This is a genomic window from Brachybacterium sp. 107, assembly GCF_052379725.1.
GTDB lineage: Bacteria > Actinomycetota > Actinomycetes > Actinomycetales > Dermabacteraceae > Brachybacterium.
The window spans coordinates 1-81,051 of the sequence record NZ_JBQSYW010000018.1 but is presented as its reverse complement, the minus strand read 5'-3'; the positions used below and the strand labels follow the sequence as shown (position 1 = coordinate 81,051).

Sequence of the window (81,051 nt, the reverse complement as noted above, 5' to 3'; positions counted from 1 at the left end):
AAATGCATAGAAAAATCCTGACAAAAAAACAAACAACCAGCATATAACTGCTGTATCATCCGTAATAATTTGCCATCAAAATAATGGCACCAACAAATAAACACGCTATTGAGATATCAAACAACACGCGCACTCGGCCGTCCAAGCCTTTCGGCTCTTTCGCTCCGGGGCAACCTCTATAACTTACGAGGTGCGGCTCTCCATGTCAACTCGGTGCGGTGTGATCCGCGCCTCCCTGACTTTCAGAGGGACCTGCATGCCTGCTCAGTACGGTTTTCTCGGTTCAACCTCTCGGCCGACCCTCGTTCCCGTTCTGCTGGGCACGAGGAAGAACATTACGCAGATCCCCGGGGACCGTCAAGCCAGAACGACCCTCTTGGCGGTGTCCTGCGCCACACCCGGTGCTGATTGAACATCACTGCAGGTCATGGGCCTGAACACCGCACTATCCGATCATGCAGAAGTCGTACTTCGAGGTGCGAGAGGCCTGGGGCCCCGCGACGGGCCGCCTCAGATGTGAGGCACGACCCCTCGGTGCAGCGCCACGATCCCCCCGCTGAGGTTGCGGAACTGGGCCTTCTCCAGCCCGGCCTCGACGAACCACGCGCGCAGAGACGTCTGATCCGGCCACTCGAGGATGGACTCCGCGAGGTAGTCATAAGCGTCCGCGCTCGTGGCGACGCGTCGGGCGACAGCCGGCAGCGCACGCAGCAGGTACTTCTCGTACACCGTCCGGAAGACTCGGGAGCTCGGCGTCGAGAACTCGCACACGACCACTCGCCCGCCGGGCTTCACGACCCTGGCCATCTCGGCGAGGGCGAGCTTCGGCTCATGGACATTGCGCAGACCGAAGGAGATGACTGCGGCGTCGAAGGAGTCATCGGTGAAGGGGAGGTGCTGAGCGTCGGCGCCGACGAACGGGACCGGGGCTCCGCGTCGACGTCCCTCGGTCATCATCCCCAAGGAGAAGTCCGCCGCGAGGACCTGGGCACCTGCGTGTGCGATCGCCGTCGAGGAGGTTCCGGTGCCCGCGGCGAGATCGAGAACGGTGCTGCCAGGCTCGACGCCGAGCGATTCGACCATCGCCTCCCGCCACATCCTGACCTGCCCCAGGGCGGCAACGTCGTTCATCAGGTCATAGCGCTTGGCGATGCTGTCGAACATCCCTGCGACGTCATACGGCTGCTTCTTGAGATCGGCACGGCTCATACCCCGATCTTCCCATGCCGGGCCGCTCGGCACGGACCGCTGCGAGGTACGGGTCGCGCCCCTGGCAGGATAGGAGGGCGTGCTGCCCGACCCGCCGGTGGCACTGCCCCCGCATCACGAGGAGTTACCAATGTCCGATGCCCGTACCGTCCGTGCCGACACGATCCGCGGTCTGTCGATCCCCCAGGGTCTGCTTCCCGCGGATGGTCGCTTCGGCTCCGGTCCCTCCCGCATCCGCGACGCGCAGATGGAGGCTCTGAGCTCTGTGTCCCGCACGGTCATGGGCACTTCTCATCGCCAGGCTCCGGTGAAGCAGTACGTCGGACGGATCCGTTCCGGCCTGCGTGAGCTGTTCTCCCTGCCCGAGGACTACGAGGTCGTACTCGGCAACGGCGGGTCGACCGCATTCTGGGACGTCGCCGCCTTCGGACTGATCGAGCACCGCTCACAGCATCTGGTGCTCGGCGAGTTCTCTCAGAAGTTCGCGAGCGAGGTCGCCGGTGCTCCGCATCTGGGTGAGCCGGAGGTCATCCTGGCGGATCCCGGTGCGTGCCCGATGCCGGCAGCTCGGGAGGACGTCGACGCCTACGCCTGGCCCCATAACGAGACCTCCACTGGAGTCATGGTCCCCGTGCGTCGGCCCGCCGGGGCGCGCGCTGATCAGCTCGTGCTCGTGGATGCCACCTCCGCGGCCGGTGGCGCGATGATCGACATCACGGAGACCGACGCCTACTACTTCGCGCCGCAGAAGGCCTTCGCCTCGGACGGCGCGCTGTGGCTGAGCATCCTCTCCCCCGCGGCGATCGAACGGGCCGAGCGCCTCGCAGCAGACACGCACCGATGGATCCCGTCGTTCCTCTCTCTGACCAGTGCGATCGACAACTCCCGCAAGGATCAAACGCTGAACACCCCGGCGGTGGCGACCTTGGTGCTCATGGCCGAGCAGATCGAGTGGATGCTCGCCCAGGGCGGCCTCGCCTGGGCTGATGCCAGGACCCGGACCACCAGCGGCATGGTGCAGGCCTGGGCCGCAGGGCGTGAGGAGATCACGCCGTTCGTCACCGAGCCCGAGGCTCGGTCCCAGGTGGTGACCACTCTGGACGTCGACGACTCGATCGATGCCACGGCCGTGACCTCCGTGCTCCGTGCGCACGGGATCGTCGACATCGAGCCCTACCGCAAGCTCGGCCGCAACCAGCTGCGCATCGCGACCTTCCCCGCAGTGGAAGAAGCTGACGTGTCGGCTCTGCTCGCTGTGCTCGACCACGTGCTCGACCACAGCGCCTGACCCCCACGCGGATCCGTACGACGTGCTCCGTCTCACCTGCGCTGCCCGGCCATCGGTGCCGATCGGCCGCACGATCTGCGCGTTCGGCACTACTGCGCGTCCGGCACTACTGCGTGGTCAGAACGTCTACGTGGTCGAACTTCTGCGTGGTCAGAACGTCTACGTGGTCGAACTTCTGCGTGGTCACACAGTCGTGGTCAACGTGGTGACGGGGTCCTGGCCAACGTGGTGACGGGGTCCTGGCCAACGTGGTGACGGAGTCCTGGTCAGTGAGGTCACGCAGCCGCGGTCAGCGGGGTGGATCGATGAGGGTGCGGCGCAGCAGCTCGGTCGCGGCACGGAGAGTCTCCCGCTCCTGGGGGTCGGCTGCCTCGATCCGGGTGCGGAGCCAGCCGTCGCGCTCGGCCCTGCCCTGGAGCACCACCTGCACACCGAGCTCGGTGAGCGTGACCAGCACCTGGCGGCCGTCGCCCGGGTGCGTCGAGCGCACGACGAGGCCCGCGTCCTCGAGCCGACCCAGGATCCGGGTCATCACCGGAGGGCTCACATGCTCGAACTCCGCGAGCGACCCCGGGGTCGACTCACCGGATCGATCCAGGAACGCGAGCACCGAGAACTGGGACGCGGAGACCTCGTCCGACGCGGTGCGGGAGCGCAGGATGCGGGAAGAGACCAGCAGCACGCGACGCAGCTCGGCCGCCAGCTCGGAGACGTCGTCCTGTGCGACGTGCTCGTCCCCTGCCTGCGGCTCCCCCGTCGTCACAGCAGCAGGCCTTCGATCGCACCGCGCAGGAAGTACACGACGAAGAGCGCGGCGATCACATACATGAGCCAGTGCACCTCTCGGGCCTTCCCCCGCACGAGCCGGATCAGGACGTACATCAGGAAGCCGGCGCCCATGCCCACGGTGATCGAGTAGGCGAACGGCATGAGGATGATCGTGAGGAAGGCCGGAAGGGCGACCTCGACATCGCTGAAGTCGATGTCCGTCACCTGCGTCATCATCAGGAAGCCGACCATCACCAGCGCCGGGGTCGCGGCCTCGTAGGGCACGAGGGCGACCAGCGGCGCGAGGAAGGTGGTCAGCAGGAACGCGACGCCGACGACGATCGAGGCCACCCCCGTACGAGCGCCTTCGGCCACGCCCGACGTGGACTCGACGAAGCTCGTGTTCGACGAGACGCCGCCGACACCGCCGGCGATCGCGGCGACGGAGTCCACGACGAGGATGCGCTGGGAGTGGGGCATGTCGCCCTCCTCATCGACCAGCCCGGCCTCCGAGGCGACGGCGACCATGGTGCCCATGGTGTCGAAGAAGTCCGCCAGCAGCAGGGAGAAGACGATGACGATCGCACCGATCCCGCCCGCTGCGGTGATGCCTCCGATGGGGTCGACCGTGAACAGGGTCGCGAAGTCCGGGGCCTGGATCGGGAACTCGCTGATGGCGGGCACGTTCATCGCCCACCCACCGGGATTGCCGGGATTCGTGTCATCGCCCGCGCTGAAGGCGCCGAGGTGGAGGAACCGCTCGAGGACTATCGAGAGGACGGTGGCGCTGACGATCGCGATGAGGATCGCGCCGGGCACCTTGCGCACCCACAGCACGAACATGAGCAGGAGGCCCGCGACGAACACGAAGGTGGGCCAGCCGGTGAGCGACCCGTCGTTGCCCAGCTGCACGGGGGTCCCGGAGGCGGTGGTCACGAACTTGGCGTTGAACAGGCCGAGGAAGGCGATGAACAGGCCGATCCCCACGCCGATGGCGGTCTTCAGGAAGGGCGGAACAGCCATGAACACCGCCCGGCGGAAGCCCGTGAGGACGAGGACGAGGATGACCACGCCCTCGAGCACCACGAGGCCCATCGCCCCGCCCCAGGTCATACCCGGCAGCGGCACCACCGAATAGGCGATGTAGGCGTTGAGCCCGAGCCCGGTCGCCAGGGCGAGCGGGAACTTGGCCCACGCCCCCATGAAGATGCTCAGGAGCCCGGCGATCAGCGCGGTGCCGGCAGCCACCGCCGGGAGGTTGGGCTCTGCGCCGCCACCGAGGAACTGCCCGGTCGAGTCCGGGACGGTCCCGATGATCAGCGGGTTCAGCACCACGATGTAGCACATCGAGAAGAAGGTGACGAGCCCTCCGCGGAGCTCACGGGAGAGGGTCGACCCTCGCTCGGAGATCCGGAAGAACCGGTCGAAACCGCTGCGAGGCGCTGCGACAGCACCCGAGGACGGCGGGGACGAAGGAGGTGAGGAGGGGGGCGAGGAGGGGTCGGCCTGCATCATGGGAGCGATCGTATCCGGCTCCCGCCGACGCATCCGCCCCTGTTCCGGATCCTCAGCTGTGACGTGCGACCGGGTTCTCCGCCTCGAGGCGGCGAGCGTAGCGGTAGTAGTCGGCGAGCTCCAGCTGCGAGGCGGCCGCCTCGTCGACCACGACGACCACGTCGGGGTGCAGCTGGAGGCTGGAGGCCGGCCACCGCGCGCTGATCGCGCCCTCGGCGAGATGCGCGACCGCTTCCGCCTTGTGCTCCCCCGAGGCGGTCAGAACGATCCTGCGCGCATCGCGGATGGTCCCCAGTCCCTGGCTGAGCGCCCGGACCGGGACGTCCGCCGCATCGTCGAAATAGCGGGAGTTGTCGGCGATCGTGCTCTGTGCCAGCCCCACCACACGCGTGCGCGAGCCGAGCGAGCTGCCGGGCTCGTTGAAGGCGATGTGTCCGTTGGACCCGATGCCGAGGATCTGGAGATCCACTCCCCCTGCCGCGGAGATCCGCGCGTCATAGGAGGCGGCCTCCGCGGCCGGGTCGGCGGCGTCGCCGGCGGGCGAGACCACCGCGGCGTCATCGATGTCGATGTGCGACGTGAAGTTCTCACGGATGAAACGATGGTAGCTCTGCTCGTGGCCCGCCGGCAGGCCCACGTACTCGTCGAGCAGGAAGGCGCGCGCGGTGGCGAAGGAGAGGCCCTCCTCGCGATGGCGCCGGATCAGCTCCGTGTACGCCGGGACGGGAGAGGACCCGGTGGCCAGACCGAGGACGGGGCCGGAGTCGTCGGCGTCTCGGATGGTCTGCTCGAAGACGTCGGCGACGACGCGAGCGCCCTCGGCGGCGTCGGTGACGATATGGATCTCCATGGGGTACTTCCCTTCCGGTCGCGCGCGCCCTGTCCCCGACACCCTGCTGACCGTATGTGCTCGTCTATTACCGGGAACGAGCATACTCGGGCTTCCTCCCGGGACATGCTCCGTCCCGCCGATGTGAGCAGTCCCTGCATGCACGGAGGCACCGTCACGCCGAGCGTGACGGTGCCTCCGTGGCTCCGGAGCCGCGGGATGCGGGCGCTCAGGCGCCCGATCCCGGCCGGATCACTTCTTCTTGCCGGAGTTCGCGGCGTACTCGAACGCTGCGCGCGGCGTCGAGGACTGCGGGATGCCGATGATGTCCCGGCGGGAGATCAGGTTCGTCGCCCATCCGGCGATGACCGCTGCCTTCCGGCCCAGGGTCGGCATGGCGTAGACGTGGTAGGCGCGGGCCATGGCCCAGGCCGGGAGCCCGCGGATGTCGAGCTCCTTGTCGGCCACGTTGAGGCGGCCGACGCCCTTGTACATGCCCAGGGTCGCCATGACGCCGAGGTTCTTGTGGTAGTAGTCCACCAGCGGGCGCCCCTGCACGGAGCGCGCGATGTTGTCCGCCACGCGCTTGCCCTGACGCACGGCGTGCTGAGCGTTGGGCGGGCAGAACTTGCCCTCACCGGAGGCGAGGTCCGGCACGGCGGCGCAGTCGCCGGCGGCGAAGACGTTCTCCAGCGGGCCGTCGGCGCCGTTGACACGGAGGTCGGCCAGAGCCTCGAGCTTGCCCATCATGGGGCCGCGCTCGGTGATGACGGGCAGATCAGAGATGTCCGTGTCGGACAGGACCGGGGCCGGCTTCACACCGGCGTTCCAGACCAGCAGGCCGGTCTCGAACTCGTCGCCGTCGCTGGTCTTGATGAGGCCGTCCTCGGCCGAGTTCAGGAAGGTCTCGAGCTTGACCTCGACGCCGCGCTCGCGCAGCTGGTTCAGCACGTAGGCGCGCTGGTCCTCGGTGAGCTCGGGGAACACGAAGGGCGCCGCGTCGATGAGCACGAAGCGGATGTCCGAGGCGTGCAGGTCGGGGTAGTAGCGCAGGGCGTCGCGGACCATGTCCTCGGTCTCGCTGACCGCCTCGCCGCCGGCGAAGCCGCCGCCGATGAAGGTGAAGGTGAGCAGACGCTTGCGGATCTTCGGGTCCTTGGTGGACGCCGCCTCGGCGAGGTTGGCGAGGATGCGGTCGCGCACGGCCACTGCCTCCTCGACCTGCTTGAAGCCGATGGCGTTCTCGGCGAGGCCCGGGATGGGCAGGAGACGGGGAACGGCGCCGAGGCCGACGACCAGGTAGTCGTAGGAGATCTCGAGCTGCACGTCCTCCTCGGTGTTCACCACGACGGTGTTCTCCGAGCTGCGGATCTGCGTGACGGAGCCGGTGACGACCTTGCTCCCCGGGAGGATCTTGCGCAGGGGCGCGAGGACGTTGCGGGGATCGATGCTGCCGGCGCCGACCTCGGGGAGGAAGGGTGCGTAGGTCATATAGGGGCGCGGGTCCACGACCGTGATCGCGACCTCGGAGCCGAGCGTCTTGCGCAGATCGCTCGCAGTGGTCAGGCCGACGGAACCGCCGCCGAGGATCAGGACATGGGGCTTGCCGCCGAAAGTGGTGTTCATGACCCCTAGCCTAGAACCGCGGAGCACTTCACACAAAACGATTCAGGTCGTGGACGTCACGGCGTGCTCGCGTCGGCCGTCGCCCGTCGACCGCCGGGGCCCACGTCCGTCGGGCCCGGCGGTCAGTCCGTGCGGTCCAGCAGGTCCAGGGCGAGGCCGTCGAGGATGTCATGTTCGCTGGTCCTGGTCTCGGTGATCCCGGACGCGGTGGAGACCCGTTCCATGATCCGAGACCAGATCAGAGCCCCTGCACCGATCACATCGATGCGCCCCGGATGGATGATCCGGTGCGCGGACCGCTGCTGTCGGGTCTGCGAGAGCAGGTCGAGGCAGACAGCCTGGACGTCGTCGATCGCCAACCTCGCCCCGTGCGTGACGTCGGGTTGATACTCCTGGAGCCCTTGCGCGACCGCCGTGACGGTGGTCACGGTCCCGGCCACGCCGACCAGCGATCGTGCGCGGTCCAGCGGCACCGCGGACTCGGCCTCGTCCAGCAGCGCGTCGATGTCCGCGCTCGCGGCAGCGATCTGCTCCGCAGTGGGGGGATCCGTGGCGAGGTGGCGCTCGGTCAGCCGTACCGACCCGATGTCCATGCTGATGCGGTGCGTCGGAGTGGTGGTCCCGAGCACCAGCTCGGTGGAGCCCCCTCCGATGTCCACCACGAGACGAGGGCCCTCGGGGAGTCCGGTGACGGTGCTGACCGCGCCTCGGAAGGAGAGTGCCGCCTCCTCCTCGCCCGTGATCACCTCAGGGGTCACCCCGAGGATCTCGCGGATCCCGTCGATGAACTCATCCCGGTTCGACGCGTCCCTGGTCGCCGAGGTCGCGACGAAGCGCACCGCCTCGGGAGCCACGTCGTGCCGCTCGATGAGCTCACGGAACTGACGCGCCGCCTCCAGCGTGCGCTCGATCGCGACCGGATCGAAGCGCCCCGTGCGGTCGACGCCGAGGCCCAGACGCACCATCTCGAGCCGGCGCTCGAGGTCCGTGGGCCGGGTACCGTCCCCGACCCGGCGCGCGATCAGAAGTCGGATGGAGTTGGTGCCGCAGTCGATCGCGGCGACGGGGGCGCTCATGCGTCGTCCTCCGGGGCGGCGTCGACCTGCTCGCATCGGCACACGAGCTCGGGCAGCACGCCGTCGATGGTCGCGAGGACCTCGTCGGCGACGGGGTTGATGCCCTCCCCCTCGGCGAGGGCCTGACCTGCCAGGGCATGGAGGCACTTCACCCGCGTGGGCATGCCGCCGGCGCTGACGTGGCGGACCTCCTCGGCGTCCCCGAGCTCCTCGCGACGGGCGAGGTACCGCTCGTGGGCTCGACGGTAGCCGGCGGCGAGCTCGTCATCGGTCTCCAGCCGCCGGGTGAGGTCGGCCATCGTGCCGGTCGCCTCGATGCGGGAGATGTCCAGGGTGAGCCACGGGAGGGTGAGGTAGAGGGAGGTGGGGAACGGGGTTCCGTCCTCGAGCCTCGGGGCGGTGCGCACCACGGCCGGGCGCCCACAGCTGCAGCGCCGGGCGATGGACACCACGCCGCGCATGTCGCGCCCGAGCTGCTCCCGCATCACCTCGAGATCGTCGGGCGTGGTCGGGGTCTCGAAGGGAAAGGGTGGGAGTGCGCTCACTGCGGGGGATCCTGATCGTCGGTGTCGTCGGCGGGTGTTTCGTCGGAGACGTCCTCGTCGGTCGAGCCGGTCTCGTCGGGGATGTCCTCGGGGGTCAGGCGGCTCGCTCCCTCGACGCTCTTCCAGAGCGTGGAGAACCATTCGCCCTCCTGCGCCTGCTCCGCGGCCAGCTCCGCCTCGGTGAGGGGGACGTCCCGACCGGAGGTGTCCGTGAGCCGGTACTGGGTCTCCCCCGGCATCGCGAAGAGCAGTCGCTCTCGGGCCCGGGCGGAGACATAGGCCGGGTCCTCCCAGCGGGCGACCTGCTCGCGGAGCTTCTCCACGTCGGTCTCCTGCGAGTTCACCTGGGCCTGGATCTCGGAGAGCTGCTGACGCTGGGCGACATAGGAGTTGACCGTCGGCACGAGGGCCGCCAGCGCGATCACCACGAGGGCGACGAGCGCCAGGGTGCGCCGGGTGATGGTCACGCCGGGGCCGTCCTCCTGGGGACCGCGCGGGGCGGTGCTGCGAGGACGTGATGCCGCCGCCGGGCCGCGGTTGCGCGAGGACGAGGCGCTCTTGGCCGTCCCCCGCGACGGGGTGGACGACGGTCGCGCGGCCGGCCGCGCACCGGGCCGACGACCCCCGGATGCAGCGACCGGGCGCCTCGCTGATCGCGGGGCGCCCGGTCGTCTGTTGCTCATGACCAGAGGTTACAACCTCATGCTGAGGACTCAGGCAGTGAAACGCGTGAACCGAGGAAATGCTGCGGCGCCGGCGTAACGTGCCGCATCCCCCAGCTCCTCCTCGATGCGCAGCAGCTGGTTGTACTTCGCAACGCGCTCGCCTCGGGCCGGGGCGCCCGACTTGATCTGCCCGCAGTTGGTGGCCACGGCGAGGTCCGCGATGGTGGTGTCCTCGGTCTCACCGGAGCGGTGCGACATCATGGCCTTGAACCCCGCACGGTGCGCGAGGTCCACGGCGTCGAGGGTCTCCGACAGCGAGCCGATCTGGTTCACCTTGACCAGCAGCGCGTTAGCGGAGCCCTCGGTGATCCCGCGGCCGAGGCGCTCGGGGTTGGTGACGAACAGGTCGTCGCCGACGAGCTGGGTCTTGGCCCCGACACGCTCGGTCATGGCCTTCCAGCCCTCCCAGTCGTCCTCGTCCAGCGGGTCCTCGATGGAGACCAGCGGGTAGGAGTCGACGAGATCGGCGTAGTAGTCGATCAGCTGGGCGGAGGTCTTCTTCTCGCCCTCGAAGAGGTACGAGCCGTCCTCGAAGAACTCGGAGGCGGCGACGTCCAGGGCCAGGGCCACGTCCTTGCCGGCCTCGAAGCCCGCCCTGCCGATGGCCTCGACGATCAAGTCGAGGGCCGCACGGTTCGAGTCGAGGTTCGGCGCGAAGCCGCCCTCGTCGCCGAGACCGGTGGCCAGGCCGCGCTCCTTGAGCACAGACTTCAGCGCGTGGTAGACCTCGGCGCCGACGCGCATGGCCTCGCCGAAGGTCTCCGCACCGATCGGCGCGATCATGAACTCCTGGATGTCGACGTTGGAGTCCGCGTGGGACCCGCCGTTGAGGATGTTCATCATCGGGACCGGCAGGATGTGGGCGTTGGGCCCGCCGACGTACTGGTAGAGCGGCACACCGGCGGAATCCGCGGCGGCGCGGGCCACGGCCAGCGAGACGCCGAGGATGGCGTTCGCGCCGAGGGCGCCCTTGTTGGTGGTGCCGTCGAGATCGAGCATGACCTGGTCGATCGCGCGCTGCTCCTGGACGTCCATGCCCAGGATCTTGGGCTGGATGTCGGTGATGACCGCGGAGACGGCCTCCTCGACACCCTTGCCGAGATAGCGGGCCTTGTCGCCATCGCGGCGCTCGACGGCCTCGAAGGCACCGGTGGAGGCACCGGAGGGGACTGCGGCGCGGGCGACGATCCCGTCGTCGAGGAGGATCTCCACCTCGACGGTGGGGTTGCCTCGGGAATCGAGGATCTCGCGGGCGTGAACGGCATCGATCAGAGCTGCCATGGGCTGTTCCTTCCATCAGGAGAAGAGCGGTCACGGCCGGTCGGCGCTGACCGTCCACAGGCCAGTCTAGGCCGTCCGGCCGTCCTGGCTCGACAGGGTGCCGTCCGATGGCTCCCCGTGGGGGACCTGTGGGCCGTCCTCGGACGGTGCGGAGTCGCCTGCCGTGACGACTGCCGAGCGCGTCCGGGCGAGCAGGGTGCGCAGGGCGGATTCGGGGTCGATGTCCTCGGACTCGGCACGCACCGCCAGGTCCAGCATCGCGCGTGCGGTGGCGCCTCCCCACTGCTGGGCGTCGGGCGCGGCGGCCGCCTCGTCGGCGGCGGCGAGCAGCTCCTCGAGCCGACCGTCGGAGCGGGTGCGGTGCACGACCTTCGCGGCGGTCTGGAGCACGGGCAGGCGCTCCGGGATGCCGTCGAACCAGGCCGCCGCCGCGGGGGCGTCGCCGGCTCCTTCCGCCCGACGCTCGGCCGCCTTCACGGCGTGCCACTGGGCGATGATCTGCTCCACGTCCTCCGGGTCCTCGAGCGCCTCGTCCCGTCGGTCGCCGAAGATGTGCGGGTTCCGGCGCTCCATCTTGGCGATGAAGGACCGCGCCACGTCGTCGACGTCCCAGGCCGGGTCCGCCTCCTGCCCGACCCGGGCGTGGAACAGGATCTGGAAGAGCAGGTCCCCGAGCTCGTCGCGCAGGGCGCCGGGCCCATGGGCCTGCGGATCGTCGATCACCTCGAGAACCTCGTAGGTCTCCTCCAGGAGGTACCTGGCCAGCGACGCGTGGGTCTGCTGATGGGACCAGGCGTCCCCGTCGGCCGCGCGGAGCGCCTCCATCACCTCGACCGCCCGGAGCACGGCGCTGCCGCGCGCAGCGACCTCGCCGTGGGGCGGCTCGGTGCGCCGCGAGGGCGGGGCCTCCTGCGGGGACCGTGCGGGCGGCTGCCCGGAGGCGGACGGTCGCGGGGACCGTGCGGGCGGCTGCGAAGAGTTCACAGGTGCGAGGTTACTTCGCCGATCCCTGGATGGTGGGCGAGGTCATGGACTCCGCCGCCGCCGGGACCAGGGTGCGCAGCACCTCGCGGGCCCAGTCCAGCAGCTCGTGGTCACGCAGCTCGGTGCCCCCGAAGCGCGAGGTCATCGGTCGCGGCACGAGCACCTGGCGCGTGGTGGGCTTGAGCAGCGTGCCCGGGTAGAGGCGCTTCATGCGCATCGCTGCGGAGTCCGGCACCTCGAGGTGCGCGAAGCGGATCATCTTGCCCTGCGCCTGCACCTCGTCGATGCCGGCGGCTCGGGCATCGATCCGGAACCGCGCCACGTCCAGCAGCACCTCGACCGGCTGCGGCGGCGCGCCGTAGCGGTCCGTGAGCTCGGAGCGGATCTGGTCGATCTCGGCGACCTCGCGCACGGCCGACAGCTTCGAGTAGGCCTCCAGGCGGAGACGCTCGGAGCCGATGTAGTCGTGCGGGACATGCGCATCCAGCGGGAGCTCGACGCGGATCTCCTTCTCGGGGGCCGTGGACTCGCCGCGGAACGCCGAGACGGCCTCCCCCACCATGCGCACGTAGAGATCGAAGCCGACCCCGGCGATGTGGCCGGACTGCTCGCCGCCCAGCAGGTTGCCCGCACCGCGGATCTCGAGGTCCTTCATCGCGACCTTCATACCGGCGCCGAGATCGGTGTTCGTGGCCAGCGTGGTGAGCCGATCGTGGGCGAGCTCGGTGAGCGGCTTGGTGGCGTTGTAGAGGAAATAGGCATAGGCGCGCTCGCTCGAACGGCCCACACGACCGCGCAGCTGATGCAGCTGGGAGAGCCCGAACTTGTCGGCGTTCTCCACGATCAGGGTGTTCGCGTTGGCGATGTCCAGGCCGGTCTCGACGATGGTGGTGCACACCAGCACGTCGAAATCGCGCTCCCAGAAGTCCACGATGACCCGTTCGAGCTGGGCCTCGTTCATCTTGCCGTGCGCGACCTGCACCCGGGCGTCGGGGACGAGCTCGCGCAGGTGCGCGGCGACCCGGTCGATGTCCTCGACCCGGTTGTGGATGTAGAACACCTGCCCCTCACGCAGCAGCTCACGCCGGATGGCGGCAGTGATCTGCTTGTCCTCCTGGGCGCCGACGTAGGTGAGCACCGGGTGGCGCTCCTCCGGCGGGGTCGCGAGGATCGACATCTCGCGGATCCCCGTCACCGCCATCTCCAGGGTGCGCGGGATGGGGGTGGCGGACATCGCCAGCACGTCCACGTCGGTGCGCAGCGCCTTGAGCGTCTCCTTGTGCTCGACGCCGAAGCGCTGCTCCTCATCGACGATCAGCAGTCCCAGGTCCTTGAACCGCACCTGCCCGGTGAGCAGGCGGTGGGTGCCGATCACGATGTCGACGCTGCCGTCGGCGACGCCCTCGATGGTGGCCTTCGAGTCCGCGGGGTTCTGGAACCGGGAGAGCCCGCGCACCGTGACCGGGAAACCGGTGTACCGCTCGGTGAAGGTGTCCAGGTGCTGCTGGGCGAGCAGAGTCGTCGGCGCGAGCACGGCGACCTGCTTGCCGTCCTGGACCGCCTTGAAGGCGGCGCGCACCGCGATCTCCGTCTTCCCGTAGCCGACGTCGCCGAGGATCAGGCGATCCATCGGGACGGTCTTCTCCATGTCGGACTTCACGTCGTCGATGGTCACGAGCTGGTCCGGGGTCTCCACGAACTCGAACGCGTCCTCGAGCTCACGCTGCCAGGGCGTGTCCTGAGCGAACGCATGGCCGGGGGCGGACTGCCGCGCTGAGTAGAGCCGCACCAGCTCGTCGGCGATCTCGCGGATCGCCTTGCGCGCCCGGGACTTCGTCTTGGCCCAGTCCGAGCCGCCCATGCGGTTGACGCTGGGATCCTCGCCCCCGACGTACTTGGTGACCTGGTCCAGCTGGTCGCTGGGCACGTACAGCCGGTCGCCGGGCTGGCCCTTCTTGGAGGCCGCGTACTCGATGACGAGATACTCGCGGGTGGTGCGCTTGGCACCGACGCCGACGGCGCGGCTGGTCATCTCCATGAAGCGGCCCACGCCGTGGTGGGCGTGGACGACGTGGTCGCCGGGGCGCAGCTGCAGCGGGTCGACGACATTGCGTCGGCGCGAGGGCATCTTGCGCTCCTCGCCCCGCCGTGCGCCGGACTTCCCGGTGAGATCGCGCTCCGAGGCGAGGATCAGCCTGAGGTCCTCGACCACGAGGCCCTCGGGGAACGGTCCGACGGTGACCACGGCCTGGCCGGGATCCACGGGCCCCTCGAGGTCCGGCGAGAAGACCGCCGGCATGCCCTCGGCGCGGAGGTTCTCGCTGACGTGACGGGCGCCGCCGGGGCCGACCATCGTCGCCACGACGCTCCAGCCGTCCTGGCGGCGCTGCTCGAGGTCCTTCGCCGCGTCGCCCGGCTTCCCGGAGTAGCCCGGGTGGGTGTGCGCACCGCGCGTGAGGTCGACATCGGCGTCCAGGCCGAAGGACGCCAGGGTGAACCAGGGCCGGCCGCCCTCCCGGGCATGTCCCTTGGCCTCCCCCAGCGGGACGAAGCTCGCAGCCCCGACGTCGATGGGAAGGCCCCCTCCGGCGGCCGCGCTGGACCAGGCCGCGGCCAGGAACTCGTCGGTCGTGGCGACGAGCTCCTCCGCGCGGGCACGGGTCCGCTCGGGATCCAGGATCAGCAGGCGGGCGTTCTCCGGGAGGACGTCGGCGACCTGCTCCATCCCGTCCACGAGGACCGGGCTGAGGGATTCCATCCCGTCGGCGGCGATGCCGTCGGCGATGCGCAGCAGCAGGTCCCGCACGCCGGGCAGCTCCTCGGCCCGGGTGCGCGCGCGTTCGCGCACCTCCGGGGTCAGGAGGATCTCCCGGCAGGGCGGGGCGTCGAGCCCACGAGGGGCCGGATCCAGCGAGCGCTGATCGGCGACGGAGAAGTAGCGCACGTCGTCGATCTCGTCGCCGAACAGGTCCACGCGCAGCGGATGCGGCTCGGTGGGCGGGAAGACGTCGAGGATGCCTCCGCGCACGGCGAAGTCGCCGCGCTTCTCGACCATGTCGACCCGGGCATAGGCCGCGTCGACGAGGTCGCGCACGAGGTCGTCCAGCGGATAGGTGTCCCCGACGGCGGCGCGCACCGGTGTGAGGTCCCCGAGTCCCGTCGCGATGGGCTGCAGCAGCGAACGGACCGGAAGCAGGAGCACGTGGACCGGGTCCTCGGACTCGGGGTGCGCGAGACGCCGCAGCGTCGCCAGCCGCTTCGCGACGGTGTCGGCCCGCGGGGACAGCCGCTCATGCGGGAGCGTCTCCCAGGCGGGGAGCTCGGCGACGTGGTCCGTGCCGATCAGCGCGGACAGCGCGGAGCGCACGTCCTCGAGGGCGCGCGTGGTGGGGGTGACCACGACCAGCGGGCGCTCGGCGCTCGCCTCACGGGCGAGATCGGCGACGACGAAGGGGAACAGCCCGGTCGCGGCGACGATGCTCCCGCCCTCGCCGCTCTCCGAGCCCTCCTGCACGAAGGAGCGCACCGCGGTGAGATCACGCCCGGCCGCCAGCTGGTCCAGCAGCGGGCGCAACGGGGCACGGGTCGGACCGAGCGCGGGACGGTTCGTGGTCGTGCTGTTCGTGGTCGTGCTGTTCGTGGTCATCGTGCCTCTCGGGAGTGGAAGCGCTGCTGGGCCGCGGTGAGGCCCTCGAGGACCACGGCCTCCACGGCGTCGGCGGCATCGGAGATCAGCAGCTCGAGGGACTTGCGCTCGGTGGAGGTGAACGGCGCGAGCACATGGTCGGCCGTGTCCCGGCCGCCCGAGGGCCGGCCGACGCCCGCTCGCACACGGAGGTAGTCCTTGGTGCCCAGGGCCTTGGTGATGTCGCGCAGCCCGTTGTGGCCGCCCTCGCCGCCGCCGAGCTTGAGCCGGACGGTGTCGAAGGGGATGTCCACTTCGTCATGGACCGCGACGATCCGCTCCGGGGGGATGTCGTAGTAGGAGGCCAGCGCCTTCACGGGGCCCCCGGAGACGTTCATGTAGGTGGTGGTCTTGGCGAGGATGACGCGCTCGTCGGCTCCGGGGATGCCGAGGCGGCCCTCGAGCACGACAGCCTGGGCACGGCGGGCTGCGGTGAAACGGCCCCCGGCCGCGGCGGCGATGTGATCGAGCACCATATGCCCGATGTTGTGCCGGGTCGCGGCGTACTTCGAGCCGGGGTTGCCGAGACCCACGACCAGGTACGGTCCGGGTCGACGTTCGCTCACGGTCATGGACTGCTCCTCGCTGCAGCGTCGACGCCGTTCCGGGATCCTGCTCCCGGGGCGGCCTGGTGGCGGCCGGCGCGATCCACCGCGCGCTCTTCCCGGCCTCGGACACCGTACCGGGGCGCCGCGCAGTGCGCGACGCCCCGGGGTGGCGCATGTGAGGAAACGAGCGGACCGACCGGGTGCGGGGAGGCTGGACGCCGCCCTGTCCCCCGACATCCGCTCGGGAGGGTCACTCCTCGTCGGCAGAGCCCTCTTCGGCCTCGGCGGTCTCGGTGGACTCCTCATCCTCGGACTCCTCCTGCACGCGGGGCAGCGCCACGCTGGCGACGAGGATCTCGGCGTCGGTGACCAGCTCGGTGCCCTGGGGCAGGGTCACGTCGCCGGCGAAGACCTGGAAGCCGTCCTCGGAACCCTCGACGTCGACGTCGACCTGCTCGGGGACGTTCAGCGCGTCGACCAGGAGGGTGAGGTGCTGCAGGTCGACGAAGGCGTCGGCCGGCGCGACGGGCTCGCCGTGGAGGATCACGGGGATCTCGACCTCGACCTTCTCGCCCTTGCGGACCGTGATCAGGTCGAGGTGGTTCAGGGAGCGCTTCAGCGGGTGGCGCTGGATCTCCTTGATGAGGGCGAGGTGCTGGGTGCCGTCGGCGAGCTTCAGCTCGAGCAGGGCGTTGGGGTTACGGGCGATCAGCGCGGTCTCGTGGCCCGGGAGGGACAGGTGCAGCGGGGCCTCGCCGTGGCCGTACAGGACGGCGGGAATACGGCCGTCGACGCGCAGGCGGCGGGCAGCGCCCTTGCCGAAGTCCTCGCGCAGTTCGACATTCAGGTTCTCAGCCATGGTGGTGCTCCTCGTGGATGCGGTTGCTCGACGATGAGCGACGCCACGGGGCACAGGAGCAACTCCTGGTCTCCGCACCGCGTCGATCACGGAGGGGCTCATGCCCGCTCCCTCGCCGAAGTGACCCGGTGAGATTAGCACGCGGGAGCCCGGAGTCCTTCGCCGACGTGACGGCCATCGCCGTCGGCGAGGACGGCACCGCGAAGGGTCCGCATCCGGCAGAGCGCACGGCACCGCGAAGGGTCCGCATCCGGCGGGATGCGGGCCCTTCGTCACCGGCCGAGGGCAGGAGTGCTGCTCAGACCTCGCCGTCGAACAGGCTCGTGACCGAACCATCGTCGAACACCGCACGGATCGCGCGCGCCAGCAGCGGTGCGATCGAGAGCTGGGTGAGCCGGTCGAACTGCTTCTCCGGGGGTACGGGCAGCGTGTTGGTGCACACGATCTCCCGCACCGAGCTGTTCTTCAGCCGCTCGGTGGCCGGGTCGGACAGGATCGCGTGGGTGGTGGCGATGACGACGGACTTCGCGCCGCTGGCGATGAGCGCGTCGGACGCCTGCACGATGGTGCCGGCCGTGTCGATCATGTCGTCGACCAGGACGCAGGTCTTGCCGGTGACGTCACCGATCACGCGCTTGGCCACCGCCTGGTTGGGCCGGTTGATGTCACGCGACTTGTGCACGAACGCGAGGTTCACGCCGCCCAGTCTCTTCGCCCACTGCTCCGCGACGCGGATCCGGCCCGCGTCGGGCGAGACCACGGCGATGTCCTCGTTGCCGTACTTCTCCTGGATGTAGGTCGCGAGGATCGGCAGGGCCATGAGGTGGTCCAGCGGACGGTTGAAGTAGCCCTGGACCTGTGGTGCGTGGAGATCCACGGAGATCATGCGGTCCACCCCGGCGGTCTCGTAGAGATCCGCCATCAGGCGCGCCGAGATCGGCTCGCGACCGCGATGCTTCTTGTCCTGCCGGGCGTAGGGGAAGCTCGGGGCGATCGCCGTGATCCGCTTGGCCGACGCGCGCTTGAGGGCGTCGATCATGATCAGGTGCTCCATCACCCACGTGTTGATGGGAGCGGGGTGGGACTGCAGGACGAAGACATCCGTGCCGCGCACCGACTCCCCGTAGCGCACATAGATCTCGCCGTTGGCGAAGTCCCAGGCGTCCATCGGCAGGATCTCGACGCCGAGCTCATCGGCGACCTCCTGCGCGAGGACCGGGTGGGCCCTGCCGGAGGCGAGGACCAGTCGCTTCTCCCCCGTGGTGACGATTCCGCTCATCGCTGCTCGTGCTCCTTGTGCTCATCGGCAACTTCTGTGGCAGGCGCATCGGCAACGGACCTGTCCTCGGCGTCGAGGGCGGCACGTGCCGCCGCCTCGGCCGCGGTCCCCGCACGGCGTCGCAGGGTCCATCCTTCCATGTTCCGCTGCGAGACCGCGTTCACGGCCAGCGCGCCCGGGGGCACGTCCTTGCGCACGGTGGTCCCGGCTCCGGTGGCGGCCCCGTCGCCGATGGTGATGGGCGCCACGAGCACGTTGTCCGAACCGACCCGCACGTGCGTGCCGACCGTCGTGCGGTGCTTGTCCACGCCGTCGTAGTTGGCGAAGATCGTGCCGGCCCCGATGTTGGTGCCCTCCCCGATCTCCGCGTCGCCGACATAGCTGAGGTGCGGCACCTTCGCGCTGAGGCCGATCTTCGCGTTCTTGGTCTCGACGAACCCGCCGATCTTGCCCTTCTCCCCGAGGTCCGTCCCGGCCCGCAGGTAGGAGAACGGGCCGACGGTGGCGTGCGCGCCGATCACCGCGAGAACGGCATGGGAGCGGACCACGTCCGCGCCCTCACCGACCTCGGTGTCGCGCAGCGTGGTGTCCGGGCCGATCGTGGCGTCCGCGCCGATGTCGGTGGCCCCGTGGAGCTGCACGCCGGGGAGGATCACGGCGTCCTGGGCGATCGAGACGTCGGAGTCGATCCACGTCGTGGCGGGATCGATGATCGTGACGCCCGAGCGCATGTGGCGCTCGAGTGTGCGGCGGTTCATCTCCGCGCCGAGCTGGGCCAGCTGGACACGATCGTTGACCCCTTCGACCATCATCACGTCGGCGGTGACGACCGCGCGGACCGAGCGGCCGTCGGCCCGGGCGACGGAGAGGACGTCGGTGAGGTACATCTCGCCCTGCGCGTTGTCGGTGCCGATCCGCCCGAGAGCATCCCGCAGCACCGAGAGGTCGAAGGCGTAGATGCCCGAGTTGATCTCATCGACCGCGAGCTGCTCGTCGGTGGCGTCCTTGTGCTCGACGATGCCCAGCACCTCGGACCCGTCCTCGCTGCGCAGGATGCGGCCGTACCCGGTCGGGTCCGGAACTCGTGCGGTGAGGACGGTGACGGCGGCGCCGGCGTCCTCGTGCGCGGTGACCAGCTCGCGCAGGGTGGCCGGCTCCAGCAGCGGCACGTCCCCGTAGGTCACCAGGACCGTGCCCTCGGTCGCGGAGACCTGGTCGAGGCCGCACTGCACGGCGCGACCGGTGCCCGGCACGTCGTCCTGGTCGGCGACGGAGACCTCAGCGGCGTGCTCAGCGAGATGTGCGGCGACACGATCGCGCTCGTGGCGCAGGACCACCACGAGCTCGGAGGGACCGGTGCCCTCTGCGGCGGTGACCGCATGCACGAGAAGCGATCGACCCCCGATCTCATGGAGGACCTTCGGTGTGCGGGACTTCATGCGCGTCCCGGCACCTGCTGCCAGGACGATGACAGCGGCGGGGGCAGGGGATTCCACGTCGGCAGCTCCTCGGAATCGACGGGTGATGTGCAGCGGCACCGCCGCGGAGGCAGTGGGCGTTCCGCCATCAGGACTCGAACCTGAAACTTCAGAACCAAAATCTGAGGTGTTGCCGATTACACCATGGCGGAGCGCGCCGGAGGCTGCCCCCGAGAGATCCGTTCAGGCCGTCGAGGGCCGCGCGGACGCGAAGGCGTGCCCGTGGGCGCGGACCGATCCTATCGTCAGGACCAGGGGTTCCGGGCCGCGATCAGCGGCGTCCCGAAGTGCTCCTGCCCACGCCGGTGATCGCGCCCGAACCGGTGTCCGACTGCGGGCACCAGCCCGGAGTGTCGCTCACCTCCCGGCCGAGCACACCGAGCCCCGGCCCTGTCCGGACGCGACCGCCGCCGAGTCCGACGTCGGTGCCTGTGGGAGACTTCCGACATGGCGGAGAACGGAGCCCCTCGCGGCCGGTCCACCCGGATGACGGGACGAGAACGGCGCGAACAGCTCGTGACGGTGGGGCGTTCGGTCTTCGCCGAGAAGGGCTTCGACATGTCGAGCGTCGAGGAGATCGCGGCCCGAGCCTCCGTCTCCAAGCCGATCGTGTACGAACATTTCGGGGGCAAGGAAGGCCTCTACGCGGTGGTCGTGGATCGCGAGGTCAGCACCCTTCTGGCGGACCTCGAGAGATCTCTGCGCGAGCAGCGGCTCCATCCCCGCCTGCTCATGGAGCGCGCGGCGTTGGCGTTCCTGTCCTACATCGACGAGAACGAGGACGGATTCCGGATCCTGGTCCGGGACTCCCCGGTGAGCCAGGCAGGCGGCACCTTCTCCTCCCTCCTCACCGACGTCGCCCAGCGGGTCGAGGAGATCCTCGCCGCCCAGCTGAAACTGCACTCCTATCCCGAGCGCGACGCCACGATGTACGCGCAGATGCTGGTCGGGATGGTCGCCTACACCGGTCAGTGGTGGCTGGAGACCCGCACCCCCAGCAAGGAGATCGTGGCCTCGCGGATGGTGAACCTGTCCTGGTACGGGCTCGTGGACCTGCAGAAGTCGCCGACGCTGCACGAGGGCTCGCGGGACTGACCCGCGGCTCGGCGGCGCGTGAGCCCGTCGTCCGACGCGCCAGCCCGTCGGCGGGTGTGCGGGCGCGTCAGCCGGTGCACGAGCCCTTCAGCCGGTGCACGGGCCCTTCAGTCGGTGCGCGGGCCCTTCAGTCGGTGCGCGGGCCCGTCGGCCGCCGCTGGTCCCGCCGACGCACGCGGCCCACAGCGCATCACGGCCACACCGGGATCCGCCGTGGAACGCACCACCCGGAACCGGCCGGACCTGCCGGTCGCAGGTCCCCCGCCCTAGACTCGGAGCATGCCCATGACTGCTGATGACGCCGCCGCGCCGCGCCTCGACGAGGTCGATCGGATCATCGAGGGCTGGGAGCGTGCACGCGAGGACCTCGATATCGAGCCGCTCGCCGTCTTCTCCCGCATCTCCCGGCTGTCGCGCTACCTCGAGACCGCGCGCCGCGACTCGTTCACCGCGGCGGGCCTCGAAGGCTGGGAGTTCGACATGCTCTCTGCTCTGCGGCGCAGCGGGGACGACGCCCTCTCCCCCGGCGCTCTCATGCGGCAGACCCTCGTCACCAGCGGCACCATGACCACCCGCATCGACAAGCTCGTCACGCGGGGTCTGATCACCAAGAGCCGGAGCCCGCGCGATGGCCGCGCCGTCGAGGTGCGTCTGCAACCTGACGGGGTGTCCCGGGTGGACGCTGCCATGGAGAGTCTGCTCGCGGCGGAACGGGACCTGCTGCGCCCGCTCACCGCTGAGGGCAGCTCCGCCCTGGCGGATGCGCTGCGCTCGCTCCTGCTCACGTTCGAGGTGGACGATCCGCTGGATCGATGATCCGCAGAACCGGCGTCCGCACGGCATGCAGATGTCCTGGACGACGCCGGTGACTCGTCCGTCCCCCAGCACCCAGCTTCTCGAAGGATGACTCCGTATGGCCCATATGCTCGGCACCCAATCCCTTCATGTCTCGCTGCCGGACCGTGTCCTGCTCGACGACATCACGCTCGGCATCGATGAGGGCGACCGCATCGGCGTCGTGGGCCGCAACGGCGACGGCAAGTCCACCCTCCTGCGCCTCCTCGCCCGCTTCCAGGAGCCGGACTCGGGCCGGGTGACAGTGCGCGGAGGCGTCCGGGTGGGCGTGCTCAGCCAGCAGGACGAGGCGACCGCGAACACCACCGTGCGCCACCGTGTGGTCGGCGACCGCCCCGAGTACGAATGGGCCTCGGACTCCCGGATCCGCGACGTCCTCGCCGGTCTGCTCGACGAGATCGACCTCGAGGCGGAGCTCGCGGATCTCTCCGGCGGGCAGCTGCGGCGCGTGCACCTCGCAGAGCTGCTGGTCGGCGACTGGGATGTGCTGCTGCTGGACGAGCCCACCAACCATCTCGATGTCGAGGGCATCTCCTGGCTCGCCGAGCATCTGCGCCGGCGCTGGAACCACAGGGACGGCGGCCTGGTGGTCATCACTCACGACCGCTGGTTCCTCGACGCCGTCTGCACCCGGATGTGGGAGGTCCACGACGGGGTGGTCGATCCCTTCGAGGGCGGGTACGCCGCCTACATCCTCCAGCGCGTCGAACGCGACCGCCAGGCAGCTGCGATCGAGAACAAGCGCCAGAACCTCATGCGCAAGGAGCTCGCCTGGCTGCGCCGCGGAGCGCCCGCGCGCACCTCGAAGCCGAAGTTCCGCATCGATGCCGCCACCGAGCTCATCGCGGACGAGCCCCCTGTGCGCGACGCCGTGGAGCTCACGCAGCTGGCCACCTCGCGCCTGGGTCGAGATGTGCTGGACGTGCTCGATGTGGATGCCGGGTACGGCGACGTGCGCGTGCTGCATGACGTCACGCTGCACATCGGCCCGGCCGACCGCATCGGGATCCTCGGCCCGAACGGTGCCGGGAAGTCCACGCTCCTCGCCCTGATCACCGGGGACCTCGAGCCGCAGGCTGGGCGCGTCAAGCGCGGTAAGACGGTCACCGTGCGTCAGGTGACGCAGCGGGTCGAGGGGCTCAAGGACCATCTGCAGTCGCGGGTCAGCGATGTCGTGGGCCGCTATCGCAGCTCGTTCCGGGCGGGGAAGGACGAGGTCAGCCCGGGGCAGCTCCTGGAGCGGCTCGGGTTCACCACCGCTCATCAGAAGGTGCTGGTCGGCGCTCTGTCCGGCGGTCAGCAGCGCCGCCTGGACCTCCTGCTGACCCTGCTGGAGGAACCCAATGTGCTGGTTCTCGATGAGCCGACCAACGACATGGACACCGACATGCTCGCGGCGATGGAGGATCTCCTGGACACGTGGCCCGGCCCGCTGATCGTCGTGTCCCATGACCGGTATCTGCTCGAGCGCGTCACGGACACGCAGTACGCGGTGCTGAACGGGACCGTGCGTCATGTCCCGGGCGGCGTCCAGCAGTATCTCGAGCTGCGTGCGGCAGCAGATGCGAAGGGAACTGCGCAGACGACTGGAGGCCGCAGGGCCACGACCGGCGCTGCCGGTGCAGGAAGCGATACCACCGGCTCGGGGACCAGCACCGGCACCGGTGACGCTGCTCGTTCCACGGCGGGAGCTGCAGCGGCACCAGGTGGCGCGGTGGCGCATGCTGCTCGCAAGGAGCTGAGTGCCACCGAGCGCCGCATGGAGAAGCTGATGGGGCAGACCAAGAAGCTGCACGAGAAGCTCGCCGCCCATGACCAGTCCGACTACCAGGGACTGCAGTCGATCACCGAGGAGGTGCGCTCCATCGAGTCCGAGGTGGAGGGCCTGGAGGAGCGGTGGCTGGAGCTGTCCGAGCAGATCGACTGACCGGTCCGGCCGGGAGCCGGCCGTAGTTGCAGGAGGCGGAGATCACTCCCCCTCTTCTCTGGCCTCATCCCGCGCCTCGCGCCTCGTGCTCGGGAGCGTCGCGTCGAAGACGTAGTCGCTGTGGGAGCAGAGCAGCCGCTTCCCGGGGTGATCCGGTCGACTCCTCGTCAGGATTCCAGTGGGGATGAGACGGCAGATCGCCCGGTGGATGATCGCATGGGAGTCGGGCGGCGTCGGCCCGCCTTCGCGGGTCGGCTCCAGCTCACCGAGGGTGTACGTGACCCATACCTTCTGCTTTTCTGGTGGATCTGCTGCGGGCGGCATCGCCGCGGACTCCCTGGGGGCGACCTGTTCCGGGTCTCCGAGCACCGAGGCGGCCCGCTCCGTCGCCGACAGCCGTCGATGCCTTCGACGCCGGGCAGTTCCGACGGGGTCGAAGTTGATGCCGCTGCGTCGTGCCTTCTGTCCGTATCGGGTGGTCCACTCCACGGTGCGGCGATGGCCGGTGTCATCGTGGATGACCTCCGCGCGCACCCCTTCCTCCTCCTTCTGGGTGTCGATGCCGCACAGCCCGTTGCCGTTGTCCACGGACGTGGCCCCGCCGGCCGCGTAGGGCGTGATGTGGTCGTTCTGGCGGATCGGTGCATCGCAGTAGGGCGCGCGGCAGGTGATGTGGCTCCAGCGCAGGAATCGTGCGAGTGCAGGAGGGAATGCCCGCGATCTGGCCTCGGCGGCGACGAGCTGGCCATCCTCCGGGTCCGTGTAGAGATTGCGCAGCGCGAGACGCAGTTCCGGATCGTCCCCGGCCGATGCCATGGCGCGGCGCATCTCGTCGCGGATGTGTTCGTACGGGACCGTCCCCAGACCTTCGACGACGGCGGGGTCTGCGTGGCCCGGGACGAACAGCGACCGGTCGGTGATGATCACGCCGATCTCCATGGTCGCAGGCTCCATCCCCTCGCTGCGGCCGAGGAGCGTATCGGCGAACATGTCCGCCATGATCTGCTGATGGCCTCGACGGTCACCGTGGGCCCGCGCCCTTTCCGCCTCGAGGGCGAGGCTCTTGCGGATCCGGGCGCCATCGAGCGCGGTGAGCCTCGCGGTCACCACGCTCATCCCGTTCTCCGCTCGGCGCACAGAGACGTTGCGGCTCTGCACGGCATGTGTGTGCCGGGCTGCGGCACCTTCGGGGTCGAGCGCGTGCATCACCTTCTCCGCTTCGTCGCCCCATTGCTGCACCCCGCAGCCCTCGAGATACGGAAGGTGCTCGGTGAGCACCTGGTCGACCTGGGAGCGCAGCTCGGGAGCAGCTGGGCCGACGACGCGACCGACGCGATGGGCAGCCTCTGGTGAGAGCCGACCGTGCGCCAGGGCGCGGAGCATCCCGGGCATCGACTGCACCAGCCGACGGGAACTCGACATGGTCTGGCCTGCCACGGCGGGTGCGGCATGGAGGGCGAACGCAGCTTCGGCCCGGGCTGTCTTCACCGCCATGCGCGGCGCCATCTCCTGGGCCAGGCACTCGTCCTTGACCGCACCTTCGAGACGGACGAGCGCACGCGCCTGCACGGCGGCGATCGCCGTGGACACCTCGCGCAGTGCGGCGAGCAGCGAGAGCGTAGCTTGCGCCGAGAGGCGCTCGATCGACTGCGATCCATCGCCCCCTGCATGGACCAATGCCGACAGCACAGCGGGCAGATCCACCTCTCCGAGGCGGAGCTCACCCTCGGGAGCCAGAATTGGATCCGCAGCTGATTCCGGGTCCGAATTCGGCGCCGCGGACGCAGACGCAGACGCAGACGCAGACGCAGACGCAGACGCAGACGCAGAGTACTCGGACTCGCCCTTGACCCCATACTGCGCATTTTCCGCGTCTTCGAATTCCCGATCCATGCATCAAGGATTGCACAATTATTTTAGTTACCAAAGGGTCAGAATGCCGCCATCTGAAAATGTGGATAACTCGTCCGTGTGGAGGAAACTTCTACCAGTGCGTCACGTCGCCCGTCGCACGCCACAGCCCCACCAGCAACCGACGACGTGCCGCCAACGCCCCCATAGGCAGTGTCCACAGGCATAGTGCTACCGCAGCGCGCTCTCACCGCACAGTCGCAACCCAGCCCAGCCCAGCCGCGACACTCTTCGTGACATCACGACCACCTGCAACCCGAGGAATTCAGCGCATTCTCTAGCGCAAATCAATCCGCCACGCAAGGTGCATCATAAAAATGTGGATAAGCGACCGATCGGGAGGAAGGAAATCCCCACAGATCGCAATACTGGGACCTCACATCATGGGACGTCGTGGTGGACGCACCACCCAACGCCCGCCATCGTCGTGGACGCACCATCCAGCGCCCGCCGACGTGGCGGTCGCGCCATTCAACCCCGGACAACCCCGAGCTCGCTCACAGAAGCGTCAGCTGGCGTCGAGAACGCTCGCGCCGGCAGCAGATCCTCGCGCCACCAGATAGGAGTCCACGAGCCGTGCCGCACGCAGCTCCGCACCGATCTCGCGAGCATGCTCCGTGTCCTCGACGAGGATCGCGACCGTCGGCCCGGAGCCCGAGACCATCGCTCCGAAGGCGCCGGCCCGCTGCGCATGCTCCACGACGGGCTCCAGCCCGTCGTGGAGGGCGAAGGCAGCTGACTGCAGATCATTGTGGAGCGTGCGTCCCAGCAATGGCGCATCACCCGAGCTCAGGGCCTGGAACTGCAGCTCCTCGATCTCCGGATGCTCCGGGAGGACCCGCCCCACCGACCGCGCGATCTCATCGTGGCGACGATAGACGGCCGGGGTGGACAGGTGCCCGCCCGGGAACGCCAGCAGCCAGGTCCATTCACCGTGGGTGAGCGCCGTGGTCAGGTCCGCGCCGGTCCCGCGCCCCAGGGCGGTGTGCCCGAGCATCGCGAAGGGCACATCGGCCCCGAGCCGGGAACCGAGCTCCCGCAGCTGCTCGGTCGCGAGATCCAGCCCCCAGAGCCGATCGAGGGCGACGAGCACGGCAGCGGCGTCCGCCGAGCCCCCGCCCATACCGCCGGCGACCGGGACCTGCTTGTGGACATGCAGCGCGGCGCCAGCCGTGACCCCGAGCTCCGAGCGCAGAAGCTCGGCGGCGCGCAGGGCGAGGTTCGAGCCGTCCAGCGGGACCTCGCCCGGGACGTCGGAGTCGACCGAGAGGGTGAGCTCCTCCTGCCGGGTCACCGTGACGGTCTCGTAGACGTCGACGGCCTGGAAGACCGTCGCGAGGCTGTGGTATCCGCGATCGTCGACTGCGCCGACGGCGAGCGACAGGTTGATCTTGCCGGGTGCGCGCACCACCACCCGGTTCAAGGCGTTCGCCATCACACGATCCCCCCGCTCGCCCGGGTGATCGACCGGAACTGCTCGATCTCCAGGGTCTCGCCGCGCGCACCGGGATCGATTCCCGCCGCTCGCAGGATCTCCTCGGATCTCGTCGGACTGCCGGCCCAGGGCGCGAGCGCGGCGCGCAGGGTCTTGCGACGCTGGGCGAAGGCGGCATCGATGACCGCGAACACCTCGGCGCGCTCCTCCGAGGTACCGAGAGGCTCGTCGTACCGGGTCAGCTCCACGAGGGCGGAGTCGACGTTGGGCACGGGCCAGAAGACCTGACGGGAGATGCGGCCGGCATGCTCAGCGCGGCCGTACCAGGCGGCCTTCACGCTCGGGCCGCCGTAGGTCCGGCTCCCCGGGCCCGCCGTCAGCCTGTCGACGACTTCCGACTGCACCATCACCAGCGAGGTGCGGATCTCCGGGAACCGCTCGAGGATCGTCAACAGGATCGGCGTGGCCACATTGTACGGGAGGTTCGCGACCAGGGCGGTCGGCTGCCCGACGCGCGGCAGGTTCGGGAGCTCGGTGACCTGCAGGGCGTCGGCGTGCACCAGGCGGTACCGCTCCTCGTCGACCCCGAGGGCATGCAGGGTCAGCGGCAGCAGCTCCGCCAGACCGCGGTCGAGCTCGATCGCGGCGACGTCGGCTCCGGCCTCGAGCAGACCGAGGGTCAGAGATCCCAGACCCGGGCCGACCTCGAGCACGGCCCGGCCCGGAGCGATACCGGCCCGGCCGACGATCGTGCGGACCGTGTTGGGGTCCATGACGAAGTTCTGGCCCCGCTGCTTCGAGGGCCGGATGCCGGCCGCCTCTGCGAGTTCGCGGATATCGCGGGCGCTCAGCAGGAGTCCTGGGGCCGACGGGCCCTGCGAGCCGCCGACGGCCCGCGCGGAGCTTTCGGGCGGCGCAGCGCTTTCGGGCTGCACGGCCCCCTCGGACTGCACGGCGCTCTCGGGCGGCGCAGCGCTTTCGGGTTGCGTGGCGTCTGCAGGCTGGGGCGGGTGGGCGCTCATGCCGCCACCCCGTCCGGCCAGCCGTAGACCTGCTGGGTCGTGGCGCGGACGGCTCGGCACGCCTGCTCGAGATCGGAGCCGGCGACCTCCGCCATCGTGGCCATCGTCAGCGGGATCAGGTACGAGGAGTTCGGTCGGCCGCGGTATGGGACCGGGGTCAGGAACGGCGCATCGGTCTCGACCATCACCTGCCCGAACCCGACCTCGGCCACTGCGCTCCGGAGGTCGTCGGCGTTCTTGAAGGTCACGTTCCCGGCGAAGGAGAGGAAGTACCCGCGATCCACGCAGGCGCGAGCGAACTCCGCGTCCCCCGAGAAGCAGTGGAAGACGGTCCGCTCCGGGGCTCCATCCCGGTCGAGCACCTCCAGGACGTCCTGATGGGCGTCCCGGTCGTGGATCTGCATCGGCAGGTCGAGCTCCTTGGCCAGGGCGATGTGGGCACGGAAGGACTCGATCTGCGCGGCCCGCGCGACGTCGTCCTTCCTCGAGGTGCGGAACCAGTCCAGTCCCGTCTCCCCCACGACGACCATGCCGGGACCGCGAAGAAGGGTGGAGACCTCGCCGATCGCCTCGTCGAGCCCGATGAGCGGATTGCCGTCGTGGTCGGTTCCCCGGGCGTGCAGCGCAGCCTCGTTGGGATGGATCGCGACACCGCCCCGCAGGGAAGGGGGGCACGCCTCGGACGCGAGGAGCGCTGCGGTCCACCGCACGGCCTCGAGGTCCGAGCCGATCGTGATCTGGGCGTCGACGCCGACCTCAGCAGCTCGTTCGACGTGATCCGCGACGGCGAGCTCCCTGTCGCCGTCGGCGAAGTCCAGATGGCAATGGTTGTCGATCACCGGGAACGGCAGCGGTTCCGGCGCCGGCGGCCAGGAGCGGTCGCGGGATCGGCCTCGGGGGTCGATGTCCTCGCGGCTGCGCACCGCCGAGGGTGTGGTCGATGAGGAGGACTGCGCAGGCCCGGCCGGCGCAGCGGACTCAGAGGACTGGTCGGACTGGGCGGCGAGGGACCGAGCGCCCGTTCCGGGCTCTGTCTCGTACGGTGACGGCATGCGACCATGGTAGGAGCGTCAGCCGTCCGGTCCTGCCATCGGGTGACCGCTGCGACGTCGACGTCACGTCCTGTGGTCGGGGTCTGCAGGTCCACGAGCGGCTACCGAGCCGCCGGCGCGGTGTGCGGTGGGATACGTCACGAGCCCTGAGCAGGCGAAGCCGACCTCGATGTGACAAGATGGGTCGTCGTTGCGCGTCCTAACGTGCACCCGAGCGCCCCGACTCAGCTGGACCGGGTTCGGGTCGCTGCTCGGGACGGATGCCAACGCCAGTTCATCTCCGGACCGTCCTAGGAGCGTCCTCATGGCAGTGCCCAAGTTCAAGATGTCCCGCGCTCGTACGCACTCGCGTCGTTCGCAGTGGAAGGCCAACAACCCTGACCTCGTGCAGGTGACGGTGCGTGGCCGTACCGCAGCTGTCCCGCGTCGTCTGGCCAAGGCCTACCAGCGCGGTCTCCTCCAGATCGAGGACTGATCCCGCGCAGGTCCACTCGACCTGCACCTGATCATCGAACGAAGCCCCCGGCCCTGTGCCGGGGGCTTCGTCGTGTCGTCGCCCGTCCGGCTCAACCCTTTCTGCTCAGCCCTTCCTGCTCAGCGCCAGATCGTAGAGCTCGCTCGAGGTCACCCCGTCCTGCCCCTTCGCCAGCGCCTTCGCGGCGTCCTTGAGACGCTCCCCGTCGGCGGCCCGGGCGAGGACCTCATCGACGAGATCCTCGGCGCTCAGGGCGACCGGCTCCGCCCCGGCCACGACGATCACGATCTCGCCGAGCACCTCCGTCGACTCCGCCCACTGCGTGAGCTCGCCGAGGGTCCCCCGCACGATCTCCTCGTAGGTCTTGGTCAGCTCGCGCGCGACGGCAGCGGTCCGCTGCTCGCCGAAGGACTCGGCCATCGAGGCGAGGGTCGCGGCCGTGCGCCGCGGGGACTCGAAGAACACCATCGTGCGCTGCTCGGCGACGAGCGGGCCGAAGGCCGCCGCCCGTCGGCCGTCCCGCCTCGGTGGGAAGCCCTCGAAGGTGAAGCGGTCCGGCGCGATCCCTGAGGCGGCCAGCGCCGTGAGCACGGCCGATGGGCCGGGGATCACCGTGACGGTGAACCCGGCCTCGGTCGCGGCGCGCACCGCCCGGAAGCCCGGATCCGAGACGACCGGCATCCCGGCGTCGGTGACGATCAGGACCCGCTCCCCCGTGGCGAGCGCCTCGAGCAGCACCCCGGTGCGTTCTGCTTCGTTGTGCTCGTGGTACGAGAGGATCCGTCCGGTGGTCTCCACCTCGAGGGCGCTCACGAGCCGCGCGAGGCGTCGGGTGTCCTCGGCGGCGATGAGATCGGCCTGCTCGAGCGACCGCATCAGACGCACCGAGGCGTCCAACGGATTGCCGATCGGCGTGGCGGCGAGGGTGAGGACTCCGGGTTCGAGCATCCCGCCATGCTAGCGAGCCGCACGCCCGACGCGGACAGCCCTCCAGGATCTCCGCAGGTGATGTCCTAGCATGTGCGAGTGCACACGGAGGAGGTCGCGACCCATCGCGCAGATGCCGAGGACGAGCCCGAGGCCGTGCTCGCGTCCTTGCGGCGCCGGCTGAAGACCTTCGACCTCCCGGTCTCCCGCCTCGCCTGGGCAGGGGCGATGGCCCTGTTCGGATTGGCACTCGTGCTGCGGCTGTGGGGCCTGGGCACCGTCGGCGAGCTGATCTTCGACGAGACCTACTACGTCAAGGACGGCTACGCCCTCACCCAGGAGGGTGTGGAGATGTCCTGGCCGGAGGATCACGACCCGGTCTTCGAATCCGGGGACGTCCACACCTACGAGGACACCGGCTCCTATGTGGTCCATCCCCCGCTCGGGAAGTGGTTGATCGGCGCCGGGATGATGGTGCTGGGCCCCGACTCGCCCTGGGGCTGGCGTCTCTCGACGGCCGTGTTCGGCTCCGTCGCCGTCCTGATGCTCACGCTCATCGGCAGACGCCTGTTCCGCTCCACGACCGTCGGCCTCATCGCCGGCCTGCTGCTGGCGATCGACGGCCTCCACATCGTGCACTCGCGCACGAGCCTGCTGGATCCGTTCCTCATGGTCTTCGTGCTCGCCGCGTTCGGGGCCCTGCTCATCGATCGTGACCGTTTCCGCGAGCACCTGGCGGTCCGGGCCGCGCAGCTCCAGCTCGATGCCGAGCTGCCTCCGACCCTCGGGATCTCCGGCGGGCTGCGACCGTGGCGTCTGCTCGCCGGGGTGCTGCTGGGCATGGCCTGCGCGGTGAAGTGGTCCGGGCTCTATGCGCTGGCGGTCTTCGGGATCATGACCGTGCTGTGGGACTGGTGGGCACGGCGCACGGCCGCCCAGAAGAACTGGCTGCTGGGCGGATTCGTGAAGGACGCGATCCCGGCCTTCTTCGCGACCGTCGGGACCGCGCTGGTCGTGTACGTCGCGTCCTGGGCGGGCTGGTTCGCCTCCTCCGTGGGGTACAACCGGCACCTCGCCGCGGAGGAGGGCTCAGCCACCGGTAACGGGATCGTGGACTCGCTGTGGTCCCTGTGGCTCTACCACCGCCAGGCGTACGAGTTCCATATCGGCCTGGACACCGAGCATCCGTATCAGGCGAACCCCCTGGGCTGGCCCCTGATGCTGCGGCCCACGAACTTCTACTACCGCTCCTACGAGTACGGGGAGAACGGCTGCGAGGTCGCCAAGTGCGCCTCGCACATCCTCTCCGTCGGCAATCCGGTGATCTGGTGGCTGGGCACCCTCGCCGTGCTGATCACCCTGGTGATCGCGATCGTGCGCTTCGACGGGCGGGCCTGGGCGGCGCTGGCCGGCATCGCCGCCGGCTACCTTCCCTGGCTGCTGTACATGGACCGCACCATCTTCACGTTCTACGCGGTCGTGTTCGAGCCCTGGCTGATCCTGTGCCTCGCGTACGTGCTGGGGCTGCTCATCGGCCCTGCGGACGCGGACAAGGAGAGACGCCTGGCCGGAGGACTCTTCGCCGGATCCCTGCTCGTGCTCATCGTCCTGGTCTCCGCCTTCTTCTGGCCCATCTGGACCGGCGAGGTCATCGACCTCGAGCAGTGGCGCTACCGGATGTGGCTGCCCTCCTGGACCTGATCCCGGAGGCGCCGGACGCTCCTGCCGTGTGATCGCCGCTACGATTGCGCCATGTCCCCGGAACCCACAGCGCTGCGTGATCTTGCCCGCGATCTCGGTGTCAGCACCGAGTACTGGGGCTGGGACGGGACGCTCAAGGATGTCGACGAGAACACCCTGCGCTCCGTGCTCGCCGCCCTCGGCGCACGGGCGGACACCCCGGAGGACATCGACCGAATCCGCCGCGAGCACGAGCACGCCCCGTGGGCCCGCACCCTGCCCCCGGTGACGGTGCTGCGCACCGACCACGGCACGACAGTGCCGGTGCATGTCGATCACGGCAGCCCGGTCACCGTCCACCTGCTCCTGGAGGACGGCGGCCGCCGTGATCTCGAGCAGGTCGACGATCTCACCCCGCCCGTCGACCTCGACGGCACCCTGCGCGGCCGGGCCCGGTTCAGGATCCCCGCGGGTCTCCCGCTGGGCTGGCACCAGCTCGTCGCCGAGACGCTCGTGGGGACCGCTACGGCAGACGTCGTCGTCACCCCGGCGCGCCTGACGGTCCATGAGGGGTTCGCCGCCCGACGGGCCTACGGGATCCAGGCACAGCTGTACTCGGTGCGCTCCTCCCGGTCCTGGGGCATCGGGGACCTCGCCGACATGCGCGATCTCGCCGCGATCTCCGGCGCCTGCCACGGGGCGGACTTCCTCCTGATCAATCCGCTGCACGCCTCCTATCCGACGCCACCGGTCGAGCCGTCCCCGTACCTCCCGGTGACCCGGCGCTTCACCAGCGCGCTGTACCTCCGGATCGAGGACGTCCCGGAATGGCGGGATCTGCCGGAGCACGCCCGGCAGCGCGTCGCACTGTCCCGGCGCAGGGTCGAGGGCTGGAACACCCGGGTGGACCGCCTGGAGCGGGATGACGTGCTCGCGGCGAAGCTGGAGGCCCTCGAGGAGCTGTTCGCCATGCCGCTGACCGCAGGTCGCCGTGCTCTGCTCGCGGCCTATCGCCGCCGCGAGGGTCAGGGCCTCGAGGACTTCGCGCTGTGGTCCGCGATCGCGGAGAACGCACGGTCCGCCGGCGAGGAGCAGAGCCTGGCAGATCTCGACGACGAGACCGTCGAGCGGGCACGCACCGAGCTCGCGCAGCGGGTCGACTTCCACGTGTGGACGCAGTGGCTGCTCGACGAGCAGCTCAGCGCCGCGCAGACGGCCGCCCGGGACGCCGGGATGCGCATCGGCATCATGCACGACCTCGCCGTCGGCGTCGAGGAGATCGGCGCCGATTCCTGGAGGCTGCGCAGGGTCCTCGCCCGCGGCGCCACCGTGGGCGCTCCCGCCGACCAGTACAACCAGCAGGGCCAGAACTGGCACCAGCCCCCGTGGCATCCCGAGCGACTGCGGGAGGCCTCCTATCGTCCGTGGCGGGACATGCTGCGCACCCTCATGCGCCATGCGGGTGCCCTGCGGATCGACCACGTGCTGGGGCTGTTCCGGCTGTGGTGGATCCCCGAGGGCCATGAGGCGTCCGACGGCGCCTATGTCTCCTACGACCACGAGGCGATGATCGGCATCCTCGCTCTGGAGGCGGAGCGCTCCGGCACGGTCGTGGTCGGCGAGGATCTCGGCACGTTCGAGCCGTGGGTCCGGGACTATCTGGTCGACCGCGGGATCCTGGGGACGTCGATCCTCTGGTTCGAGAACGATGCCGAACGGCGGCCGCTTCCGGCCGCGGACTATCGCACGCTGTGCATGTCCTCGGTGAACACCCATGATCTGCCGCCCACGGCCGGCTATCTCGCCGGGGACCATGTCTCTCTGCGTCATGAGCTCGGGCTGCTCGAGCGCCCCCTGGAGGAGGAGCTGGAGGCCGACGCCGCGGGCCGCGAGCAGGTGCTCGACCTGCTGCGCAGCGACGGTCTGCTCGCTCCCGACCCCGGGATCGAGGACACGGTCATCGCCCTGCACCGGCATCTGGCGCGCACCCCGTCGATGCTGCTGGGCGTCTCGCTCGTGGACTGCGTGGGCGAGCGCCGGATCCAGAACCAGCCGGGCACCGACGAGGAGTACCCGAACTGGCGGATCCCGCTGGCCGATGCGGAGCTGCGCCCCGTCTCGATCGACGACATCGCGACCGATGAGCGCACCGCGCGCCTGCTGGCGGCGGTGCGCGAGGGCCTCAGCTCGCGCTGACCTGCTCCCAGGAGCCGCGCTCGGCGAGGAACGTCCGGGCCGCCGCCTGGGCGCCCTCGAGCGTGTGGTGGGCGCCCCAGCCGCACTGGATCTCGTTGGCGGCGGGGACCTCGTCGGCCGCGATCAGGTCGCGCAGGGTCGCCTCCAGGACGGGGGCGAAGCTCTCGGCGGTGTGATCACCGATCAGCAGCACGTAGAAGCCGGTGCGGCAGCCCATCGGCGAGACGTCCAGGACGACGTCGCTGTGATTGCGCATGTGCTCGGCCATCATGTGCTCGAGGGAGTGGACGGTCTCGGACTCCAGATGCTCGACGTTGGGCTGGGTGAAGCGCACGTCGAACTTCGTGAGCACGTCGCCGCCGGGCAGCTCCTTGCGATCGGCGATCCGGAGGTACGGGGCGGCGACGGTCCGGTGGTCGAGGTTGAAGCTCTCGACGTTCATGTGCGGCGGCTGGTTCTGGCCGGCGGCGCTCTGATCGGGGGTGCGGTTCTGCTCGGTCATGCTGTTCTGCTCGGTCGTGCTGCTCTGCTCGGTCATGGATGCTCTCCTCGGTATCGGGTGTCTGTCTCAGCTCGGGGGTGTGGGATCCCGCCCCGAGTGCCGGCCTGTCAGCGGCTGGAGCGGGACGTGCGACCGCGGACCACGCCGACGAACTCCTGACGCACCTCGTCATCGCTCGCGCGGGGCCAGGCCAGCGCGATGCGGGTGGGCTCGGCGTCCACCAACGGCCGATGCACGGCGTCCTTGCGGTGGTGGAGGCGGGCCAGCGACAGCGACATGCGGGTGTAGCCCACACCGGCCGCGACGACGGCGACGCGGTCCGCGGCATCGTCGAGATGCTCGGCGGGGATCTCCGTCTCCTCCGCGAGATCGCTCTCGGTGACCTCGTCCAGAAGGCTCAGCACGTTCTCGGTGCCCGTCACGATCGCACCGCGCTCCTCCCACAGACTCACGACGTGGAGGTCGTCGGTGGGGATCGGCAGGCGCACGAAGCACATGTCGACGTCGCCGCGCTGAAGGGCGAGGTGCTGCTGCGAGAGCGGGATCGGGATGAGCTCGAGCCAGGCGTCCCGTCGGCCGGACTTCCAACGACGCAGGAAGCGATCAGGTTCGACACCGGGGACGAATCCGACGCGCAGGGTGCGGTTCTCCATGGGATCAGCCTACGGCGCGGGAGGCACCGAACACACCGGCCACACCGGGCGAGCTCAGGGAGACAGCGGCTGCGGAATCCGCTCGCCGGTCGCCACGCGCCGCAGCACCTTCGCGAAGCGCTTGGGTCGGGAGAGGTTGGCGATGTGCCCGGCATCGTCGAGGATCACCAGCTCCCCATCGCGGGCGGCCTCCAGGAAGAGTGCCTCGTGACGGCGGAACGGGTCGTGCTCGCCGTTGAGGAAGGTCAGCGGCACGTCGATCGTCGCGACGTCGGCGAGGAGGTCGAGCGAGCTGATGGTGCGCACCACCGTGCGCACGACGCCGTGGGCGCGCCCGCCTCCGTAGTAGCGCCGGGCGGCCTTGCGGGAGTGACGCCGGGCGAAGGCCCGCTCCACCCGGGCATCGGAGTCACCGGGGAGCCAGTCCTTCATCGAGATCCACAGGCCGTAGAGCCTCGCCGTCGCGGGGCCCGGCACGATCGTGCAGTCCGCCGCGACGACTGCCTCCAGACGGTCCGGGTTGCGGGAGGCCCAGTGGAGGGTCAGGTACCCGCCGAGCGACAGACCGACCAGCACCGGGGGTTCGTCGCACGCAGCGACGGCTTCCTCGATCGTGGCCAGAGCACCCTCGAGCGTGAACGGTTCTGCGCGTCGCATGCCATGACCGGGGAGGTCGGGAGCGATCACCTGGAACCCGCGCCGACGCAGGCGGCGGGTCTGGCCCGTCCACATGGTGCGCGAGGAGCGCACGGCATGGATCAGCACGATGCTGCCGGTCATCGAGTCCCTCTCCCCTGCGTCGTCCGACGTGCCGCTCTCCGCGTCGACCGTCGACCCGACTGGACCCTATCGCCTGCGTCGGGACGACGGTGCGCCGCAGGGTGACGATGGGTCGCACGACGAAGGCAGGCGGCACCACTAGGGCGGGACGGACGACGAGGACAGGTCGCACGACGAGGGCGGGTTGCACGACGAGGGCGGGTTGCAGGACGAGGACTGGACAGTGCGGGCACGGCGCCCGGGGACCACTAGCCTGAGCAGCATGCCGAGCTATCGCATGCACCTGCCCATCGGGGAGCTCCTCCCGGGCTGCTCCCCGCACGACGTGATCGAGCAGGCCGCCCTGGCCCTCGGCACGCTGCACGTGGTCGAGAAGAAGGATGTCGAGGCGCCGCTGATCGCCGGCCGACGGGTGGGACGCGCGGTCCTGCGGTTCGCGGTCGACGCGACGACGCCCGCCGACGAGGATGCCGCCGCTCGGCACGCGCTCGCGGTCGTCATCGACCATCTCGAAGGAAGCGTCGGCTGCATCTCGCCGGCCGCGGCCGTGCTCCTCACACGGGGGACGAGTGGCCGATTCCGGCCGATCCCTCCGGGCTGACCGCAGCCGACGGCTGGTCCTGCAGCTCCAGCTGGAGCAGAGCGAGATCCAGGCGGCGGCCGAACTTCGTGCCGACCCGCGGCAGGGTCCCACGGTGCTCGAACCCGAGCTTCTCGTGGAGTCTCACCGAGCCGGCGTTCCCGGCCTCGATCGCGGCGATCATGGCCTGGACGTCCTGTTCCCGGGCACGGGCGATGAGCGCCTCCAGAAGCGATCTGCCGATGCCCCTGCCCTGCTGGTCGTCGCGCACGTAGACGGAGTCCTCCACGGTGCCCCGGAAGCCGTCATGGGGCCGGAACGCCCCGTAGGTCGCATAGCCGAGCACCGCGTCGGGGGGATCGCTCCGGTCAGCGTCCTCGACCGCGTTTTCCACGGCGTCCTCGACGGCGTCCTCGACGGCGTCCTCGACGGCGTCCTCGACGCATACCAGCACGGGGAACCCCTCCTGATGTCGCCGGGCGAGCCAGGTCGCGCGGTCCTCTCGGTCCACGGGATGGTCGTTCCAGATCGCCGTGGTGCGCCGGACCGCGTCGTTGTAGATCGTGGTGATGCCCTCCAGGTGCGCGACGGTCGCATCGCGGATCTCCATGGCAGCTCCTCTGCACCGTTGCGTTCCTGACCGGGGGCACGGCGACACCTGTTGCGCGGCGGCCCTCCGGGAACGGGAGAACCCCCTGGCCAATTTCTTGACCAGGGGGTTCCTCGGTGGAGCTAGGGGGATTCGAACCCCCGACCTTCTCATTGCGAACGAGACGCGCTACCAACTGCGCCATAGCCCCATGTCGCATGGCGACCCCGCCAGATTACCACCGGGAAGCCCCGGGTGAGAACTCGTCGGGATCGCCTTGACGAGGATCACAGATCCGCGTCGCGCAGAGCCTGGACCTCCTCGAACACGCGGTCCACCAGGTCCAGGCGCTCCGGCCCGGTGCATGCCACATACGCCGGGTTCAGGAAATCGGGCTGCCCCGTCTCCCCGCGGCCCGGCCAGGTGCGCACCGACCCGCCGGCACGGCGCAGGATGTGGAATCCGGCGGCGATGTCCCACGCGTTGATGGAGGCGAGGAACGTCGCATCCGCCCAGCCGGCGGAGACATAGGCGAGCTCGATGGCGGCCGAGCCGAGGTGACGGATCGCGGAGAGGCCGTTCTCCAGCTCCCTCTGGGCCCGGCCCGCGAGCTCGGGGAACTCCTTCCAGCCGCGCTGTCCCGGGAATCCGGACAGCACGAGAGCATCAGCGGGATCGTTCGTCGAGCGCGGCCTGAGCTCGCGGCCGTTGAGCATCGCCGGCCCGTCCGCCGCGGTGAACACCTGGCCGAGGACCGGGGCGTCGATAACGCCGGCCACCAGTTCGTCGCCCACCGCCACGCCGATGGAGACGCAGAACAGGGGCAGACCGGCGGCGAAGTTGCTGGTCCCGTCGATCGGATCGACGTAGAACGTCACGACGGGCTCTGCGGGATCCGCGCCGGGCGCTCCCTCCTCCGCGGGTCGCTCCCCGCCCTCCTCACCGACGATGCGGCAGGTGGGGAGCAGCCGACGCAGCTCGGCGACGATGATGTCCTCGCTGGCCTTGTCGTGCTCGGTGACGATGTCATGGTTGGAGGTCTTGTACTCACGGGTCAGGTGCTCGCGGTCCAGCGAGCGGATGTAGTCGGCCGCGGCCCGCGCGGCAGTGGTCGCGATGTCCAGGAGATGGTCGGGGCTCGGGACGAAGGAAGGCGCCGTCTGCGCAGTCGAGGTGTTCATCACCACGAGCCTAGTCCGAACCGCTCGGTGCCCGCCGCCGGTGACAGTGCACGGACGACCCTTCACGCACCACGACGGGCCGACGACTCTTTCGGGCGAACTGGTCCGCACAGCCGGTGCCGGGGTCACCCCAGCAGGTGCCGGAGATATCCCGTCAGCAGCACCCCGTCAGGATCCGCCGCCGCCCGGACCGCCCGGAAGTCCTCGAAGCGGGGATACAGGGCCGCCAGGTCCCGGCGGCCCAGCCAATGCTTCTTGCCCCAGTGGGGACGGGCGGCGAACGGGGCCAGGGTGCGCTGGACCATCAGCAGAAACGGCCCGGCCTCCTCACGGTGATAGCGGTGCGCCGCGAGGTAGACGGTGTCGCGTCCGTACGCGGTCGAGAGCCAGACGTCGTCGGCCGCGGCCCGTCGCACCTCGAGCGGGAAGGTGACGCGCACGCGCTCGTCCTCGAATCGGGTGCGCAGCGCCTCGAAGGCCTCCTCGAAGCGGTGCGCGGGGATCGCCCATTCCGATTCCTGGAAGCGCACCCGGCGCGGGGCGGTGAACACCGAGGCGGAATCGTCCACCACATGCGGTCCGGCGAACAGGCGCGAGGCGAGCTCGGCGGCGGGTCGGCTGAGCCCGGGGATCACGGCCGCGCCGCGGCACATCAGGTCCCAGGCCGCGTTGCCGAGGACCTCCTGCTGGATGACCTCCGTCACGCGGTGGGGCCGCTGCCGCGGGGTGCCCTGGGCGACGCGGCGGCTGGTGCGCACCGTGGCCCGCCTGGTGCGGGGGAACCAGAAGAACTCCTGGTGATCGGTGATCGAGGAGTCCTGGAGGAACGATCCGACCGTCGGCCCGATCTCCTCGGTGCTCTCGACCAGGTCCAAGCGATAGACCGGCACGCAGGCGAGGGTGACCTCGAGGACCACGCCGATCGTGCCCAGTCCGAGCCGGGCCGCCTCGAAGAGGTCCCTCTCCCGGTCGGGCGACGCCTCCACCACGCTGCCGTCGGCCAGCGCGAGCCGCAGGCCGCGCACCATCCCGGAGAATCCGGTGAAGCGGGCGCCGGTGCCGTGGGTCCCCGTCTGGATCGCGCCCGCGATCGACTGGCGGTCGATGTCCCCCATAACGGGCAGCGCCAGAGCGTACGGTGCGAGCAGCTCGGCGATCTCCCACAGCCGGGTGCCGCCGCGCAGGGTCACCAGGCCGGTGACTGGATCCGCGTGCACGAGACCCTGGTGCGCATCGAGGGACATGGCCACGCCATCGGTCGCGGCCAGCGGAGTGAAGGAGTGCCCGCCCCCGATCACCCTCAGCGGGATCCTGGCGTCCCGGGCCAGGGCGATCCCGGTGAGCACCTCGCCCTCGTCGCGCGGGACCAGGAGGTGCCTCGGGGCCCATCGATGGGCACCGCTCCAGGTGCTGGTAAGGACGGAGGTGTTGCGCACGGAAGCTCCTTCGCTGCGTGATGATCGGTCCAGAGGCTCCGGCACTGCTCAGAGGAACGCTGTGCCCTCGCCACGATAGGTCGGGGTGAACTCGACGATCTCGATCTGGCCCGCGTCGTCGCTCTGTCGGGAGCCAGAGCCAGAGCCGGCTCCAGTACCGGCGCCGACGTCCGCAACCAGCACGTAGCCCAGGAGGTGCTCGGCGGGCTCCCCTGCCTTGGCATGGCGGAGCCAGACGGTGTCCCCCACCCGCAGCGTGTCCGCTGCGGCACCGAGCACGGGCGTCTGCACCTCCCCCGCCCCTTCCTGCGCGGCGAAGGTGAGCCCGGCGGGGTGGGCGATCGTCGGCTGCCGGTCCGCGCCGGTGACCCCGCTCGCGATCCAGCCGCCACCGAGGAGGGTCGCGACACCGGGGGCAGGACGCCGCACCACCGAGAACCCCAGATGGAGGGCGGGCTGCGGGCGGAAGCCCCGATAGCCGTCGAAGAGCGCCGGTCCGATCAGACCCGATCCGGCGGCGATCTCGGTCACGGCGGGCTCGGCACCGGTCGACTCGATCGATCCGGTGCCGCCGCCGTTGACGAACTCCAGATCGGCGACGGTGCGCACTGCCGTGACCACGTCGGCCCGCCGCTGCGCGATCTCCCGGCGTGAGAGGGCCTTCATCGCCCGCACGGCGGCCGCGTACGGCGTGCGGGCAGAGTCGGCGACGCCCGCGATATGCCCCTCGTAGGCCATCAGTCCGACCAGCTCGAGCTCTGGACGGCGGACGACCTCGCGAGCCAGCGCGACCGCCTGCTCCGGGGTGCGGACCGGGGACCGGAGAGCGCCGAAGCGGAGCCCTCGGACCGGCGCATAGGAGACGTCGAGCTCGATCGCGATCCGCAGGCGTCGCCCGCCACGGCGGGGCCACATGTCGGCGGTCGCGGCGAGGATCAGATCGAGCTGCGCGGTCTCGTCGACCATGAGGGTGATCGCGTCCAGCGCCTCCGGATCGGTCAGGAGGAGCCGCAGTGCGCCGCGCTCAGCTGTCGGGTACGCGACCACGATGTCGTCGATCCCGCGCTTCGCCAGCCAGATCGCCTCGGGCACCGTGTAGGCGAGGACGCCCTGATAGGCCGGATGTGCGAGCGCACGGTCCAAGAGGGCCCGGACTCGGAGCGATTTCGAGGCGACCCGGATCGGGGTGCCCTGCGCGCGGTGGGCGAGGTCCTCGAGGTTGGCGTCGAACGCATCGAGGTCCAGGACGCCGACGGGCCGCTCCGCCCAGCCCTCACGGGCGAGCGCCCGGTCGATCCGGGCCATCCGTGCCAGCGCACTCATCTCGAGACTCCGTTCAGGGGCCTGGGCGATCAGGCCCGTCTGCGGGCGAGGATTTCGTCCAGGTGCAGGTTCTGAGCGGGCGCGTAGGCCTCGTCGACCGCTTCGAGCTCCTCGACGGAGCCGTTCTCGAGCGGCACCGACGCAGGCTGCATGCTCTGACGATGAGCGGCGTGGCGGGTGGCGAGGTCATCGACCTCACCGCGCAGCGCGTAGGTGGGACGCGGGACCGGACGCGGCGTCCACTCGCCGGCGGCCGTGACCTGATGCGCGGCGCGCTCGGTCGTCGCCTCGAGCGGCGCTCGCTGCACGGGCTTCTCCGGCGGGGCGTGGGCGATCACGGGCTCGACCGCAGGGACGGCAGAATCGGCGGCACGACGAGCGGTCTCCCGCTGAGCACGCTCCTGGCGACTCAGGGTTGCCGCTCGCGTGATGCGGGCCCGACGCTCCAGCTCGGCCCGACGCAGGCCCACGAGGTAGATCGCCACGGCGACGACAGCGATCACCGGGATCCACCCTGCGACGACCCCTGCGATCGCCAGGGCGACCAGGGCGAGGGTGAGCGCGATCATCCCCGCGAGGAAGATCCGCATCAGACGGCGCGACCGGGTCCGCTCCTCGAGGAGATCGATGCGGGCACCGGGCACCGCGTCGAATCGCGGTCGACTGGTCGGATCAGCGGGACGCAGCAGAAGACGGTCCTGGGACATGGCGGCATTCACCTCGTGGGAAGAGCGGCGGGAATGGACGGCCGCGGACAGGTCCCGGGCCTCCGAGGACATCTCGGAGAGTTCCGAGGCGCGTGCGCGTCCCATCACCTCGCGGCGGCCGGCCGTGCGCGGCAGGGCATAGGCCACCCAGAGCAGCAGCAGAAGGCCGAACAGGACGGCGCCGAGATTAATGGACTCCACGCCTCTACAGTAATGACACCGATGTGATTTCCCTGGTCACCCCGCGGGCGTGTCGGGAGGGAACTCGTGATGAAGTCTGGCGAGAACTCCCCGACCGTCATGTCCGGTGACGATCTCCTCGGCGGTGAGCGCGAAGACGAGATGGTCCCTCCACGATCCGTCGACGTGGATCGCGGAGCGCCTCAGCCCTTCGGGACGCAGATGCAGCTTCTGGACCACCCGCAGGCTCGAGGCGTTCTCCGGGCGCACCGTCACCTCGATCCGGTGGATGCCGAGCTCGGCGAACAGATGGTCGATCACCAGGGCCACCGACCGCGGGACCAGACCCGCTCCCGCCTGCTCCCGGTCGATCCAGTAGCCCAGGACCGCGCTGCGCAGCGCGCCGTACTGGATGGGGCCCGCCGTGATCTGGCCGACCACCCGACCACGCACCGTGATCACCAGAGGGAGATAGAGCCCGAGCCGCGCCTGCTGCTCGTTCCAACGTCGCAGCGCAGCAAAGGGGATCTGTCGGGCGGGACGATCGGGATCGGTCGCGTCCCAGGGGCGCAGCCAGTCCCGATTGCGCTCCCGCAGCCGCTCGAAGTCCGCGCGGTCTCGGCGTCGCAGGGGCCGCAGGGCGAGCTCCCCGTCACGGAGTGTCAGCGGCCACACATGAACCATCTCGTCATCGTAGACGGAAGCGGACCCGCCCCCGCACGCGGTCCAGCCGCTTGGACCCGGCACGGGCGGGGCACGGGCGGGCGCACTGCTCGCGGGACCCGCAGGGCACCCCGGGCACGGCGCCCCGGCGGGAACTCCGCGGGCGCTGGAATCAAGCTCGGAGAGGGGCGCATAAAGACATTCACGGATGCCGGGACGAGTCGGAGAAGGAATGAGACCCGTGTGCAAGAACTCCGTGCAGGAATGCCACCCGCGCTGGTTCCCGCAAGCGTTGCCGGGCGGGTCTCGGTGCCCGAGCAGCGCTCGCGGGGATGCTCGAGGGGATATGGGAGTCTTGGCCCATGGATACCGAGGCGATGGCGGCTCGCAAGAAAGTGCTCCGCACCACATTGCGGGCACGGCGCACACGATCCTACGGCGGCACCGAGGGCGCCCTGCGGCGCGACCAGGAGTCGCAGCAGCTCCTCGCGCACGCCGCCCCCCTGCTCGACCTGGTGCGCGCGGCGTGCGAGAGCGGCACCGGAGCAGACCGCGCCGACGGCGCCTCCGGCCCTCCGCTCGTGGCCGCCTATCACCCCACGCCCACCGAGGCAGATGTGATGCCCCTGGCCCGACGGCTCTCCGAGCTCGGCGCACAGCTGATCTTCCCCGTCGCCGCCGGCCGTGAGCTCGACTGGGTGTCCTGGGACGGCACCTCGCCCTTCGTCGACTCCCCCGGCCGCGGCTTCGGCAAGGAGCCGACGGGCCGGCATCACGGGCCCGACGCCCTCGCGCACGCGCTTCTGGTGCTCGCCCCCGCCGTGGCGGTGGATCGTGCGGGGACCCGGATCGGCCACGGCGCCGGCTATTACGATCGGGCCCTGTCCGGGATCTCCTCACGGACCGACGTCGTGGCCGTCGTGCATCCCGACGAGGTGCTCGACGCCGGAACTCTCCCCCGGGGCGAGCACGACGTCCCCATCCCGGCAGTGCTCACCGCCGCCGGCCTCGTCTGCCTGGTCACGATCGATGGCCCCGGAGCGCCGGGATGGGTCCAGGAGTCGTAGACTCTTCGCGGTCGCGTCTTCCGCGGCCCTGTTGAGAGAACATTCCGGAGGACTCCGCGTGCCCACCTATGTCTACGCCTGCAAGAGCTGCGGTCATCGGTTCGAGCAGTACCAGAGCTTCAGCGAGAATTCGCTGGTGACCTGCCCCGAGTGCACTCAGGACACCCTCCGCAAGGTCTTCGACTCCGTGGGCATCGTCTTCAAGGGCCCCGGCTTCTACTCCACGGATTCCGCTGCCTCCTCGTCGTCCTCCGCGACCTCGGGGTCGAGCAGCTCCTCGAGTGATTCGAGCTCCTCAGCCTCCTCCGCGTCCTCGGCGAGCTCCACCTCGAGCAGCGACAGCTCCAGCAGCGGCGCCTCGACCTCCAAGCCGGCAGCAGCAGCGACCACCGCGTCCTGACACCGGGACGTCAAAGCACGATCTCCGCAGCAGAGCTGATGGGCTGATCTGCCGGACCGATCTGCCGGACCGTGACCTCTCCTCCCCAGAGGCCGTTCATCCACCGCGAGCGGGCCCGAGGAGAGCAGGGCCTGCGCGCCGACCTAGCGTCGTCCTCATGCTCACCTGGATCCGTGCACAGCTTCCGCTCCTGCGACGCTCCGTGCGTCGACGTCGCCGAACCCTCGCCGTGCTCGCGGCGGCTCTCCTGATCGCAGCCCTCACCCCGGCGCTGCTGCCGCCGGCCGTCCACGGGCGCTCCATGGTGGTCACCGCCGTCGAGCTCCCGGCAGGCACGGAGCTCGCCGCGCACCAGCTGCGCGAGATACGTATTGCGGCGGAACTGGTACCGGCCGGGGCACCGGCCACGCGGGAGGAACTGGTGGGCCGGGAGACGGCGCTGCCCCTGCCGGCCGGAGCTCCCGTGCTTCCCGGGGTGCTCACGGGCGGGGGCGCGGCAGAGGTGCCCGAGGGGTCCGTCCTGATGGCCGTCCCGATCCCAGCGGTTCTCGCCTCCCGGCTGACACCAGGTGCCGAGATCGAGATCCTCAGCACGGGGCCGGACCTCGGCTCCCCCGAGCGCATCGCCGCGCGGGTGGTCGAGGTCCCGGCCGCGCAGCCCACCGGGTCCTCGATCGTGGCTCCAGGAGCGGGTGTCCCCGCGGACGTGCTGGTCGCTGTGGAGCGGCACCGATCAGGAGACCTGGCCCACTCACTCCATGAAGGCTGGTTGAGCATCTCTCTGATCGGCTAGAGTCCCGATGGGCCATCTCGACGGTCCGTCCCGCTCTCCCCCCCCCCTCCTCAGTAAGGATGTCCCATGAAGGGCTTCAAGGACTTCGTCATGCAGGGCAACGTCATCGACCTCGCGGTCGGTGTCGTGATCGGCTCCGCGTTCACCGCGCTCATCGGTGCGTTCGTGGAGAACCTGATCCAGCCGATCATCAACGTCTTCGGCGGCGGCAACGTCAACGGCCTCGCCTTCAAGATCACCAACGACTCGACCCTGGTCGACATCGGCGGGATCCTCTCCGCGATCATCGCCTTCCTGATCACCGCGGCCGTCGTCTACTTCGTCTTCGTGCTGCCGATCGCGCATGCCCGCAAGCTCGACCGTCGTCGTCGTGGGCTCCCCGAGGAGGAGGAGACCGCGCTCTCCGAGGACATCGTCCTCCTCACCGAGATCCGCGACGCGCTCGTCGTGCAGCACGGCGGCACCACCCCGCCCCAGGCCTGAACGATATGACAGGTGCTCTCGCACCGCACCACCTCGACGCGGGGCGGGACCTCTCGGTCCCGCCCCGCGTCGGTCATGTCGAGCCCGAGCCACCTCTCGATGCCGAGAGCGCGAGGGACGACCCGGAGCTCGAGACGATCATCGACACCGTGATCGACTGGTTCGGACACCACGGACGTGACCTCCCCTGGCGCCACGACGACGCCAGTCCCTGGGCCGTGCTCGTCTCCGAGGTGATGCTGCAGCAAACTCCGGTGGTCCGGGTCCTGCCGCGCTGGACCGACTGGATGCAGCGCTGGCCGACGCCCGCCGACCTCGCTGACGCCCCGACCGCAGAGGTCCTGCGGGCATGGGACCGACTCGGCTACCCCCGTCGGGCGCTGCGCCTGCAGCAGTGCGCGCAGATGATCGTCCGGGAGCACGGTGGTGCAGTGCCCCATGGCCTCGAAGCGCTAAGGGCGCTGCCCGGGATCGGCGAATACACCGCTGCCGCGGTGACCGCCTTCGCCCATCATCAGCGCGCAGTCGTCGTGGACACCAACATCCGTCGCGTGCTCGCACGCAGCGTCCAGGGGCTCGCCCTCCCGGCCCCGTCCTACTCCGCGGCCGAACGTGCGCTGGCCACCAGGTGCCTTCCGCCGCAGCGTCATCGATCCGTCGCCTGGAACCAGGCGGTGATGGAGCTCGGGGCCCTCGTGTGCACGGCGCGGTCCCCACGGTGCGTGCAGTGCCCTCTGGCCGAGGCCGGGTGCGCATGGGTTGCCGCAGGCAGCCCTGCCGCACCCGAGGGGTCCCGTCGCCGGCAGTCTTTCGAGGGCACGGATCGACAGCTGCGAGGACAGATCATGGCCGTGCTGCGACGTGACGGAGAGGCGACGCACGAAGTGCTGCTCGCCCTGAACACCACAGATCCTGAGCGGGTCGCCCGATGCGAGGCCTCGCTCGTGGCGGACGGGCTCGCGGTGCACTCGGCAGAGCGACTGCGTCTCCCCTGAGGCACCAGCGTGAGCCGACGTCGACGCCGACGTCGACAGATTCATGGCGCTCAGTCGTTCGGGAGCAGTGCCTTGATCATGCGGGTGTTGCCGAGGGTGTTGGGCTTGACGCGGGCCAGATCGAGGAACTCCGCGATGCCCTCGTCGGGTGATCGCAGAAGCTGGTTGTAGATCTCGGGGTCCACCACGTCAGCCATGACCTCGAAGCCGTGCCGCGTGAAGAAGTCGACCTCGAAGGTGAGGCAGAAGACGCGGCTCAGGCCCAGCTGCAGGGCACGGTCCAGCAGCGCATCCAGCAGGCGGTGCCCCAGCCCCGTGCCGCGCTGCGCATCGCTCACGGCGAGGGTCCGGACCTCGGCGAGGTCCTCCCACATCACGTGGAGGGCACCGCAGCCGACGACTGCACCCTCCTCATCGACAGCGACCAGGAACTCCTGGACGGCCTCGTAATAGGAGACCAGGTCCTTCCCGAGCAGGATCCCCGTGTGGGTCATCGGCTCGACCAGTCGATTGATCCCGCGGACGTCTGCCGGCAGAGCAGGGCGGATGATGAGGGTCATGCAGGGCTGTCCTGACTCTGTGCGGGAATGCTTCCGGACTCGGTGAGGAGCAGATCCTCCTCGGAGATGCTCGGCTCCTCCGCGGCGGTCTGCTCGGAGCGCTCGAGCGGGGCCGCGGATCCAGCAGCACCCCGGTCAGCGGTCCCATCGCCGGCGTCGGTGGCCCCGGCGGCCGCATCGGCATCCGTGGCGGTGGTGCCGGTGGCGGGGCTGGCGGTAGCGGACGCGGTGGCATCCTGAGCCACTGCGGTGCCGGTGCCGTCGACGTGAGCAGCGGGGCCAGTGCTGTCTGTGCTGTCCGAGCTGTCAGCGGCCTTCTGCTCCGCCCGACGGTCGAGGGCGTTGTGCACGGCGTTGATCACCCGCTCCGCGACGAGGGCGAGCACGACGGCGGCGACCAGCGCCGCGGTGATCGCCAACAGGTGATGCTCGCCGAACCAGGCTCCAGCCACCGCACCGATGGCGCAGGAGTAGGCGGCCCACACGAACGTGGACAGCAACGACCGCGGCCAGAACTCCTTGTGCGGGTAGCGGACTGCTCCGGCCACCAGGTTCACCGCGGTCCGACCGAAGGGGATGTAGCGAGCTGTCATGAGGAAGACGAGGGCCCGGCGCTCCAGGCCCGCCTCGGCGGCCTCGACGGCTCGTCGGCCCTTGCCCTCGCGCAGGAATTTGAAGCGGTGCCAGCCGATCTTCCGGCCCAGGTAGTACCCGAGGTTGTCCCCTGTCCAGGCGCCCATCCAGGCCGCGATACCGATCAGGATGATGTAGGGGCGGCCGGAGGAGGACCAGAGCGAGGAGAGCGAGACGATCGTCGATTCGCTGGGAACCGTCGGGAAGAAGCCGTCGAACGCCGCGAAGCCGTAGACGACGAGGTAGATCCACCAGGCGTCGGCGACGACCATGATCCAGTCCTCGACCTGGCCGGTCAGGGACAGCATCCAGTCGAAGAATCCGCCCATGCGATCTGTCCCTCCTGTTCCTCGGTCCTGGTGACGGTGTCAGCGTCGTCTCAGCAGTGCTGCCGCTCGACGGGCTCCGACCGCGACTGGCGTCGCCGTGGTGAGAGCCCGTCGAGCGGGGCGTGCTGCGGTGGGCGACCGGGTACCACCGCAATCCGGAGAGGCCGGCCCTGTCCACGCGGACGGGGCCGGCCTCATACCGGTCAGGAGGCGCTGGCCTCCGCGTTGTCCGTGCCCGGGCTCGCCGCCCCGTCAGGACGGGACAGCTCCTCGGCACGGGCCTTGGTCACTGACGTCACATCGACCGTCTCGGTGATCGACTCGAGAACACCGTTCTCGTCACGGCGGCTGAAGGTCAGCTCGCCGAGGAGACCCTCGCCCTCCGCGTCGACGACGATCGTGTCGCCCACATGGACCTGGCCGAAGAGGATCTTCTCCGAGAGGACGTCCTCGATGTCGCGCTGGATCGTGCGGCGCAGGGGCCGCGCACCGAGGACCGGGTCGTAGCCCTTCTCGGCGAGCAGCTTCTTGGCCCCATCGGTGAGCTCGATGGTCATGTCCTTCTCCGCCAGTCGCACGGCGAGCTTCGCGACCATCAGGTCGACGATCTGCACGATCTCGTCCTGCGACAGCTGCGGGAACACGACCACGTCATCGACGCGGTTGAGGAACTCGGGCTTGAAGTGCTGCTTGAGCTCCTCGTGCACCTTGGACTTCATGCGCTCGTAATCGGTGTTCAGATCGCCGCCCGCGGTGAAGCCCATGGAGACGCCCTTGGCGATGTCCCGGGTACCGAGGTTGGTGGTCATGATGATCACGGTGTTCTTGAAATCGACCACGCGGCCCTGGGAGTCCGTGAGCCGGCCGTCCTCGAGGATCTGCAGCAGCGAGTTGAAGATGTCCACATGGGCCTTCTCCACCTCGTCGAACAGCACCACGGAGAACGGCTTGCGACGCACCTTCTCGGTGAGCTGGCCGCCCTCGTCGTAGCCGACGTAGCCGGGAGGCGAGCCGAACAGGCGCGAGGCCGTGTGCTTCTCGCCGAACTCGGACATGTCGAGCTGGATGAGCGACTCGTCGTCCCCGAACAGGAACTCCGCGAGCGCCTTCGCGAGCTCGGTCTTCCCGACGCCGGTGGAGCCGGCGAAGATGAACGAGCCACCGGGACGCTTGGGGTCCTTGAGCCCGGCACGGGTGCGGCGGATCGCCTGGGACAGTGCCCGGATCGCCTCGTGCTGACCGATGACGCGCTTGTGCAGCTCGTCCTCCATGTTGAGCAGACGCGAGGACTCCTCCTCGGTGAGCTTGACGATCGGGATGCCGGTCGAGGCGGCGAGCACCTCGGCGATGACCTCCTCGGAGACCGTGGTCACCGCGTCGGTCTCGCCGTGGCGCCAGGCCTTCTCCTTCTCGTCGCGCTGCGTCTTGAGCTGCTGCTCCTCATCACGCAGGGAGGCGGCGAGCTCGAAGTCCTGCCCGTCGATCGCCTCCTCCTTCTTCGTGCGCGCGGTCTCGATCTGGGCGTCGAACTCCTTGAGCTCGGGCGGCGCGGTGAGACGACGGATGCGCAGGCGCGCACCGGCCTCGTCGATCAGGTCGATCGCCTTGTCCGGCAGGAAGCGGTCGTTGACGTAGCGGTCGGCGAGGTTCGCGGCGGCCACCAGCGCGGCATCGGTGATGGTCACCCGGTGATGCGCCTCGTACTTGTCGCGCAGCCCCTTGAGGATCTCGACCGTCAGCGCGACCGAAGGCTGATCCACCTGGATCGGCTGGAAGCGGCGCTCGAGAGCCGCGTCCTTCTCGATGTGCTTGCGGTACTCCTCGAGGGTGGTCGCCCCGATGGTCTGCAGCTCGCCGCGGGCCAGCATCGGCTTGAGGATGCTGGCGGCATCGATCGCGCCCTCGGCGGCACCGGCACCCACAAGGGTGTGGATCTCGTCGATGAACAGGATGATGTCACCGCGGGTGCGGATCTCCTTGAGCACCTTCTTCAGGCGCTCCTCGAAGTCACCGCGGTACCGGGAACCCGCCACCAGCGACCCGAGGTCGAGCGTGTAGAGCTGCTTGTCCTTGAGCGTCTCGGGGACGTCCCCGGCGGTGATCGCCTGGGCCAGGCCCTCGACGACCGCAGTCTTGCCGACGCCCGGCTCACCGATCAGCACAGGGTTGTTCTTGGTGCGGCGCGAGAGCACCTGCATCACGCGCTCGGCTTCCTTGTCCCGCCCGATGACCGGGTCGAGCTTGCCCTCGCGGGCAGCCTGGGTGAGGTTGCGACCGAACTGGTCCAGCACGAGCGACCCGGCAGGCTGGCCCTCGGACGGACCGCCGGCCGTGGCCGGCTCCTTGCCCTGGTAGCCCGAGAGGCGCTCGATGACTTCCTGGCGCACGGCCGACGGCTCGGCCTTGAGACGGGAGAGGACCTTGACGGCCGTGCCCTCGCCCTCGCGCAGCAGACCCAGCAGGATGTGCTCGGTGCCGATGTAGTTGTGGCCCAGCTGCAGCGCCTCGCGCAGGCTCAGCTCGAGCACCTTCTTCGCACGGGGCGTGAAGGGGATGTGGCCGCTGGGGGTCTGGTTGCCCTCGCCGATGATGTCGCGAACCTGCTCGCGCACTGCATCGAGGGTGACGCCGAGGGCTTCGAGCGCCTTGGCGCCGACCCCTTCGGCCTCGTGGATCAGCCCGAGCAGGATGTGCTCGGTGCCGATGTAGTTGTGATTCAGCAGTCGTGCCTCGTCCTGCGCCAGGACGACGACGCGGCGGGCGCGATCGGTGAAGCGTTCGAACATGGTCCTCCCCCGTCCGGTGGTGGTGATGGATCGAGACTACGCGGGTTCGGCGCAGATGCCCCGCCTGTTCGCCGCTGGCGTGACGCCCGGCCGATGCCGTGCTGTGACGACTCGCCCCCGCCCCCGAGTTCCGGCTCTTCCGCCTCCCGACTGCCCGGCCTCGGGCGGCCCCCTCCCGGTCGCGGGCTGCTGCGCCGTACCCGCCCCGCGGGAGACGACGGTCGACTAGCATCGAACACGTCGTGACCGGCACGTACGCCGGTCCAGCGAGGAGTAGGACGCGATGCCAGCACCGCACGCCGTGACCGACCGGGCCATCGACGCGATCAAGCAGATGATCATCGACGGCGAGCTCGGACCTGCGGACCGCCTTCCCCCGGAGAAGGAGCTCGCGGAGCGCATCGGCGTGAGCCGCAACTCCCTGCGCGAGGCCGTCAAGGCGCTCTCCGTGATCCGCGTGCTCGACGTGCGCCAGGGCGACGGCACCTATGTCACCTCGCTCGCACCGAGCGTGCTCGTGGAGTCCCTCGGGTTCATCCTCGATCTGCACCAGGGCTCCGGTGAAGGGCAGATCCTCGAGGTGCGGCGACTGCTCGAGCCGACGGCCGTCGAACAGGCCTGCCCGCATCTGAGCGATCACGACTTCGAGCGCCTCGAGCAGCTCATGGTCGATCTGTCCGACCACTCCTCGGTCGAGGAGCTGGTCCAGGCGGACATCGACTTCCATCAGCTCATCACCAGCCGATGCCCCAACGCCTACCTCACCTCGATGCTCGAGGGCCTCGCCAGCGCGACCGCCCGGGCACGGGTCTGGCGAGGGCTCACGGAGGATGCCGCCGTGGAATCCACGCTCGCCGAGCACCGCCGCATCCTCGACGCCCTGAAGGCCGGTCGCGGAGACCTCGCACGGGTGCACGCCGCCGCCCACATCGGAGGCGTCGAGAGCTGGATCCTGAAGGGGACCACGGTCGACTGACCGACCCGGGGATCGACTGGACCCCGAAGGGTCAGCGCCCGCGCCGGCACCTCGTCCGGGTCACCTCGTCCGGGCCAGGATCATCCGGGTCAGCGTCCGCCGTCGGTCGCTCGCCGATAGACGCGCGCCGCCGTGCCGCGAAGGATCTGCTCGCGGTCCGCCGCCGGCAGGTCTGCCAGCAGAGCCAGCAGGTCGCCCGTGCCGGAGCCGAGATCGAAGGGCACGGGAGCGATCGGCCAGTCGCTGCCGTACATCAGGCGCTCGGGACCGAGAAGCTCCAGCGCCAGGTCCACAGCCCGGCGGAGATCCGCGCCGGCGACGTAGCCCTGCCCGCTCGTGGACAGGCCGGAGAGCTTGGCGATCGTCGTCCCCCGCGCCGCGAACGCTCTCAGGGACGTCTCCCATCGAGGCATGTCCCGGGGGTCCCCGAGCGGCGGCTTCCCGAGGTGGTCGAGCACCACGACCAGGCTGTCGACCTCGTCGGCGAGACGGGTCGCCTGATCCAGATGCCGGGGGAAGGCATCCGGGACGTCCAGCGGCACCCCGCGGGCGGCGAGCAGTGTCAGGCTCTCCCGGACCTCGAGCCGGTCGAGGAACCCGGGATCGGGATCGTCGTGGACCAGATGGCGCACCCCGACGACGCGGCGCATCGCTGCGGCGTCGTCCAGCAGCGTCGCCGTGGCCACGGGATCGGCGAGCGGCAGCCAGGCGACGACGTCGACCTGGTCCACGTTCCCCGGCAGGGTTTCGATGCGTGCCGCGGAGTCCTGCATCGCCCTGGTGTCCGCGAGCGTGTCGTCGGCCTGCACCAGCACGACGCGCGTGGTGCCGAGCGCGACCTGCTGCGGGGCGACCTCCTCCCAGCGGGCGTCACGGCGCAGCGCCTCCGGTGCCCCGCCGAGCCAGCCGTACCCGCCGCCGGAACGGTCCCACAGGTGCAGGTGGGTGTCGGTGATACCCGTGTCGGTCATCCCGGTGCTGGTGAGCGGGCTGTCCGGTAGCTCAGCGCTCGTGCGACGGTCCCCTGCCGGCTCACGCACCGATCTGCTCCCACAGCTCCTCGGGGATGTCCTGGCCGATGCGCTCGATGTTCTGGCGCACCTGGTCCGCGGTGCGCATGCCCAGCACGACCGAGGCGATCGCCGGGTGCCGCAGCGGATACCGGATCGCCAGATCCGGCAGCTCGACGCCATGCTCCTGGGCGAGCTCGGCCAGCTCGCGCGCTCGCTGCAGAAGATCCTCGGGGGCGTCGCCGTACTCGTACTTCGCCGTATCGGGCACCACGGGGCGCGAGAGGATCCCGGAGTTGAACACCGAGACCGCCACGACCTCGACACCGTGCTCGAGGCATGCGGGCAGCAGCTCGGCGGCGGCCGGCTGCTCGAGCAGCGTGTAGCGACCCGACATCATGACCACGTCGATCAGGCCGGTGCGCACCGCACGCGTGAGCACGTCGGCGCCCTTGGAGCCGACCCCGATGCGGCTGATGAGCCCTTCGTCGCGCATCGCGACGAGTGCGGCGAGCGCTTCGTCCATCGAGTGCTCCTCGGGCGCCTCCTCGGGGTCGTGGAGGTAGAGGATGTCCACTCGGTCCAGGCCCAAGCGCTCGAGCGACTCGGCATGGCTGCGACGGATGCCCTCCTCGGTCATGTCCCACCGGCGCACGAAGTCGTTCGGCACGGCGAACTCGTTCGCCATGTCGTCGCCGTCCCCGGGCCCGGGGACCAGCAGGCGGCCCACCTTCGTCGAGACCAGGTACTCCTCGCGGGGGTAGGGGGCGAGCAGCGCTCCGAGGCGACGTTCGCTGGTGCCGACCCCGTAGTGGGGCGCCGTGTCGTACAGGCGGATACCACCCTCCCAGGCGGCCTCGACAGCGCCGCGAGCCTCCTCGTCGGTGGTGACCCGGAAGATGTTCCCGAGCTGGGCGGCGCCGAAGCCGAGCTCCGGCAGGCGGGCGGGCCCGGGACGACGATGGCGGGCGGTCTCGACGGGATCGGGAGTTGCTGACTCCATGGGTTTCACTCCTCGAAGGTGGGGATCGACGGGTTGCTCTGAGCGCCCGGGGCGGATCGGGCCGGGAGTCAGATCGAACCGGAGGTCTGATCGAGCCGGAGCTCGATCACCGGCAGCAGCAGGTCGGGCCGACGGATGGGCAGGGTCATCGTCAGCACATCGGGTCCGAGACCTGCCGGGGTCATGTTCATGGCCTGCTGGTCCGGGTCGATCGTGCTCAGGGCGACCTCGGACCCATCATGCAGGAATCGTGCGAAGCGCACGCGTCCCGACAGGCCGGGAAGGTGGAGGTGCTGCATCGGCCAGGTCGTCAGGTGCACGTACAGGCGGTCCCCGCGAAGGGTGAGCATGGTTCCCTGCGGCGCGACCAGGCCGTCGGCGGGACCGGCGCCATGGACCGACGCGGCGTGCAGGTCCATCCACTCCCCGACCCGGCGGAGGATCTCCCGATCGGCCGACGAGATGGCGCCCCGACCGTCGGGCCCGACGTTCAGCAGCAGATTGCCGCCCTTGGCCACGGAATCGACGAGCATCCGCACCAGCAGGTCCGGGCTCTTGTGGTCGTGGTTGTCGCGGTCGTACCCCCAGGAACCGTTGGTGGTCTGGCAGGCTTCCCACCGCATGAGAGCACCATCGGCCGAGGTCATCGGGGCGGCCGGCTGGTACTGCTCGGGCGTGACGAGGTCCCCGGGGATGCCGAGCCGGTCGTTGACCACGCAGGTGGGCTGCAGCTCGCGCACCATCGCCAGCAGCTTCTCGGCGTCCCAGTCCTCGGGGCCCTTGCCGTCCCGCTCCGGGTTGGTGAAGTCGAAGAACAGGTAGTCGATCCGCCCGTAGTTCGTGAGCAGCTCGCGCACCTGAGCATGGAGGTACGTGCGGTATCGGGCCATGTCCCGCCCGGAGTTCAGGGCCTCGACATCCGGCCGATCGCGCAGCGGATGGCTGACATCGATCGTGAAGTCCGGATGCGCCCAGTCGAGTAGCGAATGGTAAAACCCGACGTGGAGGCCCTCGGCGCGCAGGGCGTCGACGAACTCCCGCACCAGATCACGGCCGCAGACGTCCGGCGCCGAGTAGTCCGTGTGCTCCGTCTCGAACAGGCAGAAGCCTTCATGATGCTTGGTGGTGAGCACGGCGTAGCGCATCCCGGCCTCGCGGGCCCGGCGGGCGATGTCCGGGGCGTCGAAGCGGTCGGGGTCGAAGAACTCCGTATACCGGCTGTAGTCCTCGAGCGTGCGGTGCTCGCGCGTCATCGACCATTCGTGGCGCGCCGGGATCGCGTAGAGACCGAAGTGGACGAAGAGGCCGAAACGGGCTTTGTCGAACCAGGCGTGGGGGTCCGCGCCGACCGCGCCCTCAGAGTGCGGGGGTGCCCCGAGATCAGACGACGACGACATGGCTCGGATCCTTCCAGACGGTCCCCTCCGGGAACAGGTGATCCCGGATGGACGCCTCGTGCATGCCGGCGCTGGAACCTGCCTGTGTCGGTGCCTGGTAGGCGCCGTCCCGGATGACGACGGGGTCCTCGAAGTGCTCGTGCAGATGGTGCACGTACTCGATGAACCGGTCCGATCGCGGCCCGGCCACCGCTGCCGCGTCGAAGAAGGCGTAGTGCTGGACCAGCTCGCACAGTCCGACGCCGCCGGCGTGCGGGCACACGGGGATGTCGAACTTCGCGGCCAGGAGGAGGATCGCGATGTTCTCGTTGACCCCTCCCACCCGCGCCGCGTCGAGCTGGAGCACATCGATCGAGCCGGCCTGCAGCAGCTGCTTCGCGATGATCCGGTTCTGCATCTGCTCCCCTGTGGCCACTCGCAGCGGGGCGATGGCGGTGCGGATCGCAGCATGGGCGAGCACGTCGTCGGGGCTGGTGGGCTCTTCGATCCAGGCGGGGTCATAGGGAGCGAGCTGTTCGAGCCAGGCGATGGCATCGGCCACGTCCCAGCGCTGGTTCGCATCCATCGCGATGGGGTAACCCTCCCCCATCGTCTCCCGGGCGATCCGCATGCGGCGCACATCGTCCTCGATGTCGGCTCCGACCTTGAGCTTGACCATCGCGAATCCCTCGTCCCGCGCTTCGCGCAGCAGCCGAACGAGCTTCTCGTCGCTGTAGCCGAGCCAGCCGGGCGTGGTGGTGTAGGCGGGCACGCCCTGTGCCTGGAGCTGGGCGATGCGGTCAGCCTTCCCGGGCTCGCCGCGACGCAGGATCTCGAGGGCCTCGTCGCGGGTGAGGGCATCGGTGAGATAGCGGAAGTCGACGAGATCGACGATCTCCTCGGGGCTCAGCTCTGCGAGCAGCAACCACAGAGGCTTGCCCTCCCGGCGTGCCCGCAGGTCCCATGCCGCGTTGACCACGGCACCGATCGCCATGTGCATGACGCCCTTCTCCGGTCCCAGCCAGCGCAGCTGCGAATCGCCGACCAGGTCTCGGGAGAAGTCGCCGAGATGGGCGAGCAGCTCGTCCGCCTCGCGCCCGACGACATGTCCGGCGAGCGCCTCGATGGCCGCGCACTGCACGTCGTTGCCTCGGCCGATGGTGAAGACGAGGCCGTAACCGACGCCGCCGTCGCTCGTGCGCAGCTCGGCGTAGGCCGCCGAGTAGTCGGGATCCGGATTCATGGCGTCGGAGCCGTCCAGCTCCCGCGAGGTGGGGAAACGGACGTCGCTCACGCGCAGGTCGCTGATGGTGGACACAGGGGCTCCTCGAAACGGCTCGGCGAATCTTCGGCAGATGCGTTGGGCTGCAGTGTCCCGGCGACCGAATCATCGGATGATTAACCTCAGGCTACGGATCCATATCGGCGCACGCAAGGCGCACACCCGCCAGAACGCGCCCGATTGTGGGAGTGCGCGCTCCAGATCGACCTTCCTGACGCACGTCCTCTCCCCAAACATCCGAGGACTTCTTGGCAGTCCTCCTATCTGCCACGACGATGAACCGGTCCCCCCGACGACGAGGTCATGGATGGCGTGCGCATCTGCGATGGGATTCGGTACCGATCGGGTCGCCGGACTTCGTCATCACGACCTCCCGCCCCGACCCGGTCCAGATGATCCGCTGGGCGGACTATCAGTTCGAGCTCGGCCTGACGATCTCCATGGGGCGCGGCGAGAAGGGTGTCGGCCGGGAAGTCTTTGGAGGAGAACACCTCTTCGATCGAGCCGTCGCTGTTCACGGCCGGCGAGGTCTACGAGCCGTATCGCATCAGCCAGGACCTCAAGGTGCCGAAGCTCACCTTCGACATGGAGCAGTGCCGCAGAACGGTCAGTGGCAGAACGGTGACGGGCGGTCCGGTCGCAGAACCTCTGCAGCCGGACCGCCCGTCGTCATTCCGTACGGGATGCACCATCGGACCGGACCCGGGGCGCCGACCGGATGCGCGGCCGAGATCCGCGACCGAGATCCGCGACCGAGATCAGCCGCCGAGACGTGCGGCATTCCGATCGACGCTGATCATCGGCGCAGGGACATCAGGAGTCCGGCCTCAGCGTCGTCGCACGATAGGCGATGGTGGAATCCGGGACGGGCGCGCCGGTCGCGTCATGCACCGAGGCAGCCTCGAGCACAGCTCCCTGCCCGCTGAGCTCGACCACGAGCGCCGAGGCGCGCACAGCCTGCTCGAGCCGATGGATGCGGCGCACGCCGATGGTGGCCCCGGAGGCGAGCACGGTCCCGTCCTCCAGGAGGATCCGGTGACCGGTGACCCGCTGCCCCTCCTCGAGCCGTTCGACGAGCTCGACATGATCGAAGTTGGTCTCCGCACCCAGATCGATGCGCACGGTGGAGCCGTCGGCCGTGAGGGTTCCGGGATGCGGGCAACCGAAGCGCTGCTCGAGCGCCTCGGCGAACTCGCGCACGCGCGCGGCATCGGCCGGATCGATGCGGCCCCGGCGGTCCGGCGGGATGTTCAGGAGCAGATTGGCGCCGAGCCCGATCGAGCGGTCGTGGACCGCCAGCAGATGCGACAGCGACTTGGGCTCCTCCCCCGGCTGCCAGAACCATCCCTTGCGCAGGGAGACATCGCACTCCGGCGGCAGGTAGACCGGTTCCCCGGTCTCGACGACGTCCTCGTCGTAGTTGTTGAGATCCGTCGAGGTCGTCACGTACTCGACGGGGTCGGCGGCCAGGCCGTCCTCGTTGCCCACCCAACGGATGGTCGCCGGTCCCATGTTGAAGATCATCGTCTGCGGCTGCAGCTCGGCGGCGAGCGCTCCGACGGCGTCCCAGTCGTATTCGCGACCCGCGGATCCTGCGCCGTCGAACCACAGCTCGGACAGCTGCCCGTAGTTCGTGCACAGCTCCCGCAGCTGGGCGAGATAGAACTCGTCATAGACGGCGGCGTCCTCGTACTGCGGGGCGTTGCGGTCCCACGGCGAGGCGTACAGGCCGAGCTTCATCCCGTAGCGGGTGCAGGCGTCGGCGACCTCGCGCACCACATCACCGTTGCCGTCCTTCCAGGGCGAGGACGCCACGGAGTAGTCGGTGGTGGCGGTGGGCCACAGACAGAAGCCGTCGTGATGCTTGGCCGTGAGCACCACGTACTTCGCGCCCAGCTCGTGCGCGGTCCGCACCCATTCGTCGGCGTCCAGGTCGCTCGGGTCGAAGCTCTCCGGCGCCAGGGTGCCGTCGCTCCATTCCTTCCCGGCGAACGTGTTGACCCCGACGTGGAAGAACACCCCCAGCCCGTCGCGCTGCCAGGTCAGCTGGGCGGCAGTCGGGACGAGCGGGACCTGCTGCGTCTGTGGGGGCTGGGCGGCCGGCAGTGCGGTCGTGGCGGTGGTGTTCTCAGGGGTGGTCTGCGCGTCGTCGCGCGGAGTGGATGCCATACGCCCAGTCAATCAAAGATCGGGCCTTTGCGGGAGATCCTGCCAGCACCTGATCCCGATCAGACTCATACCCACGGTTGGACCCGACAGAGACCCTTCAGCCCTCCCGCGAGACATCGGGCCTCTCCCGTCCGAGTGGTGCAACAGCTCACAGCCACGCCCGCTACCCTGACCCTCATGAGTCGATCCGGAGCGCCCGCGGGCCCGACGCAGGTCCCCGCCTGGGTCATGCATTTCAACGAGTTGATCGAGCACGTCTATCTGGTGCTGCGGATCAACATCGTCTGGACCCTGCTCAGCCTCCTGGGCCTGATCGTGGCGGGCGTCGCCCCGGCCGGAGCCGCCGCGGCCGACGCCTTCATCGCCTCGCGGCACGGAGCCCCGGTCAAGGTGCTCCCGCTGATGTGGGAGAGCTACCGCCGCCAGTTCGTCAGCGCCAACCTCCGGATGCTGCCGCTCATGGTGGTCCAGCTCGGCTCGGCGTCGATGATCTGGATCGTCCTGGGCGGCGGCACGTCGACCTCGACGATGGCCGTCGTCCTGTCCGGGCTCGCGGTCGTGAGCGCCGCCTGGTCCACGGTCAGCGTCGCCCTGCTGATGACCGTCCCACGAGTCCGCCGCCAGGACCTCCTGGTGGCGTGGCGGCTGGCGATCCTCCTCCCCGGCGCCCTGCCCCTGCGCTTCATCGGCCTGATCCTTCTGCTCGCCGTGTGGATCACGCTGTGCACGTTCTTCTGGCCGGTCGCCCTCCTGGTGGGTGCCGCCGCAGGGATCGACATCGCCACGTCGGTGCTGAGCCGTCGGGTCGGGCTGCTGCTGGAGGATCTCGAGGCCTCCCGCGCGGTCACCGTCTGACGCTCCCCGGAGTTCTCTGACGGGCAGGCATGCGCCCTCCTCCCGGGTCGACAAGGGATACCCTGGACGCCACGGCCGCCCCATAGCGCGCGAGAGATCACGCAGCGCTCCCCAGGTGCGCCTCCCGAGCTAGCTGGAACGGAGAACCATGGCAGACCTTGACGTCACCCGTGCAGATGCGGTGCTGATCGGCGGGGGGATCGCGAGCGCCACCCTCGCCGCGATGCTCACCGAGCTCGAGCCCGACTGGAACATCGAGGTGCTCGAGAAGCTCGACGGCCTCGGCCAGGAATCCAGCGACGGATGGAACAACGCCGGCACCGGGCACAGCGCCCTGTGCGAGCTGAACTACACCCCGCAGGACGTCGACGGCTCGGTCAGCCCGACCAAGGCGATCTCCATCAACGAGCAGTTCCAGGTCTCCCGCCAGTTCTGGGCGCACCTGGTGGAGACCGGCCGGATCGGTGATCCCTCGACCTTCATCCATGCCGTGCCGCACATGAGCTTCGTGCACGGCATGGAGAACGTGGACTACCTACGTCGGCGCCACGAGGCGCTCTCGAAGCACCCGCTGTTCGACCGCATGCAGTTCACGACGGAGCACCGCCAGCTCTCCGAGTGGGCACCGCTGGTCACCGAGGGCCGCCCGGTCACCGAGACGATCGCCGCGACCTACTCCCCCGACGGCACCGACGTCGACTTCGGGACCCTGACCACCCAGCTCCTGGACTACGCCGGTCGCTACGGCACCACCGTCTCCACCGGCTCCGAGGTCGTGGACCTGCGCCGGATGGGCACGGACTGGGGCGTCATGGTCCGCTCCACGGCCGACGACTCGATCCGGGTCGTCCGCGCCCCGATGGTGTTCGTCGGAGCGGGCGGCGCCGCGCTGCCCCTGCTCCAGAAGTCCGGCATCGACGAGATCCGCGGCTTCGGCGGGTTCCCGATCTCCGGACAGTGGCTGCGCTGCACCGACCCCTCCGTGATCGCACGGCACGACGCGAAGGTCTACGGCAAGGCCGCCGTCGGGGCCCCGCCGATGAGCGTCCCCCACCTCGACACCCGGTACGTGGACGGCCAGCGGTCGCTCATGTTCGGCCCGTATGCGGGCTGGTCGCCGAAGTTCCTCAAGTCCGGCAGCTACATGGACCTGTTCGGGTCCATCAAGCCCTCCAACATCACCCAGATGATGGCTGTCGCCCCGCCGAACCTCGACCTCATGGTCTACCTGGGCTCCCAGCTCGCCGCGACCCGCCATCAGCGGTTCGACGCCCTGCTGGAGTACATGCCCGACGCCCGCGAGGCGGACTGGGAGGAGGTCACCGCCGGACAGCGCGTCCAGGTGATCGCCCCTGACGCCTCCAAGCACGGGGTGCTGCAGTTCGGCACCCAGCTGATCAGTGCGGCCGACGGCTCGATCGGCGGCATGCTGGGCGCCTCGCCCGGCGCGTCGACCGCCACGAGCATCATGCTTAACCTGCTCGGGAAGATGTTCCCGGAGCGGATCGAGCAGTGGCGCCCGGCCATCACGAAGATGGTCCCCAGCTGGGGCACGCACCTGGCCGAGGATGCCGACGCCGCGCACCGCTCGCTGCAGGCCACCGCCGCTTCTCTGGGGCTCGAGCACCCCTGACCCGACCGTCGGCGCCTCCCGGGCGCCGACGGATCCTCGTCGCGGACGGACCGCGGCACGTCACCGTCGACCGCCCACCCGGCAGGACCAGGAAGAAGGAACCCGGATGCGAATCTCACTGATGACCACGTGCCTGGTGGATGTGATGGCGCCGGACGTCGCCCGGGCCACCGTCACCCTGCTCGAGCGCCTGGGGCACCAGGTCGTCTTCGACAAGCGCCAGACCTGCTGCGGGCAGATGCACACCAACACCGGGTACTACTCCGAGGCGGCCCCGGTGGTGCGCAGCTTCGTGGACACCTTCGAGCCGTCCCTGGACCGCATCGACGCGATCGTCATGCCCTCGGGGTCCTGCGCCGGCTGCGTGCGCGAGCAGCACCAGCTGGTGGCGCAGCACGAGGAGGACCCCGTGCTCGAGGAACGCGTGGCCGCCGTCTCGGCGAAGACCTACGAGCTCTCCGAGCTGCTCGTGGACGTGCTCAAGGTGACCGATGTCGGCGCGTACTTCCCGCACAGCGTCACCTACCACCCCACCTGCCACTCGATGCGAGTGCTCAAGGTCGGCGCGCGACCGCTGAAGCTGCTGCGGGCCGTCGAGGGCATCGACATCCGCAACCTCCCCGAGTCCGACTCCTGCTGCGGGTTCGGCGGCACGTTCTCGGTGAAGAACGACGCGACCTCCGATGCGATGGTCACCGACAAGGCGGCCAACGTGGCCTCCACCGGCGCCGAGTTCGTGGTCGCCGGGGACGCGTCGTGCCTGATGAACATCGGCGGCAAGCTGCGGCGCACCAGCGACGACGCCGCAGGACCGCAGGCCGTCCACCTGGCGCAGATCCTCGCCTCCACCCCGGACGATCCCTTCGTCCCGTCCGAGACCATCCTGGGGAGGGCCTCATGAGCACCGTCGACCTCGGCATCCCGACCATCCGCCCCCAGTACGCCTCGCCGTCCTCGAACCTGCGCGGCACGCAGTCCTTCCCCGAGGCCGCGCGTGGTGAGCTCGAGGACGGGACATTGCGCGAGAACCTCCGCCGTGCCACCGCCACCATCCAGTCCAAGCGCGCCTCGGCGGTGCGCGAGGTGCGCGATTGGCAGAAGCTCCGCAACGCCGGCAGCGCCCTGAAGTGGCAGGTCACCGACCATCTCCCGGAGCTGCTGGAGCAGCTCGAGGAGTCCGTGACCGCGGCCGGCGGGGTGGTGCACTGGGCCCGAGACGGCGACGAGGCCGGCGAGATCGTCACGCGTCTCGCCCTCGAGCGCGGCGCCGAGGAGATCCTCAAGGTCAAGTCGATGGCGACCCAGGAGATCGGCCTGGACGAGACCCTCGAGCACGCCGGGATCCGGGCCATCGAGTCGGACCTCGCCGAGCTCATCGTGCAGCTCGCCGGTGACACGCCGTCCCACATCCTCGTCCCCGCGATCCACCGCAACCGCGCCGAGATCCGGGAGATCTTCCTGCGCGCCATGCCGGATCTGGATCCGTCGATCACCGACGAGCCCGCGGAGCTGGCCGATGCGGCGCGCCGCTTCCTGCGCGAGAAGTTCCTGGACATGCCGGGATCGGTGGCGATCTCCGGGGCGAACTTCGCCGTCGCGGACACCGGCACCCTCGTGATCGTCGAGTCTGAGGGCAACGGCCGCATGTGCCTCACGCTGCCCAAGACCCTCATCTCCGTGGTCGGGATCGAGAAGATCATCCCGTCGTTCCAGGATCTCGAGGTGTTCATGCAGCTGCTGCCGCGCTCCTCCACCGGGGAGCGAATGAACCCCTACACGACGCTGTTCACGGGAGTCACCCCGGGCGACGGCCCCGAGGAGTTCCATCTGGTGCTGCTGGACAACGGACGCAGCGCCGTGCTCGAGGACCCGGAGGGACGCAGCGCCCTGCACTGCATCCGCTGCTCGGCCTGCCTGAACGTGTGCCCGGTCTACTCCCGCACCGGCGGCCACGCCTACGGCTCCACCTACCCCGGCCCGATCGGGGCGATCCTCTCCCCGCAGATGACGGGCATGCACGGGCCGGACGACCCCAACACCTCGCTCCCCTACGCCTCGAGCCTCTGCGGCGCCTGCTACGACGTGTGCCCCGTGAAGATCGACATCCCCAAGATCCTCGTGCACCTGCGCGCCGAGGAGGTCGACGACCGTCGGGAGACCAAGGGCGAGTTCCGCGGCACCTGGGACGTGGCGATGAAGGGTGCGAGCACCCTCATGAGCTCTCCCGGTGCCTACGACAAGGCGGTGCGCGCCGCCGGACCGCTCTCGAAGGTGCTGCGCGGCAAGAACATCGGGAAGGTCCCCGGGATGATCCCCCTGGTCCCGGGATGGACCGATCATCGTGACCTGCCCAAACCCGGGAAGTCCTTCCGCAGCTGGTGGGACGCCCGGGAGAAGGATGCCGCCCGGACCGAGGCGTCGCGCCCCGACTCGGGAACGGCCCCCGGGCCCGAGCTGCCCGGCGGCGCCGTGGCATCCGACGGGCCCGACGACGCCCCCACCCGCGGCGAGGAGCAGCGATGAGCGACTGGAGGGACCAGCGACCGGTCCACACCCCCGGGGTGAGTGCGAAGGAAGAGATCCTCGCCCGCGTACGCACAGCCCTCGCGGCCCCGCGCCGGGACGCCGTCACCGAGGCGGAGGACGTGCCTCGCGATTATCAGCGCGCCGATTCCAAGCAGGAGGTCTCCACCGACCGCGGCAAGGTGCGCGACGTGCTCGTGCAGCGTCTCGAGGACTACACCGCCGTCGTGCATCGCACCACGGCCGACGAGGTGCCGGCCACCATCGCCGCGGCCCTCGGGTCCGAGAGCCGGGTCATCGTGCCCGCGGGGCTGCCGGCCGCATGGACCGGCTCCGTGGACGCCACGGTGATCCAGGACGACGGCAGCGCCTCGCCCCGGGAGCTCGACGCGATCGATGCCGTCATCACCGGCTGCCACACCGCGATCGCCCTCACCGGCACGATCGTGCTGCGCGGCGACGATCTCGGGGGCCGACGGGCCATCACTCTGGTCCCCGATCACCACATCGTGGTCGTCGAGGACGAGCAGGTGGTGCTCGGTGTCCCCAAGGGCATCGAACGCATGGGCACCGACCCCGGCGCCCCCTGGACGATGATCTCCGGGCCCAGCGCCACCAGCGACATCGAGCTCAGCCGTGTCGAAGGCGTCCACGGACCGCGACGGCTCGACGTCGTGCTCGTCGAGCCGGCCCCTGAGCCTGAACCAGAGGCCGAGCCAGAGCCAGAGCCAGAGCGCGAGCGGGAACCGAAGCGCGCGGCCGCGTCCACGTCCACGTCCACGTCCACTCAGGACCACCAGGAGAAGACCTCATGACCGATCGCCTGCCCACCGCCGACTCCCAGGCCTCCCCCGCAGGCGACGTCCGGGACCGCGGTGAGCTGTTCGTGCTGAGCGCGGGCGACTATCAGGTCGAGGTCTCGACGCTGGGCGCCATCGTCGAGGCCCTCACCGTCGGCGGCCGCGACCTGCTGGTGCGCAACCCCGAGCAGGGGCCGATGCAGTTCTTCCGCGGAGCAGTCGTCGCGCCCTGGCCGAACCGGATCGGCGACGGCGCCTACTCCTGGGACGGCCAGGACATCCAGACCGCGCTCACCGAACCGGAGCGGGGCAACGCGCTCCACGGCCTGATCTCGTTCCAGGCCTTCACCCCGGTCGACGTCACGGCGGACGCGATCACGCTGCGCACCGAGCTGTTCCCCTCCCCCGGATATCCCTTCCATCTGCTGCTGACGGTCCACCACGCTGTGGACCCCGACGCCGGCCTCACCACGACGGTCTCGGCCCGGAACATCGGACATCAGGATGCTCCGTACGGCGTCTGCCCCCACCCGTATCTGGTGGCCGGACCCGAAGCCCTGGACGAGTGGAGCCTGCAGGTCGTGGCCGGCACGGTGCTCACCGTCACCGAGGATCGCCTGCTCCCCACGGGCACCGAGCCGATCGCTCCCGGGAGCGACTTCGATTTCGGCCGTGCGCGCATGGTCGGTCCGCTGTTCATCGACCATGCCTTCACGGATCTCGGGCGCGATGAGGACGGTCTCGTGACCGTGACCGTGACCGCGCCCGGCGGGACCGGGGTCGCACTCACCGCAGGCGCGGAGTGCGGATGGCTCCAGGTGCACACCGGGGACCGTCCGGAGCCGGAGAACAACCGGCTCGGTCTCGCGGTGGAGCCGATGACCTGTCCGCCCGACGCGTTCCGCAGCGGCACCGACGTGGTGCGCCTGTCCCCGGGCGAGGACTTCTCCGCGAGCTGGTCGATCCGCGGCTGGTGAGCCGGACGGGTCCGGATCCCGCATGACGAGAGCCCGTCACCTCGGAAGGTGACGGGCTCTCGTCATCCCGGGAAGAATTCCCCGGCAGGGTGCCGCGCGATCACTTCGCGTGGGCGTCCTCGTATGCCGTGCGGATGGTTCCGGAGATCCGGCCGCGGTCGGGGACGTCGTAACCGGCTTCCCGCGCCCACTCGCGGATACGTGCCGAATCGTTCGCGCCGCCGGAGCGGCCGGACGAGGTCCCGCGGCTGCGACGACCGCCGACGCGACGGGCCTTGCTGACCCAGGTGCCCAGCTCCTCGCGGAACTTCCGGGCGTTGTCCTCGGACAGATCGATCTCGTAGGCGACGCCATCGGCGGCGAAGCTCACGGTCTCGGCGGCCTGACCGCCGTCGAGATCATCGACGAGCTCCACGTAAGTCTTCCGTGCCATAGGGGTACTCCCTCGCTGGTCTGCGTTTTCTGATTCCGCGAACTCTGGTTGAGTTCGCGAGCGCCACCTAGTATCCATTGCGAAGGGGGGATTATCAATCTGCAGCGCAGAATCACTTCTGCGCGGTGATCCTATTCATCCGTCGGATGAAGTTCCCGATAATCCTTCTCCGCCTGTCGCTGAGCTTCCCGCTCGTGCCGATCCGACCGCAGAATTGCCCGCATCACGAACCAGAACAGGAGGCCGACGCCCAGGGACGGCAGCAGAGATCCGGCTTCGAAGAAGAATCCGCTGTCCATCTCAGGCCTCCGGCTTCACGAGCGGGAACAGGATCGTCTCGCGAATTCCGAGGCCCGTCAGCGCCATGAGCAGACGATCGACGCCCATCCCCATGCCGCCGGTCGGCGGGAGCGCGTACTCCATGGCCTCGAGGAAGTCCTCGTCCAGCCGCATCGCCTCGTCATCACCCTGGGCTGCCAGCTCCGCCTGCTGGGCGAAGCGCTCGCGCTGGATGACGGGATCCACGAGCTCGGAGTAGCCGGTGCCCAGCTCGAAACCGCGCACATACAGATCCCACTTCTCGACGACGCCGGGCGTCGTCCGGTGGGCACGGACGAGCGGGCTGGTCTCGACCGGGAAGTCGCGCACGAAGGTGGGCTCGTACAGGTGGTCGCCCACCCGGTTCTCGAAAAGCTCCTCGACGAGCTTGCCGTGGCCGAACTTCGGATGATCGAGATCGAGGTCCAGGGAGCGTGCGATCTCGCGCAGGCGCTGCGGCGTGGTCTCCGGGGTGATCTCCTCGCCGAGCGATTCGGAGAGAGATCCGTAGACGGTGATCTTCGCCCACTCCCCGCTGAAGTCGTAGTCGGATCCGTCCAGGAGGGTGACGACCTGCGAGCCGGTGGCACGCTCGGCGGCTTCCTGAACAAGTGTCTGGGTGAGATCGCCGATGGAGTTGTAATCTCCGTACGCCTCATACGCCTCGAGCATCGCGAACTCGGGCGAATGCGTCGAATCCGCGCCTTCATTGCGGAAGTTGCGGTTGACCTCGAAGACCCGCTCCAACCCGCCCACGGCCGCCCGCTTCAGGTACAGCTCCGGAGCGATCCGCAGGAAGAGGTCGAGGTCGAAGGCATTCATGTGGGTGACGAACGGGCGCGCCGCGGCACCGGAGGGGATCACCTGGAGCATCGGCGTCTCGACCTCGACGAACTCCCGGGAATGGAAGGAATCGCGCAGGGAGCGCATCACCTGGGCACGCTGGCGCACGGTGTCCCGGGCCTGCTGACGCACGATCAGGTCGACGTAGCGGTGACGCACCCGCGATTCCTCGGACAGGTCCGCGTGGAGCACAGGAAGGGGGCGCACCGCCTTCGCCGCCATCTGCCAGGTGTCGGCGAACACGCTGAGCTCGCCGCGACGCGAGGCCCCGACGCGGCCGTGGAAGAAGACGTGGTCGCCGAGGTCGACGTCCGCCTTGAGGTCGGCGAGGCGCTGCTCCCCGATCTCCGCGAGCGAGGCCATGATCTGCAGTCGCTGACCGGCGCCGTCCTGGATGGTCACGAAGGCGAGCTTGCCGGTGTTGCGCTGGAAGACGACGCGTCCGGAGACGCCCACGACGTCCTCGGTCTCCTGGCCGGCCTCCAGGTGCCCGTAGGCCTCCCGCACAGCGGCGACCGTGGCGGTGACGGGGACCGAGACCGGGTAGGCCTCCTCGCCCCGCTCGAGCAGGCGCTCCCGCTTGGACTTGCGGACCGCTACCTGGTCGGAGGTGTCCGTGGGGTCGAGGGCAGGTGCGTTCTCAGTCATGATCCGCATTCTCTCATCACTCCCCGTGGATACGCTGGTCTCGTCAGGGAGCTGTCACCACCACCACAGCGGCGTCCAGCAGACGGGTGCCCTCCACCCGCCCCGCAAGGGCCACGAGCACCTCCCCGCGGTGATCGGCGCCGATGTCCGCGAGGGTGCTCGGATCCAGCGCGAGAGCATAGGCCCACTCGATCTCGGCGCGGTCGACGGCGGCCGCGAGCGCCCCGCGGAGACCGGCGTTCGACGGAGCGGCGTCCTGCGCCGCGGCCAGGGTGCGCGACAGTGCCAGCGCCTGCTCCCGACCTCGATCCGTGAGGTAGACGTTGCGGCTGGACCGCGCCAGACCGCTGGGCTCGCGCTGGATCTCGACCGGCACGATGCGCACCGGGAGGTCGAGGTCGGCGACCAGCCGCTGGATGATCGCGACCTGCTGGGCGTCCTTGCGCCCGAAGACGGTCAGATCCGGCCGCGTCAGCTGCAAGAGCTTCGTGACCACGGTGACGACCCCGTCGAAATGCCCCGGCCGGGCCGCGCCCTCGAGGATCGTGCCGGCGCGTCCGGCGGTCACCGAGACGGTGGGCGGCAGCACCGGGTACATCTCCTGGACCGACGGGGCGAAGACGAGGTCGACGAGCCCGTCGACGAGGGCGAGGTCCTGCGCGAGGACCCGCGGATAGGCGTCGAAGTCCTCCCCGGGACCGAATTGGAGCGGGTTGACGAAGTCGGTGAGGATCACGTGATCGGCGATCTCGCGGGCACGGGCCACGAGCGCGAGGTGCCCCTCGTGCAGGGCCCCCATGGTGAACACGGCCGCGACGGTGCCGTCCATCCCCGCACGCGCCTCCCGCAGCTGTGCCTTGGTGGTGACCAGTGCGGTGTCGCGGTCCGGCGTCGTCTGTGGTGCGGTGCTCATGCGTCCTCCCTCGGCGGATTCTCCTCGAGCAGTGCCCGGATCTGCTCCCGGCTGTCCTCCGGGATCTTCGCACGCGTCAGGGCCGCGAGCGCGAGGGCGCGATAGGTGTCGCCGGTATCACCACGCACGCCGAACTCCGCCGTCGCGTCGAGATCGTCGAGCGCCTCGAGATGCGCCCCCACGGTTCCGGCGTCACCCCGCATCACCGGACCGGTGAGCGCCTTCGCGCCGTGTCGCAGGGATTCCTCGAGCGCCGCCTCGAGCAGGGGCCGGAGGTAGGCGCCGGGATCCTGGATGCCGATCCGGCCGAGCGCCTCCCGTGCCTGGTCCACGAGGACGACGAGGTGGTTCGCCGCGTGGGCGAGGGAGGCGTGGTACAGCGGCCGGTCCCCCTCTGCGAGCACTTCCACCTCGCCGCCGAGCTCCACGACGAGAGCGGCCGCGACCGGGAGGAAGGTCGGCTGGGCGGTGATGGCCATCGGGCAGCCGAGGAGCCGGGGCAGATCCGTCCGGGTGCCGGTGAAGGTCATGGCGGGGTGGATGGCGAGCGTCGCGCACCCCGCGGCTGCCAGCGGTGCCAGCACGTCGGTCCCGTAGCGGCCGGAGGTGTGCACGACCAGCTGTCCGCCGGGGGCGAGGCCGGTGGCGGCGATCCCGGCGGCGAGCGACTCGAGCTGGTCGTCGGGCACTGCCAGCAGGAGCATCTCGCTGCGTTCGACGATCGAGGGCACGTCCAGCAGCGGGGCGCCGGGCAGCAGCTCCTCGGCCCGCTCGCGGGACGCGTCCGAGACGGCGTAGACCCCGGTGATCGCATGGCCCTCGGCGCGCAGGGCCGCACCGAGCACGGCCCCGACGCGTCCGGACCCGATGATGCCGATGCCGAGCCGTGGTGCGTTCATCGGTCCTCCAGGAGTTCAGCAGGGGCGGGCGCGGCCGACGACCGACCCAGAGCGGGCTGCGGCCACATCTCGCGATCCCGGTAGCGGCGCAGGGTACGGGCATCGTGCGCGAGCGTGGCGTGCAGGGCGATGGCGTCCTCGCGGGCGAGGCCTCCGAGGTCCAGCGAGGTGTCCCCCGCGATCCCCACCGAGAGGCTGAGCACCCCGAGCCGTCGGGCGAGCGGCCCGTCCTGGAGCGTGAGCTCCTGGATGCGTTCACGCGGGATGATCTGCACGGTCCTGCCCAGCACCCCGCTGCGGTGGATCACGGCCCCGGGCAGCAGCACGGTGACCTCGGTGCGTCGGGAGATCCAGTACAGGCGGGCCGGCGTGCGCAGACCGTCGAGCTCCCGCGCCCTCGCCGTCATCAGGTGTTCGAGGGTCCCGAGATCGTCGTCGGTTCCGAGCGGGGCGGCGAGGTGGCTGAGCGTGGCGCCCAGCTCGTCCGGGGTGCCGACAGGCAGGACGTGCTCCGCCCCGTTCTCGTCGGAGTCGTCGATCCCGGCGACGGTCACGGACACAGCCGTCCAGCCGGGGGTGCGCCATAGCAGCGGCCTGCGCAGCTGGAAGCGCTGCACGCGCCCCGAGGCGATGTTGTCGGTGCGCGTGTTGGCCAGGCCGCGCCGCATCCGCAGCCCGCGGTCGGTGTTGCGGGAGACGAAGCCCCAGCCGGATTCGATCCGGCCGAAGACGTACTTCAAGATCGTGAACGCCGACGGCGCCAGGGCGATGACCATGGCGAACGACAGACCCTCCTGCCAGATCGCGAGGCCGATCGCGACGACGACACCCACGAAGCTCATGACGATGCCGAGGAGGAACCCGAGGTCCCGGAGGAGCGAGCGCACGAGCCGCCCGGTGGGGATCTTCGCGATGAGCTCGCCGTCGGTGACGCCGTCGTAGAGGACGCCCTCGAGCCGGCCGGCTCCGGTGGGCTCCGTCGTGGCGTCGTCGATGGCGGCATCGTCGGTCGCAGCACCGCCGGTCACAGCACCGCCGGTCGCAGCACCGTGAGCCCCGGCTCCGGGCGCCAGCTCTCCGGCCGACTGCTCGTGCCGGGCGGACGAGGTCGACCTGTCGGCCGTCCCGTCGGTCGAGATGTCCGTCTCCGCGGTGGCGGCACCGGGAAGCGCAGCGACCCCGAGGATCCGACGGCGCAGGAGCTCGGCGTCCGCGGACTTCACGTACTCGATGTCGAGGTACGACTCTCCGCCGCCCGCTACCTCGACCCGGACCTTCGCCAGACCCAGCACGCGTGCGAGCAGCGGACGCTCGACGGAGACCGACTCGATACGGGCCTGCGGCGCATATTCTCGGGACTTGCTGATCACGCCGGTGTGCAGGGACACGCCCTCGTCGTCGACCGCATAGGTCGTGAACCACCAGCTGATCGAGGACAGCACGATGGCGATCACCACGGCGGCCAGGATGACGCCGGCGCCGATGAGCGCCTTGGTGACCGAGAAGTCGTTGACGAGCCGTGCGATGTTCTGGGCGGAGACCACTGCGACGATGCCGACGACGATCTTCCAGCCGCTCACCAGCGGGGTGATCGGGTGGGTCCGCCGGCGCCCGGCAGTCATGGTGCTGGTCTCCGGCGTCGCGGTGCCGCTCCCGCCCGCGGTGCCTCTCCCGCCCGCAGTGCCGCTCCCGCTCTCGGTATCGGCGTCGTCGGGCCCTGCGGTGGGGTGCTCGGTCGCGCTCACAGCGCAGCCATGATCTCGATGCCGCGCTCGGTCAGCATCGCGCGCAGGCGCTCGGCCTCCTGCTTGGGCAGACCGGGCAGCACGACGGTCGACCCGCCGGCGGCGGTGCTCACCGTGAGCTTCGCGAGACCGTAGCGACGGTCCACCGGCCCTTCGTCGATCTTCACGGACTGCACGCGCCCGTACGGGATCGTGTGCACCGAGCGGAACATGATGCCGCTGGCGATCGTCAGATCCTCCTGCGCGTCGAGGTAGCCGATGGCGCGCACCCGTCGCGGGGTGAGCAGGAGGCTCTGCAGCAGGATGATCAGGGGCAGCACGCCGATCGGGGCGAGCCACCACAGGTCCGTCAGCACCGCCGCCACGATCGCGCCCGCGATCATGAGCACCCACACCACGTAGCCCACGATGCCGGCGACATAACGCGCGGGCACCAGTCGAGGTGAGACGGGGCGCAGCGCGCCGGCGCCGAGGAGGCCGTCCGGGGTGTCGGGCAGCGTCGGCGACGTGGGGACGACGTGCATCGACGCCGTGGGGCGCTCGGTGGGTTCAGGAGCGGAAGTCATGGTCACCATCGTGTCACCTCGTGCGCTTCTCGCCATCCGACCTCCGGGGATGCTTTCCGCGTCGGACGCGGTCCTGCTCCCCCGATCGTCGGGGTGCGGAGCCGACGTTCAGCGGAGTCATCGGAGTCATCGGATTCAACGGATTCAACGGATCCAGCGGGTCCAGCAGGTTCTGCCGGGCTCAGTGCCCGAGTCCTGCGCTCTCCCCGGTGCTCTCGCCGCTGCCGTCGCCGTCGTCCGGGGGCAGCTGCCCCCAGCGCTCGACGACCACGCCGAGGATCGCGAGCCCGATCCCCACCACGGCGGCGGCACCCGTCGGGAGGATCGCTGCGAGCGGGTCCCCGGTCCCGGTGACCATCAGGTACAGGGTCTGCCCGGCGAAGATCCCGCCCACCACCGCGCCGGTGTAGGCACTGGCGCGAGCCAGCAGCACGGTGCGGAAGGCGGTGGGCAGGTCGATCTGGTGGCGGCGCGGGGCGAGGCTCGGATGGACCCGGCGCTCCTCGCTCTCGACCATGTAGCGGCGCAGCGGGATCCCGTAAGCCAGCAGCACCGCTCCCATCGCGAGCATCACCGCGGTGGTCAGCCAGCCCGCGATCGGCAGGGAGTGGCCCCGCGACGCGAGGGTCTCGAGCATCTGGGCGCCGAACCCCGCACCGATCACGACGATCAGCAGCAGGATCGGCAGGTTGAGCGGCCTCACGAGAGGTCGAACCCGGGGATCGGCGTGCCCGGTCGCAGGCCGTCACGATCCGTGGCCTCCGCGAGCAGCGCGGCGATCGGACCGTGGCCCGGCAGCACGGCGTCGGGCCGCGCGGCGTGCCAGGGGGCGAGCACGAAGGCCCGTTCGTGGGCGCGGGGATGCGGGAGCGTGAGCTCCTCGTCCTCGCTCGTGGTCTCGCCGTAGGTGATGACGTCGACGTCGAGCGTGCGCGGCCCCCACCGGACCAGCCGCTCACGACGGGCATCACGCTCGGCGCGGTGCGCCGCCTCGAGCAGCGAGAACGGGCCCAGGACGGTGCTCACGCCGATGGCGGAGTTCAGGAACGCGTCCTGCCCGTCGGGCCCGCCCACCGGTGCGGTCTCCAGCACGGGGCCGGTCCAGTCGATCTCGATCCCGTCCGTCGTGCCGAGCAGCTCGAGCGCCCGGGCGAGCTGGGATTCCCGGTCGCCGAGATTCGTGCCCAGGGCGAGGACGGCCTCGACGGGTGCGGCATCGCGCGTGATGGTGATCGCGACGTCGCCGACCGGCAGGCCGACGGGGGCCGCGGGCTTGTGGACCCGTACCTCCGCGCGGCGCACGAGCGGGTGCCCGGTATCGGTGAGGATCCGCTGCGCGATGCGCTCGGCGAGCGTCTCCACCAGATCGTGGGAGCCGGTGCCGATCTCCTCGTGCACCGCGGCGGCCACCTCCGCGTAGTTCACGGTGCGCGAGAGTGCGTCGCTGCGGCCGGCCGGAGCCGTGGACAGCTGGAGCGCGACATCGACCACGAACTGCTGGCCGAGGTCCTTCTCCTGGCTGAGCACGCCGTGCCGGCCCCAGGCCCGGATCCCGGTCACCTCGATGCGGTCGAGCGACCCGTGGTCGAGCCCGGGACGGGCACGTCCCGTCCGTGCTGGTTCGTGACCTTCGGTGGTGCTCATCGGCGGGCGCTCCTGCGCAGTCGGTCGCCCACGCGCACGGCGGCGAGGGTGGAGGGGACCTCGTGGACCCGGACCGCCCAGGCGCCGCGCTCGGCGCTGTAGGCGCTGATCGCTGCCGTCGCGGCGTCACGGTCCACGCCCAGCGAGCTCACGAAGCGCTTGCGGGATGCTCCGATGAGGATCGGCAGTCCGTGGGAGGCGATGCCGTCCCAGTCGGCGAGCACATCCCAGTTCTGGTCGCCCGTCTTGGAGAACCCGAGGCCGGGGTCCGCGACCAGGAAGCGGTCCTCGACGCCGGCTTCCCGCAGCGCGGCCAGCCGGTCCTCGAGCTCGGTGGCGCTGTCGCGCGCCGCGTCCTCGTACACGGCCAGCTCGTTCATGACGTCGCTGTGACCACGCCAGTGCATCGCGATGAAGACCGGCGGCGTGCCGCGCACGGTGCGCAGCCGTGCCGCCTCGCTCCCCATGTCGACATCGGCCCGGCCGGCGGAGACGTCGTTGACGATCAGGGCGCCGGCCGCGACGCTTTCGGCGGCCACCGAGGACCGCATGGTGTCCACACTGATCACGACGCCCTCCGCGGCGAGCTCGCGGACCACGGGGATCACCCGGCGCAGCTCCTCGTCCTCGTCGACCCTGGGCGCCCCCGGCCTGGTGGACTCCCCGCCGACGTCGACGATCGCGGCGCCCTGGGAGACCAGCAGCCGCCCGTGGGCGATCGCCTCGGCCTGGGTGAAGTGCTCCCCGCCGTCGGAGAAGGAATCGGGGGTGACGTTCAGGACGCCCATGACCAGGGTGTCCTCTCGGGAGAGACGCTCGGGAATTCCCTCCGGGCTCTGGCGTTCCGCAGGGCTCATGGGGTCACGCCCGGTTGATGAGGCTCATGGCCTCGGCCCGGGTGCTGGAGCTCTCGCGCAGCATGCCGCGCACCGCGCTGGTGACCGTCCGGGCGCCCTCGGCACGCACGCCGCGCATCGACATGCACATGTGCTCCGCCTCGATCACCACGATCGCGCCCGCCGCGCCGAGCTCGCTCATGAGGGCGTCGGCGATCTGGAACGTCAGCCGCTCCTGCACCTGCGGCCGACGGGCGTAGACGTTCACGAGGCGGGCGAGCTTGCTGAGCCCCGTCACCACACCACCGTCGGGGATGTAGCCGACGTGCGCCCTGCCCACGAACGGGAGGAGGTGGTGCTCGCACATCGAGTGGAAGCCGATGTCCCGCACCAGCACGAGCTCCTGGTGGTCGATGTCGAAGGTGGTCGACAGCGGCTCGCGGGCGTCCTGGTCGAGCCCTTCGAAGACCTCCGCGTACATCCGCGCGACCCGGGCCGGGGTCTCGAGCAGACCGTCCCGGTCCGGGTCCTCGCCGATCCCGGCGAGGATCTCCCGGACCGCCGCCTCGATGCGGGCGTGATCGATCGTCATCTCAGTGCGCCGTCCCGTCGCCCTCGGGGGCATCGTCGCGGCGGGAGGGCCCGTAGCCCGGGTTCCCGTCCTGGCCGCCGGTCGGGCCATAGCCGTCCGAGCCGTACCCGTCGGCGCTGTAGCCACCGGAGCCGCCGGAGCCGTAGCCGCCGGACCCACCGGGTCCGTACCCGCCGGGACCGTAGCCTCCGCCGCCGCCCGGGAGATCACCGTGGGGTGCTCCCGGGATGGAGGGGCCGTCGTCACCGGGGTGCGGCAGCTCGGGGGCACCGGGGCTGAGGGGCTCGCCCGCGTCGTGGGACTCCGCCCCGGTCGCGGTGGTGCCGCTGCCCGCCTGCGGAGCCGCGAGCGCCGGGCGCTCCTGGCTGGACTGCCACACCTCGCGCAGAGGCCGCTTGGTGACGTCCGTGAAGATCGCGGCGAGCTCGTGCTCGTTCAGGGTCTCCTTCTCGAGGAGCTCCTCCACCAGGCGGTCGAGAACGTGGCGGTTCTCCACGATCACGGCCCACGCCTCGTCCAGCGCGGTGTCCAGGAGGCGGCGCACCTCCTGGTCGATGATGCTCGCGGTCTCGGCGCTGAAGCGGGGTGCCTGACCCTGCTGCATGCCCACGAAGACCTCGTCCTGCTCGCCGGAGAGGGCGACCTGGCCGACGCTGTCGCTCATGCCGAGCTGCATGACCATCGCCCGGGCGATCTTGGTGGCATTCTGCAGGTCCGAGCTGGGACCGGTGGTGACGTCGTGGAAGATGCTCTCCTCCACGGCGTACCCGCCCATCGCGTAGGCGAGGCGGTCCAGGAGCTCGTTGCGCGACTGGTAGTTGCGGTCCTGGGTGGGGACGACCATCGTGTAGCCGCCGGCCCGGCCGCGCGGCAGGATCGTCACCTTGGTGACCGGGGCGGAGTTGTTCATCGCCGCGGCGACCAGCGCGTGCCCGCCCTCGTGGTACGCGGTCATCTGGCGCTCGCGCTCGGTCATCACCTTGGAGTAGCGCTGCGGGCCCATGGACACACGGTCGATGGCCTCGTCCAGGGCGCGGTCGTCGATGATCTGGTTGCCGCTGCGGGCTGTCAGCAGCGCCGCCTCGTTGAGCACGTTGGCGAGGTCCGCACCGGACATGCCGATGGTGCGCTTGGCGACGGCCTCGAGGTCGACGTCGTGCGCGAGCGGCTTGCCCTTGGCGTGCACGCCGAGGATGTGGAGACGACCCTTGAGGTCCGGGGCCTCGACGCCGATCTGCCGGTCGAAACGGCCCGGGCGCAGCAGCGCGGGGTCCAGGATGTCGACACGGTTGGTCGCGGCGATGAGGATGACGTTCTGGTTCTCGTCGAACCCGTCCATCTCCACCAGCATCTGGTTCAGGGTCTGCTCGCGCTCGTCGTGCCCGCCGCCCATGCCGGCGCCGCGGTGACGGCCCACCGCGTCGATCTCGTCGATGAAGATGATCGCCGGGGCATTCTCCTTCGCGGTCGAGAACAGATCGCGCACGCGGCTCGCGCCGACGCCCACGAACATCTCCACGAAGTCGGAGCCGGAGATCGAGTAGAAGGGCACGTTCGCCTCACCGGCGACGGCCTTGGCCAGCAAGGTCTTGCCCGTTCCGGGAGGCCCGTAGAGCAGTACGCCCTTGGGGATCTTCGCGCCCACGGCCTGGTACCGGCCCGGATCCACGAGGAACTGCTTGATCTCGTCGAGCTCCTCGACGGCCTCCTCCGCGCCGGCGACGTCGGCGAAGGTGACCTGCGGGGCCTCCTTGTTGAACAGCTTGGCCTTGGACTTGCCGAACTGCATGGCCTTGCCGCCGCCGCCCTGGGCGTTCATGATCAGGAACCAGAACAGGCCGATGAAGATCAGCAGCGGAAGGAACGACAGCAGCAGCGTCGACCACCACGGGCTCGTGGCGATCTCGTCGGTGTAGCCCTTCTTCGGATCGGCCTTCTGCACCGCCTCGACCACGTCGTCGCCGCGGGCGTCGACGTAGGAGAACTGGACCTTCTTGCCCTTGTCCTCGTCGCCGTCGACGAAGTTCTTCGTCAGCACCAGGTCGACGCGCTGCTGGTTGCCGTCGATGATCTTGGCCTGCTCGACGGTGCCGCCCTCGAGCAGCTCGAGACCCTGCTGGGTGTCGACCTGCTGGTAGCCGTCGCGCCCGAACAGGGAGAACAGGGCCATGCCCAGCAGCAGCGCCACCAGGATCCAGATCGCGACCCCGGTGAAGGGCCGGCGCTTCTTGGACTTGCCGCCCTTCCCGGATCTCGCAGGCTTCGTCGACTTGTCGGTCGCCGCGGGCTTGTTCTTGTTCTTGGAGGAGTCATCCGCCATGTCAGTCCTCGTAGACCGAGCGCTTGAGCACGCCCACGTAGGGGAGGTTCCGGTAGGCCTCCGCATAGTCGAGCCCGTAACCGATCACGAACTCGTTGGGGATGTCGAAGCCGACGTACTTGACGTCGATCTCGACGCGGGCCGCCTCCGGCTTGCGCAGCAGGGCGGCGACCTCGACGCTCTTGGGGCCGCGCGATCGCAGGTTCGACAGCAGCCACTTCAGGGTCAGGCCCGAGTCGATGATGTCCTCGACGATGAGCACATTGCGCCCGTCGATGTCCGCGGAGAGATCCTTGAGGATCCGCACGACGCCGGAGGACTTGGTGCCGGACCCGTAGGAGGAGACGGCCATCCAATCCATCTCGACATCCAGCTCGATCGAGCGGGCGAGGTCGGCCATCACCATCACCGCACCCTTGAGGACGCCCACCAGGATCGGGGGCTCGTCCGCGTAGTCAGCGGCGATCCGGCGTCCGAGCTCGGACACCTTCTCGCGGATCTGCTGTTCGTCCAGCAGAACCCGTTCGACATCGGGGTGGTGGTGCGTCTGAGGCACGCGGATCTCCTCCAGGGAACGTGGTGGGGTGCGTCCGCCGCGACTCACGGATCCATACGGCGCCACACCAACAGGCCGTCGCGGCGAGCGACCTCGATCCTACCCGGTACGGGTACCGAAGCCTGACCATGCCATGAGACGACCAGGGCGTCGATCATGAGCACCTGGCGCCGCAGCAAGGACTTCGCCCCGGCGGGCACCCCGGCGGGCTCCGCGATCCGGCGCGCCCGACGGGAGACGTCCCGGAGGATCCGTGTGCGCAGGGGTGCGGGGGCTGCGGTCAGGGCGTGCACGTCCAACAGCAGCAGATCCCGCTCCTCACGCAGCTCCCCACCGTCCCGGACCACCGCCTCCAGGAGAGCCGTCGCCTCGGCATCGAGGTGGTCAGCATCGGGTCGCACCAGGTCCGCGGTGCGGGCGAGGTTCTCGTCGATCTGCTCCCCGAGCAGCTCCCGCAGCAGCGGCAGCGCGCGATGACGTACCCGAGCGCGCAGCATCGACTCGTCCGCGTTCATCGGGTCCTCCCACCACTCCAGGTCATGGAGCCGGCAGATCTCCTCGGTGTCGGCTCGGCGCAGCGCCGTAGTCTCGTCACGGCCGCTGCCCAGGAAGGGTCGCAGCAGCGCGCCGCGGGAGCGGGGGATCCCGGCGAGGGCTCGGGGCCCGGCGCCCCGCGCGAGGCCCATCAGCACCTGTTCGGCCTGGTCGTCCAGGGTGTGCGCCATCAGCAGGGCCAGTCCCCCGCGGTCCTCGAGGAGGGCGTCGAGCGCGCTGTGCCGCGCTTCGCGGGCGGCCTTCTCGAGGCCGCCGCCCGAGGCGGGATCGACGTGGACCCGCAGCACGTACGCGGTGACGCCGAGCCGTTCGGCCTGGGCCTTCGCCCGTTCCGCGACCGAGGAGGAGTCCGTCTGCAGCCCGTGGTCGACGATCGCCGCCTCGGCCTCCAGTCCCATCCGCGAACCGACCCAGGCCGTGGTCGCCAGCAGGGCGAGCGAGTCTGCTCCGCCGCTGAGGCCGACGAGGATCCGCGGGGACAGCTGACCTGCGGCGGTGTCATCGGCGAGCTGTTCGAGCCGGCTCGTGAGCGCCACCTTGACGGCGGTCCGTGCGCGCGCGACGACGGGGGCGGGCCCGGCCATCAGGAGTCCTCCCCCATCAGGCGACCTTCACCATCTCGGCGGCGACCGCGTCGACGGCTTCGCGGGCTTCGACGGCATCAGCCCCGTCGAAGCCGTGCACCACGATCGAATAGCCCGCCGTCCGGCCGTCCGGCAGCACGACGACCCCTGCCAGAGTGGCGGCACCTCCGAGATATCCGGTCTTGCCCCGGACCAGGCCCCGGGCCAGGTCGGTGCTGTCGTCCCCGAAGCGATCGACGAGAGTCCCCGAGAGTCCGGCGATCGGGACGTCGAAGAGGATCTGCTGGAGCGCGGGCTCCTCCCCCGAGGCGACGTGCGCGAGCACCGCGGAGAACAGGGCCGGCGGCACCCTGTCCTCCCGCGACAGACCGGAGCCGTCGTGGATCTCGAGCGCGGCGAGATCCTCCTCGGGAACCCCGATCTCCCCGGCGAGGTCCCTGATCTCCGCTTCCACCGCGGCCGCGGCGGCCTGCGGGGTCGTCGCCTCGCCCCGGGCGTCGGCGACGAGATGGGCAAGCAGCTCCGCGGTCGTGTTGTCGGAGATCTGCAGGGTGTGGCGCACGATCTCCGAGAGGGGCTCCGAATGCACCTCGACGCTCGGGGCCTCGTCCGCCGCCTCGGCGGTGGTGAGCTTCCCCGTGACCGGGAGTCCCTCCTCCTCGAGCAGCTCGGCGAAGCGACGGGCCGCATCCCCGGCGGGATCAGCGGACTTGGCGCCGTACTGCTCCCCGTCGAGCCAGCCCTCGTCCAGCGCGAGCGTGGCCGTCGGCGTCACCCAGCCGCCCGCGGTCCCGTTGTTCCCCCAGGCGGGGTTCGCACCGCCTGAGAGGTAGGAGTCGTCCAGGGCGAGGGAGACCTCGGTGCTGCCCTGCTCCTGGGCGAGCGCGACCGTCTGGATCGCGAGGTCACGCAGGTCCGCCTCGCTGAGAGTCATATCACCGCCGCCCTGGAGGGTGACGAGTCCGTCCTCGACGGTGGCGCGGGTGGTGAGCACCTCGTCCCCGGTGTAGAGGCGGAGCACGGCGGCCGCGGTCAGGAGCTTGAGGGTCGAGGCCGGGGTCAGGGCGGCCTCGGCGTCGCGCGCGGCGAGCACCTCACCGGTGTCCGCGTCGACCACGCTGAAGGCGAGGCCTCCGGCGACGACGGGATCCGCAGCATGAGCCGCCATGCGTTTCTCCAGGTCAGCTGCCTGATCGAGGTCCGGTTCCGGGGCGACCGCGGGGCCCGGTCCAGCGGCCGGGACCCTCTCCCAGCCCTCGGCCTGCGCCTGCGGGCCGGATTGCGGTCCCTCCTGCACGGCGCGCACGGTGAGCACACCTGGGAAGGCGTCGGTGAGATCCCCGATCAGATAGAAGCTTCCGGGGACGACGGCGCACAGCACGATCGCCGTCGTGCGCCAGATGCGCTCGGATACTGTTCCCGCCATGTCCCCACGATATGGTGTCCGGGTCAGAACCAGTGCCCACAGGGCCGGAGCAACGGAGCGGCTGTCGTGGAATTCGACGTGACCATCGAGATCCCTCGCGGGAACCGGAACAAGTACGAGGTGGACCACCACAACGGGCGTATCCGCCTGGACCGGATGCTTTTCACCGCCACTCGCTATCCCGATGACTACGGGTTCATCGAGGGCACTCTCGGAGAGGACGACGATCCCCTGGACTGTCTCGTCCTGCTCGAGGAGCCCACCTTCCCGGGCTGCCTGATCCGCTGTCGCGCGCTCGGCATGTTCCGCATGCGCGACGAGGCCGGCGGCGACGACAAGATCGTGGCGGTGCCCGTCGGCGACCGCCGTCAGGTCCGCCGCCAGGAGCTCACCGATGTCTCGGAGTTCCATCGGCTGGAGATCCAGCACTTCTTCGAGGTCTACAAGGATCTCGAGCCGGGCAAGAGCGTCGAGGGCGCTCACTGGGAGGGCCGCAGCGACGCGGAGGCGGAGATCCGCCGTTCCTACCAGCGTGCCGTCGGCACCGAGCACGAGAACGACTTCACGCAGGACGTGTGATCACCGGGCGGTCGCCGACGCGCGACCGCCCTGTCGAGCGACAGCAGGAGAGGGCCGGCCCCGCGGGGTCGGGCCACGGC

General features: G+C 69.9%; 73 protein-coding genes, 2 tRNA genes and 1 pseudogene. 21 read left to right on the top strand and 55 right to left on the bottom strand.

Going from position 1 to position 81,051, the window contains the following annotated elements; all coding sequences use genetic code 11:
* Positions 1-510: 510 nt before the first annotated feature.
* Positions 511-1,209, bottom strand: coding sequence for a demethylmenaquinone methyltransferase (locus ACT3UL_RS16055; protein ID WP_444579386.1), 699 nt, complete (start codon positions 1,207-1,209; stop codon positions 511-513).
* A 130-nt stretch (positions 1,210-1,339) separates the two neighbouring features.
* Here ACT3UL_RS16055 and serC point away from each other — a divergent pair, with 130 nt between their 5' ends.
* A complete protein-coding gene (serC, locus tag ACT3UL_RS16050; protein WP_444579384.1) occupies positions 1,340-2,497 on the top strand; it encodes a phosphoserine transaminase in 1,158 nt (385 codons plus the stop codon).
* A 289-nt stretch (positions 2,498-2,786) separates the two neighbouring features.
* Here the strand turns inward: serC and ACT3UL_RS16045 are convergent, their stop codons facing one another.
* The 15 genes from ACT3UL_RS16045 to ACT3UL_RS15975 form a co-directional block, all read right to left on the bottom strand.
* On the bottom strand, positions 2,787-3,260 hold the full coding sequence (locus tag ACT3UL_RS16045; RefSeq protein ID WP_444579382.1) for a MarR family winged helix-turn-helix transcriptional regulator: 474 nt from the start codon (positions 3,258-3,260) through the stop codon (positions 2,787-2,789).
* Positions 3,257-4,780, bottom strand: coding sequence for an NCS2 family permease (locus ACT3UL_RS16040; RefSeq protein WP_444579380.1), 1,524 nt, complete (start codon positions 4,778-4,780; stop codon positions 3,257-3,259). The genes ACT3UL_RS16045 and ACT3UL_RS16040 overlap by 4 nt, the downstream gene beginning before the upstream one ends.
* A 52-nt stretch (positions 4,781-4,832) precedes the next feature.
* Positions 4,833-5,630 carry a glucosamine-6-phosphate deaminase gene (gene nagB, locus ACT3UL_RS16035; protein WP_444579378.1) on the bottom strand — a complete coding sequence of 266 codons (798 nt, stop codon included), beginning with the start codon at positions 5,628-5,630 and terminating at the stop codon, positions 4,833-4,835.
* Positions 5,631-5,861: 231 nt separating this feature from the next.
* The gene (locus tag ACT3UL_RS16030) at positions 5,862-7,235 is read right to left on the bottom strand and encodes an NAD(P)/FAD-dependent oxidoreductase (RefSeq protein ID WP_444579377.1); all 1,374 of its coding nucleotides are present in this window, start codon (positions 7,233-7,235) and stop codon (positions 5,862-5,864) included.
* A gap of 122 nt (positions 7,236-7,357) precedes the next feature.
* Positions 7,358-8,311 carry a Ppx/GppA phosphatase family protein gene (locus ACT3UL_RS16025; protein WP_444579376.1) on the bottom strand — a complete coding sequence of 318 codons (954 nt, stop codon included), beginning with the start codon at positions 8,309-8,311 and terminating at the stop codon, positions 7,358-7,360.
* Positions 8,308-8,856, bottom strand: a complete 549-nt coding sequence (locus tag ACT3UL_RS16020) for a DUF501 domain-containing protein (RefSeq protein WP_444579374.1) — start codon at positions 8,854-8,856, stop codon at positions 8,308-8,310. The genes ACT3UL_RS16025 and ACT3UL_RS16020 overlap by 4 nt, the downstream gene beginning before the upstream one ends.
* A complete protein-coding gene (locus tag ACT3UL_RS16015) occupies positions 8,853-9,323 on the bottom strand; it encodes an FtsB family cell division protein (protein ID WP_444579372.1) in 471 nt (156 codons plus the stop codon). Before ACT3UL_RS16015 ends, ACT3UL_RS16020 begins: the two co-directional genes overlap by 4 nt.
* 246 nt (positions 9,324-9,569) lie before the next feature.
* On the bottom strand, positions 9,570-10,862 hold the full coding sequence (gene eno, locus ACT3UL_RS16010; protein ID WP_444579370.1) for a phosphopyruvate hydratase: 1,293 nt from the start codon (positions 10,860-10,862) through the stop codon (positions 9,570-9,572).
* Between the two features lie 66 nt (positions 10,863-10,928).
* Positions 10,929-11,846 (bottom strand): MazG nucleotide pyrophosphohydrolase domain-containing protein, encoded by a 918-nt coding sequence (locus ACT3UL_RS16005; protein WP_444579369.1) that lies wholly within the window; start codon positions 11,844-11,846, stop codon positions 10,929-10,931.
* A 10-nt stretch (positions 11,847-11,856) separates the two neighbouring features.
* A complete protein-coding gene (mfd, locus tag ACT3UL_RS16000; RefSeq protein ID WP_444579367.1) occupies positions 11,857-15,492 on the bottom strand; it encodes a transcription-repair coupling factor in 3,636 nt (1,211 codons plus the stop codon).
* Positions 15,489-16,103: an aminoacyl-tRNA hydrolase gene (gene pth / locus ACT3UL_RS15995; RefSeq protein ID WP_444579366.1), complete on the bottom strand. Its 615-nt coding sequence runs from the start codon at positions 16,101-16,103 to the stop codon at positions 15,489-15,491. Before pth ends, mfd begins: the two co-directional genes overlap by 4 nt.
* A gap of 226 nt (positions 16,104-16,329) precedes the next feature.
* The gene (locus ACT3UL_RS15990) at positions 16,330-16,938 is read right to left on the bottom strand and encodes a 50S ribosomal protein L25/general stress protein Ctc (protein WP_444579364.1); all 609 of its coding nucleotides are present in this window, start codon (positions 16,936-16,938) and stop codon (positions 16,330-16,332) included.
* A 298-nt stretch (positions 16,939-17,236) separates the two neighbouring features.
* Positions 17,237-18,217, bottom strand: a complete 981-nt coding sequence (locus tag ACT3UL_RS15985) for a ribose-phosphate diphosphokinase (protein WP_193118129.1) — start codon at positions 18,215-18,217, stop codon at positions 17,237-17,239.
* On the bottom strand, positions 18,214-19,713 hold the full coding sequence (glmU, locus tag ACT3UL_RS15980; protein ID WP_444579362.1) for a bifunctional UDP-N-acetylglucosamine diphosphorylase/glucosamine-1-phosphate N-acetyltransferase GlmU: 1,500 nt from the start codon (positions 19,711-19,713) through the stop codon (positions 18,214-18,216). Before glmU ends, ACT3UL_RS15985 begins: the two co-directional genes overlap by 4 nt.
* A gap of 62 nt (positions 19,714-19,775) precedes the next feature.
* Positions 19,776-19,847: transfer RNA gene (locus tag ACT3UL_RS15975), tRNA-Gln, on the bottom strand.
* A 295-nt stretch (positions 19,848-20,142) separates the two neighbouring features.
* Between ACT3UL_RS15975 and ACT3UL_RS15970 the strand changes: the two genes are divergently transcribed.
* The 3 genes from ACT3UL_RS15970 (at position 20,143) to ACT3UL_RS15960 (ending at position 23,572) form a co-directional block, all read left to right on the top strand.
* Positions 20,143-20,790, top strand: a complete 648-nt coding sequence (locus ACT3UL_RS15970; RefSeq protein WP_444579361.1) for a TetR/AcrR family transcriptional regulator — start codon at positions 20,143-20,145, stop codon at positions 20,788-20,790.
* A 279-nt stretch (positions 20,791-21,069) separates the two neighbouring features.
* The gene (locus ACT3UL_RS15965) at positions 21,070-21,606 is read left to right on the top strand and encodes a MarR family winged helix-turn-helix transcriptional regulator (RefSeq protein WP_444579360.1); all 537 of its coding nucleotides are present in this window, start codon (positions 21,070-21,072) and stop codon (positions 21,604-21,606) included.
* 97 nt (positions 21,607-21,703) lie between these two features.
* Positions 21,704-23,572 (top strand): ABC-F family ATP-binding cassette domain-containing protein, encoded by a 1,869-nt coding sequence (locus ACT3UL_RS15960; protein ID WP_444579358.1) that lies wholly within the window; start codon positions 21,704-21,706, stop codon positions 23,570-23,572.
* A gap of 42 nt (positions 23,573-23,614) precedes the next feature.
* Here the strand turns inward: ACT3UL_RS15960 and ACT3UL_RS15955 are convergent, their stop codons facing one another.
* From ACT3UL_RS15955 to ACT3UL_RS15940, 4 genes are all read right to left on the bottom strand, one after another.
* Positions 23,615-25,276, bottom strand: coding sequence for a DUF222 domain-containing protein (locus ACT3UL_RS15955; RefSeq protein ID WP_444579356.1), 1,662 nt, complete (start codon positions 25,274-25,276; stop codon positions 23,615-23,617).
* 715 nt (positions 25,277-25,991) lie between these two features.
* On the bottom strand, positions 25,992-26,918 hold the full coding sequence (locus ACT3UL_RS15950) for a 4-(cytidine 5'-diphospho)-2-C-methyl-D-erythritol kinase (protein ID WP_444579355.1): 927 nt from the start codon (positions 26,916-26,918) through the stop codon (positions 25,992-25,994).
* The gene (rsmA, locus tag ACT3UL_RS15945) at positions 26,918-27,940 is read right to left on the bottom strand and encodes a 16S rRNA (adenine(1518)-N(6)/adenine(1519)-N(6))-dimethyltransferase RsmA (RefSeq protein ID WP_444579353.1); all 1,023 of its coding nucleotides are present in this window, start codon (positions 27,938-27,940) and stop codon (positions 26,918-26,920) included. Before rsmA ends, ACT3UL_RS15950 begins: the two co-directional genes overlap by 1 nt.
* Entirely contained in the window at positions 27,937-28,992 is a 1,056-nt protein-coding gene (locus ACT3UL_RS15940; RefSeq protein ID WP_444579351.1) for a TatD family hydrolase, read from the bottom strand. Before ACT3UL_RS15940 ends, rsmA begins: the two co-directional genes overlap by 4 nt.
* A 304-nt stretch (positions 28,993-29,296) precedes the next feature.
* On the opposite strand from ACT3UL_RS15940, the gene rpmF reads away from it, so the two are divergent.
* On the top strand, positions 29,297-29,467 hold the full coding sequence (gene rpmF, locus ACT3UL_RS15935) for a 50S ribosomal protein L32 (protein WP_193118138.1): 171 nt from the start codon (positions 29,297-29,299) through the stop codon (positions 29,465-29,467).
* 105 nt (positions 29,468-29,572) lie between these two features.
* Here rpmF and rsmI read toward each other — a convergent pair whose 3' ends face one another.
* The gene (gene rsmI, locus ACT3UL_RS15930; RefSeq protein WP_444579349.1) at positions 29,573-30,415 is read right to left on the bottom strand and encodes a 16S rRNA (cytidine(1402)-2'-O)-methyltransferase; all 843 of its coding nucleotides are present in this window, start codon (positions 30,413-30,415) and stop codon (positions 29,573-29,575) included.
* Positions 30,416-30,493: 78 nt separating this feature from the next.
* Between rsmI and ACT3UL_RS15925 the strand changes: the two genes are divergently transcribed.
* A complete protein-coding gene (locus ACT3UL_RS15925; protein ID WP_444579348.1) occupies positions 30,494-32,095 on the top strand; it encodes a dolichyl-phosphate-mannose--protein mannosyltransferase in 1,602 nt (533 codons plus the stop codon).
* A 51-nt stretch (positions 32,096-32,146) separates the two neighbouring features.
* Positions 32,147-34,270: a 4-alpha-glucanotransferase gene (gene malQ / locus ACT3UL_RS15920; RefSeq protein WP_444579347.1), complete on the top strand. Its 2,124-nt coding sequence runs from the start codon at positions 32,147-32,149 to the stop codon at positions 34,268-34,270.
* Here the strand turns inward: malQ and ACT3UL_RS15915 are convergent.
* The 3 genes from ACT3UL_RS15915 to ACT3UL_RS15905 all read right to left on the bottom strand — a co-directional run bounded on the left by ACT3UL_RS15915 (position 34,257) and on the right by ACT3UL_RS15905 (position 36,205).
* Positions 34,257-34,772 (bottom strand): S-ribosylhomocysteine lyase, encoded by a 516-nt coding sequence (locus ACT3UL_RS15915; protein ID WP_444579387.1) that lies wholly within the window; start codon positions 34,770-34,772, stop codon positions 34,257-34,259. The genes malQ and ACT3UL_RS15915 overlap by 14 nt on opposite strands.
* Positions 34,773-34,879: 107 nt before the next feature.
* Positions 34,880-35,425, bottom strand: coding sequence for a LysR substrate-binding domain-containing protein (locus ACT3UL_RS15910; RefSeq protein ID WP_444579346.1), 546 nt, complete (start codon positions 35,423-35,425; stop codon positions 34,880-34,882).
* A gap of 54 nt (positions 35,426-35,479) precedes the next feature.
* Entirely contained in the window at positions 35,480-36,205 is a 726-nt protein-coding gene (locus ACT3UL_RS15905; protein ID WP_444579345.1) for an alpha/beta fold hydrolase, read from the bottom strand.
* A gap of 262 nt (positions 36,206-36,467) precedes the next feature.
* Between ACT3UL_RS15905 and ACT3UL_RS15900 the strand changes: the two genes are divergently transcribed.
* A complete protein-coding gene (locus ACT3UL_RS15900) occupies positions 36,468-36,806 on the top strand; it encodes a hypothetical protein (protein WP_444579344.1) in 339 nt (112 codons plus the stop codon).
* On the opposite strand, the gene ACT3UL_RS15895 is transcribed toward ACT3UL_RS15900, so the two are convergent.
* The 7 genes from ACT3UL_RS15895 to ACT3UL_RS15865 form a co-directional block, all read right to left on the bottom strand.
* Entirely contained in the window at positions 36,760-37,395 is a 636-nt protein-coding gene (locus ACT3UL_RS15895; protein ID WP_444579342.1) for a GNAT family N-acetyltransferase, read from the bottom strand. The genes ACT3UL_RS15900 and ACT3UL_RS15895 overlap by 47 nt on opposite strands.
* A gap of 117 nt (positions 37,396-37,512) precedes the next feature.
* Positions 37,513-37,585 (bottom strand) — tRNA-Ala (locus ACT3UL_RS15890).
* Between the two features lie 76 nt (positions 37,586-37,661).
* The gene (locus tag ACT3UL_RS15885) at positions 37,662-38,555 is read right to left on the bottom strand and encodes an inositol monophosphatase family protein (protein WP_444579341.1); all 894 of its coding nucleotides are present in this window, start codon (positions 38,553-38,555) and stop codon (positions 37,662-37,664) included.
* A gap of 125 nt (positions 38,556-38,680) precedes the next feature.
* Positions 38,681-39,991 carry a D-arabinono-1,4-lactone oxidase gene (locus ACT3UL_RS15880; protein ID WP_444579339.1) on the bottom strand — a complete coding sequence of 437 codons (1,311 nt, stop codon included), beginning with the start codon at positions 39,989-39,991 and terminating at the stop codon, positions 38,681-38,683.
* Positions 39,992-40,039: 48 nt separating this feature from the next.
* The gene (locus ACT3UL_RS15875; protein ID WP_444579337.1) at positions 40,040-41,314 is read right to left on the bottom strand and encodes an alanine racemase; all 1,275 of its coding nucleotides are present in this window, start codon (positions 41,312-41,314) and stop codon (positions 40,040-40,042) included.
* 29 nt (positions 41,315-41,343) lie between these two features.
* On the bottom strand, positions 41,344-42,222 hold the full coding sequence (locus tag ACT3UL_RS15870) for a hypothetical protein (protein ID WP_444579335.1): 879 nt from the start codon (positions 42,220-42,222) through the stop codon (positions 41,344-41,346).
* A 36-nt stretch (positions 42,223-42,258) separates the two neighbouring features.
* Positions 42,259-42,885 carry a GNAT family N-acetyltransferase gene (locus ACT3UL_RS15865; protein WP_444579334.1) on the bottom strand — a complete coding sequence of 209 codons (627 nt, stop codon included), beginning with the start codon at positions 42,883-42,885 and terminating at the stop codon, positions 42,259-42,261.
* Between the two features lie 341 nt (positions 42,886-43,226).
* On the opposite strand from ACT3UL_RS15865, the gene ACT3UL_RS15860 reads away from it, so the two are divergent.
* Positions 43,227-43,931 carry a 5-formyltetrahydrofolate cyclo-ligase gene (locus ACT3UL_RS15860; protein ID WP_444579332.1) on the top strand — a complete coding sequence of 235 codons (705 nt, stop codon included), beginning with the start codon at positions 43,227-43,229 and terminating at the stop codon, positions 43,929-43,931.
* Positions 43,894-44,133: pseudogene (locus tag ACT3UL_RS15855) on the top strand (FmdB family zinc ribbon protein); the annotation flags it as partial. The gene ACT3UL_RS15860 and the pseudogene ACT3UL_RS15855, both read left to right, overlap by 38 nt.
* Before the next feature lie 14 nt (positions 44,134-44,147).
* Here the strand turns inward: ACT3UL_RS15855 and ACT3UL_RS15850 are convergent.
* Positions 44,148-44,321: a hypothetical protein gene (locus ACT3UL_RS15850; protein WP_444579389.1), complete on the bottom strand. Its 174-nt coding sequence runs from the start codon at positions 44,319-44,321 to the stop codon at positions 44,148-44,150.
* A 167-nt stretch (positions 44,322-44,488) separates the two neighbouring features.
* On the opposite strand from ACT3UL_RS15850, the gene ACT3UL_RS15845 reads away from it, so the two are divergent.
* From ACT3UL_RS15845 to ACT3UL_RS15835, 3 genes are all read left to right on the top strand, one after another.
* Positions 44,489-45,124 carry an SAF domain-containing protein gene (locus ACT3UL_RS15845; RefSeq protein WP_444579330.1) on the top strand — a complete coding sequence of 212 codons (636 nt, stop codon included), beginning with the start codon at positions 44,489-44,491 and terminating at the stop codon, positions 45,122-45,124.
* Between the two features lie 66 nt (positions 45,125-45,190).
* Positions 45,191-45,607, top strand: coding sequence for a large conductance mechanosensitive channel protein MscL (mscL, locus tag ACT3UL_RS15840; protein WP_444579328.1), 417 nt, complete (start codon positions 45,191-45,193; stop codon positions 45,605-45,607).
* A 5-nt stretch (positions 45,608-45,612) separates the two neighbouring features.
* Positions 45,613-46,602: an A/G-specific adenine glycosylase gene (locus ACT3UL_RS15835; protein WP_444579326.1), complete on the top strand. Its 990-nt coding sequence runs from the start codon at positions 45,613-45,615 to the stop codon at positions 46,600-46,602.
* 50 nt (positions 46,603-46,652) lie between these two features.
* Here the strand turns inward: ACT3UL_RS15835 and ACT3UL_RS15830 are convergent, their stop codons facing one another.
* The 3 genes from ACT3UL_RS15830 to ACT3UL_RS15820 all read right to left on the bottom strand — a co-directional run bounded on the left by ACT3UL_RS15830 (position 46,653) and on the right by ACT3UL_RS15820 (position 50,910).
* Positions 46,653-47,162 (bottom strand): amino-acid N-acetyltransferase, encoded by a 510-nt coding sequence (locus ACT3UL_RS15830; protein ID WP_444579325.1) that lies wholly within the window; start codon positions 47,160-47,162, stop codon positions 46,653-46,655.
* Positions 47,159-48,124 carry a DedA family protein gene (locus tag ACT3UL_RS15825; RefSeq protein ID WP_444579324.1) on the bottom strand — a complete coding sequence of 322 codons (966 nt, stop codon included), beginning with the start codon at positions 48,122-48,124 and terminating at the stop codon, positions 47,159-47,161. Before ACT3UL_RS15825 ends, ACT3UL_RS15830 begins: the two co-directional genes overlap by 4 nt.
* 203 nt (positions 48,125-48,327) lie before the next feature.
* On the bottom strand, positions 48,328-50,910 hold the full coding sequence (locus ACT3UL_RS15820) for an ATP-dependent Clp protease ATP-binding subunit (RefSeq protein ID WP_444579322.1): 2,583 nt from the start codon (positions 50,908-50,910) through the stop codon (positions 48,328-48,330).
* Between the two features lie 283 nt (positions 50,911-51,193).
* Between ACT3UL_RS15820 and ACT3UL_RS15815 the strand changes: the two genes are divergently transcribed.
* On the top strand, positions 51,194-51,886 hold the full coding sequence (locus ACT3UL_RS15815; RefSeq protein WP_444579321.1) for a FadR/GntR family transcriptional regulator: 693 nt from the start codon (positions 51,194-51,196) through the stop codon (positions 51,884-51,886).
* Between the two features lie 89 nt (positions 51,887-51,975).
* Here the strand turns inward: ACT3UL_RS15815 and ACT3UL_RS15810 are convergent, their stop codons facing one another.
* From ACT3UL_RS15810 to ACT3UL_RS15790, 5 genes are all read right to left on the bottom strand, one after another.
* Positions 51,976-52,857: an amidohydrolase family protein gene (locus ACT3UL_RS15810; RefSeq protein WP_444579319.1), complete on the bottom strand. Its 882-nt coding sequence runs from the start codon at positions 52,855-52,857 to the stop codon at positions 51,976-51,978.
* A gap of 61 nt (positions 52,858-52,918) precedes the next feature.
* Positions 52,919-53,899, bottom strand: a complete 981-nt coding sequence (locus tag ACT3UL_RS15805; protein ID WP_444579317.1) for an aldo/keto reductase — start codon at positions 53,897-53,899, stop codon at positions 52,919-52,921.
* Positions 53,900-53,967: 68 nt separating this feature from the next.
* Entirely contained in the window at positions 53,968-55,296 is a 1,329-nt protein-coding gene (locus tag ACT3UL_RS15800; RefSeq protein WP_444579316.1) for an alpha-L-fucosidase, read from the bottom strand.
* A complete protein-coding gene (locus ACT3UL_RS15795; protein WP_444579315.1) occupies positions 55,280-56,593 on the bottom strand; it encodes an enolase C-terminal domain-like protein in 1,314 nt (437 codons plus the stop codon). The genes ACT3UL_RS15800 and ACT3UL_RS15795 overlap by 17 nt, the downstream gene beginning before the upstream one ends.
* 777 nt (positions 56,594-57,370) lie before the next feature.
* The gene (locus ACT3UL_RS15790; protein WP_444579314.1) at positions 57,371-58,726 is read right to left on the bottom strand and encodes an alpha-L-fucosidase; all 1,356 of its coding nucleotides are present in this window, start codon (positions 58,724-58,726) and stop codon (positions 57,371-57,373) included.
* Positions 58,727-58,903: 177 nt separating this feature from the next.
* Between ACT3UL_RS15790 and ACT3UL_RS15785 the strand changes: the two genes are divergently transcribed.
* From ACT3UL_RS15785 to ACT3UL_RS15760, 6 genes are all read left to right on the top strand, one after another.
* The gene (locus ACT3UL_RS15785) at positions 58,904-59,581 is read left to right on the top strand and encodes a DUF624 domain-containing protein (protein ID WP_444579313.1); all 678 of its coding nucleotides are present in this window, start codon (positions 58,904-58,906) and stop codon (positions 59,579-59,581) included.
* Positions 59,582-59,729: 148 nt separating this feature from the next.
* A complete protein-coding gene (locus ACT3UL_RS15780; protein WP_444579311.1) occupies positions 59,730-61,214 on the top strand; it encodes a malate:quinone oxidoreductase in 1,485 nt (494 codons plus the stop codon).
* A 106-nt stretch (positions 61,215-61,320) separates the two neighbouring features.
* The gene (locus ACT3UL_RS15775) at positions 61,321-62,115 is read left to right on the top strand and encodes a (Fe-S)-binding protein (protein WP_444579310.1); all 795 of its coding nucleotides are present in this window, start codon (positions 61,321-61,323) and stop codon (positions 62,113-62,115) included.
* The gene (locus ACT3UL_RS15770) at positions 62,112-63,737 is read left to right on the top strand and encodes a lactate utilization protein B (protein ID WP_444579309.1); all 1,626 of its coding nucleotides are present in this window, start codon (positions 62,112-62,114) and stop codon (positions 63,735-63,737) included. The genes ACT3UL_RS15775 and ACT3UL_RS15770 overlap by 4 nt, the downstream gene beginning before the upstream one ends.
* A complete protein-coding gene (locus ACT3UL_RS15765; RefSeq protein ID WP_444579308.1) occupies positions 63,734-64,552 on the top strand; it encodes a LutC/YkgG family protein in 819 nt (272 codons plus the stop codon). Before ACT3UL_RS15770 ends, ACT3UL_RS15765 begins: the two co-directional genes overlap by 4 nt.
* Complete coding sequence (locus ACT3UL_RS15760) at positions 64,549-65,514, top strand: aldose 1-epimerase family protein (protein WP_444579307.1); 966 nt, start codon at positions 64,549-64,551, stop codon at positions 65,512-65,514. The genes ACT3UL_RS15765 and ACT3UL_RS15760 overlap by 4 nt, the downstream gene beginning before the upstream one ends.
* Positions 65,515-65,614: 100 nt before the next feature.
* On the opposite strand, the gene ACT3UL_RS15755 is transcribed toward ACT3UL_RS15760, so the two are convergent.
* The 15 genes from ACT3UL_RS15755 to ACT3UL_RS15685 form a co-directional block, all read right to left on the bottom strand.
* Complete coding sequence (locus ACT3UL_RS15755) at positions 65,615-65,947, bottom strand: histone-like nucleoid-structuring protein Lsr2 (protein WP_444579306.1); 333 nt, start codon at positions 65,945-65,947, stop codon at positions 65,615-65,617.
* Positions 65,948-66,078: 131 nt separating this feature from the next.
* Positions 66,079-66,246, bottom strand: coding sequence for a hypothetical protein (locus ACT3UL_RS15750; RefSeq protein WP_444579304.1), 168 nt, complete (start codon positions 66,244-66,246; stop codon positions 66,079-66,081).
* A 1-nt stretch (position 66,247) separates the two neighbouring features.
* Positions 66,248-67,756: a lysine--tRNA ligase gene (gene lysS, locus ACT3UL_RS15745; RefSeq protein ID WP_444579303.1), complete on the bottom strand. Its 1,509-nt coding sequence runs from the start codon at positions 67,754-67,756 to the stop codon at positions 66,248-66,250.
* A 43-nt stretch (positions 67,757-67,799) separates the two neighbouring features.
* The gene (panC, locus tag ACT3UL_RS15740) at positions 67,800-68,669 is read right to left on the bottom strand and encodes a pantoate--beta-alanine ligase (RefSeq protein ID WP_444579302.1); all 870 of its coding nucleotides are present in this window, start codon (positions 68,667-68,669) and stop codon (positions 67,800-67,802) included.
* Positions 68,666-69,568, bottom strand: a complete 903-nt coding sequence (locus tag ACT3UL_RS15735) for a Rossmann-like and DUF2520 domain-containing protein (protein ID WP_444579301.1) — start codon at positions 69,566-69,568, stop codon at positions 68,666-68,668. Before ACT3UL_RS15735 ends, panC begins: the two co-directional genes overlap by 4 nt.
* The gene (locus ACT3UL_RS15730; RefSeq protein WP_444579299.1) at positions 69,565-71,313 is read right to left on the bottom strand and encodes a PH domain-containing protein; all 1,749 of its coding nucleotides are present in this window, start codon (positions 71,311-71,313) and stop codon (positions 69,565-69,567) included. Before ACT3UL_RS15730 ends, ACT3UL_RS15735 begins: the two co-directional genes overlap by 4 nt.
* On the bottom strand, positions 71,310-71,879 hold the full coding sequence (locus ACT3UL_RS15725) for a PH domain-containing protein (RefSeq protein ID WP_444579297.1): 570 nt from the start codon (positions 71,877-71,879) through the stop codon (positions 71,310-71,312). Before ACT3UL_RS15725 ends, ACT3UL_RS15730 begins: the two co-directional genes overlap by 4 nt.
* Before the next feature lie 181 nt (positions 71,880-72,060).
* Positions 72,061-72,582 carry a DUF3180 domain-containing protein gene (locus ACT3UL_RS15720; RefSeq protein WP_444579295.1) on the bottom strand — a complete coding sequence of 174 codons (522 nt, stop codon included), beginning with the start codon at positions 72,580-72,582 and terminating at the stop codon, positions 72,061-72,063.
* Entirely contained in the window at positions 72,579-73,523 is a 945-nt protein-coding gene (folK, locus tag ACT3UL_RS15715) for a 2-amino-4-hydroxy-6-hydroxymethyldihydropteridine diphosphokinase (protein ID WP_444579294.1), read from the bottom strand. The genes ACT3UL_RS15720 and folK overlap by 4 nt, the downstream gene beginning before the upstream one ends.
* A complete protein-coding gene (folP, locus tag ACT3UL_RS15710; RefSeq protein ID WP_444579293.1) occupies positions 73,520-74,380 on the bottom strand; it encodes a dihydropteroate synthase in 861 nt (286 codons plus the stop codon). Before folP ends, folK begins: the two co-directional genes overlap by 4 nt.
* A 4-nt stretch (positions 74,381-74,384) precedes the next feature.
* Positions 74,385-74,951, bottom strand: coding sequence for a GTP cyclohydrolase I FolE (gene folE / locus ACT3UL_RS15705; protein WP_444579292.1), 567 nt, complete (start codon positions 74,949-74,951; stop codon positions 74,385-74,387).
* Between the two features lies 1 nt (position 74,952).
* Entirely contained in the window at positions 74,953-77,271 is a 2,319-nt protein-coding gene (gene ftsH / locus ACT3UL_RS15700) for an ATP-dependent zinc metalloprotease FtsH (RefSeq protein WP_444579291.1), read from the bottom strand.
* 1 nt (position 77,272) lies between these two features.
* Entirely contained in the window at positions 77,273-77,827 is a 555-nt protein-coding gene (hpt, locus tag ACT3UL_RS15695; RefSeq protein WP_444579290.1) for a hypoxanthine phosphoribosyltransferase, read from the bottom strand.
* 44 nt (positions 77,828-77,871) lie between these two features.
* Positions 77,872-78,966, bottom strand: a complete 1,095-nt coding sequence (gene tilS / locus ACT3UL_RS15690) for a tRNA lysidine(34) synthetase TilS (protein ID WP_444579289.1) — start codon at positions 78,964-78,966, stop codon at positions 77,872-77,874.
* 16 nt (positions 78,967-78,982) lie between these two features.
* Positions 78,983-80,392: a D-alanyl-D-alanine carboxypeptidase/D-alanyl-D-alanine-endopeptidase gene (locus tag ACT3UL_RS15685; protein ID WP_444579288.1), complete on the bottom strand. Its 1,410-nt coding sequence runs from the start codon at positions 80,390-80,392 to the stop codon at positions 78,983-78,985.
* 66 nt (positions 80,393-80,458) lie between these two features.
* Here ACT3UL_RS15685 and ACT3UL_RS15680 point away from each other — a divergent pair, with 66 nt between their 5' ends.
* Entirely contained in the window at positions 80,459-80,971 is a 513-nt protein-coding gene (locus tag ACT3UL_RS15680; protein WP_193118182.1) for an inorganic diphosphatase, read from the top strand.
* Positions 80,972-81,051 lie beyond the last annotated feature (80 nt).

What these genes read in the sequence shown, in the direction of transcription:
- ACT3UL_RS16055 (WP_444579386.1), bottom strand. Translation starts at nt 1,209, where the DNA reads ATGAGCCGTGCCGATCTCAAGAAGCAGCCGTATGACGTCGCAGGGATG.
- serC (WP_444579384.1), top strand. Translation starts at nt 1,340, where the DNA reads ATGTCCGATGCCCGTACCGTCCGTGCCGACACGATCCGCGGTCTGTCG.
- ACT3UL_RS16040 (WP_444579380.1), bottom strand. Translation starts at nt 4,780, where the DNA reads ATGATGCAGGCCGACCCCTCCTCGCCCCCCTCCTCACCTCCTTCGTCC.
- nagB (WP_444579378.1), bottom strand. Translation starts at nt 5,630, where the DNA reads ATGGAGATCCATATCGTCACCGACGCCGCCGAGGGCGCTCGCGTCGTC.
- ACT3UL_RS16030 (WP_444579377.1), bottom strand. Translation starts at nt 7,235, where the DNA reads ATGAACACCACTTTCGGCGGCAAGCCCCATGTCCTGATCCTCGGCGGC.
- ACT3UL_RS16025 (WP_444579376.1), bottom strand. Translation starts at nt 8,311, where the DNA reads ATGAGCGCCCCCGTCGCCGCGATCGACTGCGGCACCAACTCCATCCGA.
- eno (WP_444579370.1), bottom strand. Translation starts at nt 10,862, where the DNA reads ATGGCAGCTCTGATCGATGCCGTTCACGCCCGCGAGATCCTCGATTCC.
- mfd (WP_444579367.1), bottom strand. Translation starts at nt 15,492, where the DNA reads ATGACCACGAACAGCACGACCACGAACAGCACGACCACGAACCGTCCC.
- pth (WP_444579366.1), bottom strand. Translation starts at nt 16,103, where the DNA reads ATGACCGTGAGCGAACGTCGACCCGGACCGTACCTGGTCGTGGGTCTC.
- ACT3UL_RS15990 (WP_444579364.1), bottom strand. Translation starts at nt 16,938, where the DNA reads ATGGCTGAGAACCTGAATGTCGAACTGCGCGAGGACTTCGGCAAGGGC.
- ACT3UL_RS15985 (WP_193118129.1), bottom strand. Translation starts at nt 18,217, where the DNA reads ATGAGCGGAATCGTCACCACGGGGGAGAAGCGACTGGTCCTCGCCTCC.
- ACT3UL_RS15970 (WP_444579361.1), top strand. Translation starts at nt 20,143, where the DNA reads ATGGCGGAGAACGGAGCCCCTCGCGGCCGGTCCACCCGGATGACGGGA.
- ACT3UL_RS15965 (WP_444579360.1), top strand. Translation starts at nt 21,070, where the DNA reads ATGCCCATGACTGCTGATGACGCCGCCGCGCCGCGCCTCGACGAGGTC.
- ACT3UL_RS15960 (WP_444579358.1), top strand. Translation starts at nt 21,704, where the DNA reads ATGGCCCATATGCTCGGCACCCAATCCCTTCATGTCTCGCTGCCGGAC.
- ACT3UL_RS15950 (WP_444579355.1), bottom strand. Translation starts at nt 26,918, where the DNA reads ATGGCGAACGCCTTGAACCGGGTGGTGGTGCGCGCACCCGGCAAGATC.
- rsmA (WP_444579353.1), bottom strand. Translation starts at nt 27,940, where the DNA reads ATGAGCGCCCACCCGCCCCAGCCTGCAGACGCCACGCAACCCGAAAGC.
- ACT3UL_RS15940 (WP_444579351.1), bottom strand. Translation starts at nt 28,992, where the DNA reads ATGCCGTCACCGTACGAGACAGAGCCCGGAACGGGCGCTCGGTCCCTC.
- rpmF (WP_193118138.1), top strand. Translation starts at nt 29,297, where the DNA reads ATGGCAGTGCCCAAGTTCAAGATGTCCCGCGCTCGTACGCACTCGCGT.
- rsmI (WP_444579349.1), bottom strand. Translation starts at nt 30,415, where the DNA reads ATGCTCGAACCCGGAGTCCTCACCCTCGCCGCCACGCCGATCGGCAAT.
- malQ (WP_444579347.1), top strand. Translation starts at nt 32,147, where the DNA reads ATGTCCCCGGAACCCACAGCGCTGCGTGATCTTGCCCGCGATCTCGGT.
- ACT3UL_RS15915 (WP_444579387.1), bottom strand. Translation starts at nt 34,772, where the DNA reads ATGACCGAGCAGAACCGCACCCCCGATCAGAGCGCCGCCGGCCAGAAC.
- ACT3UL_RS15910 (WP_444579346.1), bottom strand. Translation starts at nt 35,425, where the DNA reads ATGGAGAACCGCACCCTGCGCGTCGGATTCGTCCCCGGTGTCGAACCT.
- ACT3UL_RS15905 (WP_444579345.1), bottom strand. Translation starts at nt 36,205, where the DNA reads ATGACCGGCAGCATCGTGCTGATCCATGCCGTGCGCTCCTCGCGCACC.
- ACT3UL_RS15900 (WP_444579344.1), top strand. Translation starts at nt 36,468, where the DNA reads ATGCCGAGCTATCGCATGCACCTGCCCATCGGGGAGCTCCTCCCGGGC.
- ACT3UL_RS15895 (WP_444579342.1), bottom strand. Translation starts at nt 37,395, where the DNA reads ATGGAGATCCGCGATGCGACCGTCGCGCACCTGGAGGGCATCACCACG.
- ACT3UL_RS15885 (WP_444579341.1), bottom strand. Translation starts at nt 38,555, where the DNA reads ATGAACACCTCGACTGCGCAGACGGCGCCTTCCTTCGTCCCGAGCCCC.
- ACT3UL_RS15875 (WP_444579337.1), bottom strand. Translation starts at nt 41,314, where the DNA reads ATGAGTGCGCTGGCACGGATGGCCCGGATCGACCGGGCGCTCGCCCGT.
- ACT3UL_RS15865 (WP_444579334.1), bottom strand. Translation starts at nt 42,885, where the DNA reads ATGGTTCATGTGTGGCCGCTGACACTCCGTGACGGGGAGCTCGCCCTG.
- ACT3UL_RS15860 (WP_444579332.1), top strand. Translation starts at nt 43,227, where the DNA reads ATGGATACCGAGGCGATGGCGGCTCGCAAGAAAGTGCTCCGCACCACA.
- ACT3UL_RS15845 (WP_444579330.1), top strand. Translation starts at nt 44,489, where the DNA reads ATGCTCACCTGGATCCGTGCACAGCTTCCGCTCCTGCGACGCTCCGTG.
- mscL (WP_444579328.1), top strand. Translation starts at nt 45,191, where the DNA reads ATGAAGGGCTTCAAGGACTTCGTCATGCAGGGCAACGTCATCGACCTC.
- ACT3UL_RS15835 (WP_444579326.1), top strand. Translation starts at nt 45,613, where the DNA reads ATGACAGGTGCTCTCGCACCGCACCACCTCGACGCGGGGCGGGACCTC.
- ACT3UL_RS15830 (WP_444579325.1), bottom strand. Translation starts at nt 47,162, where the DNA reads ATGACCCTCATCATCCGCCCTGCTCTGCCGGCAGACGTCCGCGGGATC.
- ACT3UL_RS15825 (WP_444579324.1), bottom strand. Translation starts at nt 48,124, where the DNA reads ATGGGCGGATTCTTCGACTGGATGCTGTCCCTGACCGGCCAGGTCGAG.
- ACT3UL_RS15820 (WP_444579322.1), bottom strand. Translation starts at nt 50,910, where the DNA reads ATGTTCGAACGCTTCACCGATCGCGCCCGCCGCGTCGTCGTCCTGGCG.
- ACT3UL_RS15815 (WP_444579321.1), top strand. Translation starts at nt 51,194, where the DNA reads ATGCCAGCACCGCACGCCGTGACCGACCGGGCCATCGACGCGATCAAG.
- ACT3UL_RS15810 (WP_444579319.1), bottom strand. Translation starts at nt 52,857, where the DNA reads ATGACCGACACGGGTATCACCGACACCCACCTGCACCTGTGGGACCGT.
- ACT3UL_RS15805 (WP_444579317.1), bottom strand. Translation starts at nt 53,899, where the DNA reads ATGGAGTCAGCAACTCCCGATCCCGTCGAGACCGCCCGCCATCGTCGT.
- ACT3UL_RS15800 (WP_444579316.1), bottom strand. Translation starts at nt 55,296, where the DNA reads ATGTCGTCGTCGTCTGATCTCGGGGCACCCCCGCACTCTGAGGGCGCG.
- ACT3UL_RS15790 (WP_444579314.1), bottom strand. Translation starts at nt 58,726, where the DNA reads ATGGCATCCACTCCGCGCGACGACGCGCAGACCACCCCTGAGAACACC.
- ACT3UL_RS15785 (WP_444579313.1), top strand. Translation starts at nt 58,904, where the DNA reads ATGAGTCGATCCGGAGCGCCCGCGGGCCCGACGCAGGTCCCCGCCTGG.
- ACT3UL_RS15780 (WP_444579311.1), top strand. Translation starts at nt 59,730, where the DNA reads ATGGCAGACCTTGACGTCACCCGTGCAGATGCGGTGCTGATCGGCGGG.
- ACT3UL_RS15775 (WP_444579310.1), top strand. Translation starts at nt 61,321, where the DNA reads ATGCGAATCTCACTGATGACCACGTGCCTGGTGGATGTGATGGCGCCG.
- ACT3UL_RS15770 (WP_444579309.1), top strand. Translation starts at nt 62,112, where the DNA reads ATGAGCACCGTCGACCTCGGCATCCCGACCATCCGCCCCCAGTACGCC.
- ACT3UL_RS15765 (WP_444579308.1), top strand. Translation starts at nt 63,734, where the DNA reads ATGAGCGACTGGAGGGACCAGCGACCGGTCCACACCCCCGGGGTGAGT.
- ACT3UL_RS15760 (WP_444579307.1), top strand. Translation starts at nt 64,549, where the DNA reads ATGACCGATCGCCTGCCCACCGCCGACTCCCAGGCCTCCCCCGCAGGC.
- ACT3UL_RS15755 (WP_444579306.1), bottom strand. Translation starts at nt 65,947, where the DNA reads ATGGCACGGAAGACTTACGTGGAGCTCGTCGATGATCTCGACGGCGGT.
- ACT3UL_RS15750 (WP_444579304.1), bottom strand. Translation starts at nt 66,246, where the DNA reads ATGGACAGCGGATTCTTCTTCGAAGCCGGATCTCTGCTGCCGTCCCTG.
- lysS (WP_444579303.1), bottom strand. Translation starts at nt 67,756, where the DNA reads ATGACTGAGAACGCACCTGCCCTCGACCCCACGGACACCTCCGACCAG.
- panC (WP_444579302.1), bottom strand. Translation starts at nt 68,669, where the DNA reads ATGAGCACCGCACCACAGACGACGCCGGACCGCGACACCGCACTGGTC.
- ACT3UL_RS15735 (WP_444579301.1), bottom strand. Translation starts at nt 69,568, where the DNA reads ATGAACGCACCACGGCTCGGCATCGGCATCATCGGGTCCGGACGCGTC.
- ACT3UL_RS15725 (WP_444579297.1), bottom strand. Translation starts at nt 71,879, where the DNA reads ATGACTTCCGCTCCTGAACCCACCGAGCGCCCCACGGCGTCGATGCAC.
- folK (WP_444579294.1), bottom strand. Translation starts at nt 73,523, where the DNA reads ATGAGCACCACCGAAGGTCACGAACCAGCACGGACGGGACGTGCCCGT.
- folP (WP_444579293.1), bottom strand. Translation starts at nt 74,380, where the DNA reads ATGAGCCCTGCGGAACGCCAGAGCCCGGAGGGAATTCCCGAGCGTCTC.
- folE (WP_444579292.1), bottom strand. Translation starts at nt 74,951, where the DNA reads ATGACGATCGATCACGCCCGCATCGAGGCGGCGGTCCGGGAGATCCTC.
- ftsH (WP_444579291.1), bottom strand. Translation starts at nt 77,271, where the DNA reads ATGGCGGATGACTCCTCCAAGAACAAGAACAAGCCCGCGGCGACCGAC.
- tilS (WP_444579289.1), bottom strand. Translation starts at nt 78,966, where the DNA reads ATGGCCGGGCCCGCCCCCGTCGTCGCGCGCGCACGGACCGCCGTCAAG.
- ACT3UL_RS15685 (WP_444579288.1), bottom strand. Translation starts at nt 80,392, where the DNA reads ATGGCGGGAACAGTATCCGAGCGCATCTGGCGCACGACGGCGATCGTG.